Source organism: Paractinoplanes ovalisporus (assembly GCF_016834655.1).
In the GTDB taxonomy this organism is placed as follows: domain Bacteria; phylum Actinomycetota; class Actinomycetes; order Mycobacteriales; family Micromonosporaceae; genus Actinoplanes; species Actinoplanes ovalisporus.
Window position 1 is genome coordinate 114,258 of record NZ_JAENHP010000007.1, and the last position, 113,492, is coordinate 227,749.

The window sequence follows — 113,492 nt, forward strand, 5'->3', positions numbered from 1 at the left end:
TCCAGAATCAGATTATGGAGCGAATGATTCAGAATAGAGTGGCCGTCGAGGGCAGCTCGGTGGTCGTCGACGTCTACGGGGATCCGGACGGGCCCGCGATCGTCGTGATCCCGGGCGTGATGTCCGACTCCGCGGCCTGGTCCGAGGTGGCGCGGCACCTGCGGGGCTGGCGAACCGTGGCCGTCGTCAACCGGCGCGGGCGGCATCCCTCCGGCCCGCTGACGGATGCGTACGACGTTCAGACCGAGGTGCTCGACGCCGAGACGGTGCTGCGTCAGTTCTCCGACGTGCGCACACTCTTCGGCTGGAGCTACGGCGGCCTCATCGCGTTGCATCTCGCGACCGCGATCCCGGTGGCGCACCTCATCGCCTACGAGCCGATCATGGCTCCCTTCGGCGCGGCGGCCCTCCCGGACCTCAAGGGTGCCTATGAGGCCGGCGACCTCGATCGCAGTGTCGAGGTCGCGCTCGGGCAGGTCACCGGTATGCCCGGCCCGGTCATCGAGTCGTTGCGATCCGACGCCACGCTCTGGGCCGGCCTCCGCGGGCTCAGCTCGCCGATCTATCACGAGACCCGGTCGGTCAATGACGCTCCGCAACCGGACGAGTTTGCCCGGCAAGCTGCCCGGATCGACCTGATCGTGGGTGAGCGCAACCGCGGTCGGGCGCCTTACGGCACCACGTTCGACGACGTGGCCCGCCACACTCCGCGCGCGGTCGTTCATGAGCTGGCTGGGCAGGCGCACCTGGCGCACCTGGAGGGCCCCGATCGGCTCGGCGCGCTGGTGAGCCGGCTGCGTCACGCCGCAGTCTGACCCGGTGCCCGCCTCGACCGAAGCGGGCACCGGGTCAGTTCGTTACCACCTCAGGAAGTTGTCCTGGGTCTGGGCGTTGAACGTGTCCGCCCGGAAGAACTTGGCGATCGCCGTGCGGACGTCCTTCAACTCCAGCACGTCGACGCCCTTGGTGATGTCGTTCGAGTAGATGAAGCCGTTGTACCAGTACGCCGACCAGGAGCCGCCGCCCGTGAGCTGGGTCGTCGACAGCGGGCCCCGCTCCCAGAAGGCGATCTCCTTGGGCCGGCGGCTGTCGGTGAAGTCCCACACCGAGATGCCGCCGAGGTACCACGCCTGCACCATGATGTCGCGGCCGGGAACCGGGATCAGCGAGCCGTTGTGGGCCACGCAGACCTCGGTGTCGGCGTTGTAGCGCGGGATCTTGTAGTAGCTGCGGAACTCCAGCTTCTTCACGCCCCGCTTGCTGACGATGTCGTAGATGGCGTCGGCGCCGCGGTTCGGGCCGATCGCCTCGTTGCAGGTGGCCGCGCCGCCGCCGCCGAGCTCGTCGGTGAAGACGACCTTGGTGCCGTTGTTGTTGAACGTGGCCGAGTGCCAGAAGGCGAAGTTGACCTCGTCGCGGACCGTGGTCAGTACCTTGGGTGCCGTGCGGTCCCTGATGTCGAACAGCACGCCGTCGCCCATGCAGGCGCCCGCCGCCAGGTCCTTCTCGGCGTAGACGGTGATGTCGTGGCAGCCCGTCGTGGCGGTCTTCTGCGGGGCGCCGGGGAAGCCGCCGTCGGGGAAGACGACCGGGGTGGCGACCACAGCGGCCGCCGTGGGGTTGCGCAGCGGCACCTTGACGATCGAGATCTTGTCGTGCGGCAGGGCGCAGTTGGGCTGGTCGGAGCCGGCCAGGTTGTACGACGAGACGTAGAGGTACACGTTCTTGTCGCCACGCTTGCCGGGGACCAGGGTCTGCGTGTGCGAGCCGCAGTCGGTCTTGACCGACTTCAGATACTTCGGCGTCAGCGGGTCGCTGATGTCGAAGATCTTGATGCCTTCCCAGCGGTCGCCGGGGGCCGCGGTCGTCGAGGCCACGTTGTCGCAGGTGTCGTTGGTCCGCTGCGAGTCGGTGCCCAGGAACAGCAGGTTCCCGGTGATGGAGATGTCGTTCTGCGAGCCCGGGCAGAGCACCTGCGCGGCGACCGTGGGCGCCTTCGGGTTCTTGACGTCGTAGACGTAGAAGCCGTCGTAGTTTCCGCCGTACGCGTAGCGTCCCTGGAAGGCCCAGTCGGTGTTGGTGCCGGGCAGGACACCCGATTTGTCCAGGTGGGCGACCTGCTTGAGATTCGGGCTGCTGACGATCTCGTCGACGCCCGGTATCGTGCCCGGATCAGCGGGCGCCTTGGCCGCACTGCTGCCCGGGGCCGTCAGCAAGCTGAGGACCAGGGCAACCGAGCTGATGGCGGCCAGGCGCTTGAGCATCCGCCCTCGTGGGGCAAGGTGCTTCATAGGGCTCCCTCCGTTTGATGCAACAGCGGCGAGGTGTCGCGCACGATGCGTATTCACCGTTGTCGCTACAGTAGTGGCCGGAACCCGTTCCGGGAACATCTCGGTTGATCTATACGGGAGGCGTGTTGGGCCGGGTAAGGACATCGACGCTCGTCGCAGCGGCGGTCGTGGTCGCGGGTGCCGTGACGGTGGCGGTCGCGGCCCGGATGGGCTCCGACGAGTCCGCGGCGGCGCCCCGTCCGAGCGTCAGCGCGACCCCGCCGCAACGGGTGGTGCTGCCGGGCGGGCCCGGCGACGAGGCCGTGGTGACCGACTCCAGCCAGGTCAAGGCGCCCGACGGGTCGACCTACAACGGCATCGACACCGCGTTCGTCCAGATGATGATCGTGCACCACGAGCAGGCGATCGCGATGGCGAATCTCGCTCCCGGGCGGGCCGCCAACACCCGGCTGAAGGGCCTGGCCGACCGGATCGCGGCCGCCCAGCCGTTCGAGATCAACTTCTTGAAGGCGTGGCTGAAGGACCGGGGGCTGCCCGAGAACGACCCGGGTCACGACCACAGCACGATGCCGGGCATGCAGTCCGAGGCCGACATGGGCGCCCTGGCCGCGGCCAAGGGGGCCGCGTTCGACACCCGGTTCGCCACCATGATGACCGCCCACCACACCGGCGCCCTGCAGATGGCGGGCGATGTGATCAAGGGCGGGGAGGACGAGAAACTGCGCGAGGTCGCCAACGAGATGGCGGTCGAACAGGGCAGCGAGATCCGGCGCCTGGCGCAAGTGACTGCCGGGTAACGTGTCGGCATGCGTACGGCTCTGACCGAACTGCTCGGCGTCGAGCACCCCATCGTCGGATTCAACCGATCGCCGGCCGTCGTCGCCGCGGTCACCAACGCGGGCGGGTTCGGCGTGCTCGCCGCCTCCGTCTACGGCGCCGAGGAACTCGACGCCCAGCTCACCTGGATCGAGGAACAGACCGGCGGGAAGCCGTACGGCGTCGATCTGCTCGTGCCCGAGAAGTTCGTGCCCGGTGACCCGGCCGACCTGGTCGCGAGCATGCGCGCCCAGATCCCCGAGGAGCATCTGCAGTTCGTGCGCGGCCTGCTCGAGAAGTACGGCATCCCGCCCGCGCCCACCGTCGACCACCAGCACGTCGCCGCCTCGCTGACCACGCCGGGCGCGGTCGCCCTGCTCGACGTCGCGTTCAAGCACCGCATCTCGCTCATCGCCAGCGCGCTCGGCGCCCCGCCGCCCGAGCTCGTGGCCCGCGCCAAGGCCCAGGGTGTCGTCACGGCGGCCCTGGTCGGGCAGGCCCGGCACGCCGAACGGCAGATCGCGGCCGGCGTCGACGTGCTGGTCGCGCAGGGCACCGAGGCCGGCGGCCACACCGGCACGATCGCCACCATGGTGCTCACGCCCGAGATCGTCGACATCGCGGGCGACCGTCCGGTGCTCGCGGCCGGCGGGATCGCGGACGGCCGGCAGATGGCGGCCGCTCTGGCGCTGGGCGCGGCCGGGGTCTGGTGCGGCTCGGTCTGGCTCTCCAGCGCGGAAGACGTGGCGGTCGCGGCCATCAAGAACAAGTTTCTCGCCGCGAGCAGCGCCGACACGTTGCGCTCCCCGACGCGTACGGGGAAGCCCGCCCGTCAGCTGCGAACGGCCTGGCACGACGAGTGGGACGCGCCGGGCAGCCCGAAACCGTTGCCGCTTCCCTTGCAGCCGATGCTCGTGGACGACGCGTGGCAACGGATCGACGCCGCCGCCGAGGCCGGGCACGAGGGCGCGCTCAAGCTGGAGTCGTTCTTCGTCGGGCAGGTGGTCGGTTCGTTCCGCGACATCCGCCCGGCCGGCGAGATCACCCGGCAGATGGCGGCCGACTGCGAGCAGCGCGTGCGCGAGCTGGCGGGCCGTCTTTCATGAGCTTTCCCCGTACGCCGGTAGTGGTGGGCGTCGGTGAGGTGAGTGAGCGGATCGGCGAGCCGGGTTACGCGCGGCGCTCCCCGGTCGACCTCGCCGCCGACGCGGCCCGGGAAGCGTTCCGCGACGCGGGAATCGAGGCGTCCACGGTGGACACTGTTGCCGGTGTGCCGCAGTTCGAGATCTCGCTGCCCTGGGCCACGCCACTGCTCGGCGCCTCCGACAATTTCCCGCGCTCGGTGGCGGCCCGCCTCGGGGCCGAACCCCGGCGGGCCGTGCTCGAGGTCGGTGGCGGTCAGGCGCCGCAGCATCTGGTGAACGAGTTCGCCGCCACCATCGCGGCCGGCGACGCCGAAGTGGTGCTGCTGTTCGGATCCGAGGCCATCTCGACCGTCGGCTACTACGCCACGCGCGACGACAAGCCCGACTTCAGCGAGAGCCCCGGCGGCCGCCTGGAAGCGCGCGGGCACGGCCTCGACGGCATCATCTCGATGCACCACGTGGCGCACGGCCTCTCCGACACCCCGTCGCAGTACGCGCTCATCGACAACGCCCGGCGGGCCCGGTTGAAGATGTCGCGATCCGAGTACTCGTCGGCCATCGGGCAGCTCTTCGAACCGTTCACGGCGGTGGCGGCGGCGAATCCGCACGCGGCCGCCCCGGTTTTCCGCGATGCGGCGACGCTGATGACGCCGACCGAAGCGAACCGGCCCATCGCCGACCCCTACACGCGTTATGTGGTCGCACGCGACAAGGTGAACCAGGGTGCGGCCGTGCTGCTGATGTCGGCCGAGGCGGCGCGGAAGTACGCCGTACCGCAAGAGAAGTGGGTTCATCTGGCCGGGCACGCCGATCTGCGCGAGCGGAACCTGACCGAGCGGGCCGACTACGGTGCCTCGCCGGCCGCCGCGAAGGCCGCGCAGCACGCGCTCGAAGTAGCCGGGATCGACGCCGCTGAGCTGTCCACACTCGACCTCTACAGTTGTTACGCCGCACCGGTGTTCCTCGTCGCCGAGGCGCTCGGGCTGGCGACGGACGATCCGCGCGGGCTGACCGTGACCGGCGGGTTGCCCTTCTTCGGCGGGCCCGGCAACAACTATTCGATGCACGCCATCGCCTCGGTGGTCGGGCGGGTGCGGTCGGCGCCCGGGAGCTACGGCTTCGTCGGGGCCAACGGGGGCATCATGAGCAAGCACTCCACGGGCGTCTACACCACGGTTCCGTACGAGTTCCGGCCGTCCCGCAGCGAGCAGATCCAGGCCGATCTGGACGCGGTCCCGGCCGCCCCCGAGGCGAGCACGGCCGACGGCGGGGCGGTCATCGAGACGTACACCATCAAGCATCTGCGCGGCGGCGAGCGGGAGGGGATCGTGCTCGGCCGGCTCGACGACGGGCGGCCCTTCGTGGCGCGCGCCAACGCGATCCTCGACCTGCTGACCGACGGCGAGCCGATCGGCGAACGGGTGACCGTACGCTCCACCGCCGACGGCAACGTGATCGCCTGAGTTGATTCACTGCGAGGCGGTCCGGCCGGTACGCTCCGGGCGGTGACCGCCGTTCTCCGGGTTCTGCTCGTGCCGCTCGCCATGCTCGCGCTCGGGCTGGCCCTGCTCGGCGTGACGTTGCTGGGCGTCCCCTATCCCTACGACGCCGGCGTGACCTCCAGCGGATACTTCTTTCTCTTCCTGGCCGGTGGGCTGGTCGTGCTGACGATCCGGATGTTCCGGGGCGGCCCGGCCGCGTGGGTGGGCACGCTGCTCGTGGCCGGCTCGGTCCTGCTCGTGCCGGCCGCGTTCTGGCTCTCCGACCTGCTCGACGGCCTCGGGCAGGTCGAGTCGCGATACGCGGTGGAGATGACGGCCACCGCCACCGCGCCCGCGCCGATCTTCCCGCTGGCCGACGCCGGCACGTTCCTCGTGCTGACCGGGGCGGCTGGGGCGGTGCCGCTTCTGCTGCTGCCCGGCACCCGTCGCGACCTGCGCGCGCGGCGGGTCGATGCCGGCCCCGGCAGCGGGGCCGGGGCCGGCCCGGGCAGCGGGCTTTAAACGGCTCGCAAGCCGATTGCAAGCGGGAGCCGCGACAGTCTCTCCGTCCCTTGACGGAGGAGAAACAGCATGTCCCGCTTGCTCGGCCGGCTCGGAAGCTCGGCCGCCGCCCACCCCTGGCGCACGATCGGCGCCTGGCTGCTCGTGCTCGCCGCCCTCACCGGGCTGTCCGTGGCGTACGGCGGCACGCCGCAGGACGACTACAACGTGCCCGGCACCCAGTCGCAGGCCGGCACCGAGTTCCTGCGCGAGCACATGCCGCAGATGTCCGGCACCGACGCCCGCGTCGTCGTGCACTCGGACACCCCGATCGACCGGGCGGCCCTGGAAACCCTGCAGACGCGCCTGTCCCAGGTTCCGGGCGCCGCGGTCGTCGCGCCGCCGCGTATGTCGGCCGACGGTGACACGGCCCTGATCGGCGTGCAGTACAACGTGCCGGTCACCGACTTCCACGGCACCGAGGGCGTGGACGCGCTCGAAGCGGCCGTCGAACCTCTTGTCCAGCAGGGGTTGCAGGTCGAACTGGGCGGGCAGGTCCCCGAGAACGTGCAGGCGCCCAGCGGCACCGCCGAGATGGTCGGCATCGTCGCGGCCCTGCTCATCCTCGGGTTCGCGCTGCGTTCGGTGGTCGCGGCCGGCCTGCCGATCGGGGTGGCCATCGCCGGTCTCGCGGCCAGCTCGGCCTGTGTCACCCTGCTGGCGCGGGTGACCGACGTCAGCGGGATCGCCCCCACCGTCGCCACGATGGTGGGCCTGGGCGTCGGTATCGATTACGCGCTGCTGCTCGTCGCCCGGCACGTCGAGGGGCTGCGGGCGGGTCTGTCGCCGCTCGAGGCCGCCGCCCACGCCAACGCGACGGCCGGGAAGTCGGTCGTGGTCGCCGGGCTGACCGTGCTGGTCTCGTTGTTCGGGTTGAAGCTTTCGACGCTGCCGGTCTACTCGTCCTTCGGGTACGCCACGTTCTTCGCGGTCACCTGCGTGATGGCGGCCGCGCTCACCCTGGTGCCGGCGTTGTGCGCGCTGGCCGGGCCGCGCCTGAAGGTGCGGCAGCAGGTGGGGCCGACCCTGACCGCGCGCTGGGCCACCCGGGTCGGCCGCCGGCCGGTGCTCGCCACTGTCGGGGCGCTTCTGGTGCTGGCCGTGCTGGCGGCGCCGATGCTGGGCATGCGCACCTGGCCGCAGGACGCGGGAAGCCAACCCGAGTCCAACACCACCCGTACGGCGTACGACCTGGTCGCCTCGGAATTTGGCCCGGGCGCCAACGGGCCGCTGGTGCTGGCCGTCGACCGGGCCAAGGTGCCCGATCTGGGGACGTTGACAGCGGCCGTGCGGGCCGAACCGGGTGTGGCCACGGTCACCCAGCCGGTGGTCGAGGGCAACGCCGCCGTCGTCGTGGTCGAGCCGTCGACCGGGCCGCAGGACGAGGCGACCAGCGAGCTGCTGCACCGCCTACGGTCGGACGTGCTGCCCGACGGGGTTCTGGTGACCGGTCTGGTGGCGGTGTTCGCGGACATCTCCGACCGGCTGGCCGAGCGCTTGTGGATCGTGGTCGCGTTCGTGGTGGCCCTGTCGCTGGGGCTGCTGACCGTGCTGTTCCGCGCGCCCGTGGTCGCGGTCAAGGCGGCCGCCATGAATCTGCTGTCGGTCGGGGCCGCGTACGGCGTCCTGACCGTGATCTTCCAGAACGACACGACCGCGCGACTGGTCGGCCTGCCGCACGCGGTCGCCGTGTCCAGCTGGGTGCCGGTGCTGCTGTTCACCGTCCTGTTCGGACTGTCGATGGATTACGAGGTGTTCCTGCTGTCCCGGGTCCGCGAGGACTGGCTGCGCACGCGCGACGCCCAGGGAAGCGTGATCCGGGGCCTGTCGGCGAGCGGCCGCGTCATCACCAGCGCGGCGGCCATCATGGTGGCGGTGTTCACCGGGTTCGCGCTCGACCCCGACGTAACGGTCAAGATGATCGGCCTGGGCATGGCGACGGCGGTGCTGATCGACGCCACCGTCATCCGGATGGTTCTGGTGCCGGCCACGATGACGCTGCTGGGCCGCTGGAACTGGTGGCTTCCGGGCCGGCGCACGGACCGGCGGGAGGCCGCGCTCATGGGATAGCGCGGCACCGGCGACGACGCGGCCCCGAGAACCGTCGGCGTAGCCACCGGGGAAGCTCGCGCCGCCCGCGTAATCGTCTTTCCGGTCGATGGCCGCGTCAACCATGTCGGGCCGGTCGACAACCTCGCTCCAACTGCCCATGAGCCAGGGCCGGCCGCCATCGTCGGCGCCGCGCAGGGACGGGGACGCCATCAGCCGCGGGCGGTGGGAAGCAGGGCCGCCCAGCGGGCGTCCTTCGTCGGCGGCAGGCAGAACCCGAGCTTGACGCACAGTTCACCGAGCAGTTCCCGGACGATCTCGCGAGATTCCACGCCGACCACCATAGAATCTGCCGGTGCCGATGCGACTGTTCATCACGCTGAACGCCCGCCTGCGACCGTTCGACCGGGGCGACCGCTACGAGGACCCGCTCGACGAGGCGCTGTCCGCCAAGTTCACCGGCGTCGAGGTGACCGGCGGGGGCACGATGCTCACCGCCGAGCGCGAACCGGCGTACTGCGACATCGATCTGGACGTCGAGGGCGACCCCGAGGAGGTGCTCGCGCTGGCCGTAGCGACGCTCGAGGCAGCCGGCGCCCCGAAGGGCTCGACCGCGGCCGTCGACGAGGGCGAGCCGGTCCCGTTCGGCGTCACCGAGGGCGTGGCCATTTATCTGAACGGCACCGACCTGCCCGACGAGGTCTACCGCACCAGCGACATCAACGAGCTGATCACGGCCCTGCTCGAAAGCCTCGCCGCCGAGGGCGACATGCAGTCCTACTGGCAGGGACCCACCGAGACGGCCCTTTACCTGTACGGCCCGTCGGCCGCCCGCATCCGCGACCTGACCGCCGGCGTGCTGGCCCGCTTCCCCCTGGCCGACCGCTGCCGCGTCGTCGACCTGCCCCTCACGCGAAGCTGACCCTCCGCCGGCCGGCTCCGGTCACGGCCGAGGCTCGAACCACGTCACCGACCGGGTGCGCCACCAATAGAGAACGGTCCGATCCTCCGGCCACGGCCGCAGCTGCACGCCGCGCGGCTCGAAGCGGTCGCGGCCTGGTGAGATGGGACGCCAGCCCGGGATGACGGCCTCACTGTCCTCGGCGGGCCGCACGAACCGCAGACCGTGCTCGTCACAGGCGCCGAAGCTCGCGTAGTTGCGCTGGGCCTCGATCAGAGACACGCGGTTGGCGCCGGCCGGCCAGTCGGGCCACCGCAGCTGCAGGGCGTCGTCCTCCCAGAAACAGACCGGACAGATTTCGTACGAGCCGGGCGGCTCGCCGATGGTCTGATGGCCGCAGCACACGCACGGGTAGACGATCACGAGTGGCATCCGCGGCTGAAAGGCGTCGTGCACCATGTCCTCATCCCCGTCGACGCAGCTGTCTCACCAGCCAAGGTAGCTGCGGGTCAGCGCGGCGATGTGTTCGACCTCCTCGACGCCGGCGGACTGGTTTGCGTGGCCATGGGACAGCACCGCCACCGAGACGTCGGTGTCCTCGTCGCTGATGCGGCCGATGCTGTTGACGATCCAGCGGCCCTGCTCGGCCGAGCGGGACAGCCAGCCGTTCTTCAGCGCCACCTGTTCGCCTGAGAAGGAGGCGGCGCTGATTCCCCAGTTCTGGTCGGCGTTGACCGATGACATCAGCGACAGGATCAGCTCGCGGGACTTGCGGTTCAGCGGGCTCTGCGCGGCGGTCAGGGCGCCGATCAGGCGGGTCTGGTCGTTCGCGGTGGTGTGGCTGAGCCCGACCTGCCCGGCCGGGTCGGTGGCCCGCAGCCCCAGGCGGTCGCCGGCCTGGCGCAACCCGTCCGCGCGGCCGAGGTCGTCGTAGACCCGGGCCGCGGCGTCGTTGTCACTGGCGACGATCATCTTGCGTACGCGGGCACGTTCGTCCTCGGTGAGCTCGCGGCCCTCGTCCTGGGCGCGTAGCAGCAGCGCCGCCAGCAGCTCGGCCTTCACGATGCTGGCCGTCTCGAACCGGCGGTCGCCGCGGTAGTCGTAGCTTCGGCCGGAGCGGCGGTCCACCACCGCGACCGAGAAATCGGGCGCGTCCGCCGCGTACTTGTCCAGCACACCGTTCAGCCGTTCGACGCGTTCCGCCCACGAGCCGGTCGCCTTCGACTTGTCGACCAGGTCGCCGCGCTGCGGCCCGGGAAAGACAAGGGCCTTCCCCCGCGGTACGTCGGTGCCCAGTGACGCCAGATCAGTTTTGCCCGGCCGTCCGACCCGGGGTGGCGGGGGCAGCGCCTCGCCCGACCGGCCCCGCATCGCGCCGGCCATGAAGGACCGCCAGATCCGGTACGGCATGCCGTCGCCGTTGACCGCCTTACCGCCCTTCTCGCGGATCGGGCCGGGCAGTTCGCGGCCGACCCAGACCACCGCGGCCAGATCCGTGGCCCACCCGGCGGTCCAGGCGTCGGACGAGTCGTCGGTGTTGCCCCACTGCTGGGAACCGGTCTTCGCGGCGGCCGGAACGCCCGGCACCCGGCCGTGGTGATCCACCACCTCGGACAGCACGGCGCCGACATCGGCCGCCACCGCGCTGGAGAGCACCTGGCGCGTCTCCGTCTCGTGCTCGTAGAGCTTGACGCCGTCGGCCCGGGACACCGACCGGACGAAGTGCCGCTCGGCCCGCCGTCCGCCCGCCGCCAGGGTGGCGTACATGCTGGTCAGATCGGCCGGGGTGACCGGATAGCGGCCGAGGGCGATGTCGGAACGGGTGCGGCCGGGCTCCGGCTCGCCCTTGGCGTCGACCAGCGTCTCGCGGTCGCCGTAGCGGCGGGGCACACCGAGGCGGTGGGCGAGGTCGCGCACGGCGTCCGGCCCGATCTGCTCGGCCAGCGCGTAGAACGGGGTGTTCAGCGAGTACACCATCGCGATGTTCAGCGGGCACACCGGGCACTGCAGGTTCTTCTGGTTGTAGAGCGGGGCGCCGTCGCGATCGGAGAACAAGCGTGGCGACGTGCCGTTGTAGAGCGACTGGTAGCTGATGTCGCGTTCCTCGGCGGCGGCGAGCACGACCGGCTTGAAGGTCGAGGCGGGCGGACGGGCGGCGAGCGCGTCGTCGAAGTATCCGCGGCCACGGTCGCCGCCGTAGTAGGCACGGACGCCGCCGTCGCCGGGGCCGACCGCCACCAGGGCGCTGCGCAGTTCCTTCGGCTGCCCGCGCAGGGCGGCTCCGATGCTGCTGGTGGCCGCTTTCTGGATACCGGCGTCGATCGTGGTCGTCACCCGCAGCCCGCCGGTGCGGATCTGCTGCCGGCTGATGCCCGCGGCCACGAGTTCGTCCTCGACCCGGTCGGCGATCAGGCCGGCCGGTCCGCCGACGGCGCTCGCGGTCACCGATTCCGAGGCGACTTTCGGGTACGGGGCCCGGTCGGCCTCACCCTCAGGCAGCCAGCCCTGCTCGGACATGGCCCGTAGGACCCACACCCACCGTTCCCGGGCCCACTTGGGGTCGGCCGCGGGGTCACCGCGCGTCGGGTCCTTGACCAGAGCGGCGAGCACCGCGGCGCGGTATGCGTCGAGCTGGCCCACCCCCGTACCGAAATAGGCGCGGGAGGCCGCCTCGATGCCGTACGCACCCCGCCCGAAATAGATCGTGTTGAGATAGCGCTCGAGGATCTCGTCCTTGCTGTACCGGTGCTCGACCTTGAGCGCGAGCACGGCTTCCCGGGTCTTGCGGCTGACCGTCCGTTCCTGGGTCAGGTAGGCGTTACGCACGTACTGCTGGGTGATCGTGGACGCACCCTGCCCCGAGTCGGTGACGACGTTCGCCCACAGCGCCCGCACCAGCCCGCGCACGGACATGCCGAAGTGGTCGTAGAAGCCGCGGTCCTCGGCGGCCAGGAAAGCCTGCCGCACCACGGGCGGAATCTGCTCGAGCGTCACATCGGTGCGATCGGTCAGGCCGACCCGGGCCAGCACCGTCCGGCCGTCGCGGTAATAGAGCACCGAGGCCTGGGGCGGCGCCGGATCGGGCGGCAGGTCGACGCTCGCGACGTAGACGACGGCCACCGCGCCCAGCGCCAGCTCCATCGCAGCGACGGCCGCGGCCGTCCACCGGCACCACCGGGGCCACCGCCGGAACCAGTCGATCGGCCTCTTCCACGCGGCCCTGCCGATCGACTTCCACGCGGGTCTGCCTTCCGACCTCCACGCGGGTCTGCCTTGCGACGAAGCCATGCGCACGGTTCCCTTTCGCGGCGGCGAGGGCGCCGGCCGGCGCCATAGACCAAGACGGATGGCGCCGCGATTTCGTGCAACCTGACCTATGTGGTTCTTTTCACCGCCAACCTGTGCAACCCTCGGTTTTCCCGCAATCACCCGCTAACTGTTCGTGACCGGGCCCGAATATGGGCACTGACGGGGCGCCTGTGTTGTTTCGGAGGACCGGCCGGGGGTCTCATGGCAGCCATGACTGACGACGAGCGGCAGCTTGCCGTGGATTTGTTCAACGGGGTGTGGGGTCTGCTCGAGCGGGACGACCGGACCGTTGAGGACGATGACCGGATGATTCACATGGCCCACGCCTCGCGGTATCACTGGGGTGAAGTGGGGGAGGCGGTCAACCGCAGCCGTGGGGAGTGGCAGTGTTCGCGGGTCTATGCGGTTCTGGGGCGGGGTGAACCGGCGCTGCATCACGCGTTGAGGGGGCTGGCGATCTGCCGGGAGCACGACATCGCGGATTGGGATCTCGCCTTTGCGTTTGAAGCGCTTGCCCGGGCGTACGGGGTGAGGGGTGAGACGGACAAGGCGCGGGAGAACAAGGAACGCGCGCTGGCCGTGGCGATCGCAGATGACGAGGATCGGGAGCTGTTGCTCAAGGACCTGGCGACCGTGCCGGCGTGAAGCGCGAGGATCTGGCGACCGTGCCGGCGTAAACAGCGCGAACTCGCTGCGCGGATCGGGCAGGATGCTTGGCGTGACGGGGCGGGCACTGAGTTTCGGGGCGCAGGCGGGGGCGTACGAGCGGTTTCGGCCGGGGTATCCCGATGAGCTCTTCGACATGGTCATGGCCTATGCGGAGCGGCCGGTGGGGAACGCGCTCGAGATCGGGGCCGGCACCGGTAAGGCGACCCGGCTGTTCGCGGGGCGAGGAATCGCGGTCACCGCGACCGAACCGGACGAAGGCATGCTCGCCGAGCTGCGCCGGCACGTGCCGAAGGACGTCCGGACGGTTCGGGCCGCATTCGAGGAACTGCCGGTGGGGGAGACGTACGGGCTGGTCTACGCGGCGGCATCGTTGCACTGGACGCGGCCCGAAGGGCGATGGGCGCGGCTGGGGGGATGCTCGAGGCGGGTGGGGTGTTCGCCTGCTTCGGCGGGCCGGTCGATCTGGCTGACCCGGCGGTGGATGAGGCGGTTCGGGCGGTCCGGGCGCCGTTTCTCGAGAGCGACGACGTGACGCTGCCGGGCCAGACCGATCAGTGGCCTGGCCCGGAACTGCGGGAATCAGAACGGTTCACCGATGTCCGGCAGGCCGTGATCGAGCGGCGCTGGGCGGTGAGTGCCGACTACTACGTCGGGCACCTCTCCACCATTTCCGCTTATCTCGAACTGCCGGTGGAGCAGCAGGAGCAGCTGTACGACGCGATCCTGCGGGTTGTGCCCGAGACCGTTGAGCTGACCGCCGACGTCGTGGTGCACCTGGCCCGGGTCAGCCGATGACGAACGGCTTGCCGAGCGGGAGCTTCCGGCCGGACTCGTCGTAGGCGGACCAGTTGGCCACGTCGGGGAGTTCGCCGGGGGTCACCTTCTGCTTCTTGTAGTTGGGGTGGGTCTTGTCGGGCTTCAGATAGACATCCTTGAAGTCGAACCAGAACAGGACCACCTCCGGGTCCTCGCTCCAGACCGCGGTGTCGGCGGTGACCGTACGGCCCCGGGAGTCGACGGTGATTGTCGTGGCGGGGCCGACGTAGTAGCCGTACATGGGCAGGTCGACGTAGTCCAGGTTGGACGGCAGGCCGATGGCGTGGAAACCGGGACTGCGGTCGGGGGCCACGTCGTCGAACTGGTTGTGGCACGGCCCGAGCTTTCCCGAGGTGTCGGCGGCGCACGCCCGTACGCCGAAAGTGATGTCGGGGTAGGCCTGATTGACGTTGTGGAACGCGGTCACCACGATCTCGTGCTTGCCGGAACGGAGGCCGGTGGCGACGGGCTGGCCCCAGGAACCCTCGGCGTCGACCGCGGCGGCCGGCCAGACGGTGGCGGGAGGCGCCGTGGTCGGCCAGGCGACGGCGGTGACCGCGACCAGGGCGGCAGCGACAACGGCACCGTACCCGAAACGGCGCTTGCGGCGCAGGCGTCGGCCCGCCCGCATGATGTCGGCGATCGCGGGCGGGCGGCCCTCGTCGGGCTGCTGCAGCGCCGCGCGGAAAGTGTCGAGGTCGGTCATGAGCAGGCTCCGTTAGCGGCGAAGTCGGGGGAGTCGAGGGTCACGCGCAGTTTGGCCAGGGCCCGCGCGTTCAGGCTCTTGACGGTGCCCACGGCCACACCCAGCTCGGCCGCGACGTCCTTCTCACTGAGGTCGAAGAAGTGCCGCAGCACGACGACCGCGCGTTCCCGGTCGGCCAGCCGGGCCAGGGCGTCCAGGAGCCAGCGCTGATCGGTCACATCGCCCGCGAGGTCCTGCGGTGAGGGGCGTTCGGGCAGCTGGTCCCGGGCGTCCTCGCGCAGCGGCCGGCGCCACTGGTCCTTGAGGTGATTGACCATGACCTTCCGGGCGTACGCGTACGGGTCCTGCCGCCGCACCCGGCGCCACGCCGCATACGTCTTGACCAGCGCCGCCTGGGCCGCGTCCTCGGCGTGCTGCGCGTTGCCGGTCAGCAGGTAGGCCGCGCGGCGCAGCCGATGGAAGCCCGCGGCGGCGAACTCCGAGAACTCCGTGTCACCGCGCGCCATGGGCCGTCCTTCGTCGTGTCATACCATCTGGACGCGCGAGCCGCCCCGAAGGTTCGCTGGGACGCGGCGCAGCGGGAGGTCGCTGGGACGAGGCGTCGCGGGAGGTTCGCTGGGACGAGGCGTTGCGGGAGGTCGCTGGGACGCGGCGCGGCGGGAGGTTTGCTGGGACGGGGCGTCGCGGGAGGTTTGCTGGGACGGGGCGTCGCGGGAGGTTCGCTGGGACGAGGCGTCGCGGGAGGTTCGCTGAGACGGGGCGTCGCGGGAGGTTTGCTCGGACGAGGCGCGGCGGGAGGTTTGCTGCTGTGAGCCGCAGGCGGGTGTCACGCGTCCCGGGCCCGGGCGCCGCCGCGGAAGTGAACGGCGGCCAGCAGAGCGCCCGCGGCCAGCAGCAGGGCCAGCGCCCCGAAACCGTAAGTCAGCGTGGCCACGGTGGCGATGCCGGCGACCAGCAGGGGGCCGCCCGCGTCGCCCAGTTCGCGGCCCAGCTCGGCCGAACCCATCGTCTGCCCGAGACGCTCGGGGGGAGTGCTCGCGGCCAGGGCGGCGAAGCCCAGCGGGGTGATCAGGCCGGTGCCGGCGCCGATCAGAGCGGCCGCGATCAGCACGCCCGCCAGCCCCGGGAGCATCGCCGCGGCCAGGCCGGCCGCCGTGACCGCCAACCCGGCCGTGAGCCCGGCGCGGCTGGAGAGGCGGCCGTCGTCGAGGGCGCGGCCCGCCCGTGGCTGCACGACCGCCGCCGCGGCGGCCAGCAGGGAGACGGCGGCGCCGGTGGCGATAGTGCCGAGACCGGCTTGGCGTCCGGTGACGGGCAGGAAGCCGACCCCGACCGACAGCGCGGCGGTCGCGGCGGCCAAGGCGCCGGTCGGGCCGAGGAAGGCGGGGTGGGCCAGACGGCGGACCAGGTCGAGCACGGTCTGCCGGGTCTTGGGCAGGGGCGGGACGACCGGGACGGCGAGCCCGGCCCAGACGGCGACGGCCGCGCCCAGCAGCGCCAGCACGATGAACAGCAGACGAAGGCCGCCGGCCCACACCAGCACCCCACCCAGCAACGGGCCGAGGGTGTAGCCGATCGACTTGTAGAAGCCGTACGAGCCGAACGCCCGCCCATGCTTGACGGCCGGGTTGAGCCGGGCCACCAGCGCGGACGCCGACGGGGAGAACGCGGACGCGGCGGCGCCCTGGCCGAGGCGGGCGGCCCAGAGCCAGCCTGGGCTGTCGGCGACGACGTAGACGAGGGAGGCGGCCGCGAACGCGACCAGGCCGCCGATCAGCACCGGGCGGGCGCCGATTCGGTCGGCGAGCGTGCCGAACAGGGGCTTGAGCAGCACCTCGGCCCCGTCGTAGAGGGCGAGCAGACCACCCAGCACCAGCAGCGAGGTGACCGCGTCGTCGGAGAATACGCCGAGGTTGGCGGCGATGCCGTGGGCGCCGAAGGCGGTGGTGAAGCCGGCTGCGTAGAGGGGCCACATCGGCCGTACGGGCGGCGGGTTCGACACCCGCGGAATCTACCCCGCGCCCGTCGGGGGAGTTCGGTGCGTGCGGACACGTTCGAGTGGTGGCTGCACGGAGTGGGTGGCGGGACAGCGACCGCCGCGGACGCCACGGTTCGGCCGGCCGCCGAGGAGAGACCCGGCGGCGCGGGCTGATCACAGAGGTCAGGCCGGGGTGAAGGTGACTACTCGCACCGCCGAGGAGAGACCCGGCGGCGCGAGCTGATCACAGAGATCAGACGGGGGTATAGGTGACCACTCGCACCGCCGAGGAGAGACCCGGCGGCGCGGGCTGATCACAGAGGTCAGGCCGGGGTGTACGTGACCACCCGCAGGTCGGCGCCCGCGACCGTGAACGTGTCGCATCGGAAGGTGGCCGAGCCGAACGTCTTGGGCCCGTTGCGGTGTTCGGCGACCACGCCGTCGGCCCACATCGTGCGGAACCGCCGGCTCACCCGCCGCAGCGAGACGATCAGGGCCCGCAACGAGGGATCGTCGGGGTAACGGACGGCCGCGGCCCGCACGTCGCTCACCAGGGCCCGCTCGAAACGCTCGGTGTCGGCGGCCGGACGGCGAGGACGGGGCGCACGGCCGGTGAACTGCTGAACGAGGGGTTCAAGGTGAACGCGGCCGACCCGGGACTCACCGCGACCGACCTCAGCGCGGGCCTGGGACGGCCGGTCGAGGAGGCGGCCGCGATCGCCGTCGAGCTGGCGACCCTGGGGCCGTACGGGCCGACCGCGGGCTTTTTCACCGACGGGCGGTCAGCGCATCACTGGTGATCGTCGGGGACCAGACCGGTGCGGACGGCGTGCAGGGCGGCCTGCGTACGGTCGGCCAGGCCCAGCTTCATCAGGATGCTCGACACGTGCGTCTTCACCGTCTTCTCGGCCACGACCAGCGCCCGCGCGATCTCCCGGTTCGAGCGGCCCTCGGCGATCAGGGCCAGCACGTCGCGTTCGCGGGCGGTCAGCGAGGGCACGTCTGAGGGCGCCCCGAGCAGCGTGGCCGCCACCTCCGGCTCCAGCAGCAGATGACCGGCGTGCACCGAGCGGACGGCGGCGACCAGCGCGTTGGGGTCGACGTCCTTGGAGAGATAGCCGCGGGCCCCGGCGCGGACGGCCGGCACCAGGCGGGCCCGGTCGGTGAAGCTCGTGACCACCAGCGCCTTGGCCGGCAGTCCGCGGCGGCGCAGCTCGTGCAGCACCTCGACGCCGTCCATGCCGGGCAGCACCATGTCGAGCAGAACCACGTCGGGCTCGGTCTGCTCGGCCAGTTCGAGCGCGGTCGGGCCGTCGGCCGCCTCCCCGGTCACGGTCAGATCCCCGGCCAGTTCCAGAAAAGTCCGCAGCCCACGGCGTACGGCGGGATGGTCGTCGACGATCAGCACGCGGATCTCAGACACCGGGCACCTCCAGCCGCACCACCGTGCCACCACCGGGCGACGACGTGATCGTGGCCCGGCCGCGGACCGCGCAGGCCCGCTCCCGCATCGAGCGCAATCCGAGGCTGCGGCCCGCTTTCAGGGTCGCGTCGACGTCGAAGCCCATTCCGTCGTCGGCCACCTCGAGGGTGGAACCGGCGAGCCGCACCTCGATGGTCCGGGCGGCGGCATGCCGTACGGCGTTGTGCAGTGCCTCCTGGGCCACGCGCAGCATCACCGTCTGCTGGGCCGGGGTCAGCGCGTCCGGCGCCTGTTCGGCGTAGGACAGCCGGGGGCCGCCGGGACCGGACGCGCGGTCGAGGATCTGCACCTGTTTGCGCAGCACGTCGGGCAGGCCGTCCTCCTCGAGGCGGGCCGGCCGCAGTTCGAGCACGGCCGCGTGCAGCTCCTCGGCCGCCTCGCGGGCCAGCGTCGAAACCTCGGCCAGCCGGGCCCGGGCCGCCGCCGGATCGCGGTCGACCAGCAGGTCGGCCGCCTGGGCGGTGAGCCGCAGCCCGAACAGCCGCTGGGCGACCGCGTCGTGCAGGTCGTGGGCGATGCGGGCCCGCTCCTCGGCGATGGTCAGCTCGCGGTTGCGGGCATAGAGACGGGCGTGGGTCAGCGCGATCGCGGCGTGCGCGGCCAGGACCCGTACGAGCTCCTCGTCCTCCGAGGTGAAGCCGCCGGGCTTGTTGGCCAGGTAGAGCGCGCCCAGAATCTCGTCGCCGCTGGTGATGGGCACCCCGAGGAACGCCTCGAGCACCGGGTGGGCCGACGGCCACCAGTCGAACCGGGGGTCGGCGCGGATGTCGTCGAGGCGCTGGGCCTGCGGTTCGCGCAGCATCACGGCGAGGAAGCCGTGCTGGCGGGGGAGCGGGCCGATCGCCTCCTGCTGCTCGGCCGGCACGCCGGAGACGAGGAACTGGGCGAACGAGCCACCGTCGTCGGGGACGCCGAGCGCCGCGTATTCGGCCTCGGCCAGTTCGCGGGCGGTGTCGACGATGGTCTGCAGCACCTCGGGCACGGTGAGCTGGTTGCTGACGGCCAGCACGGCCGCCGACAGCCGGCGCGCGGTGTGCAGAGGTTCCACGCGCCCACGATAACTTCGGCCGCGGCCGGAAACCTCTGTCGATGGTCCTAGGACCAAGGTCCCGCGAGGAAGGCGACCCTGGCCCGAGGCCGGGCACCGGGGGCGGCGAGCAGGGTCGAGGCATGACACAGACAGCCGTTATCACCGGTGCCTCCCAGGGGCTCGGCGCCGCCCTCGCCCGTGGATTGTCCGGCGCGGGGTGGAATCTCGTCATCGATGCCCGTACGGAGAAGGATCTTGAAGCCGTCGCGGCGTCGCTCAACAACGTCGTGGCCATCGCGGGTGACGTGGTCGACGACGACCACCGGGCCGAGCTGGCCGCGGCCGCCGACAAGCTGGGTGGGGCCGACCTGCTGGTCAACAACGCGTCGACGCTCGGCGGCAGCCCACCCCCGGCGTTGGGCGACTTCCCGCTGCCCGCTCTGCTCGGCACGTTCGAGGTCAACGTGCTCGCCCCGATCGCGCTGACCCAGCTCGTCCTGCCCCAGCTGCGGCAGTCGCGGCGCGGGGCGGTGCTCAACATCAGCTCGGATGCGGCCGTGGAGGCGTACGAGGGCTGGGGTGGTTATGGCGCCGCGAAAGCCGCGCTGGATCACGCGAGCCGGGTGCTGGCCAAGGAGGAACCGGAGCTGCGGGTGTGGTCGGTCGATCCGGGCGATCTGCGGACGAGGCTGCAGCAGGAAGCGTTCCCGGGCGAGGACATCTCGGATCGGCCGCTGCCCGAGACCGTGGTGCCGTGGTTCCTGAAGCTGCTCGACGAGCGCCCGGAGTCGGGGAGGTACGTGGCCCGATGACAGTGACCACAGTGGACTTCGAACTGCCCGCGGGCCTGGAGGCGCGGTCTCCGGCCGAGGCGCGGGGTGTCGACCGGGACGGCGTACGCCTTCTGGTGAGCCGTGGCACCGAGGTGAGCCACCACCGGTTCACCGACCTGCCCGGCCTGCTCGAACCGGGCGACCTGCTCGTGGTGAACAACTCGGCCACGCTGCCGGCGGCGATCGAGACGGCCGATGGCGTGCGGCTCCACGTCTCGACCGAGCAGCCCGACGGAACCTGGTTGGTGGAGCCACGCCAGTTCGCCGGCGCCCGGCCCGGGCTGCGATTCATCGTGCCGGAAGGGTCGCTCACGCTGCTGCGGCCGTTCACGTCGCGGCTGTGGGTGGCGGCGGCGGACGTGCCGGGCAACCGGGTGAGCTATCTGACCCGGCACGGGCGGGCGATCCGCTACAGCTACACCGATCGGGACTGGCCGCTCGGGGTCTATCAGAACGCGTACGCGACCGAGCCCGGGAGCGCCGAGATGCCCAGCGCGGGGAGGCCGTTGACGGGGGCGGTCCTCGCCGCGCTGGCCGGCCGGGGCGTGCTGGTCGCGCCGGTCACGCTGCACACCGGGGTGGCCTCGGCCGAGGCGCACGAGCCGCCCTATCCGGAGTGGTTCCGGGTGCCTGCCCCGACCTCGCGGCTGATCGCCCACGTGCGGGCCGGCGGGCACCGGGTGATCGCGGTCGGCACGACGGTGGTGCGGGCCCTCGAGAGCGGCGCCGGCGAGGGCTGGACCGACCTCGTGATCGAGCCCGACCGCGAGATCCGGATGGTCGACGGGCTGCTCACCGGCCTGCACGAGCCGCGCGCCTCGCACCTGAAGATGCTCACGGCCGTCGCGGGGGAGGCCGCGCTGCGGGCGGGCTACGAGGCGGCGCTGCGCGAACGCTACCTGTGGCACGAGTTCGGCGACGTCCACCTGTTGCTGCGCTGACCGGTATGCGGAGGGTCACATTGCACGGCGGCCAGGGCCTCGCGGGCGGTAGGAAGGAGCTCATGACGACGGTGGACCTGGCCGTGCTCGACAACCCCGTGTGGGGCGCCCTGCTCGGCGTGCAGAGACCTTTCGCTTCCGTACGCGGGCAGGCCGCGCGCTACCTCCCCGAGGTGTCCCCGTTCGCGGCCGTCGAGGATGCCGCCGACCCGGCTGCCTGGGCCGATCTCGCCGCCCTGGCCGGGCCGGAGGAGACCCTGCTGGTGCCGGGCGCCCCCGAGGGCCCGGTGCCCGGCTGGGAGCTCATCGGCGGCGGCCGGGGTGTGCAGCTCACGGGCGAAGACCTGGTCGCGGCGCCCGACCCCGAAGTGGTGAGGTTGGGCGAGGCCGACGTGCCCGAGATGCTCGACCTGGTGGCCCGCACCCGGCCCGGGCCGTTCGGGCCGCGCACCCGCGAACTCGGCTCCTACCTGGGCATCCGCCGCAACGGCGTGCTGGCGGCGATGGCCGGGGAGCGGGTGCGCCCGCCGGGCTGGACCGAGATCAGCGCGGTCTGCACCGACCCCGCCTACCGCGGCCAGGGCCTGGCCAACCGGCTGGTCCGGGCGGTCGCGGCGGTCGTCCGGGAGCGGGGCGAACGGCCGTTCCTGCACGCGGCCGGCAACAACGAGAACGCCATCCGGCTCTACCTCGCCATGGGGTTCCGGCACCGCCGCGACATTAATTTCCATGCGTACCGGAAGGCGACGCGCTAGTCTCGAAGTCCGCCGACTGAGGAGCGCGACGTGTTGGGAGACGACATCTCCGGGTGACCACACCCCGGTTCTGTCTGTCGTCCCCTGTTTCAGCGATCTTCCGCGGAGCTTCCTCATGTCTTTTGTCGTGTGCACCTCCCTGTCCTTCTCCTGGCCCGACGACACCCCGGTCTTCGACGACCTGACCGTGTCGATCTCGGCCGGGCGCACCGGTCTGGTCGCCGCCAACGGCACCGGCAAGACCACCCTGCTGCGGCTCATCGCCGGTGACCTGCGGCCGAGCGGCGGCACGGTCACGCTCGGCGGCCCGCTCGGCTATCTGCCCCAGCACCTGCCGTTCGCGAGCGACCAGACGGTGGCCGAGGTGCTCGGCGTCGACCGCACGATCGCCGCGCTGCACGCCATCGAAGCGGGCGACGCGGCCGAGGAACACTTCACCGCCGTCGGCGCCGACTGGGACGTCGAGGAGCGCAGCCGGGCCGAGCTCGACCGGCTCGGACTGGGCGAGGTGGGCCTCGACCGGCGGCTGGACACGCTCAGCGGCGGCCAGGTGGTCTCGCTCGGGCTGGCCGCGCAACTGCTCCGGCGGCCCGACGTGCTGCTGCTCGACGAACCCACCAACAACCTCGACGGAGAGGCCCGCGAACGGCTGATCGCGGTGCTGCGGGCGTACGGGGGATGTCTGGTTGTCGTCTCGCACGACCGCGCGCTGCTCGACGAGATGGACCGGATCGCGGCCCTCGACCACGGTGAGATCCGCTGGTTCGGGGGCACCTTCACCGCGTACGCGGAAGCGGTCGAGGCCGAACGCGAGGTGGCCGGCCGCCAGGTGCGCAACGCCGAACAGGACCTGAAACGGCAGAAACGCGAAGCGCAGCTGGCCCGGGAACGCTCGGCCCGCCGCATGTCGACCGCGGCCCGCAACCTGGGCAGCGCCGGCCTGGCCCGCATCCACGCCGGCAACCTGAAGAACAGCGCCCAGGTGTCGGCGGCCCGCGGCGGTGAGGTGCACGCCTCGCGGGTGGCCGACGCCCAGGCCCGCTACGACGAGGCCAGCTGGGCCGCCAAGCAGGACGACCGCATCGTCATCGACCTGCCGCAGACCGCGGTTCCGGCCGGGCGCACTCTGTTCTCGGGGCAGGAACTGGCGGCCTCCTACGACGGGCGCACGGTGTTCGAGGGGATCGACCTGATCATCCGGGGGCCGGAGCGGATCGCGCTGCTCGGCCCGAACGGGGCCGGCAAGTCGACGCTGATGCGGCTGATCCAGGCCGGCGCGGGGCCGCGGGTGGCCTATCTCTCGCAGCGCCTCGACCTGCTCGACGACGAGCGGACGGTGGCCGAGAACCTGGCGGCGTTCGCCCCCGCGTTGCCCGACGCCGAGCGGATGAACCTGCTGGCCCGCTTCCTGTTCCGCGGGTCCCGGGCCCATCTGCCGGTGCGGGTGCTCTCCGGCGGCGAGCGGTTGCGGGCCACCCTCGCGTGCGTGTTGTTCTCCGAGCCGGCGCCGCAGTTGCTGCTGCTGGACGAGCCGACCAACAACCTCGACCTCGACAGCGTGGCCCAGCTGGAGGCGGCCCTGACCGCGTACCGGGGCGCCTTCGTGGTGGTCAGCCACGACTCCCGGTTCCTCGACGCGATCGGGATCGACCGGACCCTCCGGCTGCCGTGACAGAAAAGGGCCGCCCCGGGTGGGGCGGCCCTTTCACGCTGAAGCCGATCAGGCGGCGTACTTCTCCACCAGACCGCCGAGGGCCGGAAGGGCGGCCTCGATGTGCTTGGCGGCGCCACCGCGGACGGTGTTGTAGGCCTTGACGACGACGGCCTTCTCCGAGGAGTGGGCCATGTCGTCGGTGACCTTCAGCAGGGCCGGGGTGACCTCGTCCTGGCGCTTGACCAGGTAGTCGCCGAACGAGCCGCCGCCGGCGACCTGGAAGTCGGCCCAGAACGGCTGGAGCGCCTCGAGCATCGACGGGACCAGGATGTTGAGGGTCTCGACGTAGTAGCCGGGGGCGAACGAGGTGACCGCCTTGTAGGCCAGCTTCACGGCACCGGCCGAGATGCCCGACTTGTTGGCGAGTTCCGACTCGACCAGCGCCTGGGCGTCCTTGACGATGGCCTCCTTCGTGGCCGGGTTCGCGGAAAGGTCAAGAAGGTTGGAAACCATGGTTGTGCGCGCTCCTCATCACAAGACGACGGCCAGCAGACTACTCAATGAGGAATCACTTTCAACTCCTGCCTCTCCCGTCACGTGAGATGCCCCGCCGTGGCTAGGATCTTCCGGCTGAACGTCGATCCGGATGGTCCTTCCGGCCGGTGTTTCGGGGTCGCGCCGCGCTCCGGGTTCTGCTAGGCCCCGGGAAGAGTCCGTTCGATGTCGTCACGCTTCGTAACATCGACCACCGCGCCTCGGCGGCCGGCGCGGCAGGCGGTCGCCTCGAGGGTTCATCAAGATGCCGGACGAGGTGGATAGGATCACCCGCATGCGGAAGGACGCCCAGCTCGGCCTCGGCGCCGCCCACGCCCGCCGGTCGCGCGCGTGACCGAGATCCTGATCGTCGGTCTCGGCGGCACCATCGCCATGACGGCCCTTCCCGATGGCGGGGTCGCTCCCGCCCTCAGCGCCGATCAGCTCGTCGCCGCCGTGCCCGCGCTCGCGTCGGTGCCGCTCGAGGCGCGCAGTCTGCGAGCCGTGGCGGGTTCCGGGCTGACCGTCGACGACCTTCTCGCCGTACGGGAAACGTTGGTGTCTTCGTTCGCCGACGGGGTGCGCGGTGCGGTGATCACGCAGGGCACCGACAGCATCGAGGAGACCGCCTACGTGCTCGATCTTCTGCACGACAGCGAGCACCCGATCGTCGTCACCGGCGCGATGCGCAACCCGACTCTGCCCGGCGCCGACGGCCCGGCCAACCTGCTCGCCGCCGTGCGGGTCGCGCACGCCGATTCGAGCCGTGGTCTCGGTTGCCTGGTGGTGATGGCCGACGAGATCCACGCGGCGGCGCGGGTGCGCAAGAGTCACACGATGAGCACGGCGGCATTCACCTCACCCGACGGCGGGCCCCTGGGTCACGTCGCCGAGGGCCGGGTCAGATTCACCCATTTTCCCGTACGCCGTCAGCGTGTGCCCGTGCCACGGGGAGCGCTCGCCCGGGTCGGTCTCTACACGGCCACGCTGGGCGATGACGGGAGCCTGCTGCCCGCGTACGCCTCCTCGGTGGACGGTCTGGTCGTCGCCGGCTTCGGCGTGGGGCACGTGCCCGAACCGTGGGTGGGCCATCTGAGCGTGATCGCCGAGCGGATCCCCGTCGTGCTGGCCTCGCGCACCGGGGCGGGCTGGGTCGGGGTGTCGACGTACGGGTTCCCCGGCTCCGAACGTGACCTTGTCGCGCGGGGGTTGATCCCGGCCGGCGACCTGCATCCGTACAAGGCCCGGGTGTTGCTGCAGTTGCTGCTCTCGTCCGGTCAGGATGTGCGGGCCGGGTTCGCCTAACTTCACGGCTGTTTCAGACGGGCTTCACGGGGCTTTCCGGGGCTTTCCGGGGCAACTTTGATCTTCGGCCTTCGATAGCGTCCGGCTCATGGCATGGACGACAGCGTTGCTCGCGGTGCTTCTGTCCGGCCCGGTTGCGCCGGTGCCGGGGGCGGCCGGTATCGGTGACCCCTACTATCCCGACTACGGCAACGGTGGCTACGACGTCACCCATTACGACATCCGCCTGCGCTACCAGCCGTCCACCGACGAGCTCTCCGGCACCACCACCATCCAGGCCCGCGCCACCCAGGGCCTGAGCCGCTTCGACCTCGACTTCCTGCTCGACGTCCGGTCGGTGGTAGTCGACGGTCGCCCCGCCCGGTTCACCCGCCGCGGTGACCACGAACTGGTGGTCACCCCGGCCCGGCCGCTGCGCTGGGGCGACACCATGACGGTCCGGGTGACCTATTCGGGCATGCCGTCTACCAAGGTGGGTGCGGGGTTCACGGCCTGGTTCCGTACGCCGGACGGCGCCCTCGCCGCGGGCGAGCCGGAAGAGGCGTGGTGGTGGTTCCCGTCCAACGACCACCCGGCCGACAAGGCGCGCTTCGACATCTCGGTGGCCGTCCCCGACGGGGTCGAGGTTCTGAGCAACGGCACCCTGCCCCGCGCACCGTTCCCCGACGGCCCCGGCTGGACGCGGTGGAGCTGGCACTCGGCCCATCCCATGGCCACCTACCTGGCCTTTCTGGCGATCGGTCAGTACGACGTGGAACGCACCCGCTCGGCCGGGGGAAGACCCGGGATCCACGCGTACTCGCAACTGCTCACTCCCGAGCTCGAGGCAGCCGCGCGGGCCAGTGTGAGCCGCACCAGCGAGATCATCGACTGGGAGAGCACCGTCTTCGGCCCCTACCCGTTCGAGTCCGAGGGCGGCGTGGTGACCCCGCCCGGCGCCCTGCCCTATTCGCTGGAGACCCAGACCCGGCCCACCTACGGCACGACCCATTTCCGGCGTGGCGCCAACCTCGGCGTGATCGTCCACGAGAACGCCCACCAGTGGTTCGGTGACTCGGTCTCCCTGACCAGGTGGAAGGACATCTGGCTGAACGAGGGCTTCGCCACGTATGCGGAGTGGCTGTGGTCCGAACACACCGGCGAGGCCAGTGCCCAGCAGTTGTTCGACGAGCTGTTCGACGCTTTCCCCGACGACGACACGGTGTGGACGCTGCCGCTCGGCGACCCCGGAGTCCCCGTCATCACACCCGAGATCTACTTCCGCGGCCCGATGATGCTGCAGGAGCTGCGCGTCACCATGGGCGACCCGGCGTTCTTCCGCCTCCTGAAGGCGTGGCCGGCCGCCCACCGTGACCGCAACGGCGATACGGCCCAGTTCATCACCCTGGCCAACCGCATCGCGGGCCGCGACCTGGGCGCTTTCTTCCAGGCTTGGCTCTACACACCGTCCAAACCAGCCCGCGTTCAGGCCCATTTCACCGGGTTGCCGGTGGCCAGCGAGGCCGCGCACAGCGTGCGCAGCAACCCGAGCCGGTAACCCCAGTCCTCCGCCGACTGGGGGCGGGTCACCACGGCCAGCCGTTCCGGGGTGGTCGGCAGGATGCTGCCGATCGGCCACAAGGGCAGCCGCGCGGTGCCGTGGTCGCCGGTGAGCTCGACCAGGTCGCCGGGCAGCGCGCGCTGCGTGAACCGCCTCGCCCGGAACACCTCGGCCGGCGGGTCGGCGCCGGTGTCCAGCACGAAGAAGCCGTCCGCGTCGATGCCGGTGTGCAGTTTCCCCGTCCAGCCGAAGACCGACCGGTGCGATCCGACGCAGCCGTGGATCCCGTGACCGGTGTCCTCGTCGCGCAGCACCGTCTCGTCGACCGTGCCCACCTGGCTCTCGAACAGCGCGAGCTCGGTCAGGAAGTCCGGCACGTCGGCCGCCGGGATGCCGCCGTCGTTCGTCGTGGGCAGGACCTCGTGCATGGTAGGCAGCAGCGACCACCCGATCGCCTCGCACGTCTGCCGGAAGTACCGCTGACCACCCAGGCTGCCCAGGTCGGCCCACGTGACCTGGAAGTCGTCGTGTTCGCACCCGTCCCGGAACCACTGCCGCGCCACCGGATCCTCCGGCGTCAGCAGATCGAGCCAGCCGTCCTCGTCGAACCCGATCGGCCCGTCCAGCCCGGCGTCCTTCCAGCAACGGCAGTACACGAACCCGCTGAGCCCCACGCCAGGCACCGTAGTGGACCCCGCCCGGAACCACTCGGGCGGGTGAGCGGAGGCCGTACGGCGGCCGGCCGCGGTGGGACGCCGTAGCGTCCGGGCATGATCAATCCGGGGACGGAGCCGGTGGTGGAGGCTCGGGAAGAGCTGGCCGTGGCCAACCTGGAGGCCTTTCTTGCCGATGTGCGGCGGCGGGCCGCCGTGATGGACGAGGTTCCGATCCGGCGCCGGGTTGCCGGGCTGGACGGCGAGCCGGTCCGCGACCCGGGGGCCGACCGCGACGGCCGGTTCGGCTGGGATCTGCCCATGTCCGACGGGCGGGTGGTCCGGTTGCTCATGCCGGGGGCCGAGCTGACCGCACTCCGCGACGACATCACCGCGCAGGCGCCCTGCCTCTATGTCAACGGCGCCGCCTGGTGGTGGGCCGGCGCCGTCGACTCGGTGGCCGGCGAGGGCCTGACCCTCGCCTAGCGAAAAAAGAGTCAGCCGAACCAGGCGGCGGTCGCGGGTGGGAGGGTGTCACTGATCGTATCGCTGGCCAGCAGCAGCGAGGCGGGGTCGGCGGCGGCGGGCAGGGGAGCGGCGGTGTCGCCCACGTTGACGACGCCGACGAAGTCGCGGCCCCGGCGGAACGCGAGCACGTTCTCGGCCGCGGGCAGCCACGTCAGGTCCTCGGCGGCCAGCGCGGGTATCTGGTGGCGCATGGCCAGCGCGGTCCGATAGAGGCTCAGCATCGAGGCCGGGTCGGTGGTCTGGCGCTCGACCGTCAGGGACCGCCACGACGGGGGCTGGGGCAGCCACGTCTCGTGGCCGGGGCCGAAGCCCAGCGACGGCGTGGTGCCCGACCACGGCAGAGGCACGCGGCACCCGTCACGGCCGGCGGCCGCGCCTCCGGAGCGGAAGAAGACGGGGTCACGCCGTACGCGGTCGGGAAGGTCGGTCACCTCGGGCAGTCCCAGTTCCTCGCCCTGGTAGAGGTAGGCGCCGCCGGGCAGGGCGAGCATCATCAGGATCGCCGCGCGGGCCCGGCGCAGGCCCAGGGTGCCGCCGCCGTAGCGGGTGACGTGGCGGGTCTCGTCGTGGTTGGACAGCACCCACGTGGGCGGGGCACCGACCTGGGCCAGCGCGCCGATGCTGTCGTCGATGGCCTGCCGCAGCGCCGATGCCTGCCAGGGCGCGCGCAGCAGGGCGAAGTTGAACGCCGTGTGCAGCTCGTCGGGGCGCAGGTAGAGCGCCAGCCTTTCCACGCTCTGCACCACCACCTCGCCGACGAACATCCGGTCGCCGGGGTAGTCGTCGAGCACCCGGCGCCAGCCCCGGTAGACGTCGTGCACCTCGTCGACGTCCCAGTGCGGGTGGCTGGCGCCGGCCCGGTCCAGGTCCTCGCCCAGGTCGGGCATCTGCGGGTCCTTGGCCAGCCCGTGCGCGACGTCGATGCGGAAACCGTCGACGCCGTGGTCGAGCCAGAACCGCAGGATCGAGTGGAATTCGTCGCGCACCTCGGCCGCGGTCCAGTCCAGGTCGGGCTGTTCGGGCGCGAACAGGTGCAGGTACCACTGGCCGTCGGGGGCGCGGGTCCAGGCGCGGCCGCCGAAGTTGCTCGTCCAGTTGTTGGGCGGCTGGGCGCCGTCGACGCCCCGGCCGTCGCGGAACAGGTAGCGCGCGCGGGCCCGGCTGCCCGGTCCGTCGGCCAGCGCCGCGCGGAACCACGGATGCTGGGCCGAGGTGTGGTTCGGCACCAGGTCGATGATGACCCGCAGGCCGAGCGCGTGCGCGTCGCGGATCAGCGCGTGCGCGTCGGCCAGGGTGCCGAACGTCGGGTCGACGTCGCGGTAGTCGGCCACGTCGTAGCCATTGTCGGCCTGCGGTGACGGGTAGAACGGGTTGAGCCAGACGGCGTCGACCCCGAGGTCACGCAGGTAGGGCAGGCGGGACCGGACACCGGGGAGGTCGCCGATCCCGTCGCCGTCGGAGTCGGCGAAACTCCAGACGTATACCTGGTAGAACACCGCGCGGCGCCACCAGGCCACCGGGCTCACCGAGCAGCCGTGTCGGACGAGTCCATGCGTTCGCGCAGTTCCTCCTCCTCGAGGCTGGCCAGGTCGGCCGCGGCCGCCTCGTCACGGGTGAGATTGTTTCCCGTACGGGGGTCGAACAGGTGCATCCGCCGCGTGTCGGCCCAGAACTCGCCCTCGTGGTTCTCGCGCAACCGGCTCATCGCGTCGATCGAGATGATGAGCTGGGTGCGCAGGGCCTCGCTGTCGAGTTCGGCCGCCAGGTCGGACAGCTGCTTGGTGACCTCCTCGTTGGCCTCGAACGGGATGTACGCGTACTGCGAGTCGCCCAGCCACTCGGTGACGTCGACCCGGGCCCGGAACACCGCGCCCTTCTCCCGCCGCGACGCGTCGACCACCTTGGCGTCCTCGAAGTGCTCGGGGCGGATGCCCGCGATCAGCAGCTGCCCGTCGGTCACCTTGCCGGCCGCGATGGCCGGCAGGTCGACTTCGAGGAACGGCAGTTTGAGCCGCTGCCCGGAGACCACGGCGGGCAGGAAGTTCATCGGCGGCGACCCGATGAACCCGGCCACGAACATGTTGACCGGCTGCTCGTAGAGTTCCCGCGGCGAGGCGACCTGCTGCAGGAAGCCCCGGCGGAGCACGGCCACCCGGTCGCCCAGGGTCATGGCCTCGGTCTGGTCGTGGGTGACGTAGACGGTCGTGGTGCCCAGGCGGCGTTGCATGCGGGAGATTTCCGTACGCATCTGGCCGCGCAGCTTGGCGTCCAGGTTGGACAGCGGCTCGTCGAACAGGAACGCGTTGACCTGCCGCACGATGGCCCGGCCCATCGCGACCCGCTGCCGCTGGCCGCCGGAGAGGTTGGCCGGCTTGCGCTGCAGGTGCTCGTGGAGTTCGAGCATGTCGGCGGCCTCGTTGACCCGCCGCCGGATCTCGTCCTCGGGCACGCCCTTCTTCAGCCGCAGCGGGAAGGCGATGTTCTCGAAGACGGTCAGGTGGGGGTAGAGGGCGTAGTTCTGGAACACCATGGACAGGTTCCGGTCGCGCGGGGCCTTCTCGTTGACCCGGTCACCGCCGATCACCATGTCGCCCGAGGTGATGTCCTCGAGCCCGACGATCATGCGGAGCAGGGTCGACTTGCCGCAGCCGGACGGCCCGACCAGGATCATGAATTCGCCGTCGGCGATGTTCAGGCTGATGTCGTTGACGGCCTTGAAACCGTCGCCGTACTCCTTGACGATGTTGCGCATCTCGATGGCGGCCATCCCATTATCCCTTCAGCCTTTGACGGCGCCGTTGGTGAGACCGGCGACGATCTTGCGTTGGAAGAGCAGCACGAGGATGACCACCGGAATGGTGACGACCACGGCGGCGGCCGCGATCGGCGCGGTCGGCTGCGAGAACTGCGAAGCGCCCTGGAAGAACGCGAGCGCGGCGGGCACCGGGCGGGCGGCCTCGCTGGAGGTCAGCGTGATGCCGAAGACGAAGTCGTTCCACACCGCGAAGAAGGTCAGGATCGCCGCGGTGAACACGCCCGGGGTGGCCAGCGGCACGATGACCCGACGGAACGCCTGCCAGGCGGTGGCCCCGTCGACCTGCGCGGCCTGTTCCATCTCCCACGGGATCTCGCGGAAGAACGCGGCCAGCACATAGACCGACAACGGCAGCGAGTACGACAGGTACGGGATGATCAGGCCCAGCCAGGTGTCGTAGAGCCCGATGTTGCGCCACAGGTCGAACAGCGGGGTGGCGATCGCGATGACCGGGAACACCGTGATGGCCAGGGCCACCCCGAGCACCAGCCGCTTGCCCGGGAAGTCGAGGCGCGAGATGGCGTACGCGGCCAGGGTGGCCAGGATGACCGAGATCGTGGTGGCGATCAGCGACATGCCCACCGAGTTGCGCAACGCCGTGGTGAACAAGTCGGACGCGAACACCGTCTTGTAGTTCTCCCAGCTCCACGTGCTCGGCAGGAAGGACTTGTTGGTGATGTCGTCGCCCTCCTTGAACGAGAGCGAGATGATCCACAGCACCGGGATGATGGCGTACGCGATGATCAGGATGGCGCCGGCGATCCAGAACGCCTGGGTCCTGCGGCTGACCTTCACTTCTTGTCCCCTCTCTGCTGGGACAGGTCCGTCTTGAAGACCTTCACGAACATCACCGCGATCAGCACGACCAGGACGGCCAGGATGACGCTGACGGCCGAGCCGAGCCCGACCATGACCCGGCTGATCGTCTGCCGGTAGGCCAGGAACGACAGCGTCTCGGTGTTCTGCGCGCCGGCCGTCATGATGAAGATGCTGTCGAAGATCCGGAACGCGTCGAGCGTGCGGAACAGCAGGGCGACCATGATGGCGGCCTTCATGTTGGGCAGGATCACCCGTTTGACGCGCTGCCAGGCGGTGGCCCCGTCGACCTTGGCCGCTTCGAGGTAGTCGTCGGGGATCTGGGCCAGACCGGCCAGCAGCAGCAGCGACATGAACGGCGTGGTCTTCCAGATCTCGGCCACGCAGACCGTGAACAGGGCCGACCAGGTGCCGCCGAACCAGTCGTACTCACCGAGGCCGAACACCCCGTTCACGAAACCGTACGTGTTGCTGAACGCGTAGGCCCACGCGTACGAGGAGACGACGGTGATGATCCCGTACGGAATCAGGATCGCCGTTCGCAACGCGGTGCGCAGATAGAGCGCCCGGTGCATGACCATCGCCAGCGCGAAGCCGAGCACCAGTTCCACCGAGACGGTGACGATCGTGATGAGCGACGTGATGCCGAACTGCTGCCAGAACAGGCCGTCGGTCAGGATCGTCAGGTAGTTGCCGAGGAAGACGAACTCCCGGCCGGACGGGTCGGTGAGCCGGAAGTCGAACAACGACAGCCAGATGGCGTTGAGGATCGGGTAGCCGGTGACCGCGACCATGGCGATGAACGCCGGCCCGGCCAGCATCCAGCCCAGGTTGCGTTCCTTGCGCGTACGGTCGGTCAACCGGATCCGGCGGGCCGCGCGGGTCTCCTTCGGCGGGCGAGGAGGCGCGGCGGAGGTGGTGGTGCTCATGGCCGCTCCTTAAATCAGTCGCTTGTTGGACAGGACGTCTTCGAGCAGCTGGTTCGCCTCTCGCGGGGTCGTCTCGGGCGACAGCGCGTCCGGCGGGTGGAACGCGGTCTGGATCGAGCCGGTGACGTCGCCGTAGTAGGGGCTGACCGGCCGGGGTGTCGCCGCGTCGAGACCGGTGCGGATCTCGTCGGCCATCGGGAACTTCTCGCGGATCTCGGGGTCGTCGAAGATCGCGCTCAGGGCGGCCGGGTTACCCGCCTTGATCATGAATTCCTTCTGGCTCTGCGCCGAGACGAGGCAGCGGACGGCCTGGACCGCGAGGTCCTGCTTGCGGCTGAAGGCGCTCACCGACAGGCCGAGGCCGCCGGAGGGCGCCGCGCTCTCGGTGCCGGCGTCGACGCGCGGGTAGGCGGCCCAGCCGACGTCGTCCTTGAAGTTCGCCGGAAGTGTGCCCTCCTCGATCGCCGAGTCGAAGGCGGCCCACACGTACGGCCAGTTGACCATGAAGCCGCCGTTGCCGGCCTGGAACGAGGACCGTGAGTCCTCCTCGCCCGCCGTGCTGAAACCGGCCGGGACGGCGGGGGAGACCGCGAGGTCGTGCATGATCCGGGCCGCGTTCGCGCCGGCCGGGCTGTTGATGCCGCCCTTGACCTCGTTGGCGGGCAGGTTCTCGGATCCGGACTGCAGGATCGAACCACCCGAGGACGAGATCAGCGCGTTGACCCAGACCATCAGGCTCTCGTTGCGGCGGCCCTGCGCGGCCAGGGTGACCCCGGCCTGGGTCGCGCCCTTGATGAGCTGGTCCCAGGTGACCGGGCCGGCGCTCGGGTCGACGCCCGCCTTGGCCAGCACCGACTTGCGATACCAGAGCAGCTGGGTGTTGCCGTAGAGCGGCGCCGAGTAGAGGGTGTCGCGGAACGTGGACTGCTTGAGCGGGCCCTCGAGCACACCCTTGGAGAATTCCGCGCGCTCGCTGTCGTTGAACGGGCGCAGGAACTCGGCGTTGGCGAACTCGGCCATGAACGGCGGGTCGACGCTCACGATGTCCATCGACCGGTCCTCGGCGGCGAGGCGGCGCAGCAGCTGCTCGCGCCCGCCGGCGGCCGTGTTGGGCAGCCGCTGGATGTTGAACGAGTAGGCGCCGCCGGACTCGGACGAGCAGCGGGTGGCCACGTCCTCCTGGGCGGCGTCGGCGATGTAGTAGGTCAATGTGGTCGAACCGCCGTCGCCGCCACCGCATCCGGAAAGGCCGGACGCGAGCAGGGCGAGAGCGGAGCCGGCTACGCATGTCTTTCGGAACACGGTGCCTCCTTTGGAACCGCTTGCAGATTTCACCCTCATTGTGATGTGCGTCATATGTCAAGAGTCACTATGTGCACGCTCTGCGTGATCGGAAACGCTTCCAGAGGTTGCTACGCTCATCGCTGTGCCGCCCCACACCAGGGTCAACATGGCCGATGTCGCGCGCCGGGCCGGCGTGTCGATGGCCACCGCGTCCCGCGCGCTGAGCAACCACCCGCACGTCGCCGAGGAGACCCGGGCCCGGGTCCTGGCCGCGGCCGAGCAGCTGTCCTATGTGGTCTCACCCGAGGCGTCACGCCTGGCCGGGGGCGCCACCGACCGGGTCGCCGTGGTCGTGCCGCACATCTCCCGCTGGTTCTTCGCGACCCTGCTCGAAGGGCTCGAGGCGGTGTTGCGCGACGCCGACCTCGACGTGCTGCTCTACCACGTCGGTGACGCCGCCGACCGCCGCGATTTCTTCCAGCGGCTGCCCGCGCGCCGCAAGGTCGACGCGGTCGTCGTGCTGGGCATGCCGGTCATGCACGGCGAACGCGAGCGGCTCGAATCGATGGGCGTGCACATCGTCGCCGCCGGCGGTCAGGTCGAGCACTACCCGTACGTCTCGATCGACGACGCCGCGGCCGGGCGGCAGGCCGTCGACCATCTGCTCTTCCTCGGCCACCGCCGGATCGGCATGATCGCCACGGTGGAGCCGACCGAGCCCGGCTGGCCCGCGAACCCGGGCCGAGCCCGGGCCTACCGCGAGGCGCTGGCCGAGGCGGGGCTGCCGGCCGAGCCCGGCCTGGTGGTCACCGTGCCGTGGGGCGGTGTGCCCGGCGCCGACGCGATGTCCCAGCTGCTCAGCCTGCGCGAGCCGCCGACGGCCGTCTACGCCCACTCCGACGAGGTGGCGTTCGGCGCGATGCGCACCCTGCGGCGGGCCGGGCTGCGCATCCCGGAGGACATGTCGGTGGTGGGCATCGACGACCACCCGATGGCCGAGCTCGCCGATCTGACGACGGTGGCCCAGCCCGTACGGGATCAGGGGGTCGCGGCCGGTCGTATGCTGCTGGCCCTGCTCGCCGGCGGTGAGCCCGAGGGTGGCGGCACGGTCGCGACGCGGCTCGTGGTGCGGGGCTCGACCGGGCCCCCTAGGCCGGGCAGCTCGCGGGCTCGGTCATCGTCGCCGCGTCCAGGGCGTCGATGACCAGAGCGGTCACGTACGGATCGGTGGGCAGCCCGCTGTGTGTGGTGCGGGCGGCCGGGCAGAGCGTCTGCAGTGGAAGGTTGATGGCGCCGTCGAGCCGGGCCGAGTCGGGCGGCTGCACGGTCTCGTCGTTCTCGGTCCAGATCGACAGCCAGGGCAGTCCGTCCGGCAGCTCCTCGTCGACGCGGTCGAGCAGGTCGCTGCCCGGCGCCAGCTCCTGGCAGGCGGTGGGGCACTGGCCGCGGGCGAAGGTGGCGCCCAGACCGGCCAGCTTCGTGCCGTGCAGGGGTGAGCCCAGCGTGACGACCCGGCGGGCCTTCTCGGCGCCGCGATGATCCTCGACCCAGAGCCGGGTGACCACTCCGCCGGCCGAATAGCCGATCACGTCGACGCTGGGGGCGCCCGCGCCGAGCGCGTCGGTGACGGCCGCGTCGAGGGTGCCGGCCTGCTCCTCCAGCGAGCCGGTGCCGTCGCCGGGCAGGGTCAGCACGGTGGCGGCGCGGCCCTCGGCGGTCAGGCGCCCGGCGAGCTCGGTCAGCGCGGTGCGGCTGCCGCCATAACCCGGCACCAGCAGGATCGGGCCCGGTTGAGCCTGGTCGGGCCGGGGGCCGTCGTCCGGGTCGGCGCCGAAGATCCGCACGCCGATCAGCACCAGCAGCACCACGGCGACCAGACCGGCCGCTCCGAGCACCAGATACCGCACGGGATCATCATGGCGCAGTGACGATTGGCACGCTCCGAAACCTTTCAAATCTGGTGGGCAATCGTTTGAACCCACGATGGACCGGTGAAAACGGAGTAGGAAGCCGAGCCCTGGGAGGGGAACGCGATGCCGGACGGTCCGGTGCGCAGCGAGGTACGGACGCGGGATCAGAACGCCGCGGTCGAGGCGGTCCGGCGGATCGCCGAGCATCGCTCGCGCATTGTCGTCCCTGATCCGCGGGGTGTCAGCTTCGCCGTCCGGTCGGCCCAGCTGGACTGCTGGGGCACCGACGACGTCGTCATGGCGGGTCTGCGCTACGACACCACCATGGAACCGTTGTCGCAGCTGATCGCCGGGATGTGGCGGGCCGGCCACGGCTCGATCCGCTCCGGCGGCGACGAGGTCGCGATGGGTCCGGGGGACGGCTTTCTCTACCCGCTGGCCCGGTCGGTCGAGGTCGACAATCTCAACCCCGCCAAGTCCCTCGTACGGCTTCCGGCCGTCTACGTCGCCGACGTGGCCGAGGAGCTGACCGGCCTGCCCGCCGGCGATCTGCACTTTCTCGGGATGCGGCCGATGACCGAGGCCAAGCGTGACAACTGGGTGGCCACGGTCGCCTTTCTCGTCGACCACCTGAACGATCCCGCCTGGGCGGTCCCGCCGCTGCTCGCCGAGCAGCTCCAGCGGCTGGCCGCGACCGCGCTGCTGCGGGTCTTCCCCAACACCACGATGACCGTCGCCCGTGTGCCCCCGAGTGGCCGCACCAGCCCCGCGGTGGTCCGGCGGGCCACCGAGTTCATGGACGCGAACGCCGCCCGCCCGCTGACTGTCGCCGAGATCGCCGAGGCCGCGGGCGTGAACCCGCGGACGCTGCAGGCCGCCTTCCGGCACCACTCGGCGATTGCGCCGCTGACCTATCTGCGCCGGGCCCGCCTCGAACGGGCGCGGGCCGAGCTGCGGGCCGCCCGCCACGGCGACGGCACCACCGTGGCCGCCGTCGCGAGCCGGTGGGGTTTCCACCGGCCGGCCCGGTTCGCGACCGCCTACCGCGCGGCGTTCGGGGAACCACCCCGGCTCGGCGGCTGAGCAGAACTCAGGGCAGCAGCTGGTCGAGAACGGGCCGCTGCTTGAAGATGCCGTCGCGCTGGCCGAGCAGCGCCACCCGCTCGATCGACTGGCGGTTGATGTCCTCGGGCCAGCTGGGCAGGATCATCGCGATCCGCACGGTGTCGGTGATCTGCGTGTACGTCCCCACGACGTCCCGGACCTCCTCCGGGTGGGCCGCCGCATACCGCAGGGACTCCCTGATCGCCTCGGTGAAATCGGTGACCAGTTTCGGCTTGGCGGTGATCGTGCCCTGACTGGTGAAGTAGAGCGCCACGGTCAGGTCGGCCGCGGTGTCCACGAAGTTCGACGCCACGATCCGGCCGCCCTGGGTGAGGACCGCGCTCAGCGTCGGCTCCACCACCCACGCGGCGTCCACGGCGCGGCTCTGCAGCGCGCCGGGCATCTCGGGGAACGGCATCGCCACGAACCGCAGGTTGTCGGCCTTGCCACCGGCCCGGCGCACCGACTGCCGTACGGTCGTGTCGCCCAGGTTCTTCAACGTGTTGACCGCGATGCTCTTGCCGGCCAGGTCGCGGGCCGAGCGGATCTTGCTGGCGTCGGGCACCACGATCGCCGAGAAGTCGCGGCCCGCCCGCCCGTTGGACGCGACGCCCGCCGCCACCGCCTTCAGGGGTGCGCCGCCGGACTGCGCGGCCAGCAGCGAGGTCACGTTGCTGAAGCCGAACTGGTATTTGCCCTCGAGGACACCCCCGACGATCGCGGCGCCGCCCTGCTCGGGCGAGAGCGTCAGATCGATGCCGCGGCTCGAGAAGAACCCCTTGGCCTTACCGAGATAGATCGGCGCCACATCGATGATCGGGATGACTCCGACGTTGATCTTCGTCGCCGCGGCGGCGGCCCGCGCCTTGTCCTTGCCGTCGGTGCAGGCTGCCGTGCCGGCAAACAGGGTCAGAACGACGGCGGCGGCCACGATCCGGCGCATGGTGTACTCCTCGGGTCACGCGGCGCAACTGTGCACCGCGCGAAACGTACACGATCAATCGCGCTCCGGGGTCGGGCGTAAAGGGAAATTTCAATGTCTGCCTGGATGACTCCGGTGACGTGGTCAGAGAGACGCGGCCAGCTTGCGCAACGCGTCGGCGGCACCGGACATGAGCGGCTCGCCGTGTCCGGGAAGGATCGTCTTGATGTCGAGCGCGGCCAGCTTGCGTACGGAAGCCTTGGCCTGTTCCTCGTTCTCGGTGTATTGCGGGTCGGAGGAGGCGAGCCCGTCGGTGGTCCGCAGCGCGTCGCCCGAGACGAGGGTGCCGGTCGAGGGGTCGAAAATGGAGACGTGCCCGGCCGTGTGACCCGGGGTGCCCACGATTCGCAGGCCGAAGACCTCGTCGCCGTCCTTCAACCCGACCAGCTCCTTCTCGGAGACGAGGCTCGAGACGTCGGCGGCTCCGGTGTAGAACTTGGCGTTGGTCGCCTCGGCGGTCACGCCGGCGAGCGAGCCGGCGTGGTCGGGGTGCTTGTGCGTCATGATCACGTGCCGGACGGCCGAGAAGCTGCTGCCGGCCGCGGTCAGGCCCTGCCCGATGGCGTCCTCCGAGCCCCCGGTGCCGAGGTCGACGATCGCCGCGTCGTTGCCGCGCACCAGAAGGTAGGCCGAGACGAACGACAGGTTGACCCGTTGCCAGCCGCCCATGCTTCCTTCCGCGGACGGGACCGCCGCCGGCGCCGAGGATGTGGCCGGTGGGGATGACGACGAGGAGCAGGCGTTGAGGACGGCCACGCCCAGCACCCCGGAGCCCGCCGTGAACAGGAGCCTTCGACTGATCCGCACATCACGCATGCTCCGATGCTGGCCCGGTCCCCGAGATGATCGCCACCGGACCGCGTTCTTCGTGTCCGATTCTTGTTCTGTGTGTTTGCTGAATGCCGGGTAAAGGATCGGCCGTACGGGGTAAGGGCACCGGCATGACGGAGTACGGAATCCACGCCTCGCACGAGCAGATCCCGCCCGCCGAGCTGCTGGCCGCAGTCATAGCCGCGGAACGCGCCGGCTTCGACGCGGCGATGTGCTCCGATCACTTCTCGCCGTGGAGCAGCCGGCAGGGCGAATCCGCCTTCGCGTGGTCCTGGCTGGGCGCCGCGATGCAGGCCACCAACCTGTCGTTCGGCGTCGTGAACGCGCCCGGCCAGCGCTATCACCCGGCGATCATCGCGCAGGCCATCGGCACGCTGAGCGCGATGTACCCGGGACGGTTCTGGGCCGCGCTCGGCAGTGGCGAATACAGCAACGAGCACATCACCGGCGAGCCGTGGCCGCGCAAGGAGGTACGTGAGGCCCGGCTGCTCGAAAGTGTCGGCGTCATCCGCGACCTGCTGGGCGGCGACGAGGTCACCCGCGACGGTCTGGTGAAGGTCGATCGGGCCCGGCTCTGGACCCGGCCCGAGGTGATGACACCGCTGATCGGTGCGGCCGTCAGTACGAAGACCGCCGCGTGGTGCGCGCAGTGGGCCGACGGCCTGGTCACGGTCAACGCGCCCGAGGACCACCTGCGCGCGATGATCGAGGAGTACCGCGGCGCCGGCGGGCGTGGGCCGCTCTGCTTGCAGGTGCACCTGAGCTGGGCCGCCACCCAGCACGAGGCCGAGGCGATCGCCCACGACCAGTGGCGCAGCAACATCTTCGCGCCGCCGGTCTGCTGGGACCTCGAGACCGTCGACCACTTCGACGTCGTCTCCGAGAACGTCACGGTCGACCAGGTCGCGAAGGTCGTCAACATCTCGGCCGACCTCGAGGAGCACATCGAGAAGCTGCGCGGGTACGCCGCTCTCGGCTTCGACCGTATCTATCTGCACCACGTCGGCCAGGACCTGACGCCGTTCATCGAGACGTTCGGCGCCAAGGTCCTGCCCGCCCTGCGCTAGGCGGTGCTGCAGTTCGTGCGGAACTGGTAGGTGGTGGTGTTGGTCTTGCTGCCACCCAGCCAGTCGATGCGCATGCCCGCGGCCGACCCGTCCAGCGCGCCGCCGCGGGCCACCACGACGAGCAGGTTCGCCTCTTCGCCGGCCCGGATCGTGGCGTTCTCGGCGGGCACCCGCGCCTCCCAGGTCTGGTTGGCCGCCGGGGGATAGGCGGCCGTGCCGATCGGGGTGCGGCCGCTGCCGAGCGGCACGATGAAGGCCTTGCCGCCCTCGACGTTCTTCGCGTCGACCAGGGCGACCTTCTTGACCGTGAGGTCGGCGCCCGCGGGCGCGCGCACCACCTCGCCGACCACCATGGAGGCGCCCTCGGTGAGACGCACACAGAGCGTCACCGGGTCGCCACCGAACACCATCTCGTCGTTACTGTCCGAACCGCAACCGGCGGCCGCAACCACCAGTGTTATACCGAGCGTGGCCAGGCCACTGCGCCGAATCATGGCTGGGGACCGTACGCTCGAATTGTTACGGCGTGATCTCGGTGCGTAATTATCTGTAAGAGCCCTCAGTGACGACGGATTCCCTCGCAGACAGTTCGATCAAGAACCGTTTCCGGCGCGTACGACGGCACCCCGGCCCCCTCGCCGTGACGGGGTGACCGGGGTGCGTGACGATGCGGTCTAGGAGTTCGCGGTCGCGTCGTTGATCAGCATCTCGGGGTGGCGGCCGAGAAACTCGGGCAGGCGGTCGGCCGAGGTGGCCTCGAACAGCTTGCGGGTGTCGTCGGTGATGCCCTCGCCGCCGTTCTCGCCCTGGGCGAACGTGCCGCCGTTGGTCTTGATCGGGATCAGGTCGCCGGCGGCCAGGCCCTTGAGGCCGAAGATGAAGCTGTCGACCGGCACGCCGTGCGTGTCCATCCGGAGCGACTTGCCGGCCGCGGCCAGGATCTTGGAGACCTTGGTCGGGTTGCCCATGACGCCCGAGCTGCTGGCCTTCTTCGCCATCGCCCGCAGCAACTGCTGCTGGTGCCGCTGGCGGTCGTAGTCGCCGTTGGTCGAGTGGCGCAGACGGGAGAACTCGAGCGCCTCCCACGGCTGCATGGTGCGGCAGCCCTTCTCGAACCAGAGCGCGTTGCGCGGCGGCGACTTCGGGTCGGCGCCGTGGGCGTACTCGACCTTGCCGTTGTTGACCACGTAGTGGCTCGACCACATGCGCTTGTCGACGCAGAGGTGCACGCCGCCCATGGCCTCGAGGATGCCCTTGAAGCCGTTGAAGTCGATGACCATGACGCCGTCGAACTCGATGCCGGTCAGCTCGTGCACGGCCTTGGTGGCCAGCTTGGCGCCGCCCTGCCAGCCGCGGCCCTTCTGCGACCCGAAGAAGTAGGCCGAGTTGATCTTGTCGGTGGTGCCGCGGAAGCCCATCTCGTCGTCGGCCGGGATCTTGGCCACGGTGTCGCGGGGGATGGAGATCATGTACGCCTGGTCGTGCGAGGCGGTGATGTGCAGGATCAGGATCGTGTCGGAGCGGGACTGCTCGTCACCCCAGCCGGTGCGGGTGTCCAGGCCCAGCATCAGCATGTTCATCGCGCCGTCGGGGAGCTTGCCGGCCGCGACCGTCTTGTTGCCCAGCCCGTCGTTGTCGAGCACGCTCGACGTGGTCTCGATGTTCGACGTCAGCTGGTTGAGGAAGTACTTCACGACCACGATGCCGCCGACACCGACCAGGGCGAGGATCACGCCGAAGGTGGTCAGGATCTTGGTCCAGAGCGGCGCCTTGGCGCGCTTGGCGGCCTTCTTGCCGTTCTTGCCGTTTCCGCCACCGCCGTACGTATTGCTCCGATTGGGGCGGACGTCACGATCGCCTCGCATGGCGGTCTGTGCCGGCATATGTGATAGCTCCCTCGTGACACGGGCGTTAGGCAACTCCGAAGCCGGAGACCGCCCGCGCCGGACTGAACGCCGTGAGAACAAATATATGGTCGCGTTGCAATAGTCAACCCCGCTTGACGAGCGGTAACCTCCCGACAACGTTTCGGATGCAGAAGACCCGATTTCCGTACGCTGGGTAGCGGGCTGAACGCGTCGAGCGGTCCCCCTCATTCTTCGACAGAGGTCGAACCACTGCTTAGCCCAGTGCCCGATTTCGGGCGCTTTCTCGTTCCGCGCTCATCCTGGAAGCCATTCGCCCGCGGCTATGGCAAATGGCTTTCGCGCCGTTTCTGGGAATTGGCTGGATGGACGTGGCGGAAACGTCGATAGAGTGCCGCCGTGGATGCTGGGACTGATGAGTTACGTGATGCGCACAACGTGCTGGCCGAGTTCTATGCCGAACACCTGAGCGGGGTGCTGGAGAAGTCGCCGGTCGAACGGGCCGTGCTCGACCTGTTCTGCGAGCTGACCCTGGCCGCCGACCTCGGCGGCGAGGTGGCCGACGTCGGATGCGGCACCGGCCGGTTGCTGCCCTATCTGGCCGGCCGTGGGGTGCGGCCGCGCGGTGTCGACCTCGCGCCGGGCATGGTCGAGGTGGCCCGGCGCGACCACCCCGGTTTCCCGTACGAGGTGGCCGATCTGCGTGCCCTCCCGTTCGCGGACGCCTCGCTGGCGGGTGTGGTCTGCTGGTACTCGCTGATCTTCCTCCCGCCCGAGGCCCGTCCGGTCGCCTTCGCCGAGCTGGCCCGGGTCGTCCGGCCCGGCGGATACCTGGCCACCGCGTTCAAGGACGGCGACGGCGAACACCGGCGGGGCGGCCGCACCGTGGGCGTCGAGTTCGACGCGTACTGGATCGGGTCCCGGGAAGTAGCGGGACACCTGGTCGCGGCCGGCTTCACAGTCGTGTTCCAGGGCGGCCGCCCGCGCGAGGAGGGGGAGTCGACGCCGCAGGGTTACCTGATCGTGCGAAGGGACGCGTGACCGCCGTACGGGAACGCCTGTGTGTCTTTCCCACGAGGCCGCATGAGAAGGGCGGGTGCGCCGGCAACAGCGCACCCGCCCGGAGTCCGGAGCGTCAGACGCCGGCGACCGAGGAGATCCAGGAACGGTTGTAGGCGACGCTGCCGTAGTACTGGCGGCTGGTGCCGTCCGCGGTCGACGCCACGCCGACCTGGGCTCCGTTGTAGACCTGCGGGCCGCCCGAGTCGCCCCGCCACGCGTTGCCGTTGATCCGCGTGCTGCCGATCGCGCGACCGCCGTACGCGTCGGTCTGGTTGGTCGAGGTGACCTGGACGGTGGCGGTCTTGAGCGTCGTCGAGGCGCTGCAGCCGCTGTAGCAGGTCATGCCCCAGCCATAGATCGAGTTGGTCGAGCCGACCGGCGGGTAGGCGCTCGACAGCGGCATGTACGACGTGGTGATCGGCGACGCGAGACGCATCAGGGCCAGGTCGTACCGGGTCGAGGTGCTGCTGACGGCCCGGGTCGTGCCGCCCGACGTGCGGTTCACGCTGCCCACCCGCACCGACATCGTGCCCGAGATGCAGTGCCGCGCGGTCAGCACGTAGTTGGCCGAGATGATCGTGCCGGAGCAGGTGAAGCTGCCGTTGCTGAGCACGGCCGCGGCCCACGGCGCGGACGAGACCGTGCCGCCGCCGATGATGTTGGTGCTCGGGTCCTCGACGGCGGCCGCCGCGGCCGAGGGGATGGCGAGGGCGCCGGTGAGGGCGGTGGCAAGCGAAGCGACGACGATGCGGATGCGCACGCCGACTCCTTTCGGGGGGTCGTTCGGCCCGAAGCCCGGTGCGGCCCGGATCGAAGGCTGTCGAAGTACGGTACGACGCCCCGGCCGGAAACGGTTACAGCCCAGTTCGCACCTATCACCGTGTGATGACCGCCGATAGCCTGGCCCGGTGGACCATCGCATGTTCGTCGGCGGGGCCTGGGTGCCCGCGCGCTCGCAGCAGACCACCACCGCCACCAGCCCGTCCACGGGCCAGACACTGGGCCAGGTGGCGGAAGGCGACCGCGACGACGCCCGGGCGGCGATCGCGGCGGCCCGGGAAGCCGCGCCGGGCTGGGCCCGGCTGTCCGCGTTCGAACGGGCGGCGCTGATGCACCGGGTCGGCGACGTGATCGAGTCGCGCCGCGACGACCTGGCCCGCATCCTCACCCTCGACCAGGGCAAGCCGCTGTGGGCGGAGGCCTACGACGAGGTGGACGAGCTCGTCACGTACTGGCGGATGGCGGCCGAGGACGGCAAGCGGCTCGGCGGCCACCTGCCGAACTCGTCGTCGCGGGGCAAGCGGGCCCTGCTGATCCGCCGCCCGCGTGGCGTGGTCGGCGTGATCACGCCGTGGAACTGGCCCTACACGATGCCGGCCGAGCTGATCGCGCCCGCCCTGGCTTCGGGCAACACGGTGGTGTGGACACCCGCGCCGTCCACGTCGGTCGCGGCGGTCGACCTCGCCGGGTGCATCGCCGACGCCGACCTGCCCCCCGGGGTGTTCAACCTCGTGACCGGGCCGGGGCCGGTGGTGGGCGACGAGATCGCGCGCAACCCGGGCACCGACGCGGTGGCGTTCATCGGCTCGACCGCGACCGGCCGGCTGGTCGCCAACGCGGCCTCGGGCAAGGCCACGCTGCTGGAGATGGGCGGCAACGGACCGGTCGTGGTCATGCCCGACGCCGACCTCGACCGTGCGGTCGAGGGCACGCTGACCGCCTGCTTCCTCTGCGCCGGGCAGAGCTGCACGGCGGGGGAGCGGCTGCTGGTCCACCACGACGTACGGGCGGAGTTCGCGGCCCGGCTCGTCGCCGCGGTCGAGGACAGGATCCGGCTCGGCGACCCGCTCGACGACGCGACCACGATGGGGCCGCTCAACAACGCCGGGGTCGCGGCCAAGATGGACGAGCACGTCGCCGACGCCGTGAGCCGGGGCGCGGTGATCCTGACCGGCGGCGCCCGCGACAAGTCGTTCCAGACGGACCTGTACTGGCAGCCGACCGTGCTCGACGGCGTTCCGGCCGATGCCCTGGTCGCCGTCGAGGAGACGTTCGGGCCGGTCGCGCCGATCGTCGGCATCGGCTCCCTGGACGAGGCGATCGAGCTCACCAACGCCTCCCGCTACGGGCTGCTGGCCGCGATCTACACCCGCGACCTGCGGCAGGGGCTCGACTTCGCCGATGCCGTCCGTACGGGCTGGGTCAACGTCAACGAGTCGTCGAACTACTGGGAGAGCCACCTGCCGTTCGGCGGGCGCTCGGGTTCGGACAGCGGCCTGGGCCGGGTCGGCGGCAGCCACCCGATGGAGGCGTTCACCGAGCTCCAGACGGTGATCATCGGCTGACGGCCGTCGTCAGCGGCTCGTGCGTGGCTCGTCAGCGGCCGGCGCGACGCTACGGCCATGACCGATACCGCCATCGTGGCCGAAGGGCTGCGCAAGACCTACAAGGGCGTCGCCGCGCTCGACGGGTTCCGGTTGAACGTGCCCGCGGGAACCGTGTGCGGGCTGCTCGGGCCCAACGGCGCGGGCAAGACCACCGCCGTACGCATCCTCGCGACCCTGCTCAGCTTTGACGCCGGACGGGTCGTGGTGGCCGGGGCCGACGTCGCCCGCGAACCTCGGCTGGTGCGTGAACGCATCGCCCTGACCGGGCAGTACTCGGCCGTCGACGGCTCGCTCAGCGGGCGGCAGAACCTGGTGCTGTTCGGGCGCCTGCACCACCTGGGCCGCCGGGCCGCCCGGGCCCGCGCCGACGAGTTGCTGGAGCAGTTCGACCTGACCGGCGCGGCTGACCGTTCCGCCTCCGAGTATTCCGGCGGCATGCAGCGCCGCCTCGACCTCGCGGCCAGCCTGATCCGGGCGCCACGGGTGCTGTTCCTCGACGAACCGACCACCGGGCTCGACCCGCGCAGCCGCAACCAGGTCTGGGACACCGTCCGCAAGCTCGTCGCCGACGGCACCACGGTGCTGCTGACCACGCAGTATCTGGACGAGGCGGACCAGCTGGCCGACCGGATCAGCGTGGTCGACACCGGACGGGTCGTCGCCGAGGGCACCCCCGACGAGCTCAAGGCCGAGATCGGCGCCGACCGGCTCGAGGTGGTGGTGCGCGACGCCGACCGCCTGGTCGACACCGCTGCCCTGCTGAGCCGCGTCGCCGGCGCCGAGGCCGACACCGACCCGGACACCCGCCGCCTGCGGGTGCCGGTCACCGACCGGGTGGACGCCCTGGTCGAGACGGCCCGGGCGTTGCGGGACGCCGGGATCGCCGTTGACGACCTGGGCATCCGCCGCCCGACCCTGGACGAGGCGTTCCTGCGCCTCACCGGCCACGCCGCTGCCGCTCTTGCCCCGCTTTCCCCGGAGGAGACCCGATGACCAGCGCCCTGGCCGACGGCTGGACCATGACCGGCCGCTACCTGCGGCACGTCGTGCGCGAACCCGAACAGATCATCCTCTATTTCTCCCTGCCCATCATGTTCGTGCTCGTCTTCGGCTATGTGTTCGGCAGCGGCATGGCCGTCGGCGGCGACAGCTACCGCGAGTTTCTGCTCCCCGGCGTGTTCGTCATGACCCAGCTGTACGGGCTGGGCGCGACCGCCACGGCCATCTCGCTCGACATCAACCGCGGTGTGGTCGACCGGTTCCGCTCGATGCCGACCGCACGCTCCGCGCTCATGGTGGGCCGGAGCGCCGCCGACCTCGTACGGGCCCTGATCGAAATGGCCGTGCTGCTGGTCTGCGGCCTGCTCGTCGGCTGGCAGGCGAACCGGGGCCTGGCTCCCGCCCTGGCCGCGATCGGCCTGATCCTGCTGCTGCGCCTGGCCCTGACCTGGGTCGGCATGTATCTGGGCAGCGTCGTGCCCAACCCCGACACGGTCAGTCTCATCGTGTTCCCGCTGGCGTTCCCGCTGACCGCGCTCTCCAACGTGTTCGTCGCCCCCGAGCAGATGCCGGCCTGGCTGGGCGCGATCTCGCAGTGGAACCCGATCTCGGCCACCGTCGCCGCCGCCCGCGAACTGTTCGGCAACCCCGGCCTCGGCGGCGACGCGTGGCCGGCCGAACACGCTGTGCTGCTGGCCGTGGCCTGGCCGGTCGCGCTCATCGTGATCTTCGCCCCGCTCGCGGTGCGGCGTTACCGGATGCTGGGCCGATGATCGCCCCCGCTGGTCCGCAGGTGCGAACTATTCGGCCGGTCGGCGCATGGTCCAGGCGTCGGTGATGAGCTCTTCGAGACGCGCCACGGTCACTTCGGGCAGCCGGCACATCACCAGCGGTAGACCCTCGTACGACGGGGGCGCGAAGAACAGGTCGGGTTCGCCGAGGACGAGAGCCTGTTTCTCGGCCTCGTCGCCGACGTAGAGGACCGCGATGTCGACCCGGATGACCCGCGGCTTACCGGTCTCACGCTGCGGATATGACCAGACGAAGCCCCGGTTGCCGACCCGGAAGTCGAAGCCGTCGCTGTCGATCTCGACCACGTCGGGCAGGGCCAGGGCCAATCGGCGTACGTCGTCGGCGTCGGCCACCGCAGAACCCTCCCGCACCTGTCAGCTCGGCGACCGACTCTATGCCACGAGAGGCGGATCCGAAGGATCTGTGCGTAGTATGCGGCGGCACAGTTGTAACAGCAGGGGAGTCGAGGAGCACGATGCCGCTAACGCCAGCCGACGTTCACAACGTGGCTTTCAAGAAGCCGGCGATCGGCAAACGCGGGTACGACGAGGAAGACGTCGACGCGTTCCTGGACGAGGTCGAGCAGGAGCTGATCCGCCTCCTCGAGGAGAACCGTGCCCTTCAGGACCAGGCGCAGCGTCCCGGTCCGGCCGGGCCGGCCGCGTCCGGGCCGGGCAACCGGGCCCTCGAGGCCGAGCTGTCCGACCTGACCGCCCAGCTGGGCCGGCTCCAGGAGGCGCGGGCCCGGGCCGAGCAGAACGCCCGCAGCATGCAGACCCAGCTCGACCGGGCCCGCCGCGAGACGCCCTCGGCGCCTCCGCCGCCCGCGTCCGACGCGGCCGACTCGCCGGTGCTGATGATGGCCCGCCGCACGGCCGACGACCACATGCGTGACGCGCGGGCCGAGGCCGAGACGTTGATAGAGGGCGCCCAGTCGGAATCCGACAAGATCACCAGCGACGCCCAGCTGACCGCCAGCACGATCGAGAGCGACGCCCGCCGCAAGCACACCGAGGCCATGAACGGCCTGGTCGACCGGCGTAACGCGGCCCTCGACGAGATCGACAAGCTGGGCCGGCTGGCCCAGACCTACCAGCAGGCCCTGGGCGACCACGTCCAGCGTCAGCTGCAGGAGCTCGACAGCGCCTCGGGCCGCGAACTCGACTGATCACGTGCCGTGATCCCGGCGGTTCACCAGGTATCTTCCAGTCCATGAAGACGGTGAGCCGCCGGCTCGCGCTGTGGCGTTCCGACCTCGAGGCCGGCGTGTGCGCGGCCCCCGAGGAGTGCGAGGCCGAGCAGCGCGCCCGGGTGGTGATCGAGCATCGGCCGCAGGGCGGCGCGGCGACCCGCGCGGAGTTCGACTGCGACCTCCGGCAAGACGTGGAGTGGCAGTTCGACGGCCTGACCTGGCCCGCCGACATCCCGCCGGGCACGTTCGTCACCGTCGAGTGGCACGCCCGCAAGAACGAGGCGGTCATTCGCACGGCACTGCTCGAGGAGCCACTGACGGTCGACGGCGTCGAATACTGGCACGAGTACGACCCGAAGGTCGTGACCCGCGACTCGCGCGCCGACAAGTCGAACCGCTCGCAGGTCCTGCACGCCGTACGCAAGCTCGGTCGGGTCTTCGACGACGGCAGCGCCGTGCTCACCGAGGAACTGCTCGCCAGACGGGCCGGCCTGGGGCGCGGCCAGAAGGGTGCTTTCCTGCTGCGCAACGCGATCGACCAGCTGATCCGCGAGGGCTTCCTGACCCGCGTGACCGGCAGCGTCGACTCGGCCGGCCACCCGTCCTACCCGCCGCTCGACGGCCAGGCGACGGCCGACATGGTGTTCTACGCCCCCATGGTCGAGCCCATCCCGACCGAGTCCCACCGCGGCGAGCACTGGGTGACCGGCTTCATACGCAAACTCCCGCGCGGCGCCCAGCCCACCCAGAGGCAGCTCGACCTCTACCACCAGGCGTCCCAGTTCCAAGACATCGGCCCGCTCGAGCCCGGCTACACGTTCGTCCAGAAGCACCACCGCAACGGCTGACGTCCGTTCCGACCTACAGTGCAGGCGTGACGGTTCGCGCGCGGTGGAGTCCCGGTTGGTACAACCTCGACCAGTCGTTGAAGGTCGGTGACCGCGGCACCTTCGCGTTCCTCCGGGATCTGCCGCCGCCGGGCTACGACGTGATGCTCGCGAACAGCGTCGGCACCCCCACCCACCACTGGAACTACTGGCTGGCGACGGTGGAATCCGTCCACCACTCGCATTTCGGCGCCCTCACCGAGGTCGACACACGCCCTTTCGGCCAGTACACCTTCACCCTGACCGACGGCCGGTGGGTGACGATCGAGGCCGAGGAGGGTCCGGGCCACGTCAACGCCGCGAGCCCCGGCTTCCCGCGCGCCGACTGCGATCCCGCCTGGGCCGACACCGACGGCTGGGCGCTGGACGTCATCCTGACCGACGTCGTCCCGCACCCCACCGATCCCGCGGCGCCGAGCTGAGGGTGGCGGAGAGCGTCCAGCGGGGGCGTGGTCTGAGGTTGGCTTGACCCCGACGCGACGTCATGGTTTGGCATGGGGGCATGAACCGCGTGTCGTCGGCCTATCTGGCCTCCTACGTTCTGTCGATGCTGGGCAACTCGATCGCCGGGGTGGTGTTGCCTCTGCTGGTGTTGCAGACCACCGGCAGTGTGCTCGCCACCGGTGCCGTTGCGGTGGCGTCGGCTCTGCCCGCGGCGGTTGCGGGGCTGGTCATGGGGGTGGTGATCGACCGGATCAACCGCCGTACGGCCTCGGTGCTCACCGATGTGGTGTCGGCGCTCTCGGTTGCCGCGCTGCCGCTGGTCGATGCCACCGTGGGGCTGGCGCTGGGATGGTTCGTGCTGTTCGCGGTGATCGGGTCGTTCGGTGACGTGCCGGGGCTGACCGCGCGCGAGGCGATGATCCCGGGTGTGGTCCGGTCGGGGCGGATGGGCGCCGAGCGGCTGCTGGGCCTGCGGGAGGCGCTCGGCGCGGTGGTGATGCTCGTCGGGCCGGCGGCCGGGGCGGCCCTGATCGCGGTGTTCGACGGCGTCACGGTGCTGTGGGTGACCGCCGCGGCCTCGGCTGCGGCCGCCACGGTCACGTTGCTGATCCCGCGGGCGGCGGGCGCGATTCCGGCCGCCGCTGCGGGCCCTCGCCGGGTGGTGCTGCGTGACGGCTGGCAGACGCTGATCCGGTCGCCCTTCCTGCTGATGACCACGCTGCTCAGCGTGGGCCTGGTCGTGGTGCTGGCCGGTTTCCAGGCGCTGGTCCTGCCGGTGTATTTCACCCTGCAGGAGCGGCCCGCGATGCTCGGACTGGTGCTCAGCGCGCTCGCCGTCGGGCTGCTGATCGGCGGTGGCACGTACGCCGCGGCGGGCGGTCGCGGGCGGCGGCGGACCTGGTTCCGCACCGGGATGCTGATCACGATCGCCGGGTTCGGTGCCATGTCCACGCTGGCCTCCCCGTGGCTCGTGCTCGGCGCCGCGGTGCTCGTCGGGCTGGGCAACGGGCTGTTCGGCAGCCTGATGGGGGTGCTCATGGTCGAGCGGATCCCGGAAGCCCTGCGCGGGCGGGTGATGGGGCTGCAGAACTCGCTGCTGACCGTCGCCCCGGCGCTCGGTATGGGCGGCGCCGCGCTGCTGGTCGACGGTTCCGGAGCTCGTACGGGGGCGGTCGTCCTCGCGGTGGTCTGGCTCGTCACGGGCGTCGTCGCGTTGGTCGCGCGCGGCCTGCGCGACCTCGAACCCCGGCCGGCGCCCGCGCACGAGCTCGCCGAAGCGGCGTGAGCGGGCGCGACGTGAGCGGCGCGGTGCGAGCGGGAACGGCGCGGTGCGAGCCAGTACGGCGTGAGCGGGCGTGGCGCGAGCGGGTGCGATGTGCTTGGGCGCCCCAGCCCCCGTACGAAATCGGGCTCGTAGGCTGACCGGAACGGGGAGGCGTGGATGAACAGCGGCGAGATCGCCCGCATGGCCGGGGTCAGCGTCCGCACCCTGCGGCACTACCACCAGGTCGGGGTGCTGCCCGAACCGGCGCGGCGGGCCAACGGCTACCGCGAATACACGGTGAACGACCTGGTGCTGCTCCTGCGGATCCGGCGGCTGGCCGAGCTCGGCATCGCGCTCGAGGAGATTCCGCCGATGCTGGCGACCGGCGGCCGGGCCGACGCGGTGCTCGACGACCTCGACCGGGAACTGGCCGCGCAGATCGAACGGCTCACCGCCCGCCGCGCGGTGATCGCCCGGCTGCGGGCGGCCGGGGCCAGCCCGGACACGCCGCCCGAACTGGCCGAGCTGCTGGAGAACGACCGGTCGGAGCTGCCGGCGGAGTTGCTCCGGCACGACCGGGAGATGACCCTGCTGCTGCATCACCGCCTCGACCCGGATGGGCGGGCCGCGCTGGCCGGGCTGCTCACCCAGGTCACCGGGCCGGAGATGATGGCGACCGTCACCGCCCTGACCGCCCGGTTCGCCGCGCTCGGCCCGCACACGGAAGGCGAGGAGGTCGACCGGCTGGTGGCCGACTACCGCGCCGCGCTGGGCGGGCTGAGCTACGACGGGTGGACCGAGGTAGATACCGGGACCGGGGCGCTCCTCACGGCGTACCAGGAAACGGTCTTCAACGACGCTCAACGCGAGTTCCTGGCCCGGCTGGCCGAGTCACTGTGAGAAGGGCCGTAGCATCGCCGCTTGTGCAGGTGATCGATTCTCGTCAGTTCCGGGCCGGGGCCTGGTTCGTCGCGGTGACGTTCGCGGTCGTCACGCTGGTCAACGCGGTGTTCCTGTTCGCGCGCGAGCCGGCCGGGGCGTGGTTCCCGTTCGTCGCGCCGCTGGTGCCCGCGACCGTCTCGCTGCTGATCGTGCGGGGCATGGGACTGGCGGGCGGGGTCGAATTCTGGTGGGCGCTGCGGCCCCCGAACCGGCGCGCGCTGGCCGACGGGGCGATCGGCGGCCTGCTCATCGCGTTCGTCGTCTCGGTGGCCGCGGCCGTCCTGGCTCATCTCGCGGGGCTGGCGACGCTGTGGCCGGCCGACGTGATGCTCTCGATCGCGACGACCCTGCCGATCGCGCTCGTGCTGTCCACCGTGAGCACCTTCGTGGAGGAGGTCGGATGGCGCGGCTTCCTGCAGCGCGCGCTGGCGCCGTGGGCATTCTGGCGCAGCTCGCTCACCGTGGCCGCCGGTTGGGCCGTGGTGCAGGCGCCGGTCTATGCGGTGTCGGCGATGCTGGGGGACATGTCGTGGCAGCGCGCGGTCATCTGGTCCGCCTCGCTGGTGCCGAACAGCATCCTGCTCAGCGCGTTCGTCGTCCGCTGGGGCAGCATCTGGCCGGCGGTCCTGGCCGGGGCGATGCCGACCGCCACGCTGGGCCTACTCCGCGACTCGATGTGGTTGAGCCCGGCCGAGGACCTGCTCATCGCCGGGATCGGCGCCGCGCTCGCGGTGGGGACGGCGGCCATTCTCACGCGAGCGCGGCCGGGCCGGTCGAGCCGGAGCGAGCCAAGTATGGCCCGGTGACGCTGTGCGGGTCGGCCGCCACCTCGGCCGGCGTGCCCCGGGCGACGATCCGGCCGCCGTCGGGGCCGCCGGTCGGGCCCATGTCGATGACGTGGTCGGCGCAGGCCAGCACGTCGAGGTCGTGGTCGATCACGACGATCGTGGCGCCGTCGTCGAGCAGGCGGTCGAAGACGCCGACCAGCGTACGGATGTCGACCGGATGCAGCCCGGTGGACGGCTCGTCGAGCACGTAGAGCACGTCGCGCTGGCTGCTGCGCAGGCGGGCGGCGATGCGCAGGCGCTGGGACTCGCCACCGGACAGCGACGGGGTGGGCTCGCCCAGGCGCAGGTAGCCGAGTCCGACGTCGACGATCGGCCGCAGCGGCCGGGCGATGGCGGGTACCTCCGCGTAGAGCTCCAGGGCCTCACGGACAGTCAGGTCGAGCACCTCGGCGATGGTGCGGTCGTCCACCCGTACGGAAAGGGTGTCGTCGTTGAATCTCGCCCCCTGACACGTCGGGCACTGCACGTTGATGTCGGGCAGATACTGCACGTCCAGGTCGATCGAGCCGAGCCCCTTGCAGGTCGGGCACTGGCCGTCCTTGGTGTTGAAGGAGAAGTGCCCGGCCGATCGGCCCGAGGCGGCGGCGAAGTGGGCGCGGACGGCGTCGAAGGCACCCGTGTACGTGGAGGGCGTCGAGCGGGCGTTCAGGCCGATCGGCGTGGCGTCGATCTCCACCACCTGTCGCAGCGGTCCCAGATCGAACTTCCGTACGTGGGTGGGCAGCGGGTCGCCGGCCAGCCGCGCCCGGGCCGCCGGAACCAGGCTGTCGAGCACGAGCGCGGTCTTGCCCGCCCCGGACGGACCGGCCACCCGGTCAGCCGGTTGATCGGGAAACCGGCCGTGACGTCGCGCAGGTTGTAGAGCCGCTTCACGGTGAGCGTCAGCGACGCCTCGGAAGCGCCGCGCGGGGGACGGGTCACCGCGGCCCGGCCGGCCAGGAACGGCCCGATGATCGACTTCTTGTCCCGCATGAGGGCCGACGGTGCGCCGGTCGCGACGACCGTGCCGCCCAGCCGGCCCGCGCCCGGTCCCATCTCGATGATCCAGTCGGCCGTGCGGATGACGTCGAGGTCGTGCTCGACGATCACCACCGAGTTGCCGTTGCCGGCGAGCGCCCCGATCGTCTTGCGCAGCCCCTCGACGTTGCCCGGATGCAGGCCGACCGAGGGTTCGTCGAGCACATAGAGCATGCCGGTGGTGGCGGACCGCACGGTCGAGGTGAGTTCGATGCGCTGCCGTTCGCCGGTCGACAGGGTGGCGCCGGCCCGGTCCAGGCTCAGATAGCCGAGGCCGAGGTCGAGCAGCGGCCGGACCGCCGTCTCCAGCTCGCGGGTCAGCCCGGCGGTCAGCCGCTCGAGCGACGAGGGCATCAGCGGCGCCAGCGAGGCCACGAACCCGGCGATCGCGTCGAGGTCGAGCGCGCTGATCTCGGCCAGGTTCCGGCCGTCGAGCCGTGAGGTCAGGGCCTCCGGGCGCAGCCGGGTGCCGTGGCAGACCGGGCAGGTGTGCGAGTTCAGGTATTTGCTGTTGTCCGACTTCTGCGCGGCGGTGACCGCGTTGTCGAACGTCACGTTGAGCCGCACCGGCCGCCCGTCGCGGCCCGAGACGGTCACTTCCTGCTTCACTGGCTCGCCGGTCATGACGAGCTCCTTCTCCGTGCGCGAGAGCTTCCCGTACGGGACATCGAGCCGCACACCGAGCTCACCCGCAGCGAACATGCTGAGGCGCCGGCCGCCCACGTTCCACGGCAGCACGGCGCCCTCGGCGATCGTCTTGCCGGGGTCGGGGACGAGCGTGGCCGGGTCGACCTCGAAGACCGTGCCGATGCCGGTGCAGCGTGGACAGGCCCCGTACGAGTTGAACGCGAACGACTCGGCGCCCGGGGCCTCGAACCGTACGCCGCAGGTCGGGCACTGGATCTCCATGGCCTGGGTCTCGATCGAGGGCGGCACGTCGTGCCCGTTGGGGCAACGGTGCGTGCCGAGCCGCGACATCGTCAGCCGCAGCACGTTGAGCACTTCGCTCATGGTGCCGACGGTGCTGCGCGGCCCCGGCACGGGCGGGCGTTGCCGCAGCGCGAGGGCGGGCGGAAGGTGGTCGATGCGGTCGGCGTCGGGCCGCTGGGCCTGGGTGAGCCGCCGCCGGCTGTAGGTGCTGAGCCCTTCGAGGAACCGGTGCAGCCCCTCGGCATAGAGCGTGCCCATGGCCAGGGAGGTCTTGCCCGAGCCGGACACGCCCGCGATGACCACGGTCCGCCACAGGGGGACGTCGACGTCGAGGTCGCGCAGCGTGTTGTGCCGTACGCCGCGGGCTTCGATCGCGCGGGGCAGGGTGTCCGGCAGGGGCGGCAGCTTCATGATTCAGTTCTAACCCATGCCGAGGCCGCCAGCGTTGTTGTGCCTCGGTCATGGCGTTCGGGCGGGTCTCTGACTCGTGCCGGGGCTGGCGTTTTGCGGTTATGGCGTTCGGGCGGGTCTTTGATTCGTGCCGGGGCTGGCGTTTTGCGGTCATGGCGTTGGGCGGGTCTCTAGTTCATGCCGAGGGCCGCCAGCGCTTTTGTGGCCTCGGCCACGGCGTTGGCGCCGTCCGGGCCTCCGACGTCGGGGGTGACCCGGCGGTACCAGGCGGCGGCCTCCTGCGGGTCGTTGCGGGCCTCGGCGACCCGGCCCAGCGCGAGATAGATCGTCAGGCGGGTGCCCTCGGCCGTGTAATAGCCCGACGGGCATTCGTCCAGGGCGGTCAGGCACAGCTCGTACGCCCGTTGCGGGTCGCCGGCGCGCAGGGCCAGTTTGCCCTCGGCCAGGCGGGTCGCCGCGGTGAGTTCGGGTGCGCCGCACTCGGCCGCCAGCCGCAGAGCGTGGGCGAAGTCGTCGGCCGCGCCCGCGTGGTCGCCGCTGAGCATGCGGGCCTCGCCCCGGGAGCGCAGCAGGTCGGCCAGGTCGACCTGGGAGCGCAGTTCGGCGGCCAGGCGCAGCGCCTCGTCCATGGGTGCGCGGGCGGCGGCGTGATCGCCCCGGAAGACGGCCATCTCGGCCAGGCCGGACAGGGCCAGCATCATGCCCCAGCGCTCGCCCAGCGCCCGGAAACCGGCCAGGGCCTTCTCGAACTCCGGTGTCGACCGCTCGGGATGCCCGTCGAACAGGGCCAGCCAGCCGCCGCCGATCCCGGCCAGGGCCTCGGCCCACGGCGAGCCCTTCAACCGGGCCATCAGGGCGTCCTGCACCTCGATCAGGTGGTCCTGGAACTCGGCCGGCGGCCCGGCGGCGATGGCCGACAGATAGAGCAGGAACGGCTGGGTGGGCGGACGCTCCAGGGTGGACAGATAGAGCGCCGGATGCGCGCCCGGAACGGCCGGACCGGTCAGACCGGCGTTGATCGTGCACAGCACGTACTCCTCGGCCAGACCGGCGGGCGCGGCCAGCCCGACGCGGCCGAGCAGTTCGCGGGCCAGTGCTGAGGCCTCGCCGCGCGCGCCGCGCAGCCACCAGTAGAACGACAGCGCCGCCACCAGCCGCAAACCCACCTCGGGCGGGCCGTGTCGCAGGGCGGCGTGCAGGTTGTCGCGGTCGGCGTCGAGGCGGTCGAGCCACTCGAGCTGTCCGGATGTGCGCAGGTGGGCGTCGGCGGTCTGCGCGAACGACAGGAAGTACGCGGCGTGCGCGCGCACGATGGTGTCGCTTTCACTCGCGCTCAGTTGCGCGTTGATGTCGGTCCCGGTCGGTTGCGCGGTGGCGTTGCGTTCGCTCAGTTGCGCGTTGCTGCCGGTTTCGCGCGGTCGCGCGGTGGTGTTGCGCTCGTTTGGCGGCGTGGTGGTGTTCGTGTCGCTCAGGTGCGCGGAGGTGGTGTGTTCGCTCAGGTGCGCGGAGGTGGTGTGTTCGCTCAGGTGCGCGGAGGTGGTGTGTTCGCTCAGGTGCGCGGAGGTGGTGTGTTCGCTCAGGTGCGCGGAGGTGGTGCTTTCGCTCAGCTGCTCGGCGCAGAACGCGCGGATCGTGGACAACATGCGGTAGCGGGCGCCGTCGCGTTCGATCAGGGACTTGCCGACCAGGTCGTCGAGCACGTCCAGCGTGTCGGCGCCGAGCCCGCACACCTGCTCGATCGCGTCGAGGCCGCCGCTGCCCCGGAACACCGTGAAGCGCCGGGCCAGGGCGCGTTCCGGTTCGGTGAGCAGATCCCAGCTCCACGCGACGACGTTGCGCAGCGTGCGATGACGTTCGGCGGCGGTGCTGCTGCCACGGGAGAGCACGCGGAACCGGTCTTCCACGCGGCGGGCCAGTTCGTCGACGGGCAGCACCGGCAACCGGGCCGCGGCCAGTTCGACGGCCAGGGGCAACCCGTCCAACGTACGCACGATGGCGCGCACGGCCGGCTCGGTGCTCGCATCGAGCGTGAAGCCGGGTGCCACCTCGGCCGCGCGATCGGCGAAAAGCCGTACGGCCACATCGGTGGGAAGCCCCGGAACCGGCAACCGCACCTCGCCGGTGACGCCCAACGGCTCGCGGCTCGTGGCCAGAACGCGCAGATTCGCGCATCCGGCGAGCAGCCGGGCGGCGAGGGCGGCCGCGGCGGCGATGACGTGTTCGCAGTTGTCCAGCACGAGCAGCACGTCCCGGGTGGACAGCGCGGCCAGCAGCCGCTCGACCGTGTCAGGGCCGTCGCTGCGCCGGTCACGCAGACCCGTTTCGCGCAGACCGAGCGCGTCGGACACGGCCCGGGGAACGTCGTCCGGCCCGGCCCCGGCCAGCTCCACCAGGCACGCCTCGGCGCCAGTGTGCCGCGCGGCCACCTCCAGCGACAGGCGGGTCTTGCCCGCGCCGCCGGGGCCGAGCAACGTCACCAGCCGGGCCGTGCGCAGCGAACGCGCGACCCGGTCGAGGTCGTCATCGCGGCCGACAAAGCTGCTCAGCTGCGCGGGCAGACGGTGTTTGGGCGTGGCCGGGCCGCCGCCGCGCAGCACGGAAGTGTGCACGGCGCTCAGTTCGGGGGACGGGTCAGTGCCCAGTTCCTCGGCCAGGATCTGCCGGGCCTGGTCGAACACGGCCAGCGCCTCGGCGGGCCGGCCACCGGCGGCGAGTGCGCGCATGAGCAGTGCCCATGCGTGTTCGCGCAGCGGGGCGGCGGCGAGCAGCGCGCGCAGTTCGTCGACGGCGTCGCCGGACGGGCGCAGGGCCAGGCCGGCCTCGACGCGGTCCTCCACGGCCTGCCGCCGCGACTCCTCGAGCCGGGACGCCGCCTCGGCCGCGAACGGCGCCGAACGGACATCGGCCAGCGCCTCACCCCGCCACAGATCGAGCGCCTCGCTCAGGTGCGCACTCGCCGTTTCGTAGTCCCGCTGACGTAACGCCTCGCGACCGGCCACGGCGAGACGGACGAACCGATGCACGTCGACCTCGTCCGGCTCGACGTCAAGGCGGTACCCGGAACCGTCGTACGAGATGGGAATGTCACGCCGCAACCGCGAGACGCCGGACTGCACCGCGTTGACCACGCCGGCCGGCGGATCGTCACCGTAGACATCGTCGATGAGCCGGGGGAGGGGAACTGTGCGGCCGGCGTCGAGCAGCAGACGCGCAAGCAACGCACGCTGCCGCGCACCGCCGGTCACCGCGGACCGGCCGGCCAGCGTCGGACCCAGGACCCCGTACGGCATGGGCCCATTGTTCTAGGTCGTCATCCCCGTGAGCGAGGCGGCCAGCGTCCCGTTTGCCTGGCCGCTCGTTTCCTCGCCCGTGTCGCATGCTCGTTCCTGAGCGAGCCGCGCAGTTTCCGGCTCCAGCTGCTCGTTTCTGGGCGAGCCGTGCAGCTTCGTGAGCTAACTGCTCGTTTCCATGAGCGAGGTGGCCAGCTTCCAGTAGCCGCAGAAGTAGACGCGGTCCTTGTCGACGCCGCGGTCCCGGCACAGGTGACGCCGCACGGTGGTGACCATGCCCGACTCGCCGGCGACGAAGGCGTACGGCGTTCCGTCGGGCAGATCAAGTTCCTTCGCCGTACGGAGGACGACATCGCTCGTGCCCGGGGCGGTGCCCGCGCGGTGCAGCCAGGTGAGCGTCGCGCCCTCGGGAACACGCACCGGGATCTCGTCGGCGGGGGAGTCCACCTCGAGCAGTGCGATCGCCGGCATCCCGGCCGGCAACGCCTCGAGGGCGGCGGTGATCGCGGGCAGCCCGGTCTCGTCGGCCACCAGCAGCTGCCAGGTCGTGTCGGCCGGCGGCGCGTAGTCGGCGCCGTCACTGAGCACGCCGATCCGGTCGCCCGGTGCCACCGTCAACGCCCACGCCGAAGCCGGCCCGCCGTCACCGTGCAACACGAAGTCGATGTCCAGTTCGCGGCGCTCATGGTCGATGCGCCGCACGGTGTAGTTGCGGCAGAACGGCCGCCGCTGCTCCGGAATGGCCTGCAGCGCCGGCCACCACTGCTCGGAATCGGGCAGTTCGAGCACGCCGTCGCGCGGCAGGAAGATGCGCACGAGGTGGTCGGGCGCGAGGTATTCGAACCGGTCGACCTGATCGCCGGTGAGCGTCACCCGGCGCAGGTGAGCGCTCAGATCGCGCACTCGGGTGACGGTGGCGTGCATCGGGCGGCGAACGAAGTCGGTCATCGCGCTCCTCGTGGATCTCGGCTACCGATGCGTACGAGGGTTAGGTTAGGCTCACCTGTCTCACGAGCCGGGGTGGGTCTGCGGGTCGACGGCCGACTGCGCGGGCACCGGTCGCGTTGGAGACCACGCTCTGGTCGCGGCCCCGAAGTGGACCGACACCGCGCGCTTCTCGGCCGCGCGCTTCTCGGCCGCGCGCTTCTCGGCCGCGCGCTTCTCGGCCACGTGCTTCTCGGCCACGTGCTTCTCGGCCACGTGCTTCTCGGCCACGTGCTTCTCGACCACGTGCTTCTCGACCACGTGCTTCTCGAACGTGGGCGTACGGACACGGTCGCGTCCCAACTCGCGTGATCCTGGGGGTGTAGTCCAGCGGCGGCGGGCCTGCCTCTCTATGGTGATCGGCATGCCTGCCTCTCTGAATGCGGACAAGACAAAGTCCGCGTTACGCACCACGGCCGTGTTCTCGGCCCAGACGCTGATCGTGCTGCTGCTGGCGTACGTGGTGCTGTGGATGATGGGCCGGGCCTGGTCGGTGATCTGGCCGCTCGTGATCGCGCTGCTGCTCACGACGCTGACCTGGCCGGTGGCCCGTTTCCTGCGCTACCGGTGGAACTGGAAACCGGCCCTGGCCGCCGGCGTCGTCACGGTGCTGTTCCTGGTGCTGATGGCGGGCGTCGTCGTGGTCATCGTGGTGCCGGTGGCGAACCAGTCGGGTGAACTCGCCGACGGAGTGGTCAACGGTATCCAGCAGGTGCGCGAATGGGCGTCCGGCCCGCCGCTCAACTTCGGCGACGACGACATCAGCCAGACCCTCGACACGGTCGTGGCCGAACTGCAGAGCCGGGCCAGCAGCATCGTCAACTACACCCTGACCGGCCTCAACACCGTGGTCAGCGGCGTGGTCACGACCGTACTGGCGCTGTTCCTGATGTTCTTCTTCCTCAAGGACGGGCCGCGTTTCCTGCCCTGGCTGTCCCGTCAGCTGCCCGGCCGGCTCGCGGTCGACGTGCCGACGGTGTTCAACCGCAGCTGGGACACGCTCGGCGCGTTCGTCCGTTCGCAGGCGTTCGTCGGCCTGCTCGACGCGGTCTTCATCGGCCTCGGCCTGTGGATCGTCGGCGTGCCGCTGGTGCTGCCGCTGGCCGTGCTGACGTTCATCACCGCGTTCATCCCGATCGTGGGTGCGCTGTTCGCGGGGTTCGTGGCCGTGCTGATCGCGTTGGTGACGCAGGGGTGGGTCGACGCGCTGATCGTGCTGGCCATCATCATCGCGGTGCAGCAGCTGGAGGGGAACGTCTTCCAGCCGATGATCCAGAGCCGGGGCCTGGGCCTGCACGCGGCGGTCGTTCTGCTGGCGGTGACCCTCGGTGGCGGGCTGGCCGGGATCGTGGGCAGCCTGCTGGCGGTGCCGGTGGCGGCGCTGGTGTCGGTGTTCTACAACTACGTGCGCGAACAGCTGACCGATGCCGAGCCGGAACCCGATCCGGAGCCGGAGATCCCACCCGAGCCCGGGCCGGAGGACGGCGAGCCGAGCATGGTCTGAGGGCCACTCCTCCCGAAGGGGCACGACGCGCGTCGTGCCCCTTTGTCGTGCGCAGCCTTCCCGCGCGTACGGTCATGTCGCCCGGCTGGCCGGAGCGTTGCGCCGCGCGTCGTACCTGTGCGCCCCGACCCGTACGCGAGCGCCGCATGCCGTACGCGTAGTGCCGCGCCTTACGCCGTACGCGTCGCGCCGTGCCTTACGCCGTACACGTAGTGCCGCGCCGTACGCGTCGCGTCGCGCCGTGCCTTACGCGTCGCGCGGTGCCTCACGCCGTACGGAAGCCTTGACGCCTTGACAGCCTGTCAACGTTAACGCAATCATTCAGAAACTTCGTTCCCATCCCCGCTTGAACCGCGTAGCTGCCTTACGGTTCAAAATGTTAACGATCACAAATTTGGAGCGCGATGAAGACTCGTCTCTCCCGCTGGCTGGCCGCCCTCCTCGGTGCGGTCGCCGTGCTCACCGTCCCGGCCCCGGCCCATGCCGCCACCACGCTCGTCTACGCCACGTTCAAAGGCGACGCCCAAGCCGACGAGGAACTCTGGCTCTACCAGTCGACCAACGGCGGCACCAGCTACAGCGTCCTGGCCGACACGAACTTCCACGGCCCGACCGGCGTCCTGCGCGACCCGAGCATCCTCAAACACAACGGCCGCTACTACATCGCGTACACCGTGCAGTCCTGGACGACCAACTCGACGTACTTCAACGTCGCCAGCAGCACGAACCTGACCACCTGGACGAACATCGCGAGCATCCCGTCCGGCATCGCGAACACCCGCTTCACCTGGGCGCCCGAGTTCTATGTCGAAGGCAGCACGGTCCGCATCATCACGAGCGTCGCCGCCACCACGTGCTCCAACTGCTTCCGTCCGTACGTCTATACGGCGCAGAACACCGCACTCACGTCCTGGAGCGGCCCGCAGCAGATGTGGGGGCTGGGGACGAACCACATCGACACGTACGTCGTGAAGTCCGGCAGCACCTGGCACGCGTTCACCAAGGACGAGACCGGCAAGTACATCGAGCACTGGACCACGACGGCCAACCTGACCGAGGGCTGGATCAACCGCGGCCGCCTGTGGTCCTCCGGCTATGAGGGGCCGTCGCTGGTCCGGCTGGACGACGGCACGTGGCGCATCTACGTCGACCGTTACAGCACCGGCCAAGGCATCTACACCGCGACCAGTTCCAACCTCAACACCTGGACCGGCCTGAGCCCGGTCGCCTGTTCCGGTTGCCGGCACGGCACCGCCATTCCCAAGTAGGAACCCGCCCCCGCGTTTTCTCTCGCCGTCCCTTGCTAGGAGCCCCCTCATGAAACGTCGAACCCTGCTCACCGCAGCCGGCGCGGCTGGTGTCGGAGCGCTGCTGCGTCCCGGCGCCGCGCAGGCCGCCACCTACACCGGTTACGCGATGGCCTACTTCACCGAGTCACCGACCATGGCGGCCGCCAGCTACAACCTGCACCTGGCGGTCAGTTCCGACGGCCTCAACTGGACGCCGCTCAACCAGAACAACCCCGTCGCCGACCCCAATCAGGGCAGCGGCGGTCTGCGCGACCCGTTCATCCTGCGCAAACAGGACGGCACGTTCGTGGTGCTGGCCACCGATCTGAACGGCACCGACTGGGCGTACCAGAGCCAGTACCTGCACGTCTGGGACTCGGCCGACCTGCGTACGTTCCGCAATTACCGCTTGTTGAAGGTGCACTCGCTGGCCACACACGCCTGGGCGCCCGAAGCGGTCTGGGACGCGGCCCGCAACCAGTACGCGGTCGTCTACTCGGCCGTCGTCGGTGGCCACAACGTGCTGATGGTCAGCTACACCACCGATTTCGTGACCGCGACGACCGGCCAGGTGTTCTTCGACCCCGGCTACGACGCGATCGACGGCAACTTCGTGACGGTGAGCGGGGTGAACTACATGTACTACAAGAACAACACGAACAGCACGCTGCTGGGCACCCGCTCGAGTTCGTTCAATCCCGGCAGCTTCAGCGTGTACACGAGCGCCATCGGTCCCGGCCGCGGCGTCGAGGCGCCGCAGATCGTCAAGTCGAACACGGCGAACACCTGGCACATGTGGGGCGACACGTGGAGCCCGAACGGCCGCTTCTTCTGCTGGCAGAGCACGAATGTGGCCGGCGGCTCCTGGTCGTTGCTGAACGACCGCGCCTACACCCAGCCGCTCAACTCCAAGCACCTGGGCATCACCCCGATCACCGCCGCCGAGCTGTCCGGCCTGACCGCCCAGTTCGGAACCCCCGCGTGGCGCCGCATCAAGTCGTACAACTTCCCCGACCGCTACGTTCGGCACGCGAACAACGTGGCCCGCATCGACGTCTACCCCTTCGATCCGTACCAGGACCAGCTGTGGACTTTGGTCCCCGGTCTGGCCGACTCGTCGGGCGTCTCGTTCCGTTCGGTCAACTTCCCCGACCGCTACCTGCGTCATTCCAACTACGCGATGGTGCTGGCCCCGAACGACGGCACGGCCACGTTCCGCGCCGACGCCACGTTCTACCAGGCGGCCGGTTTCGCCGATGCCTCGTGGACGTCCTTCCGTTCGTACAACTTCCCGGACCGCTACCTGCGCCACTCCGGCTACGTGCTGCGCATCGACCCGATCACCAGCAGTTCCGCCACCACCGACAAGCAGGACGCCACCTTCCGCGTCGGCTACTGACCGCCCTCACTTTTACGCGACCGTTCCTCCCACCGGTGCTGTTTCCTCCCGCCGCCGCTGCTACTGGGGTGCTTACCGGTCGACCGGCGTGGCCGGGACTGTGGTGGCGGCCCAGCTGGCCAGTAGTCGCAGCGTGTCGTGAGCGGGGGTGCCGGCTTCGGCGCTGTAGGCGGTCAGGGTGAGGCCGGGGTCGGCGGGCAGGGGCATGGCTTCGAAGGCGAGCTCGAGCCGGCCGACGACGGGGTGCTGGAAGTGTTTGACGCCGGTGTGGTGCAGGCGCACGTTGTGCGCGGCCCAGCGGGTGCGGAAGTCGTCGCTGCGGGTGGCGAGCTCGCCGACGAGATCGGTGAGGTCTTTGTTGTACGGGTCGCGACCGGCTTCGGTGCGCAGCAGGTTGACGGTCGTGTCCGCCGCGGCGCCCCAGTCCGGGTAGAGCTCCTGGGCGGCCGGGTCGAGGAAGCAGAACCGGGCCAGGTTGACGGGCCGGGCCGTGGTGGTGAACGCGGGTGAGTAGAGGGCCTGCCCGAGTGGGTTGATCGCGAGGATGTCGAGGCGGCCGTTGCGGATGAAGGCGGGTGCCTCGGTCATGGCGTCGAGCAGGCTTCGCACTCCGGGCCGGACCTGCTGTTTGGTGGGGCGTCGCCGGGCCCGTGGGCTGGTGTTGGCGGCGCGGGCCAGATCGTGCAGGTGGGAGCGTTCGGCGTCGTCGAGTTGCAGGGCGCGGGCGATGGCGTCGAGCACGCTGTCGGAGACTCCGGTGAGGTTGCCGCGTTCGAGGCGGGTGTAGTAGTCGGGGCTGACGCCGGCGAGCATCGCGACCTCGGCCCGCCGTAGCCCAGCGACGCGGCGGGTGCCGCCGAAGTTCGGGAGGCCGGCCTGCTCGGGTGTGATCTTGGCGCGCCGGCTGGCCAGGAATTCGCGTACGTCGCCCTGGGTGTCCATGTCCGCCACGGTACGGGGCCCGGCGTTTGGCAGAGGGGTTCTGTCATTACCTGCTAAGCCAAGCCCTCCCACCGGCCACTGGCCCCGGGGTTCCATGGAGAACGTAACCCGCACCACATCGAAGGAGCATCCGTGGAACTGCTGCCCGTACGCCCGACCGTCAAGACGCCTGCGCAGGCGTTCACCGGCGACGTCTACATGACCCCGATCTACTCCGGCACCGGCCCGTCGCGGATGACCGCCGCCCTGGTCCGCTTCACGCCCGGCGCCCGCACCAACTGGCACTCGCACGCCGTCGGGCAGACCCTGCACGTCACCGAGGGCGTCGGACTGGTCGGCACCCGCGACGGCCAGGTGCTGCGCATCCGCGCCGGTGAAACCGTCGTCTGCCCGCCCGACGAGGAGCACTGGCACGGCGCCGCCGCCGACACCTTCATGGGCCACCTCGCCCTGCTCGAGGCCAAGCCCGACGGCGGCGACCCCACCACCTGGCTCGAACCGGTCACCGACGAGCAGTACGAGCAGGCCGACAAACAGGACCGATGATGACCGGCACACTGAACCAGCAACAACGGGCGACCGCCGCCATCGCCGCCTTCACCGCGACCGGCCGGATCCCGCAGCTGCGTGACGCCCTCGGCGACGGCCTGGACGCCGGACTGAGCGTCAACCAGGTCAAAGAGATCTTGGTGCAGATGTACGCCTACGCCGGCTTCCCGCGCAGCCTCAACGCCCTCGGCACCTTTATGGCACTGCTCGAACAACGCCGTGCCGACGGCCACACCGACCCGGCCGGCGACGAACCGAAATCGTTGCCCGCCGGCACGGACATGCTCGAGGTCGGCACCGCCAACCAGACGCAGCTGTCCGGCGCGCCAGTCTCCGGGCCGCTGTTCGACTTCGCTCCCGCCATCGACCGGTTCCTCAAGACCCACCTGTTCGGCGACATCTTCAGCCGCGACAACCTCGACTGGCAGAGCCGCGAGATCGCCACCGTCGCCGCCCTGGCCGGCCTCGAAGGGCTCGACAGCCAGCTGCAATCACACTTCCGCATCGCCCTGAACACCGGCCTGACCGGAGCCCAGCTCCGGGAACTCGTCACCGGCCTGCCGGAGCACAACGGCCGGACCGCGGAGCTCCTCAACCAGGTCCTGACCGGCCGCTGACACCGTCGAAGAAGGCATTCACATGATCCTGAACGAGACGTACACCCTGTCCACCGGCGTGCAGATCCCCAAGCTGGGCCTGGGCACCTGGTTCATCGACGACGACAAGGCCGCCCAGGCCGTCCGCGACGCGATCGCGATCGGCTACCGCAACATCGACACTGCCCAGGCCTACAGCAACGAGCGTGGCGTCGGCGAAGGGGTCCGCACCAGCAGCGTGCCCCGCGACCAGATCTTCGTCTCCACAAAACTGGCCGCCGAGATCAAGAACTACAAGGACGCGGCCGCCGCGATCGACGGCTCCCTGACCACGCTCGGGCTCGACCACATCGACCTGATGCTGATCCACAGCCCGCAGCCGTGGAACGACTTCCGCGGCGGTGACTACGCCGACGGCAACCGCGAAGCTTGGCGCGCCCTCGAAGACGCCCACAAGGCCGGCAAGCTGCGCGCCATCGGCGTCTCCAACTTCCAGCAGCACGACCTCGAGAACATCCTCGAGGCCGGCTCGGTCACGCCGCATGTGAACCAGTTGCTCGTGCACGCCGGCAACACCCCGACCGAGCTGATCGCCTACTGCCAGGACAAGGGCATCCTTGTCGAGGCGTACTCGCCCATCGCACACGGCGAGATCCTGAAAAACCCGGACGTGACGGCGATGGCCGAACGATATGGCGTGACCGTTCCGCAGCTGTGCATCCGCTACACCCTGCAGCTGGGCACTGTGTCCCTGCCCAAGACCGCGAACGTTGAGCACATGCGCAGCAACGCCCAGGTCGACACCGTGATCTCCGCCGACGACATGAACCTGCTGCGCGACCTGCACGCCCGCGACTACGGTCAGCACAGCCAGTTCCCGGTATACAGCGGTAAGTAGCGACACCGTCGCAGCGCTTCGCCAAGCACCGCATCGGTGCGGCGCTCGGCGACCGACCGGGAGGTGAACAGCCTCCGGCCGGCCACAATCCATCGGCGCCAGCCCCCCGCAAACGGGACTGGCCGCCCTGTCGTTTCGGTCTCGGACGTGCGCGGGCGGGAAATCGACACCGTCCTCGTGATTGCGCCGCATCGGTTCGCCGAACCGCGTGACCTCTACGTGGCGATGACGCGCGCCACCCGCTGCCTCTACCTCATTGAGCTGCTGGAAGCGTGAGTTTGTCCCATGCCGGGTCGGGGCGGAAGTCCATGTGAGTGCCGTCGAACGGATGCGCGCCGGCCTCGGCCAGCTCGATCAGTCGCTCGCTCTCGGCCCGGATCTCGGCCGCGGAGGCGGGGTCGAAGTATTGCGGGTGACCGATTCTGGCCGCGAACTCGTCCTCGTCCTTCCACGCCCACCGGCGATCCGGTTGAACCACGACATCGAGCACGTGGTCGGTCGTGTCGACGCCATCGCCGCGGCGGGTGGCGGGCGACTCCAGGTTCACGTACCAGCCGGAGAACAGGCCGTCGCGGAAGAACCACCAGATCGAGTACGCGGCTCCGGGCGGCATCAGCACGAGTGTGTCGAAGTCGCGCCACGGCCGCCGTACGAGTCGCGGCGCGCGCATCTGGTCGAGCGCGACGTCGTGCAACGTCTGCCCGTTCTCAGTCAGCTGGCCGACCTCGGTGCCCACCGCCATCCACAGCAGCAGTCCCGCCTCGTCGTCGGCGACCACGAACATCGGCTTGGCGAATGTGTTCTGCCCGTCCCGCCAGTACCTGCGCAGAACAACCTGACCGAAAGCGAACGGCATGGAGTGACACTATCCGGCCACGTGGACAGGGGGATCGTCGTGCCGCGAACCGCCTGCCCACCTGCTGTACAGGTTGATCGGTGTGGTCGACGTGTTGATTCCGGCGGTGCTGCACGGGTGTTGGCTGGTGTGGTCGAGAGGGTGATTCCGGCGATGCTGTACAGGTTGATCGATGTCGTCAACATAGTGAATGCGGCGGGTGGTGTGTCGTGTTGATCGGTGTCGTCAACATGTTGATGCCGGCGGTGCGCGCAGGCTTGGACGTTATGTTGTTCAGGGCTCGACCGGTGGCATGAACTGGCCTGAGCCGGCGGCAGAGGGCGGGCCACCCGGAGTGAGCGGCCCGCCCGCGCGTCATGACGCGCTGCAGGTGAGCGTCGGCGTGCTGTTCGTTCCGTTCCATGCACCGAGGAAGCCGAACTGGGCTGACGCGCCCGCGGCCAGGCTGCCGTTGTAGCTCACGTTCCGGGCCGTCACCGAGGAGCCGCTGCTGGTCACGGTGGCGTTCCAGGCCTGCGACACGGTTTGGCCATTACCGTACGTCCAACTGACCGTCCAGCCCTTGATGGCGCTGCTGCCGGCGGTCACCTTGACGTCCGCCTGGAAGCCGCCGCCCCACTGGCCGACCACCGCGTACGTGGCCGTGCAAGCCCCGGTTGGCGGGGGAGGCGTGGTCGTGGACGGGGTCGGCGACGGCGAGTCGGTCGGGTGTGTGGGCGACGACGTCGGGGTGCTGCCGAAGATCGTGGCCTGCTTCGCGGTGGCCTTGAGGCCGTACGCGCCGTTCACGATCCGCTGACCCCACGTGGTGAGCTGGGTGGCGTCGAAGTTCGTCGTCATGTCGAGGATCGGGTCGGTGTTGCCCGACCAGGACCAGCCGAGCCAGCCCAGGTTGCGCTTCTGGGCCTCGGACAGGATCGTCGCGTCGTCCACCTCCCCCGACGCGAACTGCCATCCGAACTCGCCGATGACCAGCGGCCAGCCCTTGCTCTGGAACGTGTCCAGGTAGTTGACGATCGAGCTTGACGTGTTGAACACCGCGTACATATGGATCGACAACACGGTGTTCTTCTTCGTGTCGGCGTCCAGGATCGTCTGGCCGTTGTCACGCATGACGTACGTCCAGTCCTGTCCCCAGTTGGGCGCGTCGACCATCAACAGGTGCTCGAAGCCGTTCGTACGCATTTTCTGGATGGCGGCGACCGTCGCGGCCGTCCACTGACCGGGGTTCGTGTTGCCGATCGGCTCGTTGCCGATGTTGATGACGACATAGTCCTCCTGGCCGACCAGCACACTCTTGAGGCCGATCCAGTAGTTCACCGCCTGGTCGAGCGTGTACGCGGCGCCGTCCTCGCCGTATCCCGTCGTGTCGTGGTTCTCGAGCACGCAGATCATCTTGTTCTGCTTGCACAGCGAGATCACGTTCGTCACGTCGGACGCGGTGTTGGTCGTCCAGCGGCCGCCGCTGAGCACGACCCGTACGGTGTTGGCCCCGGCCGCCTTGATGTCGGCGAACGAGCCGGTCCGGTTGGCGTACCAGGCGTGGGGATGGTTGACGCCCCGCATCACGAACGTCGAGCCGTTGGACTCGACGATGTTGCGCCCGACGATGTGCAGTCCGGTGGCCGCGTAGGCGGGCCCGGTGAAGAACAGGACGGCCGCGGCGGCGGCGAGCAGAGCGGTGGCGAGGACGGTGAGTTTCCTCTTCATGACCTACCTCAAAGTGGGGGACGTGACGTACCGTCAGCGCGCCCACTCATGCCCTGCCTCGGCCGTGACGGGTTGTGCCCCCGGCCGGTGCGGCGCATCACGCCGTTACCGCAGCAGCGCCGGCCCCGGTGTGTGGCCCGGCGCAGTCGCGGTGACAACACCGTAATCCCCGTCGAACTACATCGCAATCAATCAATACGTCAACCGCCGCAACCTGCGAACCGCCCCCGGCTGTGGAGCGGGCACGGTGGCGGCCGTCAGTCGGCGGGGGTGGGGGTGGGGGCGGCTGGGGCCAGCAGGCCCGCGAACGGGTCGGGCAAAGCGCGCCAACCGTCCTCGCCGGTGGCCAGCTCGGCGTCGTCGAGCAGGCACGACGTCAGGCGCCGGGTCAAGGCCGGCACGTCCAGGCCGAGGCCGACGAACGAGAGCGCGGTCGCCCGGTCCCCGTAGTAGGGATCCCAGTCCAGGTCGGCGGCCAGGCGGCGCAGGGTGTGGACCTCGGGCCAGCGCTCCGCCGGCACCGACGCCAGCCAGCGGCCCAGTCCGCCCAGCACGATGCCGCCGCCGGCCGACTCCCAGCCGATCACGGTGTCGGGCTGGCTGGCGATCCAGGCCTGGCCACGACCCCGCAGCGCCCCGCCGGCGACCTCGGCCAGCGCGTCGTGCAAGCGGGCCGGATGGAACGGGCGGCGGCTGCGGAACAGCATCGCGTTGACGCCGTACTCGCCCTCGGGGTCGTGGATGCCGATCGGGAACCCGGAGATCGCCCGCCCCAGGATGCCGGGCACGCCCGGGTCGTGCCGGCCGGAGTGGCGCAGCGAGGCGGCGAGCCCGGTCACGTCGATGGACGGCGTCGACCCGACCCGGACGTGTGCCGCCCACGGCGCGAGCCGGTGCAGCAGCGAGTCGACACGCCCGTTCGTGAACGCGTCGTTGCCGGGCCGGTCCCACACCAGCAGCGTGTCCGCGAACTCGACCTGCCGGCTGACCACATCGGCCACCCGTCGCCGGTCGTTCCCGGACGAATGCAGACCCCGGTCGGGCAACCGCTCCCGGCTGCCCAGATCGTCGAGGAAGCTCGCCGCCTCCACGACGGTCACGTACGAATCGAAGCGCACGCTCTCGTTCACGGCCGGGGACGCGTTGCACGCCGCGGCCAGGGCTTCCGGTTCCACCGCGGGCGGGAGGGCGAGCAGCAGATCACGCCCGGGCCGCTCCCGCGCCAGCCGTACGAGCGCCGGCAGCACATCCTCGCGGAGCGTGCACGACACACAGCCGTGCACCAGGCGCGTTTCCACGTTCTCCACCACTCGCGCCGAGTCGCGCACAGTGCGACGAACAACCCCTTCCCGTACGGCGGAAAGGTCGTGGCTCAACAACACCAGGCCCGGATCCGCCAGCAACAGCACGCGAGCGGCCGCGGCCGTGGCGGCCGGCGAGAACCCGGCCAGAACAGTCACCCGAGAACGTGGATCGGTCATGTCCTTCATCTTGTTGGAAATGATTTCCAATAGCAAGTAGGCGCCCGGGATCCGGCCCGCGTCGTGTCCGTTTGTGCAGTCCGCGTGCAGTGACTTCATGCTGCTGGCGCGGTGCCGATTTCGTTTTGCGGACAGTCCCCAGTGAATTGATGAGAAGGAGATCTATTCAGCCGAACGGCCGATGCGAGTGATCTGGATCACGTGGCATGGTGCGCAGCGACCGCGTGATCACGCTCCGGAGGCAGCCATGGTGCACCCTCGGTACGGACCTCCCGACCGGCCGCCCGCGCACACCAGCGCCGAGTCCACTGCCAACCCGCCCGCGGAAACCGTTGAAGCCGAGACGGCTCCACAGTGGAAGACAACCTCCGGGCCGCCGCCGCGTTGGCAGAGGCCCGAGACCCACCTCGCACGTTCAGCCCAGCTCGCCGATACGCGCCGGCCGTCGCCGGAGCCGCAACCCGTCTCCCGTGCGTCAGCCCCGGTTCCGCGCTTCGTCGGCCAGGCCGCCCCGGCGACCGGCCAGACCGGCCGTCCACCCTCAACCCCGGCCGCCCGGCCCACGCGTCAGCCGGGTTCGCCGACCGCGCGTGGCGGCGTGCCGGCGATCGGGCCGACCGGGCGTTTCACCTTGCCGAGGCCCGGACCGGAGGCGGCGGGGGAATCCGCGCCGACCTATCCGGGTGCGCACTTCGCGCCGCGGCCGGCCGTGCCGGGACTGCGATCCGCCGAACCGCCGGCCCTGCCCCCGCATGCGCCTCCGCTGCCCGCCTGGGCCCGGCAACCCGACGACGCGTCGCACCATCCGGTCGACGGCCGCGGGCAGCATGTCGAGGATGCCGGCCCGCGGACGAACCGCCTGGCCGGCGTCCGGGAAGCATGGATCGCCGGGATGCGGGCCGATTCGGCTCCACCGTCGACGCCGAAGGTCATTGAGTCCACAAAGGACTCAAAGCCGCGAGCCGAACCATGGCCCGCGCAAGAAGCCGGTGCCTGGCCCGCTCAAGAGGTCGGCGCCCGGCCCGCGCAAGAAGGCGACGCCCGGCCCGCGCAATGGCCCGAAGCCGGCTCGACCCGATGGGCCGAAACCCGTTCCCTGCCATCGCCGGGAACCCCGCCCGCGCAATGGCCTGAGGCCCGGCCCGCGCCGTGGGCGACGGGGCAACCGGTGGCGCCACCCATCGAGGACCGAACGGACCAGGCGACGACCGCCGGCGAGCGGACCTCGTCGTGGGCAACCGATCGGCCCATCGCGCGGCACCGCAGCGGGGAGTGGCCCACCGTGCGTGACCGGCTCCCACGGCGGACCACCCTCGGCGAGGGGCGGGCCGACAAGAGCCGGTGGCACTGGCTGCTCCTCGTTCCGATCGTGCTGCCCCTCATGCCGGTCATCTACAACCGTGTCGATCCCACGCTGCTCGGGATGCCGTTCTTCTACTGGTGCCAGCTCGGGTTCGCGTTCCTGGCCAGCGGCGTCATCGCGTTCGTCCACAAGAAGGTCGGATGAGTACCCAGCTGACCGTCTTCGTGGCGGTCTTCGGCGCGGTGGCCGTCATGGGCTTCGCCGCGGCCCGGTGGCGGCGGCCCGACTCCATCCACACGCTCGAGGAGTGGGGGCTGGGCGGGCGCGCGTTCGGCAACTGGGTCACGTTCTTTCTGCTCAGCGGCGACGTCTACACCGCGTACACGTTCGTCGCCGTGCCCACGCTCGTCTACGGCATGGGCGCCGCGGGGTTCTTCCCGGTGCCGTTCCTGGTGATCGTCTACCCGATGCTGTTCGTGGTGCTCGCGCGGTTCTGGTCGGTCTGCCACGTGCACGGTTTTGTCACGCCGGCCGAGTTCGTTCGTGCGCGTTTCGGCTCGAAAGGCATCGGAACCGCGGTCGCCGTGCTCGGCATCGTCGCCACCATGCCGTACATCGCGCTGCAGTTGATCGGCATGGAGGCCGTGTTCGAGGTGATGGGCCTGCCCAAGGGCTGGCCGTTGACGCTCGCTTTCTTCGTGCTGGCGCTCTACACGTTCAACTCCGGACTGCGCGGACCGGCGCTCGTGTCGATCGTCAAGGACGCGCTCATCCTCTGGGCCGTCCTCGCGGTGCTGATGATCGTGGCGATGACACCCGGACAGTGGGACACGATCTTCCGCATCGCCGAGAACCGGTACGCGGTCACCCCGCGTACGGACGACGGTTTGTTGTTGCCCGCGCAGAGTCAGCTGAATTACGTCACGCTCGCGCTCGGTTCGGCCGTGGCCCTGTTCCTCTATCCCCATACGCTCACCGGAGTGCTCGCTTCGCGCAACCGCGGGACGCTGCGCCGCAACCTGGCCGTCCTGCCGATCTACACGCTCACGCTCGGCGTGCTCATGCTGGTCGGTTTCGCCGCGCTCTACGACGGGGTCACGCCGGTCGGGGGCAATGCGAACACCGTGGTGCCGCAGTGGTTCAACGAGAACGCGCCGGCCTGGAGCGCGGGCCTGGCGTTCGCCGCGATCGGGGTGGGCGCGATGGTGCCGGCCGCCATCATGTCGATCGCCGCCGCGAACCTGTTCACCCGCGACATCTACCGTGTCTATCTGCGTCCACAGGCTTCGGCGCGCGAGGAGACGTACGTCAGCAAGTCGGTTTCGCTCACCGTCAAGTTCGGCGCGTTGCTCATCCTGCTGCTCCTGAACACGCAGTTCGCGATCGATCTGCAGCTGATCGGCGGCGTGGTCATCATGCAGACGTTGCCGGCGGTCGCGCTCGGGCTCTACACGAACTGGTTCCACCGCTGGGCGCTCGGCTGCGGCATGGGCGCGGGTCTCGTGCTCGGGGTCTTCATGCTGTGGCAGGTGCCGAAGCTGGGCGGCGCCGACGGCCGGCAGGTCATCCGGGAGCACTTCGGCGGTTCGGCCTGGCCCCTGGACAACCTCGGGCTCAACACCCAGGCGACCATCTACGTCGGTATCGTCGCGCTGGCCGTCAACCTGCTGATCGCGGTCGCGGCCACGCCCGTGTTCCGGGCCCTGGACATTCCGGCCGGCGTCGACCTGACGCGCGAACACGACTACATAGCCGACGAAGGCGATCCCACCGTACGGCGGATGACCGAGATCATCGACGGCGACCCGCTCCCGGAGGAGAAGCCGGTCTCGTTCTTCACACCCGTCGGCCCGCGAGCACAGGGCGACCCCCGAGCGGCACCACCGGACGACGACCAGTCCCGCCGCGCCTATCCACGCCTGTGAGCCGGTACGCGTAGCGCCGAGCGGGTGCGCGTATCTGCGTCGCGTGGGCGTGAGCGAGGTGCGCGTTTGCTGCGCGCGAGCGGGACGTGAACTCGAACGGACGTGCGCGTTTCGAAGAAAAGTGCGCGCGTCTGGGAACCTCGCATCGTGCTGTCGCGTGTATCGGGCATGGTGGTTCCGACGACGTCCTCCCGGCCCGTTCTGCTCACCCCGGGTGAGACGGACGGGTTCGAGGCGTTCTACCGCGCGAACGTCGACCGGATTTATCGCGCCCTCGCGGTGACGTTGCGGCGTGACGAGTTCGCACACGAGGCGGTCGACGAGGCGATGGCCCGCGCCTATGCGAAGTGGGCGACCGTGGGCACGCTCGACAACCCGGCCGGCTGGGTGTTCCGGGTCGGGCTGAACTGGGCGACCTCGTGGTGGCGCAAACTCCGCCGCGAGGCGCCGCCGGATGCCGCCTCCGAGCACCCGTCCCGCGACACGATCCCCGACGGCACGCTGCTCGCACTCGCCGCGCTCCCGTTGCCGCAACGGGCGGTCATCACCTGCCGCATTCTGCTCGACCTGACCACTGCCGAGACGGCCGACGCGCTCGGGCTGAGCGAAGGAACCGTCAAGAGCCGCCTGTCGCGGGGCCTCGCCGCCCTCCGCTCCGAGCTGAGCACCGAGGAGTGACCATGAGCATGGACCAGATTCCGCGCGACATCGACGTCGCCGTGCGCGCCGCGGGGGCGAGCAGCCGCCCGTACGGGGGAGAGCTGCCGGACGTCTACCGCCGCGCCCGCCTCCGCCGCACCCGGCGCCGGGCCGCGGCCGCCTTCACCACGATCGCCGTTGCGGCCGGGCTCGTCGGGGGCGGGCTCGTCGTGCGACGTCACACCGAGGTGGTGCCGCCGGTCGAACCCGCCGTCACGAACTGGGCGACGCAGAGGCTCCTGCTGTCCGGGGCGGCGGGGCAGTACGCGACGGCGGCCCACCCCGATCCGGTCGAGCTGCGCGGCGGCCTGGCGACCGGCGAGCTGACGCCGGACGGGGCGCTGACCACTCACCGGGTCATCGGGGGTGGCGAAGACGACCGGGTGATCGGTCTGCCCGACGGCCGGCTGCTGTCGCTCGGGCCGCGCGACAAGGAGCCGGACCCGGACCGCGCCTCCGGCATGACATCAATGTTGACGATCGTGTCGCCCAGCGGCGACATCGTGCAGCGGGACGTCGACCGTGCCGAGCCGCTCGAACTGCTCGGAGCCGACGCGACCTTCGCCTACCTCTGGCGCCCCACCGGCATGTTCGCGCACGACCTGTCCACCGGGCTGGAGAGGCTGGTCATCTCGGCGCTGATGATGGACCTGCCCGACGCCGATCCGGCCGGCGCGCTCGACGCGTCCGACGTGACCGGCGACCGGCTGGTCGTCGCCGAGCGGGCCCGTGCGTGCGAGCCGATGGTGTACGACATCGCCTCGCCGCAGGGAATCCGTTCGCTGCCGCTGAGTTCGCTCGGTTGCCGGTCCGTGATCGGTCTGCGCTTGTCGCCGTCGACCGGGCGCCTCGCCGTGACTTATCAGGACCAGAAGGGCCTCGTACGCGTCGCCGTGTTCAACACCGAGGACGGGCGAACCCTCGCCGACCGCGCGGTCACGTCGGCGGGCAACGAGCCCGGGTCGTCGGCGGGTGACAAGCCGGGCCGGGCGACCGTCAACATGGCCTGGACGGATGAGCGGAATCTGCTCGTGGTGTCCGTTCCGAGCGGGCCGGGAGTGCACGTTCTGCGGCCGTTCACGGTTGCCACCTGAGCGGTCGTGGCGCCCACCACATGGCTCGGCCGCCCAGGCGCATCAGGGCCGGCACCAGCACGCCGCGGATGATGGCCCCAGCGGTCCCGATGCCGATCAACCGCCGGCTACTTCGAACCGCTGACCACGCGGTAGGAAGCGTCGTCGAAGTCGGCGTACGCGCCCTCGCGGCCGAGGTCCTGCACCCACAGGCCGACGAACGCGCCGGTGAAACCCCAGGCGGCCGGCTCGCCGTTGACGACCCGAGCCGCGTACTCGTCGGACAGCGTCGTGGCGTCGAGCACCGGGCCGGCCGACTGCCAGGTCGCGCCCGGGAAGGCGTACGCGAAAGTGAGCGACGGGCCCTCGAAGCGCAACCGGAGCCGGACCGGGCCGGGGGAGAGGATCGGCGTCCGGACGCCTGGGACCACCGTGACCTGACCGCTGTCGCAGGCGAGCAGATCGATCACCGGTTGACCGTCATCGTCGGCGGTGACGTGCAGGTAGTACCAGTTGCGCGTGCTGTAGTAGGCGGTTATCCCGGCCAGCTGCCGATAGTTGCGGGGCTCGAATTCCATGGTCGCCTCGAACGTGCAGTCGGTCGCCACCACCCGCCGCGCCACCAGGCTGGGCCGGTGGCGGCCCATCGGCGACAGTCCGCCGTGGATGCGCAGGTGGGACGGGCGCGCCGAAAGTGACACCCAGTCGGGCGTGGCGGGCCGCCGCAGCGTCGACCAGTTGACCCCCAGTTCGGGGCTGTCGAAGGGGTCGTCCTCGGAAAGCGAGGGCGGCGCCGACGGGACCGGCGAAATGAAGCGTGGCGCGGGCAGCGCGGACGCCGGCACGCCCCCAGCGATCCGCGGCCAGCCGGAATCGGTCCAGGTCACCTCCTGCAGCGCCGTCTCGCGGCCGAGCACGCAGCGCCCGAGCGGCGAATAGGGCCGCCCGACCAGGTGCGCGAGATACCACTGCCCGTCCGGCGTCTCGACCAGGCTGCCGTGCCCGGCCTTCTGCAACGCCAGCGACGGGTCGCCGGCCGACGTCAGCAGCGGGCCGGACGGGTCGGCCAGGTAGGGCCCGAGCAGGTGTGCCGAGCGCGCGACGGTGACCTGGTGCTCCCAGCTCGTGCCGCCCTCGGCGGTGACCAGGTAGTACCAGCCGTCCTTGCGATAGAGGTTGGGCGCCTCGGTGACGGCCGCCGCGGTGCCGGTGAAGATCATGTGCTCCGGTCCGACCAGCGCGCGGGCCTGCCGGTCGTACTGCTGGATCGAGATGCCGGCGAACCGGTTCCGGCCGGGCCGCCAGTCCGCCACCATCGACAGCATCCAGGTCGTGCCGTCGACGTCGTGGAACAGCGACGCGTCGAAGCCGCGGCCGTGCAGCACCACCGGACCGGACCACGGCCCGATCGGTGTCGGCCCGGTGACCAGGAAGTTCTGCGGATCCCAGTAACCGCCGGCGAAGGTCGCCACGTCGGAGTAGAGCAGGTGGAACTGCCCGTCCGCGTACGAGAGGTTGGGCGCCCACACCCCGTTCGAGTCGCCCGTGCCGACCAGGTCGAGCAGGCGTTTCTCGGTGAGCGCACCGCCGAGCGGCGTCCAGTCGACGAGATCAATCGAGTGATGCACCCGTACGCCCGGATACCACTCGAACGTCGAGGTGGCGATGTAGTAGTCGCTGCCCACCCGCAGGATCGACGGGTCGGGGTGGAAGCCCGGCAGCACCGGATTGCTGATCTCCCGCACCGAGACCTCGACACTCGTCAACCGACGGCCCTCCCGACTGGTGCCCGTAAGTTCCGGAGACTATCGCAAGTTCCGTCCGTACGGGGCGGCGCCGTGATGCCACCCCTGATCAATCGCACCGGTAAACCTCGGATCGGCCGTCCGGTGGCCGATGAGACCTCCCGGTGACGACGGGAGGACAGGTGCGGACTGAGCAGCGCGGCGCGCGGCTGATCGACCTGCTGTGGCGGGACACCGCCCTGCGCGTTTCGGTTGCGCTCACCTTGCTCGGTTGCGCGCTTTTCTTCGTCTTCGACGGCGATTCCGTACGCCAGGTGCAGGTCTACTGGGCGTTCCAGGTGCCGCTCGACGCCGCGCTGGCGCTGGGCGCGTGGCGTATCCGGGAGATCTCGCCGCGGCGGTTCCGGACGTTCTGGACGATTCTCGCCTTCGCCGGCAGCTGCTTCGCGGTCGGCGACGCCGTGCAGACGGTGCTCACCTTCGTGCATACGGACAGTCCGTCGATGAACGGCGGACTCGTGCAGACCGCGTTCTTCGCCGTCGGCATGAGCAGCAACGTGATCGCCTGCCTGATCTTCCCGCAGGGCCTGTCGACCCGCCGCGAGAAGTCGATCTTCTGGCTCGACGCCACCACGGTCATCGTCGGCGGCGGCGTCACCGCGTGGTGTTTCGCGGTCAATCCGCTCGGCGGCGCGCACTCCGACCGGCTCACCGCGAGCCTGACCGCGGCGCTGGTGGTCGTGGCCGCGTTCTCGGCCACCAAGGTCGCGCTCATCAAGGCGCCGCCGATGGCCCGGATCGCCGCCTGGCCCATGGTCGCGGCGGCCAGTATGCAGGGCATCAGCACCTTCCTGCCGGGTGACTTCCAAGAGGCTTCCCACCCGTACGTCTTCACGATCCGTCTCGTGCCGTCGCTGCTGATCGCCGTGGGGCCGTGGGTCCAGGCCGGTGTGCTGCGCAGCGGACGGACCTACCGCGCCACCAAGCGTCGTCCGTACAGCCTTCTCCCGTACGGGATGATCGGGCTGACCTTCGTGATCTTCTTCGCGATGCTGCCCGACCAGGCGTCGTCCCAGCTGTGGGGTGCGGCCATCGGCGTGGTCGTGATCAGCTGCCTGGTCGCCGGCCGGCAACTCGTCGCGTTCCACGACAACATGCAGCTCATCGACCGGCTCGACGTGGCCTTGGACGAGGTGCGCGGCCACGAGGCTCAGCTGCTCGCGCAGGCTTCGACCGACGGGCTCACCGGGCTCGCCAACCGCACCCGGTTCGCCGCTCTGCTCGACGAGGAGATGTCCGCCGCCGACGGTGTGTCGGTGCTGCTGATCGATCTGGACGACTTCAAGACGGTCAACGACACGCTGGGCCACGCGGCCGGCGACGCGCTGCTCGTGAGCGTTTCCGAGCGACTGCGCGACGCGGTCCGTACCGGTGACGTCGTCGCCCGTCTGGGCGGCGACGAGTTCGCGATCCTGCTGCCCGGCGCCGACGCCGCCGCGGCCGGGTGGGTCGCCGACGACATCCAGCGCCGGCTCACCGAACCCATGGACGTCCGCGGACACGTGCTGGTCACCCGGGCCAGCGTCGGCGTGGCCCGCTCCCGTCCCGGCGACGACCAGTCGGTGCTGCTGAGCAACGCCGACATCGCCATGTACGAGGCGAAGCGGCGCGGCAAGAGCATGTGGGTCGAGTACACCGACGCGATGGGCGCCCGGATCAGCGCCGAGGCCCGGCTCAGCCGGGAGATGGCCCAGGCCGTCGAGCGCGGCGAGTTCACGCTGCTCTACCAGCCGATCGTACGGCTCTCGGACGGTGTGCTGACCGGGGTCGAGTCTCTGATCCGGTGGAACCACCCGACCCGGGGTCTGGTCACGCCGGGTGAGTTCATTCCGGTCGCCGAGCGTACGGGCCAGATCGTCGCCGTCGGCCGCTGGGCGTTGCGCGAGGCCTGCCGGCAGGCGGCGGAGTGGCGGCGTTCGTTCCCGGCCGCGGCCGAGCTGCGGGTGGGCGTCAACGTCGCCGGCCGCCAGCTACGCGAGCCCGGCTTCGTGGCCGAGGTGGACGCGGTGCTGACCGAGACCGGCCTGCCGCCGTCGCACCTGAACATCGAGGTGACCGAGACGGCCGTCTTCGACGACGAGGAGTCCACCGAGGTCCTGTTCGACCTGCGCGGCCACGGCGTACGGCTGTCGCTGGACGACTTCGGCACCGCCGCGTCGTCGCTGGGCCTGCTGCTGACCACGCCGGTCACATCGCTCAAGCTGGACCGCTCGTTCGTCGAGTCGATCACCACCGTCGGCCGTCAGGCGGCGGTCGCCAACGCGGTGAGCCAGATGGCCGCCGCGCTCGAGCTGGCCTCGGTGGCCGAGGGCATCGAGACGGCCGAGCAGCGCGTCGTTCTGCAGGACCTCGGTTACCGCTACGGCCAGGGATTCCTGTTCGCGCGCCCGTTGCCGGCCGCCGAGATCGCCTCGGCGTGGTTGAGCGGCCACGCCCGCCTTCCCGCCTGAGCACCGCTTTCCGCTCGCCATCGCGACTAGGCTGTGAGGTGATGCGGGCTTCGGGCCGGTGCCCGCTGACCGGGGGTGGGGTGATGTCGGCGTCGCACGAGGACAACACCGGGCACACGAAGGTCATCGCCATCGTGACGTCGGCCGGGGGCCTGGCCGCGGTCAGCGCCGTCCTGCGGATCCTGCCGGAAGATCTGCCCGCGGCCGTGCTGGTGGTCCAGCACCTCGGCGGTCAGGGAAGCGTGCTGGTGGAGATCCTGGCCCGCCGCACCCGCCTGCCCGTGGCCTGGGCGCAGCCCGGCGCGCCCCTGGCTCCCGCCTGCGTGACGGTGTGCCCGCCCCGGTCACGTCTGGAGGTGCTGCCCGACCTGACCTGCTCGGTGACGTCCCGCGACGGTGCCGTCGACGAACGACCGCTTGATGCCGTGCTGCTCTCCCTGGCCGAGTGCGTGGGCGAGAATGCCGTGGGCGTCGTTCTGACCGGAATGGGCAAGGACGGCGCGCACGGAGCAAAGGCCCTGCACGACGCGGGGGGCCTGGTCATCGCGCAGAGCCCGGACACCGCCGACCACCCGGCCATGCCGCAGGCGGCGGTCGACGCCGGCGGCATCGATCTCGTGCTGCCGCTGCACGAGATCGGCGCCGCGCTGGTCGACGCCGTCCTGGGCCGGCGGCTTCCCGTGCCCGCCACCGAGGCCCAGGCGATCCGGGACGTCTTCGGCAGCGAAGGGGTGACCGCCTCGATGGCAGCCGAGATCGATTGGAGCCGTACGCCGGTCGGGCGCGTCTCGGGCTGGTCACCCGTGCTCCGGACCGCGGTCGGCATCGTCATGGCCTGCCCCGACGTGGCCAACCTGTGGTGGGGTGACGACCTGCTCTTCTTCACCAACGACGCCGCGTTGACGGTCCTCGGCGGCCGCGAACGGACCGCGTTCGCCCAGCCCTACCGCGAGACGTTCGCAGACGTCTGGGAGCAGGTCGAGCCGGCGCTCGAACGCGCGCAACAGGGGAACTCCGCCCGCTACGCCGCCGTGCCGTTCCGATATGTGCGGGACGGGCGCCTGCAGGACATGTGGACCGACATCACCGACACCCCGATCAAGGACGAGAGCGGGCGGGTCGTCGGGGTCATCCGGGTCGCCCACGAACGTACGGCCGAAATCCTCTCGGCGCGCCGGCTGACGACGCTCAACGCGCTGGGCCCCAAGGAGCGGACGAACAACCGCTGGGAAGCGCTCGGCGCCGCCGTCGAGGTCCTGAGCGAGGCGGCCGACGTGCCGTTCGCCATGGCCTACCTGCTCGACACGCAGGCCCGGCGGGCCGGGCTGGTGGCGGCGACCGGCGTCGAAGCGGGCGGGACGATGGCCCCGCGCGAGCTGTACGTGACACAGGACGAGGTCTGGCCCGTACACGCGGCCGTGACGACCGGTCTCCCCGTGGTCGTGGAAGACATCAGCGTCCGGTTCCGGGGACATCTCGCGGGCGCCGACCGGCTGATGCCGCACCGCGCCGTGGTGCACCCTCTGCGGGACGACGCCGACGACCGGATCGCCGGCCTGCTCATCGTCGGTGCCGACCCGTTCCTCTCCTTCGACGACCGCTATCAGGAATTTCTCGCGCTCGTGGCCGCCGCCGTCGCCGCCCGGCTGGCCGAGGCGCACGCCCGCCAGCGGGAACGGGAGCGGCTGGCGCGGCTGGCCGAGCTCGACCGGGCGAAGACCGAGTTCTTCTCGAACGTCTCGCACGAGTTCCGCACGCCGCTGACGCTGATGCTCGGACCGCTCGACGCGGCGCTCGAAGGGGCGGAACCGCTTCCGGACAGTCTCGTGTCCGAACTCGAGGTGGCGCGGCGCAACGCCCGGCGGCTGCTGCGGCTGACCGGCGCCCTCCTCGACTTTTCACAGGTGGAGGAGGGCCGGTTGCGGGCCCACCTGGAACCCACGGACCTGGCCGCCCGGACCCGCGAGATCGTGGCCCAGTTCGACAGCGCGGTGGCCCGGGCCGGTCTGACCATGCGGACGGCGATCGAGCCGGTCGGCCAGCCCGTGTGGGTCGACCCCGAGATGTGGGAGAAGATCCTCGCCAACCTGCTCTCGAACGCGTTGAAGTACACGCTCAAGGGCTCGATCGACGTGGAACTGCGCGGCCTGCCCAAACACGCCGAACTGGTGGTGCGTGACACCGGCGTGGGGATCCCCGAGAACGAGCTGCCCTACATCTTCAAACGCTTCCACCGGGTGCACGACGTCCGAGGCCGTACGCAGGAAGGGGTCGGGATCGGGTTGGCCCTGGTCGAGGAGTTGGTGCGCCGCCATCACGGTCGCGTGCGGGCCGCGAGCTCGGTCGGGTCCGGGACAACGATCACCATCTGGATCCCGCTCGGCCGGCGGCGGTCGGCCCCGAAGGGTGAGGACACGCCGCCGGCCGCGGTCACCTCGGCCGTCGCCGCCGGCCTGGCCGAGGAGGCGGCCCACTGGGACAGCGCCGGCGATGACGGGCGCGTGTGGGACCTGGACGATTCTCCGAACTCGCACGTGCCGGGCGCCCGGATCCTGGTCGTCGACGACAACCACGACATGCGTAACTATCTGCAACGGTTGCTGGCCCCCCGCTGGACGGTCGGGCTGGCCCGCGACGGCGGCGACGCACTCCAGCTGGCCCGGCGTGACCCGCCCGACCTGGTGCTCAGCGACGTGATGATGCCCGGGATGGACGGCTTCGCGCTGCTCTCCGCCCTGCGCGCCGACAGCGTGCTCGCCAACGTGCCCGTCGTCCTCGTCACCGCCCGGGCCGGGGAGGAGGCCGGCATCGAGGGGCTGCTCGCCGGCGCGGACGACTACATCGTCAAGCCGTTCTCGGCCCGCGAACTTGTCGCCCGCATCGGCGCCCAGCTGGAGCTGACGGTGATGCGGCGGCGGAAGGGCGAGCTCGACGCGTTCCGGGTCGCCCTGACCGATACGCTCCGGACCCTGACCGACCCGGTGGAGGTCCAGGCCCGCGCGGCTGCCGTCCTCGGCAGCACCTCGGCGCGAGCCGTGCCTATTACCAGGAGTTCGACGCCGCCGCCGGCACGTTCACCATCCATCGCAACTACACCGACGGGTTGCCGTCTCTGGCCGGCACCTACAAGCTGGCGGAATACGACGACGAGCTCGTCGAGGAGTCACACCGAACCGGCCGGCCCCTGGTCGTGCGTGACGCCGCCGACCTCGATCCCGAGGCCGCCGCTTCCTGGGCCGCTCTGTCGGTGCGATCGGCTGTGGCGGCACCGAACATGCGCTCCGGGGTGTGCGTGGCGGCTCTGGGGATCACCAGCGCCGAGCCCCGGAACTGGACCGACGAGGAGATCGCGCTCGTCGAGGAAACGGCCGAACGGACGTGGGCCCACGTCGAGCGGGTCCGGGCCGAGCACGAGCTGCGCCAGTCCGAGCAACGCTTCCGTACCGTGGCCGATGCCGTCCCCGCCCTGATCTGGCAGAACGACGCCGACGGCCGCAGCGTCTTCGTCAACCGGTCCTTCCGCGACTACACCGGCCTGACCGACGCCGAGGCGAGCGGCGAACGCTGGCAGTCACTTGTGCACCCGGACGAGGCCGAGGCCTACAGCGCGGACTACTTCCGGGCCGTACGCGACCGGACGGACTGGCACGGCCGGAACCGGATGCGCCGCCGGGACGGTGTCTGGTGCACGTTCGACCACTACGCGTCGCCGCTGTTCGGTGTGGACGGAGCGTACCTGGGCCACGTCGGTGTCTCGGTGGACGTCACCGATCGTCGTCGATAGCGCCCGGGGTTTCAGTCGCGCAGGAGAGTCGAGGCGATGGCCCGGCCGTTCTCCGTCCACGGGACCGGGCGCATGGTGGCCGGGTCGAGGCGGACGTTGATGCGGCGGCCCTCGGCATAGACGATCTCGGCGTCGGCCGACGTCACCTGGAAGCCGTAGTCGGCGCTGGTCGTGCCCATGCGGTCGAGCCAGAAGCGGACGTCGATCTCGCCGGTGCCACGGATCGGGCGGTGGAACGTGATCTGGTATTCGCGGACCACGTTGAAGGCGTCGGGCGTGGTCGGACGGCCGCCGGTGAACGACACGCCGCGCTCGGCCCACCACACGACGATCGCCCGCTCCACGAGCACGGCGTATCGCGAGTTGTGGAGAACGCCCATGGCGTCCAGGTCGTCGAAGTGCACGGACTGCGGGACAACGGCGCCGTGGCTGTGGACTGCGGTGGTCATCGGGTCTCCGGAAGGATCGTCGGGTCGGTCATGACGGCTCTCAGATGGTCGAGCAGCGCTCGGCGGGCGTGGCCGAACGTGACGCCGGGGCCCAGCACCGGGGCCTGCATCACGGCGCACACACCCAGAGATTCGGTTTCGTAAGCGATGTCGCCCGCATCGGTTCCGGCCCGCAACTCGCCGTTGGCCACGGCGTCGGTGGCCAGGCCGGTCAGGAACCCCATCCACTCGCGCAGCTCGGCCGCCAGCCGGTCATGCACGGCGCCGGGGCGGGCGTTGAACTCGAAGTGCGCGTTCGCGAAGAAGCACCGGCCGGGCAGCGCACCGGACTCGTAGAAGTCGAGCCGCCGGTTGTGCACCGCCCACAGCCGCCGTACGCCGCGAGGTTCCGCCAACGCGGGCCGGATCACCTCGTCGGTCCACTGCGCGCGGGCGTGTTCGATCACCGCCAGCTGGAGCGCCTCCTTGGACCGCCAGTGCGCGAACAGACCCGACTTGCTCACCCCGAGCGAGTCGGCGACCTGGCTCAGCGAGAGCCCGTCGAGCCCGGCCGCCGTCGCCAGCTGCAGGGCCCGGTCGAGCACGGCGACGCGGGTGCGCTCGCCTCGAACCAGCCGGCCGTCCTGGGTCATGACCCGACCCTACTAAACGACCGACCGTTCGTAAATATTGTGTCGTGTCGGCTGGACCACGCGGATCGTTCCCGTTGGCTGCGCGGCTACCGCGGCATCCTCGGCCTCGTCACGCTGGTGCCGCGCCGTCAGCCGCGCTTCGAATAGTTCACGCCGTCGAACGGCCAGACCTCGGCCAGCCACTGGCTGACCGCGCGGTAGAGCGGCTGATCGAGGGCGGCGTGGCCGGCGCTGACCCAGGAGCGCACATCGGCCACGCCGGGCGTCCGGGACGGATAGATGTAAACACAACCGGCCAGTTCGGAGCCGACGAACACGGAATAGGTGAAACCCTCGCGATTGGCGAAATCCTTCTCGTGCTTGCGAAGGTCCTGCTCGTTCTGTTCGAGGGTCATGTCGAACGGCCACGGATAGGTCTCGAAGCCGGGCGTTTCCCGGATGTGGCTCATGCTCGACTTCCACGCCGCATAGTCGACGTCGTTCCAGAGGTGGGTGATCTGCTTCAGGTGAAATTGATCAAGCACCGCGAGCTCGACCGGAACACGAAAGTCGTCCGGCACGAAGGCCGGCTTCGATGCGGTTGCGGAAGCCATGTCTGTCGTCCCCACGTCTAGGAAGCGCTGCACGGAGCATAACGCTTGGGAACGCCCCAGGAGGCGATGCCACCGCAGGATGATCAAAGGGGCTTGGCGATCCGCCAGTCACGCGTGAATTGCCGCAACGTCGACTCCCGGTAGAGCGGTTCGATGGCGACCCCGCCCTGGGCGTCGGCCCGTTCGATCGACAGATAGGCCCACACCCCTTCCGGCGAGATGTTGTCGCGGTGCCGCTCGAGCAGAATCGGTTCGCGTCGTTCCAGCAGCTGCATGTCGAGGTCGAGAATGCAGACCGACGTCACGAGTTCCTCGGGCAGCCAGCGGAACTGCAGGTTCTCCTGTGCCAGCTCCATCGGCACCTCGGAGTCCTGGATCAGCTCGCGGAACTCCGCGACCTGCGGCAGCCACTGGGCCCGCTCGCCGTAGAGCAGGTATTGATAGGGGCGGCCCATCCGCAGGTTCTCGGCCACCACCTCGAAGAACGCACCCGGTTCACCGTCGTTGGTGTCCGACTGGAACAGGGCCGTCATGATGCGCATCCGGGTTATGCACGCCTCCATGCCGATCGCCTCGGCATCCGTCACGAAGCCGACCGGTCCCAGCGTGTCCCGGTTCTCGACCAGCTCGCGGGCGGCCACGTCGATGTGCGTCTGCAGCCGCCGCGAGATGCGGGCCACCATGTCGAGCTGGCGGCCGCGCAGATCGCTCGCCTCGACCACGGCCCGGCGGATGTGCGCCCGCATCCCGGCCTGGTCGTCCTGGTCGGGAGTGGCCGGGCGCTCGCCGAAGACCAGATAGTCGAGGCTCACGTTGAAGTACTCGGCGATCGCCAGCAGCACCTCGAAGCTCGGTTTGATCCGCCCGCGCAGGTAATGCGAGATCGTCGCCTCGTTCTTGCCGATCGCGCGGGCCAGCTTTTTTCTGTGCCCGGCTTCCGCCGGCGTGTTCAGCAGATTGGCGAGGACTGTCTGAAAAGCAACGCTGCGCTGGCCTGAGGACATCCGCTTTACCCCGACGCATCTGACGACGTGATCAATTCTGGGCCCTCTTTACTCACGCTACAAAGGGCTGACTCCACAGTACATTCCGGCGTTGCCGGGCTGGTCGTGCCGCCCGTACCGTGGTCGCACGAAGGGAGACTTCCCATGACCAGGATGATGATCCGGTCGGCGGCGGCCCGCAGATATGTCACGTCATTCATATGGCCCGGGTGCGTGGTGATCGTTTCCGTGGTGCTCGTCGTCCAACCGGCCACCGAACGGTATTGCGTTGCCGTGCTCATCGCCTCCGACGTGATTCGGCGGATCTCCGAACGCGATTTCCGCGGCGACCCGCGACGCTCCGAGAACGGACAGGAAAGATGATCGAATTGCGTTCCCCGGCGAATCTCACCCAGTATGAATGGCGCGGGCTCGGTCTGCCCTTCAACCTGGCCGACGGCCACGCCCACCAGCTGCAGGACAGCGCGCAGCGCGAGATCGTCCGGCGGCTTCCGACGATCTTCGCCGACGGTGAGCGGACCCGGCAGGCCGATCTCGAGGCGACCTACCGGGAGGCCTTCTACCGCCTCGCCGGGCAGCACAGCGCCCTCGGCCGCGCCACCCTGCTCTGCACCTCGGCCTCGCAGGCGATCGACCTGATCGCCTGCGCCCTGGCCCGCCGCGGGATGTCGGTGACGCTGCTCGAACCCTGCTTCGACAACCTGGCCACGCTGCTGCAGCGCCGGCAGGTGCGGCTGGCCCCGGTCAACGAGGCCGCGCTGGCTCCCGGGCGGATCGCGGCCACCGTGGCCGGGCTCCGGACCGACGCGCTGTTCCTGACCCTGCCCAACAACCCCACCGGTTTCAGCCTCGACCCGTCGGTCTTCGAACACCTCGCGCACCGATGTGCGGCCGAGGGAATCGTGCTGATCGTCGACTGCACGTTCCGCTTCTTCGACGCCCGGCCGGCCTGGGACCAGTACGAGATCCTGGCCCGCTCGGGTGTGCGGTTCATCTGCGTCGAGGACACCGGCAAGACCTGGCCGACGCTCGAACTCAAGTGCGGGATGCTCGCCGCGAGTCCCGAGCTCTACCCGGCCCTCGTCGAACCGCACAACGACATGCTGCTCAACGTGAGCCCGTTCGTGCTGCGGCTGCTGGTCGAATATCTCGCGGACTCCGAACAGCGCGGCCTGGACCGCACAGTGCGCCGCCACACGCGCGTCAACCGGGCCGCCCTGCGTGAGGCGATGGCCGGCTCGATCCTCGTACCGGACGGCCGCAGCCCCGAGATCAGCGTCGAATGGGTCCGGGTCGAAGGGGCGGCGCTGACCGGGCGTGAGGTGGTGGACGTGCTCGCCGCGGCCGGCATCGGGGCTCTTCCGGGCGAGAACTTCTTCTGGAACGAGCCGGGGCGGGGTGCTCGGCACCTGCGGTTCGCGCTCGCCCGCGACCCGGTCATGTTCCGGAGTGCCTGCCTGCGGCTGAGGGAAGTGCTCGGGACGCTGGACGGTGCGCGTTGAGGATCATCTATCTGGACGAGCCGACGTACTTCCCCGAGCCGTGGCGCCGCCGGTTCGAACGGCTCGGGGAGCTCGAGGTCTTCACCGACCGGCCCGACGCCGGCACCGCCGTCGACCGGCTCTCCGCCAGCGACATCGCGATCGTCGAGTGGACCCATCTGCCGGCCGGGGTGTTCGAGCGGGTGCGCCGGCTGCGGCATCTGGCCCTGGTCACCACCGGCTACGACTTCGTCGATCTGGACGCGGCCCGCTCGGCCGGGATCGCCGTCAGCCACTGCCCGGCCTACGCCGCCCAGGCGACCGCCGAGCACGTCTTCGCGCTGCTGCTCGCGGTGACCCGCCGGTTGCGCGCGGCCGACGAAGCCGTGCGGGCGGGCGCCGGCCACCTCTACCCGCCGTTCCTCGGCATGGAGCTGGCCGGGCGGACCCTGGGCCTGATCGGCAAAGGGCGGATCGCCCGCTCGGTGGCGCGCATCGCGGACGGCTTCGGCATGACTGTGCTCTCGACCGACAGCGTGGGCCAACCGGTCTCCCTGACCGAGGTGCTGCGCCGCAGCGACGTCGTCTCGGTGCACGTGCCCTTCGGTCCGGCCACCCGCCACCTGCTCGACGCCGGCCGGCTCGCGCTGCTCCGCGACGAAGCCATCCTGATCAACACCTGCCGGGGCGGGATCATCGACCAGGCGGCCCTCGCGCGCATGCTGGCCGACGGGCGTCTGGCCGGGGCGGGTCTGGACGACCTGTCGGCCGAGGCGGCCGATGACATCCGGGGTCTCGACAACGTCGTGCTCAGCCCGGGCACCGCCTGGTACACGGGAACGGCCCGGGAGGCCAACCTGGTCGAGCTGCACGACAACCTGACGAGCTATCTGGACGGCCGCCCGATCAACATCCTCAATTGACGCCGTACGGGCCAAGGTCCCGTACGGGAAAGGGGAGCGTGACCGTCAGTCGAGAGCCGGCATGGACGCCTGGCCCTTGTCGGCGATCACGAACGGGGTGTCGATGTCGGGGGTGCCCTCGCCGATCGAGACGGCGGCCACGCCCGTGCCCGTGTGGGCGATCTCGCCGGTCGGGTCCTGGATGATGTAAGTGGTGGTGCCGGTGTAGATGGTGTACGTGGGTTTGCCGTTCGACTCGCCGGTCTGGCGGAAACGGAACTTCTGGTCGGCGGCGGACGCGTCGCACGAGGCGGTCTTCACCGGGGCGGGCTTCTGGCCGGCGCCGAGCTTGGCCGACAGGCAGAACGGCTCGGCCCCGTCTCGCAGCTTGGCCGTCTGGATCCAGTACTGGTCGCCGCCGGGAGTGAGCGGCTTGATCACGAACAGGTCCTTGTCGCCGAACTTCTCGGACAGGCCGATCTTGCCGTCCGGCACCACGCCGAGCGTGGCCTCGCTGTTCTTCGGCAGCAGGTGGACCTGACGGGTGCCGCTGAAGACGCCGCCCTTCGTGCCCGACGACGAGGACGAAGCCGACGGTGACGGTGACGGCGAGGACGACGACGGGGACGCGGAGGGCGAGGAACCCAGGGTGGCCGTGGCCGGTGGGGTCGCGGAGGGACCGGGAGCGGCCGACTCGGTGTCGTTGGCGCAGGCCGTGGTCAGCATCAGGCCGGACAGCACGACGGCGGCGGGAACGATCCGGGAAACGGTACGCACGGGAGCTCTCCTCAACAGGTGGGGTTGCCTTGTCGAGGTGCAGCTTTCCGGACATTCCGGCGCGGGAACCGGCCCGGAATGGGACGTGGCATCAACAGGGGAGACCCGGCGATCGCGGTCTCCCCTGAAACAGGCCTCGGGTCAGAGGGGCTTGCGGCCGACCGCGCCGTACGCCTCGATCTCTTCGATGCCGTCGCCGTCGGGACGCCACGAGCTGATCTGGGTGAGGCCGGGCTCGACCAGTTCGAGGCCCTCGAAGACCGTGGACAGCTCGGCCGGGCTGCGCAGGATGTAGGGCACGCCGCCGGCCTGGGCCAGCCGCTCGGCGCCCTCGACGACCGCCTGGGACGTGTCGGTGCCGTCCCAGAAGACCAGGAAGCTGCCCGCGGGCATGCGGGACATGACGGTGTCGACGATCGAGCGGATCACCGCGAGGTCGGGCTCGTAACCCATGACGCCCATGAACATGACGGCCACCGGCTCGTCGAAGTTGAGCGCGCCCTCGGCCTCGGCCAGGATCTTCTCGGGGTCGTGGTAGTCGGCGTGGACGTACGTGGTGACGCCCTCGCTCGTCGTGCCGACCAGCAGGGCCCGGGCGTAGGCGAGCACCATCGGGTCGTTGTCGACGTAGACGATCTTGGCCTCGGGGGCGATGCCCTGGGCCACCTCGTGAGTGTTCTGCATGGTCGGCAGGCCGGTGCCGATGTCGAGGAACTGGCGCACACCCGCCTCGGCGGCGAGATAGCGGACGACCCGGATGAGGAACTTGCGCGACTGGCGCGCCATCACCACGATCTCGGGGTAAACCTGGGCCACGGCGTCACCGGCGGCGCGGTCGGCGGCGAAGTTGTCTTTCCCGCCCATCCAGTAGTTCCACATGCGTGCCGCGTGGGGCACGTCGGGCTGCAGCTCGGCGGGGGCCTCTTGGTCCGTCATGGGGACGTTTCTATCGGCCCGGAATGCGTTGCGCAAGCGCCCATTGTGGATATTCAGGAACGGTCCAGATCGGCGATGACGCCTTTCAATATGTCGGGGGTGCGCGCGGGCGGGGCGGCCTCGATGATGAGCCGGCCGAAGGCGGCCGCGTAGTCGTCCACGTCCTCGCGTTTGTCCAGGTAGAGGGCGCTGGTCAGGTGCTCGATGTAGACGACGTCGTCCAGTTCCTCGTGCGGGAAGCGCAGAATGCTGAACGCGCCCCCGGCCGCGGCGTGGCCGCCCGAGTCGAACGGGATCACCTGTAGCCGGACGTTCGGGTCATCGCACGCCTCGAGCAGGGCGACGATCTGTTCCCGCAGCACCTCGCGCCCGCCGATCAGCCGGCGCAGCACCGCTTCGTCCAGAACCGCCCAGAACGTCGGCGAGTCGGGCCGGGCCAGGGTCTCCTTGCGCCGCATCCGCAGCTTGGCCAGCCGTTCGACCTCGTGCTTGCTCGGGTTGGTGTGCGCGAGGCGGATCACCGCACTCGCGTACGCCTCGGTCTGCAGCAGCCCGGGGACGAACTGGATCTCGTACGTGCGGATCAGCTCGGCCGCCTGCTCGAGGTCGAGGTAGCTGTGGAACCAGCTCTCCAGCACGTCGCCGTAGGACTGCCACCAGCTCGGCGAGTTGGCCGCCTTGGTCAGCTCCAGGAGGCGTTCGTGCTCGGCCCGGTCGTCGACGCCGTAGAGCAGGAGCAGGTCGGTGACGTCGCGGGCCTTGAAGCCGACCCGGCCCAGCTCCATCCGGCTGATCTTGGATTCGGACGCCCGGATGCGGTAGCCGGCGGCCTCCCGGCTCACCCCGGCGGCGAGGCGCAACTCGCGCAGGCGTCCACCCAGCTGGAGCCGACGCACGGTCGACCCGCCGCTGTCCCCACGCCCGGTCATGATGATCTGCTTATCAAAGAGGTGGCCGGTCCGCTACGGCTTGCGCCCGACGGCGCCGTACACGTCGCCGGTCGCGCGCACGGCACGGTCGGCGGCGACGTTGTCGGTGCCACCGAGCAGGTGGTTCCAGACTCGGGCCGTCTCCGGCACATTCGTGTCCAGCCTGGCCAGATCCTCTGTCACGCGAACATCCTCACCTCGGTGGACCCCAGCGTCCAGTGTGGATCCTCTACGTTCGACGATCGCGATCATACCGAGCGTCGGGCACGGACAGTACCGCACCCGGCGTTGCTTCGCGCCTACTCTCCGGATGATTCTTCCAGCGGAACGGCCGGTGGCGTGGGAAAAGCCGGACGTTTACGACGATCTGGTCCCGGCTTCGACGTCCCCACTTGGCGGGTTCGGTCGCGCTTCCGTCCGCAGGGCTACCCGGTGCGTCCGGCCGGTCGGCTCGGTCGCGCTCTCGGCGGGTCGGGTCAGTCATGCCCTCGGCCGGTCGGATCATTCGTGGGGGAGCAGGTGGCGCCAGGCCGCGGCGACATAGTGGCCCGGTGACGTGCGATAGGCCGTCAGTTCAGACCTCAGATTCCCCCGTACGGCCTGAGCCCGCGCCCCGGGCACACGGCGCTCGATCCGGTCGGGCACCGGGATGCCGGCCGGCCACGGAACGGCGTCGTCCGGAGCGAAGTCGAGTCGGACGGCGGCCAGCAGAACGGCGTTGGGCCGCCAGGGCTCGCCGCCCCGCAGCACGTGACGTCGCAGCTCCTGCACGTGGGCGGCCAGTTCGTGGAGCGCGTCGGGGTAGGCGTGCGCGGGGTCGCCGTCGCCCCAGTCGTCGAGCTCGGCCGTGAGGTAGGTGCCGTCGTCATCCCGTACGCGCAAACGGTCTTCGGGTTGATCGCGGCCCGGTGGCTTGGACCGGTCGCGCTCGGTGTGACGGGGATTGCGCAGCACGGCGACGGTGTGGGCACGCAGCGACTCGGCCTGGCGGGCCCGCAGGGGAAAGCTGGCGGTGGCGTCGGCGTACGCGGTGCCGTCGTCGTAGACCGCCAGCGGCGGCGGGGTCTGGACGAGCTCGCCCGGGAAGAAGAACCCGGTCGGCCGGGCCCATTCGAAGATCGGCCACCGTACGGCGGCCCGCGCCGCCACTCCGGTGAGCCCGACAACGGCGGCCGCCCCGCCCGCGACCAGAAACGCCCTACGGTCCATGATTGGCTACTTTAATTGGACAAAAGCCCCAGGAATGGTGTTTCGCGAAACCGGCATCCACGTGATGGTGGATGTTCGTGTTGCGCGTGGTGGTGGCTGTTCGTGTTGCGCGTGGTGGTGGCTGTTCGTGTTGCGCGCGGTCGCCGGGCGGCCTCGCTCAGGGCGCGGTCGTCGGCGCCGAGGGCCGTGGCGTTGAACGGGATGGCGACAGGCGCGAACGTGCGCGATCAAGGTTCGCGCGATGCGGCAGAATGGCCCGCGTGCGGGAAGTGGTGGACGGTGTCTTCGAGCTGAGCCTCGGGTTTGTCAACATGCACCTGGTCGTGACCGACGACGGCGTGGTGCTCGTCGACACCGGGCTGCCGCGCAACTCCAAGCGGATCGACCGCGCGCTGCGCGGGCTGCGCAAGCAGATCGGCGACGTGACCGCGGTGCTGCTCACCCACCACCACTTCGACCACATCGGGAACGTCGCCGACGTTCGCCGCCGGTCGGGAGCGCGGGTGTTCGCGCACGCGGCCGACGCGCCGATCATCACCGGGGGGATCCAGGCGCCCGAGCCCAAGGGGCTGGCCAGGCTGGCGACCCGGCTGATCGGCACGGCCGAGCCGACCAAGCTCGACCAGCTGATCACGGGGGAGGAGTCGGAGCCGCTCGACGGCTTCACCGCCCTGCACACGCCGGGGCACACCCGGGGGCACGTGTCGTTCCTGCTCGACCGGGCCGGCGGCATCCTCTTCGCGGGTGACACGGCCTCGGGCACGCGCGACGGCAAGGTGACCTCGGGGCCGACGCAGGTCTCGATCGACGCCGCCGAGCAGGGGCGCAGCCTGGCCAAGCTGGCCACCTACGAGTTCGAGCACGCCGTCTTCGGGCACGGGCGGGCCGTCTCGGGGCACGCGGTGGAACGCTTCCGCGAGTACGCCGGCAACGGCCCGGGCGCTTCCTGAACGCCGGCGCGCGCGATCGAGTCACCGCGCTCGCGCAATGGAAAACCGGCGAGCGGCCAGAAGCGGGCTCCGGCGCGTGGAGTGGCCGAAAGGTGGCCGGCCCTAGACGAGGTGGTGGATGCCCAGCGTGAAGGACGGGCGACGGCCGTCGCGCAGGGTCAGCAACTCGCGGATCTCGGGGTGGGGCATCTCGGCCGCCCCGGCGCCGGAAATCGGGCGTGGGCGCCGCGGCTCGGCCCGGCCGCCGCTGCCGCCACGGCCGGGGTAGACATAGAGGCCGTGCGCCGGGTCGGGCACCGCGTCGAGCGCGGCCGAGACCAGCGGCAGGGCACGATAGGCCGTCCAGGCCTCATCGGTGTGGAAGGCGATCTCGAAGAGCACGCCCCACTGATGGACGGTCCATTCCCAGCGGTACGCGCCGTTGGTGATCGCCGCTTCGACGAGGTTGTTTCCGAGCGACTCACGCCACGCACGCGCGGTGCCGCGAGGACCGTCCAGGACCTCGACCGACCACCAGCGCATCTCCATGCGTCGACTGTAGAACCGCCGGGGGATCCGCAGGTGTGGTTGCCGAAATCTGGCACATCCGACCGGAAATGATCAGCTCCAATCGCCGCCTTGAAGGTCCACGAATTGGGGAGGCCGATTTCCGTACGCGTCGGCCGAAAGGATGGTTGCCGCATGTGCAACGCGTTCCTAGGTTGATTCTGCCGATATCGGATCGGCTCAGAGAATGATCTCGAACTGGCGCATCTGTCGGGGGGACAGAATGAGAATCACGCATGCGCTGAAATTGTCCGCGGCCGTGGGGACGGGCGCGCTCATGGTGGTCGCCGGCGTTCCGGCCTACGCCGGTGGTGGTCACGCCGGCAAGGCGCCGATCAGGACGGTCACCACCGGGTTGGACGGCCCGTTCGGGCTCGACGTGGTGTCGCCGCACGCGGCACTGGTCGCCGAGTCGGAGAGTGGTGAAGTCACTGCGGTCAATCTCCGGTCGGGCGCGCGAACCACGCTGATCTCGAAGATTCCCGGGGCGGCGGGCGTCACCGCTTCCCGGGGGAAGATCTTTGTCGTGCTCGGCGGGCCCAATCCGGAGGGGCCGCCTCCGCCGCCCTCGAAATATCCGCCGGCCTCGGTTCTGATGGCCGACCGGAACGGTAAACACGTTCGCGTTGTCGCCGATCTTCTGAAATACGAGTTGAAGCACAATCCGGACGGTCAGAAACAGTTCGACAAAGCCGGAAAACCGTACGACGCGCTGTCCAACCCGTTCAGCATGACCGCCACCCGGTGGGGGCTGCTGGTGGCCGACGGTGGCGCCAACGACGTGCTGCGCGTCGACCCGTGGACGGGCAAGGTGTCCACATACTTCGTGCCGCCCAACCCGCGTACGAAGGAATGTCTGGCCAAGGGTGCGCAGGCGAATCCGGGCACGGTCGGCTGTGACTCGGTGCCGACCGGCATCGCGGTCCGGGGCCCGTACGTCTATGTCTCGACCCTAGGCGCCGAGAAGCCGGGCGCGTCGGTGATCTACCAGCTGGACGGACGCACCGGCAAGGTGCTGCGCAAGTACGGCGGGTTCACGTCGCTCACCGGCGTCGCGGTCAGCCCGCACGGCACGATCTACGCCTCCGAGGTGCTGTTCGGGGCGCCGGCCAGCAATCCGCCGCCCGGGTTCGACCCGTCGAAGGTGGGCCGCCTGACCCGCATCCGGCACGGGCAGGCCACGCACGCCGCGGTCACCATGCCGACGGGGATCGAGTATGCGAACGGCAAGCTGTACTCGACCTCGTGGAGCATCGCCGGCCTGTTCGGCGTCAAGCACGCCGGCCGTCTGGTCGAGGTGGACGAGCGGGCATTCCGCTAGAGATCCGCGAGCCGCCGGGGTGAGGACCAGATCACTCCGGCGGCCGCGTCATCCAAAGCAAAGTTCCTTCCCCGGTACGCTCGGACGCCTCGTCTGAAACAGATCACCCGACGCGTTCCGGGAGCGACATCGTGCAGCCGTACCGCATCTTCCGCATCACGGCCGTGGCCGAGGCGTTCTCGTGGGCGGGGCTGCTCGTCGGCATGTATCTGAAGCGGGTCGCCGAGGTCACCGACATGGGGGTCTGGTTCTTCGGCCGGCTGCACGGGGCGCTGTTCGTCGCCTACATCGTGGCCGCGCTGTGGGTGGCCCGCACCGAGCGGTGGTCGCTGCTGCGCACGCTGGTCGGCCTGGCCGCGTCGATCCCGCCGTTCACGTCGCTGATCTTCGAGCGCTGGGTGGCCCGCCGGCGCCCGGCCGAGCCCGCCGTCGAGCCGTCCGTCGCGGGCTGACGCCAGCCCGTCGGACCGCGTCGCGCTCGTCGCCGGTTGACGGCCACGCGGTGGCCCGTGTCGCGCCCGTTGCCGGTTGACGCCAGCCCGTCGGACCGCGTCGCGCTCGTCGCCGGTTGACGGCCACGCGGTGGCTCATGTCGCGCCCGTTGCCGGTTGACGGCCACGCGGTGGCCCGCGTCGCGCCCGTCGTCGGCTCAAGTGCTCATCCGTCGCCGCACATTTCGGGAATTTGATTCTTTGTCGTTATCGGCCGGACCGGCGAACAATGGCCGGAAAGGCGAATGGCGGCCCGAACGACTAGCCGTGGCCCGAACGGCGAAACGGCCGCCCGGAAAGGCGAGACGACAGCCCGAAACGTGGAAACACTACTCCACCGTTCGGATGAACCCGGCCCCATCATTTCAGGGCTGCATTAAACGTCTTGTCGCCGCTCCCGCCCGGCGGCGATCGTCTTTTGGCCGGGTCGGCCACGAGCCGGGTCGACGCGAGTCCGTCCGTGTCGGATATGCCGTTATCGGGGGTGCATATCCGGACTGCTCGAATCGTGCCCGCCGCTCGTGGCGACGCCCGTCCTTCCGTGCGCCGAACGGGGCCGTACGGACATTTGTCGTGTCCTGATTGTTTCGGTGTCGCGCTCTCCGGATAGACTTCCGGCCGTGATTGCTTGCTAGGGGGCAACTGGGGGCCGACGTGTTGCGGATCCACTTCACGCCGGATGACATCGGCCGTGTTCGGATCGCGGGTGAGCCCGATCCGCTGTGGGAGACCATCTTCAGCGTGTGGCGCCTGCGCCGTCCCGGTCCCGAGCTGATCTATGGCCGCTGGCGCGGACACGCCATCAAGGCCAGCCGCCGCGACGACCTCGAGATGCTGTTGCCGCTGGTCCGGGGCGCGTACTACCCCGACTTCCTCACCCCGGCCGAGGGCTCGGCGGGTCTGTTGTCGGCCATCGAGGCGATCAAGTCGACCCCGGCCACCCGGCTGCGCGACGAGCTCGAGGAACTGGTCCGCCACGCCGGGCCCCAGCCGTCCTGGCTGGGTCAACTGGCCGACGGCGACACCGAGATCCTGGAGCGGCTGGCCGGCGCGCTGCAGTCGCAGTACGAGAGCGCGATCTCGCCGTTCTGGGGTGAGGCCCGCGCCCACATCGAGGCCGAGCGGTCGCGCCGCGCGCGGGTGCTGCTCGACCAGGGCGCGGAAGGGCTGCTCGACAGCTTCCGGCCGATGATGCGCTGGGAGCCGCCGGTGCTCGAGGTGGACACCCCGTTCGAGCAGACGCTGCGCCTCGACGGGCGGGGGTTGTTGCTCGTGCCGTCCTACCTGTCGTGGGGGACGCCGGACACGCTGCGCGACACCACGCTGCCGCCGGTGCTGGTCTATCCGATCGAGCACGACCTCACGCTGCGCCCGGGGGTGCGTCCGGCCGAGGGCGCGTCGCTGGCCGCGCTGATCGGCCGCACCCGCACCTCGCTGCTCGAATCGCTGGGCGACGGCCGGACGACCTCCGAGCTGGCTCGCCGCGTCGGGGTGAGCGCGGCGTCGGTCAGCCAGCACACGGCCGTTCTGCGCGAGGCCAAGCTCATCCACACGAGCCGGGCCGGCAAGGCCGTCGTGCACACCCTGACCCCTCTGGGAGAGGCGCTTCTGGGCGATTTGCCCTGACGCCCCTTACCATCGAGTGATGTAGATCACTCGATCAAGGGGGCGAGACCGCCATGACCGACGCACCCGCCAAGACCGATGTCGAGAAACGCCTGCTCGGTGGCGCTACCTACCGCAGTCTGGGCGAGCAGCAACTGTCCCCGGCCGAGGAGCGTTTCGAGAAGGGCCGCCGTACGGCCGGACTCTTCCTCGCCCCGGCCGTCACGATCATCTTCCTGGCTCTCCCGCTCAGCATCCCGGCCGGTCAGCAGGTCCTCGGCGCAGTGCTGCTGGGCGTGATCGTCCTGTGGGTCACCGAGGCGGTGCCGATCCCGGTCGGCGGCCTGATCGGTGTCGCGCTGATCGTCGTCTTCGGGGTGGCCGAGGCGACCGACGTGCTCGCGCCGTTCGGCTCGTCCACGGTGTTCACCTTCATCGGCGCCTTCATCCTGGCCCAGGCGATGCTCAAGCACGGCCTGGCCCGCCGGTTCGCGTTCCGCATCCTGTCGCTGCCCGGTGTCGGCCGTTCGACCGCGCGCGTCATCATCGCGTTCGGCGTGGTCACGTGCGCGCTCTCGGCGTTCGTGTCGAACACGGCCACGGTCGCCATGCTGCTGCCCACGGCGCTCGGCATCCTCTCCGTCATCGCGAAGCTGCTGCAGGACCGGGGGCTGGTCGAGCCCGGCTTCGACCCCACCCGGCTGCGGGTGGGTGCGGCGCTCATGCTGATGCTGGCGTACGGGGCCTCGGTCGGTGGTCTGCTCACGCCGGTGGGTTCCCCGCCCAACCTGATCGGCCGCGGCCTGATCGAGGAGGCGACCGGCGAGCGCATCTCGTTCGCGCAGTGGATGGGCATGGCCGCCCCGGTCTGCCTGCTCATGTTCGTGGTCCTCGCGGTCGTCCTGCTGCTGCTCAACAAGCCGGAGATCCGCCGTATCGAGGGCGTCGAGGAGTACGTGGCGGCCGAGCGGGCGAGCCTGGGCCGGTTCTCCGCGGCCGAGCGCAACACGCTCATCGCGTTCCTGGTCACGGTCAGCCTCTGGATCTTCCCGGGCGTCGTGGCGGTGGTCGCCGGCACCGAGTCCGCCGTCTACGACACGGTCAGTGCCCGGCTCAACGAGGGCATCGTGGCCGTGCTCGGCGCGTCCCTGCTGTTCCTGCTGCCGACCTCGTGGGAGCGGCGCGAGTTCACCCTGAACTGGAGCGACGCCGCGCGCATCGACTGGGGGACGATCGTGCTGTTCGGCACGGGCATCATCTTCGGGTCGCTGCTGGCCGACACCGGCCTGGCCGAGACGATCGGCACGTCGAGCGCGGACGCCCTCGGGCTCGGCGGGACGTTCGCGATCACGGCGTTCGCGGTGGTGCTGGCGATCGTCGTCTCGGAGACGACCAGCAACACGGCCTCGGCGGCCGTGGTCGTGCCGATCATCATCCCGATCGCGGTCGCGGCCGGGATCAACCCGCTGGTGCCGGCGCTGGCGGCCACCTTCGCGGCGTCGTTCGGCTTCATGTTGCCGGTCTCGACGCCCCAGAACGCGGTGGTCTACGGCTCCGGCGTCGTCCCTATCACGACGATGATCCGATCCGGGGTGTCCTTCGACGTGCTCGGTGCGATCATCATCCTGCTCCTGCTGCCGTTGATGGTCGCGGCGGTGGGCCTGGGCTGACGCCGAGGTCCGGCGCGGTCGGCTCCTGACCGTCGGACTCGGGGAGGGCGGTCGGCTCCTGACCGTCGGACTCGGGGAGGGCGGTCGGCTCCTGACCGTCGGACTCGGGGGCGGCGGCTGGCCCCTGGCCGCCGGACGGGGACAGGCTCTCGGCCCGGGCGGCCAGGTCGACCCGGGGCAGCAGGCGGCCGTCCGGGTCGGCGCCGATCTGCACGAGCGGGCTCTCGTCGAGCCGCCCGGGCGCGCCGGGCCCGGTGGTGTCCTGCTGCCACACCGAGTCCTCGATCGCGCCGAGCGAGTCCACCACGTACCCGATGTGGTTGCCCGCGTGCTCGACCAGCAGCACCCGGCTGGTGGCCGGGTCGGTCGCGGGCGGGCGGCCGACCCGCCGGTTGAGGCAGACCAGGGAGACGACGCTGCGGCGGTGGGTGAAGAGCCCGAGCACACCGTCGGTGGCGCCGGCCAACGGTGAGACGTCCGGCGGATACGCCAGGATATCGGCGATCTGGGTGAGCGGCGTGGCCACCTCGGCGTCGGCCCGGTAGGTGCGAGAAGACCTGTCGGCCGGGTCGCCCGCGATCTGAACGCCGGGCCGGCGGTCGGCCATCCGACAGGCCCGGGCGTCGGCTCGTTGACAGGGCGTCAACAGGGTCGGCGGGATGCTGGGCCCTTCCGGGGGAGGGACTGACGATGGCCGGCGATCGGGTGCTCGTGGTGGGCGGGGGGATCTCGGGGCTCGCGCTCGGGCGGGCGCTGCGGCGGCGGGGTGTGCCGTTCACGCTGGTCGAGAGGCACGAGCGCGCCGCCGACGCCGGGCTGGCGATCAACCTTCCGGGCAACGCCGTACGGGCGGTGGCCGCGCTCGGCCTGCGGGAGGAGCTCGAGAAGGCGGGCCGGCCCACCCGGCGCCGTGAATACCGGTCGGCGCGGGGGCGGCTGCTGTTCGCCGTCGACGAGGACGCCTTCTGGGGCCCGGACGCGCGGCCCCGGTGCGTACGCCGCGCGGATCTGCTGGCCCTGCTCGAGGACGGCACCGAGGTGAGCTTCCGGACGGTCGAGAACGTACGGGCGGACGGCACGGTCACCTTCGAGGGCGGCGAACAGGAGACGTACGGGATGGTCGTGGGCGCCGACGGTGTGCGGTCGGCCGTGCGCGCCGCGCTGTTTCCGGGCGCGGGCACCAGGGCGGCGCTGCTGAGCCGGGCCAGTTGGCGGTTCATGGCCCCCAACCCGGGCGTCGGCTGCTTCACCGTCTGGTCGGGCGGGGCGGGCGCCTTCCTGATGATCCCGGTCGACGGCGACCAGGTGTACGTGTTCGCGTCGGCCACGGGCGGCGGCCCGGTCGCACCCGATCCGGCGTGGCTGCGCGCGGCGTTCGGGGACTATCCGGATCCCGTACGGGCGGTGCTCGACACGCCCTCGGAACCGCACCATTCACCGATCGAGGAGGTGCGGCTCGACCGGTGGGCCGACGGGCGCTGTGTGCTCATCGGGGACGCCGCCCACGCCACGGCGCCGGTCTGGGCGCAGGGGGCCGCGCTCGGCATGGAGGACGCGGTCGTGCTGGCCGGGCTGCTGGCCGAGGGGGACTGGGACACGGTCGGGACGCGTTTCGAGGCCCGGCGCCGCGAGCGGGTCGCGCATGTCCAGGCCGTGACCGACCGGTTCACCAAGGTGGCCGCGATGCCGATCCGGCTGCGCAACGCGGTGCTGCCGGTCATGGGTCCGATCTCGTACCGGGGGGCGTTCGGTCCGCTGCGAGACGGATCAGTTTCTGGCTGACCGCGGCGCCGTCCGGGTGCTGCAGGTCGTTGAACAGGGCCAGCGCCTCGCGCCAGGCCGGGGCCGGGTCTCGGCCCAGGGCGGCCAGGGAGTCGCCCATGCGGTCGAGGGTGGCGGCGTGCTCGAAGACGTCGGGCATCTCGCAGTAGAGGTGGCGGGCACGCTCGTAGCAGCTCAGGGCCTGGGCGAACCGGCCCGCGCGGTGGTGGATCAGGCCGAGGCTGTCGCTGGCGGCCGCGATGCCGCTGACGTCGTCGAGGGCCTCGAACTCGGCCAGGGCCGAGGCGCAGAAGGACAGGGCGGGGTCGAGCCGGCCGAGCACGGCGTTCCACCAGCCGACCTCGTTGAGCGTGACCGCCACCGCCCGCCGGTTGCCCGACTCACGGGCCGCGGCCAGGGCCAGCCGGGCGCTCTCCAACGCCGAGGGCGCCTGGTCGACCAGACCGAAGAGCCAGGCCTGCAACGTCCGCAACCGGTAGATCCGCCACGGCCCGGCGGCCAGCGGGACCGCCCGTTCGACCTGGCGCAGCGCCTCGTCGGGCCGGTTCAGCCAGCCCAGCGCGCGGGCCACCGCGATCAGCGACTCGGCCACCTCGTCCTCGTCGTCGCGCTGCTCGGCCGCGGCCAGGGCGACCAGCTGGGCCTCGTGGTGCTCCGGCCACCGGCCCTGCCGGATCTGGTCGGCCGAGGTCATCCGCGGGATCTGCACGGCGTGCCGCAGCCGCCCGAGCTGCAGGCCGCGTTCGGCGACGGCGGCCAGGTTCAGCGCCTCGTCGCGCAGCCAGGCGCTCGCCGCGGCGTCGCCGGCCGGGGTGAGGACCACGGCGCCGGGTGCGGGCGGTTCGCCGTCGGTCACGTGGGAGTACGGCCCGACCAGGCGATCGGCCGCGGCCGCGGAGTGCAGGTAGTGGTCGAACAGCCGGGTCGTGGCCTCGGGGTCCTCGCCGTCGTCGACCTCGGCCGCGTACGCGCGCAGCAGCGCGTGCATCGTGAACCGGCCCGGCGCGGGGGAGCTGATCAGGTGGGCCGCCGCCAGATCGGCCACCGGTGCCTCCGGTTCGCCGATGAGGCTGGCCGCGGCCGCGGGTGTGAAGTCGGGCCCGGGATGGCGGGACAGCAGCCGGAACAGCCGGGCCGCCCGCTCCGGCAGGCGGTGGTAGGACCAGGCGAACGTGGCGCGCGGGTCGGTCGCGCCGTCGCCGGTCGCGATCGCGTCGAGCCGGCGGCCCTCCTCGCGCAGCTGGTCGGCCAGGGCGGACAGCGGCACCTCGGCCGCCTGGGCGGCGACGATGCTCAGGGCCAGCGGGAGCCCGTCGCAGAGCCGGATCACCTCGTCGGCCTCGGGCGGCGGGTCGTAGCCGAGCCGGGCCGCCAGCAGCTCGCGGGCGGCCGGAGCGTCGAGGAGGCCGAGGGTCAGGGCGGCGGCGCCGGGCGCGACGGCCAGCCCGTTGAGGCGGGTGCGGCTGGTCACCACGGTCAGGCACGAGTCGGTGCCGGGCAGCAGCGCGCGCACCTGGTCGTCGTCGGCCGGGTCCTCCAGCACGATCAGCATGCGGCGCCCGGCCGCGAGGCTGCGGAACAGCCCGCCCAGCTCGGTCTCGCCCGCGGGCAACCGGTCGGGCGGCACCCCGAGCGCGACCAGGAACCCGCGCAGCACGTCGGCCGGGCGGCGGCGGCTCGGCCGGCGACCACGACGACCGAGCAGGTCGGCGTGCAGCTGCCCGTGCGGATAGTCGCCGGCGACCGAGCGGGCCCAGTGCACGGCCAGGGTGCTCTTTCCCACGCCCGCGGTGCCATAGAGCAGAACCAGGGGAGCGCGGGGTCCGGCCGGGTCGGTCAGCTCGGCCAGGCGGGCCATTTCCCCCGTACGCCCGGCGAAGTGGGCCGTGACGGCGGGCAGCTGGTGCGGGACCGTGGCGTCGGGGGAGTCACCGCCGGGAACACCGAGGAGCGGATCCCGTACGCGGATCCGGTCGGCCAGCGATCGGGTGGGCGCCCCCGGTCCGGCTCGCGCGGCCAGCCGCTCGTACGTCTCAATCGCCGTTCCGTAGTCACCCGCGAGGTAGACGGCGTGCATGAGCAGGCGGACCGCCCGTTCGTCCTCCGGGTTCTCGGCCACCAGCCGTTCCGCGTCGGCCAGGGCCCCGTCGACGTCGTCGCAGCGTAGCCGGGCCTCGCCCAGCCGGGTCTCGGCCTCACGGCGTTCGCGTTCCAGCCGCCGCCGGATCCCGGCCGCCCAGTCGCCCGGCACACCCTCCAGGGCCGGGCCGTGCCACAGCTGCAGACCCTGTCGGAGCCGTTCCCGCGCGGCCGCCCAGTCACCCCGCGCGACCAGCTGCCGGGCATCGTCGGCCGCGGCCCGGAAACGGTGGACGTCCACCTTGTCGGGTGGCACCTCGAGCCGATAGACGCCGCCCTGACCCTGCCGGGGGAGCGTGAACCCGTGCCGGCGCAGCGCCAGGCGCAGGTCACCGACGTAACCGCGGCGCGTCTCGGGGTTGCGGGCCTCGGCACCCCACAGCGCATTGTCGAGGAATGTCTCGGTGACCGGGCGGGCCTCGGCCAGCAGCAGCGCGGCCAGCACACAGTGCACCTTGGGCAGCTCGGCGTGGCGTCCCAGATGCACGCGGGCGTCTCCGTCGTAGAGGCCGACCGGGCCGAGCAGCCGGAAATCCATGCCTCCATGTTCCCCGTGGGATTCCCCGTTACGACAGTCAATGTGCCGACATGGACATCGAAAGCGACGGCAGCCGGATCTTCGTGCGGGTCGACCGGGGCGAGGACGTGGTGGCGACCGTGCGGCTGGCCGTGGAGCGGCTGGACCTGTCGGCCGCGGTGGTCACCTCGGGTGTCGGGATGGTGCAGGCGGCCGAGCTGGGGTCGGCCGCGGGCGGCGGGAAGCGGTCGTTCCCGGGTCTGCTCGACCTCAGCTCGCTCTCGGGCAGCGTGCTCCGGCGGCACGGCACGCAGGTCGCCCGCCTGCAGGCCGTGCTCAACGACGCCCGCAACCGTACGGTCGGCGGCCGCCTGATCGCGGCGCGCTGCCACGGCGTGGTCGGCGTGCTGCTGGCCGCGGTGGACCTGTCCATGGATGTCAGCGAGCCGCCCCGGTGAGCCCGCCGTTTCTCCCGGCCGTGCTGCGCAGGCTGAGCCCGCCGTTCCTTCCGGCCGTGCTGCGCCGGCTTAGCCCGCCGTTTCTCCCGGCCGTGCCGCGCCCGTTTAGCCCGCCGTTCCTTCCGCCCGCCCTGCGTCTGCTGCGTCCGCGCGAGCCGATCGAACAGCAGCTCAGTTTTGGCGAGGCGATCTGGACCTCCCGGGAGTACGCGGACAAGGCCGCGGGACTGCTGGCCGTGACCGGCACCTGGCGGGCCGTCGTCTACGGCGCTCCCGGCAGCGGCAAGTCGGTGTTCGCCGCGATGGCCGCGCAGGGTCTGGCCGGCGACGGCGCCGAGGTGGTGCCGCTGGTGTTCTCGCTCAGCACCCGGCGGCACCCGGACGACCTGTCGGCCTGGCTCAACCGCCGCCTGCCGCAGGCCTATCCCGAGCTGCGGCACGTATCGGCGGCGGGGCCCGGCGGCCGGGTGGCCCGCCTGGTGCGCAGCGGGCGCTACCTGTTCGTGCTGGACGGGCTGGACGAGATGCCGCGGCGGATGCGGCGCTGGGCCCTGGAAGAGGTCGGGCTGCTGTTCGGCCCGGACGACCCGGTCGTGCTGCTCACCGCGGACGCCGGCCTGGACAACCCGCTGCCGCTGGCCGGCGCGCAGCACATCGGCATCGAACCGGCGCCGCCGGGCGCGGTCGCCGACTACCTCGACGCGCTGGGCCGCTTCGAACGGCCCAACCTGGCCGGGGCCACCGCCGGTTTCGACACCCTGGCCAAAATAGTACGCAGCGACCCCGGTGGTCCGGTGGCGGCGCTGCTGTCGCGCCCGCTCGACCTGTCGCTGACCGTCCAGGCGATGAGCCGCGGGCTGCTCTGGCCCTCCGACCTGGCCGACTGCCTGCTGGTGGGTGGCCTGGCCGGCGCCCGCGAGGTGCTGCTCGCGCTGGAGGTGGCCGGGGTGGTGGGCCGCCGCTGGGACTCCCGGCGGCTGGGCCGGTTGGCCCGGCGCATGCGCGAGGCCGGGGTCCCGCCCTCGCGCGGCCTGGAATCGCTGGTCGACGCCGGGCTGCTGCGACGTGAGGGTCGTCTCTACCTGTTCCGTCACGCCGAAATCGGCGACTTCGTAGCTACCCTGGTCTGAGCTCCGCCGGTCAGGTCCGTTCCCGGTGACGGTCATTACAGCGGGTGGAGCTCGCCACCCCGGGCAGGCTAACGTGTCGATGTCTTTCAAACCTATGGGCTTTATGGGTTTTAACGGCTCGACGACGACGGTGTCAGGGTGCTGAGTGATTGAGATCAAGGGGCTCCGGAAGACCTACCGGGCCAAGGGGCGGCGCGACCGGGAGGTCGTCGCGGTCGACGGTGTCGATCTCACCGTCGGCGAGGGCGACGTGTTCGGCGTGCTCGGGCGTAGCGGGGCCGGCAAGAGCACGCTGCTGCGCTGCGTCAACATGCTGGAGCGGCCCGACGAGGGTTCGGTCTCGGTCGGCGGCGTGGAACTCACCGCGCTCAACCGGCGGCGGCTGCGGCTCGCCCGCCACGGAATCGGGATGATCCACCAGCACTTCGCGCTCCTGTCATCCCGTACGGTGGCCGGGAATGTCGCCTTTGCCCTGGAAGTCACGGGAGTGTCGCGGGCCGAGCGCCGCACCCGGGTGGCCGAACTGCTCGAACTCGTCGGGCTCGACGGGCGCGCCGACGCCTACCCGAGCCAGCTCTCCGGTGGGCAGAAGCAGCGCGTCGGCATCGCCCGCGCCCTCGCCGCCCGGCCGAAGGTGCTGCTGTCCGACGAGGCCACCTCGGCCCTCGACCCCGAGACGACCGACTCCATCCTGCGGCTGCTGCTCGACCTCAACCGGCGGCTCGGCCTCACGGTTCTGCTGATCACCCACGAGATGACGGTGGTCAAGCGGATCTGCCGGTCGGCCGCCGTGATGCGCGACGGGCGGTTCGTCGAGTCCGGCGCGGTCGCCGACCTGCTGCACCAGCCCGGCTCCGAGCTCGCCCGCGACCTGTTCCCGCTCGACGCTCCGGTGTCGGTGCCCGGCCAGACGGTCGTCGACGTCACGGTGGGTGGTGAGGACGCCGACGTGCCCCTGCTATCCGAGGTCTCCCGGCGGCTCGACATCGACGTCCAGGTGCTGGCCGGCTCGGTCGAGACGCTGGCCGCGGGGCGGGCCGGGCGCTGGCGGCTCGCCTTGCCGGGCGACGGCGCCGCCGCCATCCACTACCTGCGCTCGCGGGGCGCTTCCGTCAGCACGCCCCCCGTCGACTCGCTTTCGGCCGGCTCGCCTGCCGCTGGCTCGTTCTCGGCCGGCTCGCCTGCCGCCGGCTCGTTCTCGGCCGGATCGCCTGCCGCTGGCTCGTTCTCGGCCGGATCGCCTGCCGCCGGCTCGTTCTCAGCCGGCTCGCCGGCCGTCAGCACGCCCGAGGAGCCGTCGTGACCTGGTCCGAACTGTCCGAGCTGCTGGCCGTCGGACTGCGTGAGACGGCCTGGATGGTCGGGGTCTCCACGGTGCTGACCGCGGTCGGTGGCCTGTTGCTGGGCGTGCTGCTCGTGCTGACCGCGCCCGGCGGACTGCTGGCGGCGCCGGTCGTGTCGTCGGTGCTCGGCTTTGTCGTGAACGTGGCCCGCTCGCTGCCGTTCATCATCCTGCTGGTCGCCGTCATCCCGTTCACCCGGGCCGTGGTCGGCACCACCATCGGCACCGACGCCGCGATCGTTCCCCTGACCATCGGGGCGATCCCGTTCTTCGCCCGCATCGTCGAGGCCGCGCTGCGTGAGGTCCCGCCCGACGTGGTCGCCGCGGCCACCGCGATGGGCGCCACCCGCAGCCAGATCGTCGGCAAGGTGCTGCTGCGCGAGGCCCGCCCCGGCCTCGTCGCGGGCCTGACCATCACCGTGATCGCGCTGGTCGGCTATTCGGCCATGGCCGGTGTGGTCGGCGGCGGCGGTCTCGGTGACCTGGCCATCCGGTACGGCTACCAGCGCTTCGAGACCGAGGTCATGGTGGCCACGGTCGTGGCGCTCATCGCGTTCGTCCAACTCGTCCAGATGGCGGGCGACCTCCTTGTCCGCCGGCTGTCCCACAAGTAGCCCTCGGCTGCTTCCTTCAGTAGCCCTCGGCTACTCCCTTCAGTAGCCCTCGGCTACTCCCTTCAGTAAGAAGAAAGGTCCGACCATGCGCCGCTCACTCGCCGCAGTCGTCACGTCCGCCGCCCTCCTCCTGGGGATCGCGGCGTGCGGTGGCAATGACAGCGAGGCCGCATCCTCCAGCGACACGCTGAAGGTCGGGGTCAGCCCCGTGCCGCACGGTGAAATCCTCAAGTACGTCGCCGACAACCTGGCCTCGGCCGAGGGGCTGAAGCTCGACATCGTCGAGTTCAACGACTACATCCAGCCCAACGTCGCCCTGCAGGAGAAGCAGCTCGACGCCAACTACTTCCAGCACATCCCCTACCTCGACGAGGAAGTGGCGGCCAAGGGCTACAAGTTCACCGCCCTGAAGCCGGTGCACATCGAGCCGCTCGGCGTCTATTCGAAGACGGTCAAAAACCTCGCCGATGTGCCCAGCGGTGGCGTGGTCGGCATCCCGAACGACCCGTCCAACTCGGGCCGCGCGCTCAGCCTGCTCGCCGCCAACGGGCTGCTCACGCTGAAGGACGGCGTCGGGGTCAAGGCCACCGAGAAGGACATCACGGCCAACCCGAAGAATCTGAAGTTCAAGGCCCTGGAGGCGGCCCAGCTGCCGCGCAGCCTCGAGGACACGGCCCTCTCGGTGATCAACGGCAACTACGCGATCGAGACCGGGCTCAAGCCGGCCACCGACGCGCTCGCCTTGGAGAAGGGCGAAGACAACCCGTACGCGAACCTGGTCGTGGTCCGAACCGGCGACGAGACCGACGAGCGGGTCGTGAAGCTGGAGAAGCTGCTGCACTCCGACGAGGTCAAGAAGTTCATCACGGACAAGTACCAGGGGTCGGTGCTGCCCGCTTTCTAGAACGGACCGGGACCTGGGCCGGGGCCGTTGTGGTGGCCGAACAGGGCGTCGAAGATGACCATGCCGCCCAGCGCACCCGCCCCGGCCCCGAGCGCGGTCTTCCACCACGGCCGCGAGTAATAGCCGGCCGGGGCGCGCGAGTCGCCCGGGAAGTAGTACGGCGTCTGCGGACCGGCCTGGGGCGCGGCCTGATAGGTCTGCCCCTGGACGGTTACAGACCCGGGCGCGGTGATCTCGGGGCCCGGGTCGAGGCCCATCGCGGTGCGGGCCGTACGCACATAGGCCAGCCCTTCCAGAGCCGTCTCGCGGGCCAGCCCGAACTGCACCACGGTGTCCGCCCGGTCGAGCTGGCCGCCCGCCGCGTGGTAGCGCTCGGCCGCGTCGGCCAGAGCCTGCCGGGCGGCCGGGTCGTCGCTCTGCAACGTCATCAGCTGGCCGCCCAGCCGTTCGTACCAGCGCTGGGCCTCGGCCCGAGCGTCGGCCAGGGCCTGATCCGGGCGTACGCCGGTGGGCCCGCGCAGCCCGGCCATCAGGGCAAGCGCCCCGGCGCCGAGCATCAGCACCAGCAGAAGAAGTGTCATGGCCCGACGTTAGGGTCGCGTCCTGTGGCCCGCTCCGCCGTGAGCTGTGTCCCCGCTTGGAACCCCGCCGCCATCTGTGCGCGGTGCGCTCACCTTGGGGCGCTCGTCTTTATGCGGTGTGCTCACGACCGCGTGTCGCTTGTTTGTGCGCGGTGCGCGCGCAGTTTGGGGCGCTCGTCTGTGTGCGGAGTGCTCACCATGGCGTGTTGTTCGTTTGTGCGCGGTGCGCTCACGACCGTGCGCTGTTCGTTTGTGCGCGGTGCGCTCACGACCGTGCGCTGTTCGTCTTGCGCGGTGCGTTCACCTTCGCGCGCCGCACCTGTGCGCGGTGCGCTCACCTTGGGGAGCTGGCCTTGCGCGGGGCGCTCACGATCGCGGGCGCTCACCTTTGCGCGGTGCCCAATCTTTTCGTGGCCGTTCTTTTGCGGCGCTTGGTGGGATGACCTGAACGGTATGGGCCGGAATCGTTGCGGGTCGGGTCGACCGTACGGTGCACTGTGGACGTGATCCGACTTGGTGCGGCTCTGCTTGCCGCGAGCCTGATCGTCTCGCCCGCCCTGGCCTCTCCCGCTGTCGCCGCGCCGGGATCGCCGTCACCGGCCGCCGCGCCGGGATCGGCCGCCGGGCCGGGATCATCGTCGCGGGCCGCCGCGCCGGGATCGCCGGCATCGGCCGCGGGGGCGGGGTCGACTCGGGAGTTCGGGAACGGGCCGGAGCGCAACGAGGTCGCCGCCTCCGCGCCTGCGGCGTCGCTTGCTGCGTTGCCGGGGGCGCCGGCCTGGAAGCCGTCGTGGCGGGGCTATCCGCGACAGCACGAGCTGCGCGTCTACCCGGAGAACCCGGAAGACCGCGCGATCAAGCTGGGCCTCGTCCCGTACCACGGAATTGCCCCGAAGTTGAACGCTCTGCAGGCGGCCTCGAAGCGGGTCTCGGCCGAAGTCGTCGGCAGCTCGGCGCTGGGCCGCGACCTCTATCTGGTCACCGTGACCGCGCCCGAGACGGCTGCCGAGTCGGCCCGGCAGGACCGCTGGCGCGCGCTCATCGAGGACAACCCGCGGGCGGCGGCCAAGGACCGGGAACTCGCGCGCGGCTACAAGACGCCGGTGTGGATCAACGCGAACATCCACGGCGACGAGTGGGAGGGCACCGACGGCGCGCTGCGGGTCATCGAGCGGCTCGCCACGGCCGGTGACGCTGCCACGGCCGCGTTCCTCCGGCGTACGCGGGTGTTTGTGACCGTCACCAACAACCCCGACGGGCGGATCGCGGGCACCCGGGCGAACGGCGCCGGGTTCGACATCAACCGTGACCACGCCACGAGTTCGCAGCCGGAGTCACGGGCCGTACGGGATGTACTGATCGCGACGCAGCCCCTGGTCATGCTGGACGAGCACGGTTACACCGGGACCACGCTGATCGAACCGGCGACGCCGCCGCACGGGCAGAACTACGAGTACGACCTCTACATCAAGCATGCGCTGCCCAACGCGCTCGGCATGGAGGCGGCGATCCAGCGGCTCGGGCACGCCGAGACGCAGCACGCCGACATCCCGTTCCGCGACTACGCGCCGGGTGACTGGGACGACTGGCCGCCGATCTTCACGCCGATGTACGCGATGTACCACGGCGCGATCGGGCACACCGTCGAGATCCCGCTGCGGGTCAACCGGGGTGACTACACCTCGTTGCCGGTCGAGGAACTGCGGCGACGCTCCGGAATCAACACCGATGTCGTTTCCGCGACGATCGAGGCGACCCTGACGTACGCCGACACGCACCGCTCGGCTCTGCTGGCCGACCAGATCGAGCAGTTCCGGCGGGGCTGGGCCGGGGAGCCGGCGGTCACCGTGCCGGACGGGTACGTCGACGGCTACGGCCCCGAGGACCGCTACTCTACGTTCTTCCCACGGGCGTACGTGATCCCGGCCGGCACCCCCGCCGCGGCCCGCCTCGTTGATCACCTGGTCGCCCACGACGTCCGGGTGGAACGTGCCCGCCATGCGTTTGCGCTGAACGGCCGGCGGTACGACGCCGGCACCTATCTGGTCGACATGCATCAGCCGAAGCGGGGACTGGCCAACGTCCTGCTCGAGGCCGGGCGCGACATTTCGGACCTGGTCCCGCAGATGTACGACATCAGTGGGTGGAGTCACGGCCTTCTGTGGGGCGCGCGGGTGGACATCAGCCGGTACGCTGCCCCTCGCGTGTCTTCCGCGCCGGTGGCCGCCGCCACGGCCACCGGCGCGGTCACCACGGGTAAGGGCCGAGACCTGGCCCTCACGCTCCGCGACGGCGCGGATGTGCAGGCCGTGAACGCGCTCCTCGACCTCGGCGTGAAGCCCACGTTCGCCGGCGCCTCGACCGTGATCGTCCCCGCCTCGGCGCGCCCGCATGCTCTCCAGGTGGCGGACCAGTTCGGTGTCACCTTCACCGCCGCCCCGCGCGCTGCCGGTCCGCCCACCGGCAGCGCTCCCGCCGCGAGCGCCGCTGTCGCTGATGGGCGTGGCGCGGGTGCGGCTGCCGTCGGTGGATCCGCCGAGGGTGGTGCTGGCGCTCTCGCACCGGGCGCGCCGGTCGCGGGTGGCGCTGTTGCTGATGGGCGTGGCGTGGGTGGCGTTGGCGCTCTTGCACCCAGCGCGCCCGTCGCGGGTGCCGGGCGTGCTTTCGCGGCGGGCGTGCCTGTCGCCAAGCCTGTGCTGGCCGCGGCCGTCGCCGCCGATGAGCTGTTCGTGTTGCGCGAGATGGGCTTCGACGTCCGTACGGTCTCGACCGCCACCCTCAACGCGGGCGCCTCACTGTCGGGGGTCGACACGCTGGTGGTGTCGTCGGGCCTGAACTACGCCCAGCTGAACGCGACCGGTAAGGCCACCATCGACGCGTTCCTGGCGGGCGGCGGTGGCGTCGTGACCCGAGGTGCGACCGGCGCGGCCTTCAACACCGCGACCGGCCTGCTGAACGCGACCGCGGTCGCCGGGCGCGGCGACGCCAACGGTGTCGTCGCCGTCAGCAACACCGGCCCGGTCGTCGGCGCGGGTTCGCTGCCGCACTCGTTCGTCTACTCGCCGCTGTGGTTCACCGGCACCAGCTTCACGGTCGAACAGCGTTACGCCGCGACGTCGCCCCTCGTGGCCGGGCACTGGCTGCCGTCGGCTCCCGGCGTCGGCGGTCCGGCGCAGGCCGCGGGCCAGGCGTCGGTGGTCTCCGGCACCACCGCCACCGGCGGCCGCGCGGTCCTGTTCGGCACCGAACCGCTGTTCCGGGCCCACCCCAAGGGCCTGTACGCCCAGTTCGCCCGCGCCCTGTTCTGGACCTCCGCCTGACCGCCACCACGCCCGGCTCGCTCCTCGTGGCCGGCACTTCGCAGCGCAACCGCCGTGATCCGGCCGGGCGGCACCCGGCAAGTCTGAGCCTGACCTGCGCGATCTGGCCGTCGCGGGAGCCTGCGTCGGCGTTAATCGGGAGCATGGGCGGGGGAGTGATCAGTAGGGTGCCGGGATGCGTTCCCTGCTGCCTCGGTCCTCGCCGGTTGCGTCCGGAGTCAGCTCACGGGCGGTCGCGGCCGTGCTCGACCGGCTCGAAGCGGCATCGGTCGAGTGCCACTCGATCATGGTCGTGCGCCACGGTCACGTCGTCGCTGAGGGTTGGTGGGCGCCCTATTCCGCCGTACGGCCGCACCTGCTCTATTCGCTGACGAAATCGTTCACGTCGGTGGCGGTGGGACTGGCGGTCGGCGACGGGCTGCTCTCGCCGGACGACCGGGTGGTCGACGTCCTGCCCGACCACGTTCCGGCCGGCCTGCCGGAGCAGGGCCGCGACATCACCGTTCACCACCTGCTGTCGATGACGGCCGGGCACGACACCGACAGCCTCGCCGAGGCCTGGCAGCGGGAACCGGACGACCTCGTACGGGGCTTCCTGCGCGTGCCTTTTCCGTACGCCGTGGGAACGCGGCACGCCTACGACAACGCGACCACCTACGTCCTGGCCCGGATGGTCGAACGGGTCACCGGCCGTGGCCTGCCGGAACTGCTCAACGAGCGCCTGTTCCGGCCGATGGGCATCGACCACGCCGAGTGGGACCGGGTGGCGAGCGGGGCCGCGTTCGGGTTCCACGGGCTGCACCTGACGACCGAGGCCGTGGCCGCCTTCGGGGAACTGCTGCTGCGTGAGGGCCGCTGGGGCGACCGCCAACTGGTCGCACCCGAGTGGGTGCGGCTCGCGACCCGCCGGCACATCGGCACCGGGCCCGCGGAGGTCAGCGGCGGCGATCCCGAATGGCTCCACGGGTACGGCTACCAGATCTGGATGTCGCGGCACGGCTACTTCGGCAGCGGCGCCTTCGGTCAGCTCTGCATCGTCGTCCCCGAGCACGATCTGGTCACCGCGTTCACCTGCGCCGCGACTCAGGAGCAGCCGATTTTCGACGCGCTGTGGGAGTGCCTGCTGCCCAGCCTCGACCAACCCGCGAGCGCGCGCGACGACGAGCTGCTCGCCGACCGGCTGCGTCAACTGTCGTTACCGCCGGTGCCGGGCACGGCCGACCGGCGCGCCGTCGAAGCGGAACTCGACGCCGAGGCCACTGTGCTGCCCGGCGGAACCACGGTGACCGTCGACCCGGTGGACGGCGGCTGGACGCTGCGCCTCGGGCCGTCGCTCACCATCGAGGCCGGTCACGGCGAATGGCGGGAAGGCGCCCCGCTCGGCCGCCCGGTCGTCGCTTCCGGCGCCTGGCAGGGTGACACGTTCGTCGCCGACATCTGTGTCATCACGACGCCCCACCGCGTCCGGCTGACCGTCGGCGCCACCACCCGGACCGCCGTGGCGACGTGGAACATCGAGCCGCTGACCAAGCCCGACCTGACGCTGCATCTGCGCGCGCCGCTGATGACCCGCCCCGACGTGGCGTAGACCCGCGCTCCCGCCGCCGCGCCAGCCGGCCTCGCCGTGCCCGGCCGCTTCGTGAGGCCGCGCGCCCACGCCGCCGCGCCAGCCGGCCTCGCCGCGCACTGCCGTTTCGCGAGGCCGCGCGCCCACGCCGCTTCGCCAGCCGGGCCTGCCGCCTCCCTGGCCGAGCGTTTTCACGGCCGCAGCACTCCCGTAAGCGGGTCGTACGGCAGGTCGCGGTGCTGGCGGGGCTTTCCGGTGATTCCGCGTACGTCGGTGGTCAGCCGGCCCGCCACGACGTCGTCGGAGGTGGTGACCGTGCGCCACAGGTCGTCGTCGCGCAGGATCAGCAC

The 113,492-nt window shown here is 70.8% G+C and carries 106 protein-coding genes and 3 pseudogenes (1 of these 109 only partly in view); 62 read left to right on the forward strand and 47 right to left on the reverse strand.

The features are described from left to right. Positions 1-14 precede the first annotated feature (14 nt). A complete protein-coding gene (locus JIG36_RS22655) occupies positions 15-815 on the forward strand; it encodes an alpha/beta fold hydrolase (RefSeq protein WP_203378379.1) in 801 nt (266 codons plus the stop codon). Between the two features lie 42 nt (positions 816-857). Here the strand turns inward: JIG36_RS22655 and JIG36_RS22660 are convergent, their stop codons facing one another. Next, entirely contained in the window at positions 858-2,264 is a 1,407-nt protein-coding gene (locus tag JIG36_RS22660) for an LVIVD repeat-containing protein (RefSeq protein WP_438870752.1), read from the reverse strand. Positions 2,265-2,413: 149 nt separating this feature from the next. Here JIG36_RS22660 and JIG36_RS22665 point away from each other — a divergent pair, with 149 nt between their 5' ends. The 6 genes from JIG36_RS22665 to JIG36_RS22690 all read left to right on the forward strand — a co-directional run bounded on the left by JIG36_RS22665 (position 2,414) and on the right by JIG36_RS22690 (position 9,265). Further along, positions 2,414-3,088 (forward strand): DUF305 domain-containing protein, encoded by a 675-nt coding sequence (locus JIG36_RS22665; protein ID WP_307872860.1) that lies wholly within the window; start codon positions 2,414-2,416, stop codon positions 3,086-3,088. A gap of 9 nt (positions 3,089-3,097) precedes the next feature. Then, positions 3,098-4,213 (forward strand): NAD(P)H-dependent flavin oxidoreductase, encoded by a 1,116-nt coding sequence (locus tag JIG36_RS22670; protein WP_203378381.1) that lies wholly within the window; start codon positions 3,098-3,100, stop codon positions 4,211-4,213. After that, entirely contained in the window at positions 4,210-5,715 is a 1,506-nt protein-coding gene (locus tag JIG36_RS22675) for a TLP1 C-terminal extension domain-containing protein (protein ID WP_203378382.1), read from the forward strand. The genes JIG36_RS22670 and JIG36_RS22675 overlap by 4 nt, the downstream gene beginning before the upstream one ends. 42 nt (positions 5,716-5,757) lie before the next feature. After that, positions 5,758-6,255, forward strand: a complete 498-nt coding sequence (locus JIG36_RS22680) for a hypothetical protein (RefSeq protein WP_203378383.1) — start codon at positions 5,758-5,760, stop codon at positions 6,253-6,255. Positions 6,256-6,324: 69 nt separating this feature from the next. Beyond that, entirely contained in the window at positions 6,325-8,364 is a 2,040-nt protein-coding gene (locus JIG36_RS22685) for an MMPL family transporter (protein WP_203378384.1), read from the forward strand. A 334-nt stretch (positions 8,365-8,698) separates the two neighbouring features. After that, positions 8,699-9,265 carry a hypothetical protein gene (locus JIG36_RS22690; RefSeq protein ID WP_203378385.1) on the forward strand — a complete coding sequence of 189 codons (567 nt, stop codon included), beginning with the start codon at positions 8,699-8,701 and terminating at the stop codon, positions 9,263-9,265. Between the two features lie 21 nt (positions 9,266-9,286). Here the strand turns inward: JIG36_RS22690 and JIG36_RS22695 are convergent, their stop codons facing one another. Together JIG36_RS22695 and JIG36_RS22700 are read right to left on the reverse strand one after the other, a co-directional pair. Beyond that, a complete protein-coding gene (locus JIG36_RS22695; protein ID WP_203378386.1) occupies positions 9,287-9,703 on the reverse strand; it encodes a CPCC family cysteine-rich protein in 417 nt (138 codons plus the stop codon). A 27-nt stretch (positions 9,704-9,730) separates the two neighbouring features. Then, a complete protein-coding gene (locus JIG36_RS22700) occupies positions 9,731-12,385 on the reverse strand; it encodes a transglycosylase domain-containing protein (protein ID WP_236048092.1) in 2,655 nt (884 codons plus the stop codon). Positions 12,386-12,763: 378 nt separating this feature from the next. Here JIG36_RS22700 and JIG36_RS22705 point away from each other — a divergent pair, with 378 nt between their 5' ends. The 3 genes from JIG36_RS22705 (at position 12,764) to JIG36_RS54125 (ending at position 14,017) form a co-directional block, all read left to right on the forward strand. Continuing rightward, a complete protein-coding gene (locus JIG36_RS22705) occupies positions 12,764-13,198 on the forward strand; it encodes a hypothetical protein (RefSeq protein WP_203378388.1) in 435 nt (144 codons plus the stop codon). Positions 13,199-13,361: 163 nt separating this feature from the next. Continuing rightward, complete coding sequence (locus JIG36_RS54120; protein WP_236048129.1) at positions 13,362-13,754, forward strand: class I SAM-dependent methyltransferase; 393 nt, start codon at positions 13,362-13,364, stop codon at positions 13,752-13,754. Continuing rightward, the gene (locus tag JIG36_RS54125) at positions 13,637-14,017 is read left to right on the forward strand and encodes a hypothetical protein (protein ID WP_236048191.1); all 381 of its coding nucleotides are present in this window, start codon (positions 13,637-13,639) and stop codon (positions 14,015-14,017) included. Before JIG36_RS54120 ends, JIG36_RS54125 begins: the two co-directional genes overlap by 118 nt. Here JIG36_RS54125 and JIG36_RS22715 read toward each other — a convergent pair. From JIG36_RS22715 to JIG36_RS22730, 4 genes and pseudogenes are all read right to left on the reverse strand, one after another. Then, positions 14,007-14,744 carry a hypothetical protein gene (locus tag JIG36_RS22715; RefSeq protein WP_203378389.1) on the reverse strand — a complete coding sequence of 246 codons (738 nt, stop codon included), beginning with the start codon at positions 14,742-14,744 and terminating at the stop codon, positions 14,007-14,009. The genes JIG36_RS54125 and JIG36_RS22715 overlap by 11 nt on opposite strands. Then, positions 14,741-15,250, reverse strand: a complete 510-nt coding sequence (locus JIG36_RS22720; RefSeq protein WP_203378390.1) for a SigE family RNA polymerase sigma factor — start codon at positions 15,248-15,250, stop codon at positions 14,741-14,743. The genes JIG36_RS22715 and JIG36_RS22720 overlap by 4 nt, the downstream gene beginning before the upstream one ends. Before the next feature lie 320 nt (positions 15,251-15,570). Beyond that, positions 15,571-16,746, reverse strand: coding sequence for an MFS transporter (locus JIG36_RS22725; protein ID WP_307872861.1), 1,176 nt, complete (start codon positions 16,744-16,746; stop codon positions 15,571-15,573). A gap of 299 nt (positions 16,747-17,045) precedes the next feature. Continuing rightward, a pseudogene (locus JIG36_RS22730) lies at positions 17,046-17,327 on the reverse strand (MmyB family transcriptional regulator); the annotation flags it as partial. A 33-nt stretch (positions 17,328-17,360) separates the two neighbouring features. On the opposite strand from JIG36_RS22730, the gene JIG36_RS22735 reads away from it, so the two are divergent. Then, positions 17,361-17,522: a Rossmann-fold NAD(P)-binding domain-containing protein gene (locus tag JIG36_RS22735; RefSeq protein ID WP_203378391.1), complete on the forward strand. Its 162-nt coding sequence runs from the start codon at positions 17,361-17,363 to the stop codon at positions 17,520-17,522. On the opposite strand, the gene JIG36_RS22740 is transcribed toward JIG36_RS22735, so the two are convergent. Both JIG36_RS22740 and JIG36_RS22745 read right to left on the reverse strand, forming a co-directional pair. Then, positions 17,513-18,145 carry a response regulator gene (locus tag JIG36_RS22740; protein WP_307872862.1) on the reverse strand — a complete coding sequence of 211 codons (633 nt, stop codon included), beginning with the start codon at positions 18,143-18,145 and terminating at the stop codon, positions 17,513-17,515. The genes JIG36_RS22735 and JIG36_RS22740 overlap by 10 nt on opposite strands. Further along, positions 18,138-19,253 carry a GAF domain-containing sensor histidine kinase gene (locus JIG36_RS22745; RefSeq protein WP_203378392.1) on the reverse strand — a complete coding sequence of 372 codons (1,116 nt, stop codon included), beginning with the start codon at positions 19,251-19,253 and terminating at the stop codon, positions 18,138-18,140. The genes JIG36_RS22740 and JIG36_RS22745 overlap by 8 nt, the downstream gene beginning before the upstream one ends. A gap of 122 nt (positions 19,254-19,375) precedes the next feature. On the opposite strand from JIG36_RS22745, the gene JIG36_RS22750 reads away from it, so the two are divergent. The 4 genes from JIG36_RS22750 to JIG36_RS22765 all read left to right on the forward strand — a co-directional run bounded on the left by JIG36_RS22750 (position 19,376) and on the right by JIG36_RS22765 (position 23,436). After that, the gene (locus JIG36_RS22750) at positions 19,376-20,047 is read left to right on the forward strand and encodes an SDR family NAD(P)-dependent oxidoreductase (protein WP_203378393.1); all 672 of its coding nucleotides are present in this window, start codon (positions 19,376-19,378) and stop codon (positions 20,045-20,047) included. Beyond that, positions 20,044-21,009, forward strand: a complete 966-nt coding sequence (locus JIG36_RS22755; RefSeq protein ID WP_203378394.1) for an S-adenosylmethionine:tRNA ribosyltransferase-isomerase — start codon at positions 20,044-20,046, stop codon at positions 21,007-21,009. The genes JIG36_RS22750 and JIG36_RS22755 overlap by 4 nt, the downstream gene beginning before the upstream one ends. A 62-nt stretch (positions 21,010-21,071) precedes the next feature. Further along, on the forward strand, positions 21,072-21,764 hold the full coding sequence (locus JIG36_RS22760) for a GNAT family N-acetyltransferase (protein WP_203378395.1): 693 nt from the start codon (positions 21,072-21,074) through the stop codon (positions 21,762-21,764). Between the two features lie 115 nt (positions 21,765-21,879). Beyond that, positions 21,880-23,436, forward strand: a complete 1,557-nt coding sequence (locus JIG36_RS22765; protein ID WP_203378396.1) for an ABC-F family ATP-binding cassette domain-containing protein — start codon at positions 21,880-21,882, stop codon at positions 23,434-23,436. A 48-nt stretch (positions 23,437-23,484) separates the two neighbouring features. Here JIG36_RS22765 and JIG36_RS22770 read toward each other — a convergent pair whose 3' ends face one another. Beyond that, a complete protein-coding gene (locus tag JIG36_RS22770; RefSeq protein WP_203378397.1) occupies positions 23,485-23,931 on the reverse strand; it encodes a DUF6918 family protein in 447 nt (148 codons plus the stop codon). 372 nt (positions 23,932-24,303) lie between these two features. Here JIG36_RS22770 and JIG36_RS22775 point away from each other — a divergent pair, with 372 nt between their 5' ends. Both JIG36_RS22775 and JIG36_RS22780 read left to right on the forward strand, forming a co-directional pair. Next, entirely contained in the window at positions 24,304-25,257 is a 954-nt protein-coding gene (locus JIG36_RS22775) for an asparaginase (RefSeq protein ID WP_307872863.1), read from the forward strand. Positions 25,258-25,345: 88 nt separating this feature from the next. Continuing rightward, a complete protein-coding gene (locus tag JIG36_RS22780) occupies positions 25,346-26,794 on the forward strand; it encodes a M1 family metallopeptidase (protein ID WP_203378398.1) in 1,449 nt (482 codons plus the stop codon). Here the strand turns inward: JIG36_RS22780 and JIG36_RS22785 are convergent. After that, the gene (locus JIG36_RS22785) at positions 26,722-27,471 is read right to left on the reverse strand and encodes a hypothetical protein (RefSeq protein ID WP_203378399.1); all 750 of its coding nucleotides are present in this window, start codon (positions 27,469-27,471) and stop codon (positions 26,722-26,724) included. The two genes, JIG36_RS22780 and JIG36_RS22785, sit on opposite strands and share 73 nt — an antisense overlap. Positions 27,472-27,567: 96 nt before the next feature. Between JIG36_RS22785 and JIG36_RS22790 the strand changes: the two genes are divergently transcribed. Further along, positions 27,568-27,936 (forward strand): hypothetical protein, encoded by a 369-nt coding sequence (locus JIG36_RS22790; RefSeq protein WP_203378400.1) that lies wholly within the window; start codon positions 27,568-27,570, stop codon positions 27,934-27,936. Positions 27,937-27,947: 11 nt separating this feature from the next. Here JIG36_RS22790 and JIG36_RS22795 read toward each other — a convergent pair whose 3' ends face one another. From JIG36_RS22795 to JIG36_RS22815, 5 genes are read right to left on the reverse strand one after another with little or no spacing between them, the layout of a single operon-like run. Beyond that, on the reverse strand, positions 27,948-29,504 hold the full coding sequence (locus tag JIG36_RS22795) for a glycoside hydrolase family 13 protein (protein ID WP_203378401.1): 1,557 nt from the start codon (positions 29,502-29,504) through the stop codon (positions 27,948-27,950). Then, complete coding sequence (locus tag JIG36_RS22800; RefSeq protein ID WP_203378402.1) at positions 29,501-30,745, reverse strand: ABC transporter ATP-binding protein; 1,245 nt, start codon at positions 30,743-30,745, stop codon at positions 29,501-29,503. Before JIG36_RS22800 ends, JIG36_RS22795 begins: the two co-directional genes overlap by 4 nt. Before the next feature lie 12 nt (positions 30,746-30,757). Beyond that, positions 30,758-31,588 (reverse strand): carbohydrate ABC transporter permease, encoded by an 831-nt coding sequence (locus JIG36_RS22805; RefSeq protein ID WP_307834595.1) that lies wholly within the window; start codon positions 31,586-31,588, stop codon positions 30,758-30,760. Beyond that, on the reverse strand, positions 31,585-32,538 hold the full coding sequence (locus tag JIG36_RS22810) for a carbohydrate ABC transporter permease (RefSeq protein WP_203378403.1): 954 nt from the start codon (positions 32,536-32,538) through the stop codon (positions 31,585-31,587). The genes JIG36_RS22805 and JIG36_RS22810 overlap by 4 nt, the downstream gene beginning before the upstream one ends. 9 nt (positions 32,539-32,547) lie before the next feature. Next, complete coding sequence (locus JIG36_RS22815; RefSeq protein ID WP_203378404.1) at positions 32,548-33,840, reverse strand: extracellular solute-binding protein; 1,293 nt, start codon at positions 33,838-33,840, stop codon at positions 32,548-32,550. Positions 33,841-33,964: 124 nt separating this feature from the next. Here JIG36_RS22815 and JIG36_RS22820 point away from each other — a divergent pair, with 124 nt between their 5' ends. After that, positions 33,965-35,026: a LacI family DNA-binding transcriptional regulator gene (locus JIG36_RS22820; RefSeq protein WP_203378405.1), complete on the forward strand. Its 1,062-nt coding sequence runs from the start codon at positions 33,965-33,967 to the stop codon at positions 35,024-35,026. On the opposite strand, the gene JIG36_RS22825 is transcribed toward JIG36_RS22820, so the two are convergent. Continuing rightward, positions 34,971-35,729, reverse strand: coding sequence for an alpha/beta fold hydrolase (locus tag JIG36_RS22825; RefSeq protein WP_307872864.1), 759 nt, complete (start codon positions 35,727-35,729; stop codon positions 34,971-34,973). The two genes, JIG36_RS22820 and JIG36_RS22825, sit on opposite strands and share 56 nt — an antisense overlap. A 126-nt stretch (positions 35,730-35,855) precedes the next feature. On the opposite strand from JIG36_RS22825, the gene JIG36_RS22830 reads away from it, so the two are divergent. Beyond that, complete coding sequence (locus JIG36_RS22830) at positions 35,856-36,815, forward strand: helix-turn-helix transcriptional regulator (protein ID WP_203378406.1); 960 nt, start codon at positions 35,856-35,858, stop codon at positions 36,813-36,815. 7 nt (positions 36,816-36,822) lie between these two features. On the opposite strand, the gene JIG36_RS22835 is transcribed toward JIG36_RS22830, so the two are convergent. Both JIG36_RS22835 and JIG36_RS22840 read right to left on the reverse strand, forming a co-directional pair. Further along, positions 36,823-37,779: an ABC transporter substrate-binding protein gene (locus tag JIG36_RS22835; RefSeq protein ID WP_203378407.1), complete on the reverse strand. Its 957-nt coding sequence runs from the start codon at positions 37,777-37,779 to the stop codon at positions 36,823-36,825. A 123-nt stretch (positions 37,780-37,902) separates the two neighbouring features. Next, positions 37,903-38,634: an MBL fold metallo-hydrolase gene (locus JIG36_RS22840; protein ID WP_203378408.1), complete on the reverse strand. Its 732-nt coding sequence runs from the start codon at positions 38,632-38,634 to the stop codon at positions 37,903-37,905. A gap of 125 nt (positions 38,635-38,759) precedes the next feature. Here JIG36_RS22840 and JIG36_RS22845 point away from each other — a divergent pair, with 125 nt between their 5' ends. After that, the gene (locus JIG36_RS22845) at positions 38,760-39,716 is read left to right on the forward strand and encodes a TIGR03885 family FMN-dependent LLM class oxidoreductase (protein WP_203378409.1); all 957 of its coding nucleotides are present in this window, start codon (positions 38,760-38,762) and stop codon (positions 39,714-39,716) included. On the opposite strand, the gene JIG36_RS22850 is transcribed toward JIG36_RS22845, so the two are convergent. After that, the gene (locus JIG36_RS22850; protein ID WP_203378410.1) at positions 39,713-40,210 is read right to left on the reverse strand and encodes a hypothetical protein; all 498 of its coding nucleotides are present in this window, start codon (positions 40,208-40,210) and stop codon (positions 39,713-39,715) included. The two genes, JIG36_RS22845 and JIG36_RS22850, sit on opposite strands and share 4 nt — an antisense overlap. A gap of 180 nt (positions 40,211-40,390) precedes the next feature. After that, positions 40,391-41,599 carry an LCP family protein gene (locus JIG36_RS22855; protein ID WP_203378411.1) on the reverse strand — a complete coding sequence of 403 codons (1,209 nt, stop codon included), beginning with the start codon at positions 41,597-41,599 and terminating at the stop codon, positions 40,391-40,393. 381 nt (positions 41,600-41,980) lie between these two features. Here JIG36_RS22855 and JIG36_RS22860 point away from each other — a divergent pair, with 381 nt between their 5' ends. After that, positions 41,981-42,622, forward strand: a complete 642-nt coding sequence (locus tag JIG36_RS22860) for a class I SAM-dependent methyltransferase (protein WP_203378412.1) — start codon at positions 41,981-41,983, stop codon at positions 42,620-42,622. A gap of 94 nt (positions 42,623-42,716) precedes the next feature. Here JIG36_RS22860 and JIG36_RS22865 read toward each other — a convergent pair whose 3' ends face one another. Beyond that, a complete protein-coding gene (locus tag JIG36_RS22865) occupies positions 42,717-43,403 on the reverse strand; it encodes a S1 family peptidase (RefSeq protein ID WP_203378413.1) in 687 nt (228 codons plus the stop codon). Between the two features lie 148 nt (positions 43,404-43,551). On the opposite strand from JIG36_RS22865, the gene JIG36_RS22870 reads away from it, so the two are divergent. From JIG36_RS22870 to JIG36_RS22880, 3 genes are read left to right on the forward strand one after another with little or no spacing between them, the layout of a single operon-like run. Next, a complete protein-coding gene (locus JIG36_RS22870; RefSeq protein WP_203378414.1) occupies positions 43,552-44,988 on the forward strand; it encodes an aldehyde dehydrogenase family protein in 1,437 nt (478 codons plus the stop codon). 57 nt (positions 44,989-45,045) lie between these two features. Then, positions 45,046-46,023: an ATP-binding cassette domain-containing protein gene (locus JIG36_RS22875; RefSeq protein WP_203378415.1), complete on the forward strand. Its 978-nt coding sequence runs from the start codon at positions 45,046-45,048 to the stop codon at positions 46,021-46,023. After that, positions 46,020-46,802, forward strand: a complete 783-nt coding sequence (locus JIG36_RS22880; protein WP_203378416.1) for an ABC transporter permease — start codon at positions 46,020-46,022, stop codon at positions 46,800-46,802. Before JIG36_RS22875 ends, JIG36_RS22880 begins: the two co-directional genes overlap by 4 nt. Positions 46,803-46,829: 27 nt before the next feature. Here the strand turns inward: JIG36_RS22880 and JIG36_RS22885 are convergent, their stop codons facing one another. Further along, positions 46,830-47,174: an MmcQ/YjbR family DNA-binding protein gene (locus tag JIG36_RS22885; RefSeq protein WP_203378417.1), complete on the reverse strand. Its 345-nt coding sequence runs from the start codon at positions 47,172-47,174 to the stop codon at positions 46,830-46,832. 122 nt (positions 47,175-47,296) lie between these two features. On the opposite strand from JIG36_RS22885, the gene JIG36_RS53330 reads away from it, so the two are divergent. From JIG36_RS53330 to JIG36_RS54130, 6 genes are all read left to right on the forward strand, one after another. Beyond that, positions 47,297-47,989, forward strand: a complete 693-nt coding sequence (locus JIG36_RS53330) for a DivIVA domain-containing protein (RefSeq protein ID WP_203378418.1) — start codon at positions 47,297-47,299, stop codon at positions 47,987-47,989. Between the two features lie 44 nt (positions 47,990-48,033). Continuing rightward, positions 48,034-48,861 (forward strand): hypothetical protein, encoded by an 828-nt coding sequence (locus JIG36_RS22895; protein WP_203378419.1) that lies wholly within the window; start codon positions 48,034-48,036, stop codon positions 48,859-48,861. A 26-nt stretch (positions 48,862-48,887) separates the two neighbouring features. Then, the gene (locus tag JIG36_RS22900) at positions 48,888-49,322 is read left to right on the forward strand and encodes a hypothetical protein (protein ID WP_203378420.1); all 435 of its coding nucleotides are present in this window, start codon (positions 48,888-48,890) and stop codon (positions 49,320-49,322) included. Positions 49,323-49,402: 80 nt separating this feature from the next. Beyond that, positions 49,403-50,629, forward strand: a complete 1,227-nt coding sequence (locus JIG36_RS22905) for an MFS transporter (protein WP_203378421.1) — start codon at positions 49,403-49,405, stop codon at positions 50,627-50,629. A gap of 156 nt (positions 50,630-50,785) precedes the next feature. After that, positions 50,786-51,508: a MerR family transcriptional regulator gene (locus JIG36_RS22910; protein ID WP_203378422.1), complete on the forward strand. Its 723-nt coding sequence runs from the start codon at positions 50,786-50,788 to the stop codon at positions 51,506-51,508. 29 nt (positions 51,509-51,537) lie between these two features. Beyond that, a complete protein-coding gene (locus JIG36_RS54130; protein WP_203378423.1) occupies positions 51,538-52,356 on the forward strand; it encodes a CPBP family glutamic-type intramembrane protease in 819 nt (272 codons plus the stop codon). Here JIG36_RS54130 and JIG36_RS22920 read toward each other — a convergent pair. The 5 genes from JIG36_RS22920 to JIG36_RS22940 all read right to left on the reverse strand — a co-directional run bounded on the left by JIG36_RS22920 (position 52,301) and on the right by JIG36_RS22940 (position 59,333). After that, positions 52,301-53,077, reverse strand: coding sequence for an excinuclease ABC subunit UvrA (locus JIG36_RS22920; RefSeq protein WP_203378424.1), 777 nt, complete (start codon positions 53,075-53,077; stop codon positions 52,301-52,303). The two genes, JIG36_RS54130 and JIG36_RS22920, sit on opposite strands and share 56 nt — an antisense overlap. Further along, entirely contained in the window at positions 53,044-54,756 is a 1,713-nt protein-coding gene (locus tag JIG36_RS22925) for an excinuclease ABC subunit UvrA (RefSeq protein WP_203378425.1), read from the reverse strand. The genes JIG36_RS22920 and JIG36_RS22925 overlap by 34 nt, the downstream gene beginning before the upstream one ends. Positions 54,757-54,926: 170 nt before the next feature. Next, entirely contained in the window at positions 54,927-58,046 is a 3,120-nt protein-coding gene (locus JIG36_RS52080; protein ID WP_236048093.1) for an ATP-binding protein, read from the reverse strand. A gap of 162 nt (positions 58,047-58,208) precedes the next feature. Next, complete coding sequence (locus JIG36_RS22935) at positions 58,209-58,994, reverse strand: siderophore-interacting protein (RefSeq protein WP_203378426.1); 786 nt, start codon at positions 58,992-58,994, stop codon at positions 58,209-58,211. Between the two features lie 60 nt (positions 58,995-59,054). Beyond that, positions 59,055-59,333, reverse strand: a complete 279-nt coding sequence (locus tag JIG36_RS22940; RefSeq protein WP_203378427.1) for a hypothetical protein — start codon at positions 59,331-59,333, stop codon at positions 59,055-59,057. A 61-nt stretch (positions 59,334-59,394) separates the two neighbouring features. On the opposite strand from JIG36_RS22940, the gene JIG36_RS22945 reads away from it, so the two are divergent. The 3 genes from JIG36_RS22945 (at position 59,395) to JIG36_RS22955 (ending at position 63,222) form a co-directional block, all read left to right on the forward strand. Continuing rightward, entirely contained in the window at positions 59,395-60,534 is a 1,140-nt protein-coding gene (locus tag JIG36_RS22945) for an AI-2E family transporter (protein ID WP_203378428.1), read from the forward strand. Between the two features lie 404 nt (positions 60,535-60,938). Continuing rightward, positions 60,939-61,802, forward strand: a complete 864-nt coding sequence (locus JIG36_RS22950) for a family 43 glycosylhydrolase (RefSeq protein WP_203378429.1) — start codon at positions 60,939-60,941, stop codon at positions 61,800-61,802. A 49-nt stretch (positions 61,803-61,851) separates the two neighbouring features. Next, positions 61,852-63,222, forward strand: coding sequence for a glycoside hydrolase family 43 protein (locus JIG36_RS22955; protein WP_203378430.1), 1,371 nt, complete (start codon positions 61,852-61,854; stop codon positions 63,220-63,222). Between the two features lie 72 nt (positions 63,223-63,294). Here JIG36_RS22955 and JIG36_RS22960 read toward each other — a convergent pair whose 3' ends face one another. Next, on the reverse strand, positions 63,295-64,164 hold the full coding sequence (locus JIG36_RS22960) for a helix-turn-helix transcriptional regulator (protein ID WP_203378431.1): 870 nt from the start codon (positions 64,162-64,164) through the stop codon (positions 63,295-63,297). Positions 64,165-64,296: 132 nt separating this feature from the next. Between JIG36_RS22960 and JIG36_RS22965 the strand changes: the two genes are divergently transcribed. The 4 genes from JIG36_RS22965 (at position 64,297) to JIG36_RS52085 (ending at position 66,483) form a co-directional block, all read left to right on the forward strand. Then, positions 64,297-64,710 carry a (R)-mandelonitrile lyase gene (locus tag JIG36_RS22965; protein ID WP_203378432.1) on the forward strand — a complete coding sequence of 138 codons (414 nt, stop codon included), beginning with the start codon at positions 64,297-64,299 and terminating at the stop codon, positions 64,708-64,710. Continuing rightward, a complete protein-coding gene (locus tag JIG36_RS22970; RefSeq protein ID WP_203378433.1) occupies positions 64,710-65,330 on the forward strand; it encodes a carboxymuconolactone decarboxylase family protein in 621 nt (206 codons plus the stop codon). The genes JIG36_RS22965 and JIG36_RS22970 overlap by 1 nt, the downstream gene beginning before the upstream one ends. A 22-nt stretch (positions 65,331-65,352) precedes the next feature. Further along, complete coding sequence (locus JIG36_RS22975) at positions 65,353-66,207, forward strand: aldo/keto reductase (protein ID WP_203378434.1); 855 nt, start codon at positions 65,353-65,355, stop codon at positions 66,205-66,207. 147 nt (positions 66,208-66,354) lie between these two features. After that, positions 66,355-66,483 (forward strand): P-loop NTPase family protein, encoded by a 129-nt coding sequence (locus JIG36_RS52085; protein WP_307872865.1) that lies wholly within the window; start codon positions 66,355-66,357, stop codon positions 66,481-66,483. Here JIG36_RS52085 and JIG36_RS22985 read toward each other — a convergent pair. The 3 genes from JIG36_RS22985 to JIG36_RS22995 all read right to left on the reverse strand — a co-directional run bounded on the left by JIG36_RS22985 (position 66,461) and on the right by JIG36_RS22995 (position 70,254). Next, a complete protein-coding gene (locus tag JIG36_RS22985) occupies positions 66,461-67,063 on the reverse strand; it encodes a ribonuclease FAU-1 family protein (protein ID WP_203378436.1) in 603 nt (200 codons plus the stop codon). The genes JIG36_RS52085 and JIG36_RS22985 overlap by 23 nt on opposite strands. 354 nt (positions 67,064-67,417) lie before the next feature. After that, positions 67,418-68,773 (reverse strand): cellulase family glycosylhydrolase, encoded by a 1,356-nt coding sequence (locus tag JIG36_RS22990; protein WP_203378437.1) that lies wholly within the window; start codon positions 68,771-68,773, stop codon positions 67,418-67,420. A 257-nt stretch (positions 68,774-69,030) separates the two neighbouring features. Beyond that, complete coding sequence (locus tag JIG36_RS22995; protein WP_236048094.1) at positions 69,031-70,254, reverse strand: CobW family GTP-binding protein; 1,224 nt, start codon at positions 70,252-70,254, stop codon at positions 69,031-69,033. A 1,168-nt stretch (positions 70,255-71,422) separates the two neighbouring features. On the opposite strand from JIG36_RS22995, the gene JIG36_RS54135 reads away from it, so the two are divergent. The 4 genes from JIG36_RS54135 (at position 71,423) to JIG36_RS23015 (ending at position 75,275) form a co-directional block, all read left to right on the forward strand. Continuing rightward, positions 71,423-71,761: a DUF3311 domain-containing protein gene (locus JIG36_RS54135; protein ID WP_307872866.1), complete on the forward strand. Its 339-nt coding sequence runs from the start codon at positions 71,423-71,425 to the stop codon at positions 71,759-71,761. After that, a complete protein-coding gene (locus JIG36_RS23005; protein WP_203378439.1) occupies positions 71,758-73,482 on the forward strand; it encodes a sodium:solute symporter family protein in 1,725 nt (574 codons plus the stop codon). Before JIG36_RS54135 ends, JIG36_RS23005 begins: the two co-directional genes overlap by 4 nt. A gap of 147 nt (positions 73,483-73,629) precedes the next feature. Then, positions 73,630-74,160, forward strand: a complete 531-nt coding sequence (locus JIG36_RS23010) for an RNA polymerase sigma factor (RefSeq protein ID WP_307872867.1) — start codon at positions 73,630-73,632, stop codon at positions 74,158-74,160. A 2-nt stretch (positions 74,161-74,162) separates the two neighbouring features. Then, the gene (locus tag JIG36_RS23015) at positions 74,163-75,275 is read left to right on the forward strand and encodes a hypothetical protein (RefSeq protein WP_203378440.1); all 1,113 of its coding nucleotides are present in this window, start codon (positions 74,163-74,165) and stop codon (positions 75,273-75,275) included. A 107-nt stretch (positions 75,276-75,382) separates the two neighbouring features. Here the strand turns inward: JIG36_RS23015 and JIG36_RS23020 are convergent, their stop codons facing one another. Then, entirely contained in the window at positions 75,383-77,020 is a 1,638-nt protein-coding gene (locus JIG36_RS23020; RefSeq protein WP_203378441.1) for a glycoside hydrolase family 43 protein, read from the reverse strand. A gap of 161 nt (positions 77,021-77,181) precedes the next feature. Between JIG36_RS23020 and JIG36_RS54140 the strand changes: the two genes are divergently transcribed. From JIG36_RS54140 to JIG36_RS52105, 4 genes and pseudogenes are all read left to right on the forward strand, one after another. Further along, positions 77,182-79,509 carry a putative bifunctional diguanylate cyclase/phosphodiesterase gene (locus tag JIG36_RS54140; protein ID WP_203378442.1) on the forward strand — a complete coding sequence of 776 codons (2,328 nt, stop codon included), beginning with the start codon at positions 77,182-77,184 and terminating at the stop codon, positions 79,507-79,509. Positions 79,510-79,592: 83 nt separating this feature from the next. Beyond that, positions 79,593-82,379: pseudogene (locus JIG36_RS52100) on the forward strand (chemotaxis protein CheB); the annotation flags it as partial. A 233-nt stretch (positions 82,380-82,612) separates the two neighbouring features. After that, positions 82,613-82,831 (forward strand): annotated as a pseudogene (locus tag JIG36_RS54665) (hypothetical protein); the annotation flags it as partial. A gap of 123 nt (positions 82,832-82,954) precedes the next feature. Next, positions 82,955-83,293, forward strand: a complete 339-nt coding sequence (locus tag JIG36_RS52105; RefSeq protein WP_307872868.1) for a PAS domain-containing protein — start codon at positions 82,955-82,957, stop codon at positions 83,291-83,293. Positions 83,294-83,304: 11 nt separating this feature from the next. Here JIG36_RS52105 and JIG36_RS23050 read toward each other — a convergent pair whose 3' ends face one another. The 4 genes from JIG36_RS23050 to JIG36_RS23065 all read right to left on the reverse strand — a co-directional run bounded on the left by JIG36_RS23050 (position 83,305) and on the right by JIG36_RS23065 (position 85,971). Beyond that, complete coding sequence (locus tag JIG36_RS23050) at positions 83,305-83,742, reverse strand: acyl-CoA thioesterase (RefSeq protein WP_203378444.1); 438 nt, start codon at positions 83,740-83,742, stop codon at positions 83,305-83,307. Continuing rightward, the gene (locus JIG36_RS23055; RefSeq protein ID WP_203378445.1) at positions 83,739-84,374 is read right to left on the reverse strand and encodes a TetR/AcrR family transcriptional regulator; all 636 of its coding nucleotides are present in this window, start codon (positions 84,372-84,374) and stop codon (positions 83,739-83,741) included. Before JIG36_RS23055 ends, JIG36_RS23050 begins: the two co-directional genes overlap by 4 nt. Before the next feature lie 128 nt (positions 84,375-84,502). Further along, positions 84,503-85,000 (reverse strand): N-acetyltransferase, encoded by a 498-nt coding sequence (locus JIG36_RS23060; protein ID WP_236048096.1) that lies wholly within the window; start codon positions 84,998-85,000, stop codon positions 84,503-84,505. Between the two features lie 50 nt (positions 85,001-85,050). Continuing rightward, positions 85,051-85,971: a helix-turn-helix domain-containing protein gene (locus JIG36_RS23065; protein WP_203378447.1), complete on the reverse strand. Its 921-nt coding sequence runs from the start codon at positions 85,969-85,971 to the stop codon at positions 85,051-85,053. A gap of 144 nt (positions 85,972-86,115) precedes the next feature. Here JIG36_RS23065 and JIG36_RS23070 point away from each other — a divergent pair, with 144 nt between their 5' ends. From JIG36_RS23070 to JIG36_RS23080, 3 genes are read left to right on the forward strand one after another with little or no spacing between them, the layout of a single operon-like run. Beyond that, positions 86,116-86,334, forward strand: a complete 219-nt coding sequence (locus tag JIG36_RS23070; protein ID WP_203378448.1) for a hypothetical protein — start codon at positions 86,116-86,118, stop codon at positions 86,332-86,334. Beyond that, positions 86,331-87,473: an aminotransferase class I/II-fold pyridoxal phosphate-dependent enzyme gene (locus JIG36_RS23075; RefSeq protein ID WP_203378449.1), complete on the forward strand. Its 1,143-nt coding sequence runs from the start codon at positions 86,331-86,333 to the stop codon at positions 87,471-87,473. Before JIG36_RS23070 ends, JIG36_RS23075 begins: the two co-directional genes overlap by 4 nt. After that, complete coding sequence (locus JIG36_RS23080) at positions 87,470-88,375, forward strand: 2-hydroxyacid dehydrogenase (protein WP_203378450.1); 906 nt, start codon at positions 87,470-87,472, stop codon at positions 88,373-88,375. Before JIG36_RS23075 ends, JIG36_RS23080 begins: the two co-directional genes overlap by 4 nt. A gap of 45 nt (positions 88,376-88,420) precedes the next feature. Here JIG36_RS23080 and JIG36_RS23085 read toward each other — a convergent pair whose 3' ends face one another. From JIG36_RS23085 to JIG36_RS23105, 5 genes are all read right to left on the reverse strand, one after another. Next, positions 88,421-89,131 carry a hypothetical protein gene (locus JIG36_RS23085; protein ID WP_203378451.1) on the reverse strand — a complete coding sequence of 237 codons (711 nt, stop codon included), beginning with the start codon at positions 89,129-89,131 and terminating at the stop codon, positions 88,421-88,423. A gap of 141 nt (positions 89,132-89,272) precedes the next feature. Then, positions 89,273-90,067, reverse strand: coding sequence for an SAM-dependent methyltransferase (locus JIG36_RS23090; protein WP_203378452.1), 795 nt, complete (start codon positions 90,065-90,067; stop codon positions 89,273-89,275). A 53-nt stretch (positions 90,068-90,120) separates the two neighbouring features. Continuing rightward, positions 90,121-90,996, reverse strand: coding sequence for a Sco1979 family transcriptional regulator (locus JIG36_RS23095; protein ID WP_203378453.1), 876 nt, complete (start codon positions 90,994-90,996; stop codon positions 90,121-90,123). A 33-nt stretch (positions 90,997-91,029) separates the two neighbouring features. Next, entirely contained in the window at positions 91,030-91,179 is a 150-nt protein-coding gene (locus JIG36_RS54145) for an SAM-dependent methyltransferase (RefSeq protein WP_307872869.1), read from the reverse strand. A 318-nt stretch (positions 91,180-91,497) separates the two neighbouring features. Next, positions 91,498-92,205, reverse strand: coding sequence for a hypothetical protein (locus JIG36_RS23105; RefSeq protein ID WP_203378455.1), 708 nt, complete (start codon positions 92,203-92,205; stop codon positions 91,498-91,500). A 260-nt stretch (positions 92,206-92,465) separates the two neighbouring features. On the opposite strand from JIG36_RS23105, the gene JIG36_RS23110 reads away from it, so the two are divergent. After that, complete coding sequence (locus tag JIG36_RS23110; RefSeq protein ID WP_307872870.1) at positions 92,466-93,155, forward strand: MBL fold metallo-hydrolase; 690 nt, start codon at positions 92,466-92,468, stop codon at positions 93,153-93,155. Positions 93,156-93,257: 102 nt separating this feature from the next. On the opposite strand, the gene JIG36_RS23115 is transcribed toward JIG36_RS23110, so the two are convergent. Further along, positions 93,258-93,683, reverse strand: a complete 426-nt coding sequence (locus JIG36_RS23115; RefSeq protein ID WP_203378457.1) for a hypothetical protein — start codon at positions 93,681-93,683, stop codon at positions 93,258-93,260. Between the two features lie 241 nt (positions 93,684-93,924). On the opposite strand from JIG36_RS23115, the gene JIG36_RS23120 reads away from it, so the two are divergent. The 4 genes from JIG36_RS23120 to JIG36_RS23135 all read left to right on the forward strand — a co-directional run bounded on the left by JIG36_RS23120 (position 93,925) and on the right by JIG36_RS23135 (position 98,788). Next, positions 93,925-95,022 (forward strand): ScyD/ScyE family protein, encoded by a 1,098-nt coding sequence (locus tag JIG36_RS23120; RefSeq protein WP_203378458.1) that lies wholly within the window; start codon positions 93,925-93,927, stop codon positions 95,020-95,022. A 131-nt stretch (positions 95,023-95,153) separates the two neighbouring features. Beyond that, positions 95,154-95,474: a DUF3817 domain-containing protein gene (locus JIG36_RS23125; RefSeq protein ID WP_203378459.1), complete on the forward strand. Its 321-nt coding sequence runs from the start codon at positions 95,154-95,156 to the stop codon at positions 95,472-95,474. 693 nt (positions 95,475-96,167) lie between these two features. After that, positions 96,168-97,139: an ArsR/SmtB family transcription factor gene (locus JIG36_RS23130; protein ID WP_307872871.1), complete on the forward strand. Its 972-nt coding sequence runs from the start codon at positions 96,168-96,170 to the stop codon at positions 97,137-97,139. A 53-nt stretch (positions 97,140-97,192) separates the two neighbouring features. Beyond that, a complete protein-coding gene (locus tag JIG36_RS23135; RefSeq protein WP_203378461.1) occupies positions 97,193-98,788 on the forward strand; it encodes an SLC13 family permease in 1,596 nt (531 codons plus the stop codon). On the opposite strand, the gene JIG36_RS23140 is transcribed toward JIG36_RS23135, so the two are convergent. Next, positions 98,739-99,395: a chemotaxis protein CheW gene (locus tag JIG36_RS23140; RefSeq protein ID WP_203378462.1), complete on the reverse strand. Its 657-nt coding sequence runs from the start codon at positions 99,393-99,395 to the stop codon at positions 98,739-98,741. The genes JIG36_RS23135 and JIG36_RS23140 overlap by 50 nt on opposite strands. Positions 99,396-99,478: 83 nt before the next feature. On the opposite strand from JIG36_RS23140, the gene JIG36_RS23145 reads away from it, so the two are divergent. Next, the gene (locus tag JIG36_RS23145; protein ID WP_203378463.1) at positions 99,479-100,570 is read left to right on the forward strand and encodes an FAD-dependent monooxygenase; all 1,092 of its coding nucleotides are present in this window, start codon (positions 99,479-99,481) and stop codon (positions 100,568-100,570) included. Here the strand turns inward: JIG36_RS23145 and JIG36_RS23150 are convergent. Continuing rightward, the gene (locus JIG36_RS23150; RefSeq protein WP_203378464.1) at positions 100,506-103,247 is read right to left on the reverse strand and encodes an ATP-binding protein; all 2,742 of its coding nucleotides are present in this window, start codon (positions 103,245-103,247) and stop codon (positions 100,506-100,508) included. The genes JIG36_RS23145 and JIG36_RS23150 overlap by 65 nt on opposite strands. Before the next feature lie 50 nt (positions 103,248-103,297). Here JIG36_RS23150 and JIG36_RS23155 point away from each other — a divergent pair, with 50 nt between their 5' ends. From JIG36_RS23155 to JIG36_RS23175, 5 genes are all read left to right on the forward strand, one after another. Further along, a complete protein-coding gene (locus JIG36_RS23155) occupies positions 103,298-103,684 on the forward strand; it encodes a PCC domain-containing protein (protein ID WP_203378465.1) in 387 nt (128 codons plus the stop codon). Next, the gene (locus JIG36_RS23160; RefSeq protein WP_203378466.1) at positions 103,681-104,814 is read left to right on the forward strand and encodes an NACHT domain-containing protein; all 1,134 of its coding nucleotides are present in this window, start codon (positions 103,681-103,683) and stop codon (positions 104,812-104,814) included. Before JIG36_RS23155 ends, JIG36_RS23160 begins: the two co-directional genes overlap by 4 nt. 145 nt (positions 104,815-104,959) lie before the next feature. Next, the gene (locus tag JIG36_RS54150) at positions 104,960-106,117 is read left to right on the forward strand and encodes a methionine ABC transporter ATP-binding protein (RefSeq protein WP_307872872.1); all 1,158 of its coding nucleotides are present in this window, start codon (positions 104,960-104,962) and stop codon (positions 106,115-106,117) included. After that, positions 106,114-106,770 carry a methionine ABC transporter permease gene (locus tag JIG36_RS23170; RefSeq protein WP_203378467.1) on the forward strand — a complete coding sequence of 219 codons (657 nt, stop codon included), beginning with the start codon at positions 106,114-106,116 and terminating at the stop codon, positions 106,768-106,770. The genes JIG36_RS54150 and JIG36_RS23170 overlap by 4 nt, the downstream gene beginning before the upstream one ends. 85 nt (positions 106,771-106,855) lie before the next feature. Continuing rightward, positions 106,856-107,674, forward strand: a complete 819-nt coding sequence (locus JIG36_RS23175; RefSeq protein WP_203378468.1) for a MetQ/NlpA family ABC transporter substrate-binding protein — start codon at positions 106,856-106,858, stop codon at positions 107,672-107,674. Here JIG36_RS23175 and JIG36_RS23180 read toward each other — a convergent pair. Then, positions 107,671-108,255 carry a hypothetical protein gene (locus JIG36_RS23180; RefSeq protein WP_438870749.1) on the reverse strand — a complete coding sequence of 195 codons (585 nt, stop codon included), beginning with the start codon at positions 108,253-108,255 and terminating at the stop codon, positions 107,671-107,673. The genes JIG36_RS23175 and JIG36_RS23180 overlap by 4 nt on opposite strands. Before the next feature lie 503 nt (positions 108,256-108,758). Here JIG36_RS23180 and JIG36_RS23185 point away from each other — a divergent pair. Further along, positions 108,759-111,575, forward strand: a complete 2,817-nt coding sequence (locus JIG36_RS23185) for a M14 family zinc carboxypeptidase (protein WP_307872873.1) — start codon at positions 108,759-108,761, stop codon at positions 111,573-111,575. Between the two features lie 175 nt (positions 111,576-111,750). Continuing rightward, positions 111,751-113,163 carry a serine hydrolase domain-containing protein gene (locus JIG36_RS23190; RefSeq protein ID WP_236048097.1) on the forward strand — a complete coding sequence of 471 codons (1,413 nt, stop codon included), beginning with the start codon at positions 111,751-111,753 and terminating at the stop codon, positions 113,161-113,163. A gap of 170 nt (positions 113,164-113,333) precedes the next feature. On the opposite strand, the gene JIG36_RS23195 is transcribed toward JIG36_RS23190, so the two are convergent. Continuing rightward, positions 113,334-113,492, reverse strand: the end of a protein-coding gene (locus JIG36_RS23195) for a hypothetical protein (protein WP_203378469.1). The gene runs 249 nt beyond the window's last position; the window shows 159 of its 408 coding nt (coding positions 250-408); its start codon lies beyond the right edge, outside the window; it ends in the stop codon at positions 113,334-113,336.

Bases quoted from the DNA above. Each gene is read 5' to 3' on its own strand.
- JIG36_RS22655 (WP_203378379.1), top strand. From the start codon at position 15: ATGGAGCGAATGATTCAGAATAGAGTGGCCGTCGAGGGCAGCTCGGTG.
- JIG36_RS22660 (WP_438870752.1), bottom strand. From the start codon at position 2,264: ATGCTCAAGCGCCTGGCCGCCATCAGCTCGGTTGCCCTGGTCCTCAGC.
- JIG36_RS22670 (WP_203378381.1), top strand. From the start codon at position 3,098: ATGCGTACGGCTCTGACCGAACTGCTCGGCGTCGAGCACCCCATCGTC.
- JIG36_RS22675 (WP_203378382.1), top strand. From the start codon at position 4,210: ATGAGCTTTCCCCGTACGCCGGTAGTGGTGGGCGTCGGTGAGGTGAGT.
- JIG36_RS22685 (WP_203378384.1), top strand. From the start codon at position 6,325: ATGTCCCGCTTGCTCGGCCGGCTCGGAAGCTCGGCCGCCGCCCACCCC.
- JIG36_RS22695 (WP_203378386.1), bottom strand. From the start codon at position 9,703: ATGGTGCACGACGCCTTTCAGCCGCGGATGCCACTCGTGATCGTCTAC.
- JIG36_RS22700 (WP_236048092.1), bottom strand. From the start codon at position 12,385: ATGGAGCTGGCGCTGGGCGCGGTGGCCGTCGTCTACGTCGCGAGCGTC.
- JIG36_RS22705 (WP_203378388.1), top strand. From the start codon at position 12,764: ATGACTGACGACGAGCGGCAGCTTGCCGTGGATTTGTTCAACGGGGTG.
- JIG36_RS54120 (WP_236048129.1), top strand. From the start codon at position 13,362: ATGGCCTATGCGGAGCGGCCGGTGGGGAACGCGCTCGAGATCGGGGCC.
- JIG36_RS54125 (WP_236048191.1), top strand. From the start codon at position 13,637: ATGCTCGAGGCGGGTGGGGTGTTCGCCTGCTTCGGCGGGCCGGTCGAT.
- JIG36_RS22715 (WP_203378389.1), bottom strand. From the start codon at position 14,744: ATGACCGACCTCGACACTTTCCGCGCGGCGCTGCAGCAGCCCGACGAG.
- JIG36_RS22720 (WP_203378390.1), bottom strand. From the start codon at position 15,250: ATGGCGCGCGGTGACACGGAGTTCTCGGAGTTCGCCGCCGCGGGCTTC.
- JIG36_RS22750 (WP_203378393.1), top strand. From the start codon at position 19,376: ATGACACAGACAGCCGTTATCACCGGTGCCTCCCAGGGGCTCGGCGCC.
- JIG36_RS22755 (WP_203378394.1), top strand. From the start codon at position 20,044: ATGACAGTGACCACAGTGGACTTCGAACTGCCCGCGGGCCTGGAGGCG.
- JIG36_RS22760 (WP_203378395.1), top strand. From the start codon at position 21,072: ATGACGACGGTGGACCTGGCCGTGCTCGACAACCCCGTGTGGGGCGCC.
- JIG36_RS22765 (WP_203378396.1), top strand. From the start codon at position 21,880: ATGTCTTTTGTCGTGTGCACCTCCCTGTCCTTCTCCTGGCCCGACGAC.
- JIG36_RS22770 (WP_203378397.1), bottom strand. From the start codon at position 23,931: ATGGTTTCCAACCTTCTTGACCTTTCCGCGAACCCGGCCACGAAGGAG.
- JIG36_RS22780 (WP_203378398.1), top strand. From the start codon at position 25,346: ATGGCATGGACGACAGCGTTGCTCGCGGTGCTTCTGTCCGGCCCGGTT.
- JIG36_RS22790 (WP_203378400.1), top strand. From the start codon at position 27,568: ATGATCAATCCGGGGACGGAGCCGGTGGTGGAGGCTCGGGAAGAGCTG.
- JIG36_RS22800 (WP_203378402.1), bottom strand. From the start codon at position 30,745: ATGGCCGCCATCGAGATGCGCAACATCGTCAAGGAGTACGGCGACGGT.
- JIG36_RS22810 (WP_203378403.1), bottom strand. From the start codon at position 32,538: ATGAGCACCACCACCTCCGCCGCGCCTCCTCGCCCGCCGAAGGAGACC.
- JIG36_RS22830 (WP_203378406.1), top strand. From the start codon at position 35,856: ATGCCGGACGGTCCGGTGCGCAGCGAGGTACGGACGCGGGATCAGAAC.
- JIG36_RS22835 (WP_203378407.1), bottom strand. From the start codon at position 37,779: ATGCGCCGGATCGTGGCCGCCGCCGTCGTTCTGACCCTGTTTGCCGGC.
- JIG36_RS22840 (WP_203378408.1), bottom strand. From the start codon at position 38,634: ATGCGTGATGTGCGGATCAGTCGAAGGCTCCTGTTCACGGCGGGCTCC.
- JIG36_RS22845 (WP_203378409.1), top strand. From the start codon at position 38,760: ATGACGGAGTACGGAATCCACGCCTCGCACGAGCAGATCCCGCCCGCC.
- JIG36_RS22850 (WP_203378410.1), bottom strand. From the start codon at position 40,210: ATGATTCGGCGCAGTGGCCTGGCCACGCTCGGTATAACACTGGTGGTT.
- JIG36_RS22855 (WP_203378411.1), bottom strand. From the start codon at position 41,599: ATGCCGGCACAGACCGCCATGCGAGGCGATCGTGACGTCCGCCCCAAT.
- JIG36_RS22875 (WP_203378415.1), top strand. From the start codon at position 45,046: ATGACCGATACCGCCATCGTGGCCGAAGGGCTGCGCAAGACCTACAAG.
- JIG36_RS22880 (WP_203378416.1), top strand. From the start codon at position 46,020: ATGACCAGCGCCCTGGCCGACGGCTGGACCATGACCGGCCGCTACCTG.
- JIG36_RS53330 (WP_203378418.1), top strand. From the start codon at position 47,297: ATGCCGCTAACGCCAGCCGACGTTCACAACGTGGCTTTCAAGAAGCCG.
- JIG36_RS22895 (WP_203378419.1), top strand. From the start codon at position 48,034: ATGAAGACGGTGAGCCGCCGGCTCGCGCTGTGGCGTTCCGACCTCGAG.
- JIG36_RS22905 (WP_203378421.1), top strand. From the start codon at position 49,403: ATGAACCGCGTGTCGTCGGCCTATCTGGCCTCCTACGTTCTGTCGATG.
- JIG36_RS22910 (WP_203378422.1), top strand. From the start codon at position 50,786: ATGAACAGCGGCGAGATCGCCCGCATGGCCGGGGTCAGCGTCCGCACC.
- JIG36_RS22925 (WP_203378425.1), bottom strand. From the start codon at position 54,756: ATGAAGCTGCCGCCCCTGCCGGACACCCTGCCCCGCGCGATCGAAGCC.
- JIG36_RS52080 (WP_236048093.1), bottom strand. From the start codon at position 58,046: ATGCCGTACGGGGTCCTGGGTCCGACGCTGGCCGGCCGGTCCGCGGTG.
- JIG36_RS22935 (WP_203378426.1), bottom strand. From the start codon at position 58,994: ATGACCGACTTCGTTCGCCGCCCGATGCACGCCACCGTCACCCGAGTG.
- JIG36_RS22945 (WP_203378428.1), top strand. From the start codon at position 59,395: ATGCCTGCCTCTCTGAATGCGGACAAGACAAAGTCCGCGTTACGCACC.
- JIG36_RS22950 (WP_203378429.1), top strand. From the start codon at position 60,939: ATGAAGACTCGTCTCTCCCGCTGGCTGGCCGCCCTCCTCGGTGCGGTC.
- JIG36_RS22955 (WP_203378430.1), top strand. From the start codon at position 61,852: ATGAAACGTCGAACCCTGCTCACCGCAGCCGGCGCGGCTGGTGTCGGA.
- JIG36_RS22960 (WP_203378431.1), bottom strand. From the start codon at position 64,164: ATGGACACCCAGGGCGACGTACGCGAATTCCTGGCCAGCCGGCGCGCC.
- JIG36_RS22970 (WP_203378433.1), top strand. From the start codon at position 64,710: ATGACCGGCACACTGAACCAGCAACAACGGGCGACCGCCGCCATCGCC.
- JIG36_RS22975 (WP_203378434.1), top strand. From the start codon at position 65,353: ATGATCCTGAACGAGACGTACACCCTGTCCACCGGCGTGCAGATCCCC.
- JIG36_RS22985 (WP_203378436.1), bottom strand. From the start codon at position 67,063: ATGCCGTTCGCTTTCGGTCAGGTTGTTCTGCGCAGGTACTGGCGGGAC.
- JIG36_RS22990 (WP_203378437.1), bottom strand. From the start codon at position 68,773: ATGAAGAGGAAACTCACCGTCCTCGCCACCGCTCTGCTCGCCGCCGCC.
- JIG36_RS22995 (WP_236048094.1), bottom strand. From the start codon at position 70,254: ATGACCGATCCACGTTCTCGGGTGACTGTTCTGGCCGGGTTCTCGCCG.
- JIG36_RS23005 (WP_203378439.1), top strand. From the start codon at position 71,758: ATGAGTACCCAGCTGACCGTCTTCGTGGCGGTCTTCGGCGCGGTGGCC.
- JIG36_RS23015 (WP_203378440.1), top strand. From the start codon at position 74,163: ATGAGCATGGACCAGATTCCGCGCGACATCGACGTCGCCGTGCGCGCC.
- JIG36_RS23050 (WP_203378444.1), bottom strand. From the start codon at position 83,742: ATGACCACCGCAGTCCACAGCCACGGCGCCGTTGTCCCGCAGTCCGTG.
- JIG36_RS23055 (WP_203378445.1), bottom strand. From the start codon at position 84,374: ATGACCCAGGACGGCCGGCTGGTTCGAGGCGAGCGCACCCGCGTCGCC.
- JIG36_RS23065 (WP_203378447.1), bottom strand. From the start codon at position 85,971: ATGTCCTCAGGCCAGCGCAGCGTTGCTTTTCAGACAGTCCTCGCCAAT.
- JIG36_RS23070 (WP_203378448.1), top strand. From the start codon at position 86,116: ATGACCAGGATGATGATCCGGTCGGCGGCGGCCCGCAGATATGTCACG.
- JIG36_RS23075 (WP_203378449.1), top strand. From the start codon at position 86,331: ATGATCGAATTGCGTTCCCCGGCGAATCTCACCCAGTATGAATGGCGC.
- JIG36_RS23090 (WP_203378452.1), bottom strand. From the start codon at position 90,067: ATGACGGACCAAGAGGCCCCCGCCGAGCTGCAGCCCGACGTGCCCCAC.
- JIG36_RS23095 (WP_203378453.1), bottom strand. From the start codon at position 90,996: ATGACCGGGCGTGGGGACAGCGGCGGGTCGACCGTGCGTCGGCTCCAG.
- JIG36_RS23105 (WP_203378455.1), bottom strand. From the start codon at position 92,205: ATGGACCGTAGGGCGTTTCTGGTCGCGGGCGGGGCGGCCGCCGTTGTC.
- JIG36_RS23115 (WP_203378457.1), bottom strand. From the start codon at position 93,683: ATGGAGATGCGCTGGTGGTCGGTCGAGGTCCTGGACGGTCCTCGCGGC.
- JIG36_RS23120 (WP_203378458.1), top strand. From the start codon at position 93,925: ATGAGAATCACGCATGCGCTGAAATTGTCCGCGGCCGTGGGGACGGGC.
- JIG36_RS23135 (WP_203378461.1), top strand. From the start codon at position 97,193: ATGACCGACGCACCCGCCAAGACCGATGTCGAGAAACGCCTGCTCGGT.
- JIG36_RS23140 (WP_203378462.1), bottom strand. From the start codon at position 99,395: ATGGCCGACCGCCGGCCCGGCGTTCAGATCGCGGGCGACCCGGCCGAC.
- JIG36_RS23145 (WP_203378463.1), top strand. From the start codon at position 99,479: ATGGCCGGCGATCGGGTGCTCGTGGTGGGCGGGGGGATCTCGGGGCTC.
- JIG36_RS23150 (WP_203378464.1), bottom strand. From the start codon at position 103,247: ATGGATTTCCGGCTGCTCGGCCCGGTCGGCCTCTACGACGGAGACGCC.
- JIG36_RS23155 (WP_203378465.1), top strand. From the start codon at position 103,298: ATGGACATCGAAAGCGACGGCAGCCGGATCTTCGTGCGGGTCGACCGG.
- JIG36_RS23175 (WP_203378468.1), top strand. From the start codon at position 106,856: ATGCGCCGCTCACTCGCCGCAGTCGTCACGTCCGCCGCCCTCCTCCTG.
- JIG36_RS23180 (WP_438870749.1), bottom strand. From the start codon at position 108,255: ATGACACTTCTTCTGCTGGTGCTGATGCTCGGCGCCGGGGCGCTTGCC.
- JIG36_RS23190 (WP_236048097.1), top strand. From the start codon at position 111,751: ATGCGTTCCCTGCTGCCTCGGTCCTCGCCGGTTGCGTCCGGAGTCAGC.